A 113,244-nucleotide genomic window follows, 5' to 3' on the forward strand; every position below is an offset into this window, starting at 1 on the left:
GAACTTGCATGTCGCGGTCAAATTTGCGGCTGGGAGCGAGCGAAGACGAATCCGATGCGCTTTTGGGCAAGGGTTCAGGCTCCAGTGGCTTGCGATAAAGCGGGCTCGCGCGCGCCGTGCGGGGGCACGAGCTCGCCGAGGAAGCTGTAGCGTTCGAGGCTGTCGATCCTGACAGGCAGGATCCGTCCGATGATGTCGGGCGAGGCCATCACATGGGCGGGCTGCAGAAACGCGGTGCGGCCGACGATCTGGCCGTGCTTGCGCGCCGGACGCTCGAACAGCACGTCGACCGTTGAGCCAATCGCGGCCTTGTTGAAGGCCGATTGCTGGCTGTCGATCAGTTCCTGGAGCCGCTCCAATCGTTGGTCCATTTCGGCGGGGGACACCGTCTCCTGCATGTCCGCGGCCGGCGTTCCCGGCCGGGCGGAGTATTTGAACGAATAAGCCGCAGCGTAGCCGATTTGCGTGACAAGCGCGAGGGTGGCGAGAAAATCTTGCTCGCTCTCGCCGGGGAAGCCGACGATGAAATCTGATGAAAAAGCAATGTCTTGGCGCGCAGACCGGAAACGGTCGATGACATCGAGATAATCATCGGCGGTATGTTTCCGGTTCATGGCCGCCAGAATCCGGTCCGAACCCGACTGCACCGGCAGGTGCACGAACGGCATCAGGGCACCGAGATCGCGATGGGCCGCAATCAGACTGTCGTCGACGTCGCGGGGGTGGCTGGTCGAGTAGCGCAGCCGCGCGATGCCGGGAATCGTCGCCAGATGTTCGAGCAGCCTGCCGAGCGGCCAGGTTTTTCCGTCCGGCCCGTCGCCATGATAGGCGTTGACGTTCTGCCCGATCAGCGTGAGCTCGCGCACGCCGTTGTCGGCGAGCCGCTTCACGTCGTCGACGATCTTCGCCACGGGCCGGGACACTTCGGCGCCGCGCGTATAAGGCACGACGCAGAAGGTGCAGAACTTGTCGCAACCTTCCTGCACCGTGACGAAAGCGGAAATGCCGCGCGCGCGGATGGCGTCGGGCTTGGGTTGGGCGAGAAAGCCGAACTTGTCCTGGGCGGGAAACTCGGTCTCGATCGCGCGGCCTTCGTCGCGCGCACGCTTCAAAAGCTCAGGAAGGTGATGATAGCTCTGCGGGCCGACAACGACGTCGACCACAGGCGCGCGGCGTGTGATCTCCCCACCTTCGGCCTGCGCCACGCAGCCCGCGACCGCGATCTGCATCGTGCGCCCGGCGCGGGCGGCCTCGTCCTTGGCGATGCGCAGCCGGCCGAGCTCGGAATAGACCTTTTCGGACGCCTTCTCGCGGATATGGCAGGTGTTGAGGATGACGAGGTCGGCGTCTTCAGCGATGGCCGTTTCCACGAATCCTTCCGGAGCCAACGTGTCCACCATGCGCTGGGCATCGTAGACGTTCATCTGGCAGCCAAATGATTTGATGTGCAGCTTGCGCGGCGGCGTCATGGAACCCGGAATGGAGATGGAGGATGGCCCTCAGATATAGGTTGGAGAGGGGAAAATCCAGCCAACGCCGGGCGGAAGGCCCGTTCGGGGCGCCAAGCAGCCGCCAACTAGCCGCGAAGCGCGGAATCGCGAGGTTTGGCGTCAGATTCAGCCCGCCAGAGTGTCCAAAGCGACCCGCCGGACCAGCTCCGGCAATTGCCGCATATCGTCGAACGTCAATCCGGCGCCGGCGGCGCGCAGCCTTTCGGCGTGTCCCGGCGGGCAGTGGCTGCCGCCGTGAAAGCCCAGCACGGTCATCCCGGCGGCGTGCGCGCCGGTCACCCCGGGCACGCTGTCCTCGATCACGACGCACCGTTCGGGCGCGACTTTCATCTGCGCAGCGGCAAACAGGAACAGATCGGGCGCGGGCTTGCCGCGTGCGACCTGGCTCGCCGAAAAGATGTGCGGGGCGAGCAGGCCGTAGAGGCCAGCGCAGGTCAGGCCGTGCGTGATCTTCTCCGGCGTGCCGCTCGATGCGACGCATTTCGGCAGATCGATTGCGGCGATCGCCGCGGCCACATGGGTGATCGGCTGCAAATCGCTGGCGTAGAATTGCAGCGTGGCCGCGCTGATCTGCTGCTCCAGGTCACCCGGGAGGCTGCGGCCGATTTCCTGCTCGACCATCCGCCGCGCGTCCTTCTCGGACACGCCGAGGAAGCGGACCAGCACCTGCTCCGAGGTGATCGGATAACCGTGCCGCGTCAGCACGTCGGCATGCGCGCGACAGGAAATGACCTCGCTGTCCACGAGCACACCGTCGCAGTCGAAGATGATGAGGTCTACGGGCACTAAACTCAGGACGTCGGCTTGTCGTCGTCGAGCGGGACGCAATAGAGCTCGAGCCGGTGGTCGACCAGCTTGTAGCCGAGCTTGCGGGCGATTTCCGCCTGCAGCTTCTCGATCTCTTCGGAGGTGAACTCGATCACCTTGCCGTCGCGCAGATTGATGAGGTGGTCGTGATGGCTGTCGCGCATCTGCTCGTAGCGCGCGCGGCCTTCGCGGAAGTCATGGCGCTCGATGATGCCGGCATCCTCGAACAGCTTGACGGTGCGATAGACGGTCGAGATCGAGATCTTGTCGTCGACCGCGACACAACGCCGGTACAATTCCTCGACATCGGGATGATCGAGCGCCTCCGCGAGCACGCGGGCGATGACACGGCGCTGCTCGGTCATGCGCATGCCGGTGGCGGCACAGCGCGCTTCGATGCCGGACGCCTTGGATGCGGAAGAAGGTTTCAGTGCGGTCATAGTTTGTCTGCCTGGCGGGGGCGCTTTCTGCCACCAATGTTACGACAAGTCACGCCGCATCAGAAGGGCGTTCAATTGTTCCCCGTTCGGCTGCTTATAGTAGCGTTCGCGGCGCCCGACCACTACGAATCCGGCACCGTCGTAGAGCCGCCGCGCCGGCTGGTTATTTTCCTCGACCTCGAGAAATATTGTGCGCACGCCGCGCCCTGCGAGATGGCCGAGATGGGTCATCAGCAGCGTGCGGGAGAAGCCGCGGCCGCGATAGGCCTCGTCCACGGCGATCGAGAGGATTTCCGCTTCATCCGCCCCGATCCGCGACACCGCGAATCCGACGGTCCTGCGTCCATGGCGCAACCGATGTACGAGCGTGTTGCGCTCGCCGACCATGCTCTCGAATTCGCCCTCGCCCCAGCCGCGTGCGAAGGAGGCGCCGTGAAGCTGCGCCAGCCGCGCGGCGTCACGCACGGATGCGGGCTCGACGGCGGCAGTGCCGCCGCGCCACCATTCCAACAGCCATCTCATCATGGGGTCGCGGCTTGCGCTGCAAACGGCGGCTGTGCCGCCGGCTTGGCGTCGGGCGCTTTCAGATAGAACGGCCGCGCCGGATTCGTCGCGGGATCGGCGGCAGCGCCGAGCCATGCGACCCAGCCGATATCGGGCGCGGGCTGCGCGTCGACCGCGACCGGCTGCGGGACGTCGTTCGGCCAGCGCTCGGCGAGGATATTTGCGGCATTGCCGACCAGATGCGGCGCGCCGAACTGCGAGGCTGCAATCGCCGCGTCGACGGACGCGACGCTCGGCCGCACCAGCTGGCTGCCGTCGCCGGCGACGATCTGGAAATAGACATGGTCGTGGCGCGCGTCGATTGCGGAGATCACGGGTGCCGATTTGCTCTGGCCCACGATGGCGGCGGCATAGCCCGACAAGGTGGTCAGGCCGATCGCCGGCCGCGCTGCCGCGAGCGCAAGGCCGCGCGCCGCCGAAATGCCGACGCGCAGGCCGGTGAAGCTTCCGGGGCCGACCGTGACCGCGATGCGGTCGAGCGAGGTGAAGCCGAGATTGGCCGATTGCATCACGCGCGCGATCATCGGCATCAGCGCCTCGGCGTGGCCGCGCTTCATGAGAAGCTGCTCCTGCGCGAGGAGCTCGGCCGCTTCGGTGTCGAGCACGGCAACGGAGCAGGCGTCGAGCGCGGTATCGATGGCGAGGATCAGCATGAAAAAACGAATGGCGAGTGGCGAATAGCGAACACTCTAGCCGATCGGAGTTCCATTCGCCATTCGCTACTCGCCATTCGCGCTCTAATCACATCGGCCGGACTTCGACCACGTCGGGCACGAAGTGCTTCAGCAAATTCTGGATGCCGTGCTGGAGGGTCGCGGTCGACGATGGGCAGCCGGCGCACGACCCCTTCATGTTGAGATAGACGATGCCGTCCTTGAAGCCGCGGAAGGTGATGTCGCCGCCGTCATTGGCGACCGCCGGCCGCACGCGGGTCTCGATCAGGTCCTTGATCATGTCGACCGTTTCGGCATCGCCCTCGTCGAAGAACTCGTCCTCGTCGTCGAGATCGGCAGCGCTCTGGGCCGCGCCGTCGGCGAGCAGCGGCGCGCCGGACATGTAGTGCTCCATGATGGCGCCGAGAATCGCGGGCTTGAGCTGCTGCCATTCACCGTCCGCCTTGGTCACGGTGATGAAGTCCGATCCGTAGAACACGCCGGTGACGCCCGGTACCTCGAACAGCTTTTCGGCCAGCGGCGACTGCGCAGCCGATTCGCGGCTGGCAAATTCCATCGGGCTGCCGTCGACCACGGCGCGGCCGGGAATGAACTTTAGCGTGGCGGGATTGGGGGTGGCTTCGGTTTGAATGAACATGGTTTTCTCCAGACGTCGCCGGTTCAAGGCCGGCGCGTGAGCTATCCAGTAGCAGATGGCGACGGCGAACGCACGGTCAAGGGGGTGGCGAGGAAACTTCGTTGTTATTTCAGCGAGTTAGAGAGCCAAAGAGCTTCGCAATCATGGCCGGGTTTGACCCGGCCATCCACGCCTTGCTTCCCAGTGCCAAAGAACGTGGATGCCCGGGACAAGCCCGGGCATGACGAATATCTGGCTGGACGCTACGACAGCGAATCCACGCTTTGGTCGCTCAGCGCGCCGGAAATGATCGTCACCGGCACCGGGAACGCCCCCAGCGCATGGGTCAGCAGCGAGACCAGCGGCCCCGGACCTTCCGCTCCGGGATTGGCGGCGAGCACGAGCATGGCGATGTCAGGGTCCTCGTCGATCACCGCGAGCAGCTGTTCCATCGGCGCGCCTTCGCGGATCACCCGTTCCGGCGTGATCGCGGCGATGCCATTGGCGCGGCCGGCGGCACGGTCGAGCGCGGCTTCCGCCGCTTCCTGCGCCTCGGCGCGCATGATGTCGGCGACCCCTAGCCATTCCTGGGTCTGCTGCTCGGGCTCGATGATGCGCAGCATCACCACGCCGCCGCCGGCGCGGATCGCCCAGCGACTGGCGTAGTAGACCGCGCGATCCCATTCGGCGGTGTCGTCGACGATGACGAGGCATTTGGGCTTGTGACCCGGCTCGAAGCAAAGTCGCTTGCTGGTCATGCATGTCCCGGAATGTGCAGGGACGGCATGCTGCCACACTCCCGCAGCGTTGGGGAGAGGAGATGCGGCCGGCGCTCTGGCACCGACCGTCCTAGCGCCGGCGAATGAATCCGACGATGTCCTTGGAGAGCTTCATGGTCTCGTCGGCGATGGCGCGGGCCCGATCGGAACCTTCGTTCAGGATCGAATCGATATGGCCGGGATCGGCGACGAGGCGCTTCATCTCGCCGGCGATCGGCGCCAGCTTGGTGACGCAGAGCTCCGCCAGCGCGTTCTTGAAGCTGGAGAACTGGCCACCGCCGAATTCTCGCAGCACGTCCGCCTTGGGGCGGCCGGAGAACGCGGCGAAGATGCCGACGAGATTGTCGGCCTCGGGACGGGCCTCCAGGCCCTTCTCCTCCGACGGCAACGGCTCCGGATCGGTCTTCGCCTTGCGGATCTTCTGCGCGATGGTGTCGGCGTCGTCGGTCAGATTGATGCGCGAATTGTCCGACGCATCCGACTTCGACATCTTCTTGGTGCCGTCGCGCAGGCTCATCACGCGTGTCGCCGGCCCCGTGATCAGCGGTTCCGGCAGCGGGAAGAACAGGCCGTCATTGGCGCCGAGGGTGCGGATCGAATCGCCGAAATCGTTGTTGAACTTCTGCGCGATGTCGCGCGAGAGCTCGAGATGCTGCTTCTGGTCCTCACCGACCGGCACGTGGGTGGCGCGGTAGAGCAGGATGTCGGCGGCCATCAGCACCGGATAGTCGAACAGGCCGACCGAGGCGTTCTCGCGGTCCTTGCCGGCCTTCTCCTTGAACTGGGTCATGCGGCCGAGCCAGCCCATGCGCGCGACACAGTTGAAGATCCAGGCGAGCTCGGCATGGCCGGAGACCTGGCTCTGGTTGAACACGATGTGCTTCTTGGGGTCGATGCCGCTTGCGATGAACGCCGCGGTGACCTCGCGGGTATTGCGCGCGAGCTCGGCTGGTCCGCCCCAGACGTCCACGCCTTGCGTGATCGCGTGCATGTCGACGACGCAATAGATGCAGTTGTGGGTTTCCTGCATCTTCACGAAGTTGACGATCGCGCCGAGGTAATTGCCGAGGTGCAGATTGCCCGTCGGCTGGACGCCCGAAAAGACCCGTTCAACGAATGGCATGGTAAGCCTTCCCATAGGTATTCGGCTGTCGTTTCCAACAGCGGCGCTGCCCCGTCAAGGGCAATTCGATGGACCCGCGCACCGGGGCCGGGCTAGGCGGGCCGCTTCAAGGCGGCTACAGCCTCGCGCAAGGAAGAGGCACCGAGGAATTGCAGCAGCAGGCCATAAACCGCCAATCCGGCTCCGATCTGCACGCCCAGCACGACGAACTTCATCAAGCCATGGGTCTCGGCAGGCACGAGGCCCACGGTCAGCCAGAGCAGGGCGCCCATGGCGGCTGCGGCTAGGACGATCCGCGGCAGCCGCTTGCGGGCGGCAGCATCGACCGAGAAGCCGAACGCGGCCGTGCCCTTGCGAAGCAGCGAGAGCGCGCTGCTCCAGGCGCCGGCCGCGATGCTCGCGGCGATCCCGCTCGCGCCGAAAAAATGGCCGAGCAGAACCGCGAGCACGACCGCGACCACGAACCCTTTGGCCGTCGCGAGCAGCGGCGTCATTGTGTCGCCGCGGGCATAGAAGGCCGGCGACAGCGCCTTGATCAGCACGTGCGCGGGCAGGCCCAGAGCCAGCCATATCAGCGCGTGCGCAGTCGCCGCGCTGTCCCCGGCACCAAACGCGCCATGCTCGAACAACAGCCGCACGATCGGTTCGGCCAGCACGGTCAGGCCGAGCGTGGCAGGGAGCGCCAGCCCGGTCGCAAGCTCGAGAGCGCGCGATTGCGTATGCGCCACCGCCTCACGGTCGCCGCCACTCACCGCGCGCGTCAGCTCCGGCACCAGCACGGTGCCCATGGCGACGCCGACGATGCCGAGCGGCAGCTCGATCAGGCGGTTGGCGAAATAGAGCCATGACACCGCGGACGGCGTCGCCGATGCGATGATCGCGCCGGCCACCATCAGCCATTGCGGGCCCGAGCTTGCGATCATGCCGGGGATCGCTTTGGCGAAGAAGCTGCGCATCTCCTTGTCGAAACTGATGCGCAGAGGCGTCGCAAGGCGCGCGCTGCGCTGCGACAGCAGCATCAGGAGTTGCAGCAGGCCGGCGACGCCGACCGTGGCGGCCAGCAGCCAGGCGGCGAAGCCGGCGTCAGCGTGCCAGACCAGGAGCAAAGCGATCGCGGCGATCAGCGCGATGTTGAACAGCAGCGGCGAGAACGCCGTGAGCGCAAAGCGTCCGTGCGCATTCAGCAGACCCATCAGCACCGTGACGGGACCGGCGAAGGCGAGGTATGGCAGCATCAGCCGCGCGTTCTGGACCGCGAGGTCGAGCGTGCCGGTACCGAGAAAGCCGGGCGCGATGACCGTCATGATCAGCGGCATCAGCAGGGCAATGCCGAGCGAGATCGCGATCAGGGCCGCGCTTACGGTGCCGAGCACGCGTCCCGCGAACGCCGCCGCGGCCGCCGCGCCATCGTGGTCCCGGACGCGCAGCCAGGCCGGGACCAGCGCCGCGTTCAGTGCCCCCTCGCTGAGCAGCCGGCGCACCACGTTGACGAGCTGAAACGCCGCCAGAAACGCATCCGCCACCGCGCCGGTGCCGAGCAGCGCCGCGATCAGGGAATCGCGGGCAAAGCCCAGCAGGCGCGAGGCCAGCGTTCCCGTCGAGACGGTCAGGAAGGAGCGGATCATCGGCTCTTTATCATACCGTTGCTTGCCCGCGCAGGCCCGGTCGTGATAGGCCGCGACCCAGATTTCAGGCCGACAGGAAGCGGATTTTCGCAGGGTTCGCAATCCGCCAAACAGGATCAAGGTGAATGGCTGACGTGAAATATGACGTTCTCGGCATCGGCAACGCGCTGTTCGACGTGCTGGTCAGGACCGACGAGGCCTTTTTGGCCAGACACGGCATGGCCAAGGGCAGCATGTCCCTGATCGACGAGGCGCGGGCGGCCGCCATCTACAACGACATGGGGCCGGCCACTGAAGTCTCGGGCGGCTCGGCTGCCAACACCATCGTCGGCATCGGCAGCCTGGGGGCACGGGCCGCCTATGTCGGCAAGGTCAAGGACGACCAGATCGGCAAGCTCTACGTCCACGACATCCGCTCGGCCGGCGTCGCCTTCAACACGCCCGCCGCGACGGATGGCCCCGCCACCGGCTGCTCCTACATCCTGGTCACGGATGACGGCGAGCGCACCATGAACACCTATCTCGGCGCGGCGCAGGACCTGTCGCCCGTCGACATCGACCCGACCGAGATCGCTGCGGCCGGTATCGTCTATCTCGAGGGTTATCTCTGGGACCCCAAGAACGCCAAGGACGCCTTCGTCAAGGCGGCCAAGATCGCCCACGACGCCAGGCGCAAGGTGGCGCTGACGCTGTCGGATTCCTTCTGCGTCGACCGCTATCGCGACGAGTTTCTTTCACTGATGCGCAACGGCACCGTCGACATCGTCTTCGCCAACGAGTCCGAGCTGCATTCGCTCTACATGACCTCCGACTTCGATACCGCGCTGAAGCAGCTGCGCAACGACGTCAATCTCGGCGTGGTCACCCGCAGCGAGAAAGGCTGCATGGTGGTCTCGTCTGAAGACGCCGTCGCAGCGCCTGCGTTCCCGGTCGACAAGGTGGTCGATACCACCGGGGCCGGCGATCTGTTCGCCGCAGGCTTCCTGTACGGCCTGTCGCGCAATCTTGCCTACAAGCAGTGTGGTGAGCTCGGTGCGCTCGCGGCTGCCGAAGTCATCCAGCACATCGGCGCGAGGCCGCTGGTGTCGCTGAAGGAGCTGGCCGGCCAGCGCGGGCTGACGGCTTAGGCCCTCGCTCTCTCCCCGTCATTGCGAGCCGAGCTCCTCGCAATGACGGTGAGACTCACGCCGTCTTCGCCGCAGTCAGTCCAAGCCGCTGCTCCACGGCATCGCGCATCACGAACTTCTGGATCTTTCCCGTCACCGTCATCGGAAACTCGTCGACGAACTCGACGTAGCGCGGAATCTTGTTGTGCGCGATCTGGCCGTCGCAGAAGGCACGCACCTCCTCGGCCGTCAGCGTTTCGCCCGGCCTGACGCGGATCCAGGCACAGAGCTCCTCGCCGTAGCGGCTGTCGGCGACGCCAAAAATCTGCACGTCCTGAATCCTGGGGTGACGGTACAGGAATTCCTCGATCTCGCGCGGGTAAAGGTTCTCGCCGCCGCGGATCACCAGGTCCTTGATGCGGCCGACGATGTTGCAATAGCCGGCGTCATCGATGGTGGCGAGGTCGCCGGTATGCATCCAGCCATTGGCGTCGAGCACGTCGGCCGTCTTTTCCTTCTCCTCCCAATATCCCAGCATGACGCTGTAGCCGCGGGTGCAGAGCTCGCCGCGCTCGCCCCGCTTCACGATCTTGCCTTCGAGATCGATCACCTTGACCTCGACATGCGGGTGAATGCGGCCGACCGTGGAGACGCGCCGCTCGAGCGGGTCGTCGGTCGCGCTCTGGAAGCTCACCGGGCTGGTCTCGGTCATGCCATAGGCGATCGTGACCTCGCGCATGTTCATCTCGGTGTTGACGCGCTTCATCACCTCGATCGGGCAGGGCGCGCCCGCCATGATTCCGGTGCGCAGTGATTTCAGATTGAACGTCTTGAACTCGGGGTGATCGAGTTCGGCGATGAACATGGTCGGCACGCCGTACAGGGCGGTGCATTTCTCCTGCTCGACCGCACGCAGCGTCGCGAGCGGATCGAAGCCCTCGCCCGGGTAGACCATGGTGGTGCCGAGCGTGACCGAGGCTAGGTTGCCCATCACCATGCCGAAGCAATGATAGAGCGGCACTGGAATGCAGATGCGATCCGCTTCCGTCAGGCGCATCGCGCGTCCCGTGAAATAGCCGTTGTTGAGGATGTTGTGATGGGTCAGCGTGACGCCCTTTGGCGATCCCGTGGTGCCGCTGGTGAACTGGATGTTGACGGGGTCGTCGAACTGAAGCGCAGCACCGAGCGCGGCAAGTTGCTCGCGATGCCCCGCTCTGCCCATGCGCGCGACCTCCTCGAAAGGGATCGTGCCTGAAGCCGCCGGGCCGCCGATCTGGATGACCATGCGCAAGGCCGGCAATCGCGCCGCCTGCAGCTGTCCGGGCGTGGCGTCCGCCAGCTCCGGCAGCAGCGTGTTGAGCATTTCCATGTAATTGCTGGTCTTGAATGCAGTGGCGGTGACGATCGCCGCGCAGCCGACCTTTTTCAGCGCGAATTCGAGCTCGCTGAGCCGGTAGGCCGGATTGATCGTCACCAGGATCAGGCCAGCCTTGGCGGCGGCGAACTGGGTCAGCGTCCATTCGGGCCGGTTCAGCGACCAGATGCCGATCCGCTCCCCGCGTTCGAGCCCGAGCGCGAGAAAGCCCGCGGCGAGCGCATCGACCCGCCCGGCGAATTCCTTCCAGGTCCATCTGACGCCGTGGCTGGGCGAAACCAGCGCCTCGCGATCGCCCCAGCGCCGCACCGCGTGCTCGAGGCTGCGACCGATGGTGTCGCCGAGCAGCGGCGTGTCCGAGATGCCGCAAACGTAGCTGTCCGCTTTATTGGTCAATTCAAAGTCCCTTCAAAGATGATCGACGCCGTCCCTCCGCCGTCATGCCCGGGCTTGTCCCGGGCATCCACGTTCTTCGTGCAGCAAAGTAAGGCGTGGATGGCCGGGACAAGCCCGGCCATGACGTCTTGAGAGCAGCGCTCGTCAAGCCGCCTTCTGCCCGCTCCCTGCATCAAGCCCGGCATAAACCCCGCGCTCGAATCCCGCGAAGGCTTCCAGGCATTTCGCGTCTGCGAACGGCAACACCTGCATCAGGATCACGCCGGTAACGTCCCGGGCCGGGTCGATCCAGTAATAGGTGTTGGCAAGGCCCGCCCAGGCGAGGCTGCCGGCGCTACGGCCTTCGGCCGTCTTCGCCGTGTTGATCATGAAGCTGAGGCCCCATTTCTTGACCTGCTCCGGATAGAGGTCGACGTCGTTGGTGTACATCGGCGCCGCCGTCGTCATCTTGGTCATGTTGAGATCGCCCATCTGGTTCTGGCTCATCATGGCGATCGTCTCGGCCTTCAGCACCTGGTTGCCGTTGCCGCGTCCCTTGTTCAGGATCATCTGGGTAAACTTGAGGTAGTCGGCCGCGGTCGAATAAAGGCCGCCGCCACCCATGTGGAATTCGGGATTTTGCTCGAGCTCGAACGGGATCGATGCGAGCTGGCCGTCCTCGCCGCGCGCGTGCATGCCGACCAGGCGCTTGCGCATGCTCTCGGTGATCTTGAACGCCGTGTCGCTCATGCCGAGCGGGTTGAACAAATTGTCGCGCAGGTAAGCATCCAGCCGCTTGCCGCTGACGGCTTCCACGGCCTTGCCGACGAAATCGATATTGGTGCCGTATTCCCAGCGCGTGCCGGGGTCGGTCATCACAGGCGTCTTCAGCGCCGCGTTCTGGCAGGTGGTGATCGCGGGAATGCCGTTCTTGTCGAGATAGACCGCGAGATCGCCGTTCCACATATTGTAGCAGAAGCCGGCGGTGTGGGTCATGAGCTGGCGCAGCGTGATCGGCCGCTTGGCCGGGCGCAACTTCGCCTCGCCCTTGGCATCGAAGCCTTCGAGCACTTGCGGATTGGCGAGATCAGGCAGCACCTCGCCGATCGGCGCATCCAGCGACAGCTTGCCCTGCTCGACCAGCTGCATCGCGCCCGCCGATGTCACCGCCTTCGTCATCGAGGCGATCCAGAACACGCTGTCCGCCGTCATCGCGTCGGGCTTGGACAGGTCGCGCTTGCCGAACGCGCCCTGATACAGCACGTCGTTGCCGCTGGCGGCGATCGCGACAACACCGGGAATCTCCTTGGCGTCGCTCTTCTGGCGCAGAATCTCATCGATCTCAGCTTTGCTTTGCATGGCGTTTCCTCAGGGTTAATTATTGTTGGCAGCGATCGATTGTCCTCCGGCCCGCTTCGTGGGGCAAGCGCGTCCAGATGCCCGCTTCGGTCGCGATGTCGTGACTTGACGGTCCTCGCCGCGCGCAGGACCACAGGCAGGCCGAACGGCAACACTCCGTCACAATCTGCGGTGGATGGTCGCTACTCGCCGTGACCGTGGACGGTCTCTGGCGATATGTTTCACGTGTTTGAAGCACTTGAAACATTTTGTGCGCTGCGGCGTTCAGCATTCGGCCAATCGGCGGCCGAAATTAAGACTTGATGCAAATTTGGCGGTCCTGAGTGGCCGTGAGGGGACCTCAGATGATTTCGACCTGGAGCGAATGGAAGCGCTATCCCCGTCCCGGACGGGGCGAGAACCTGGAGGCGCCGATTTCGCCCGGGATCTACGAGGTGCGCATCGCCGGTACCGGCGCACTGTATTCCTTCGGCGCAGTCGACAATCTGGCGCAATCCCTGGCGCTGCTGCCGGTCGGCTCGAAGAACTGGTTCGGCCGCCGCAACCCGTCCGACGTTCCCGATCTCGAATACCGGACCTGCGCAACCTCGTCGAAAGCCGACGCCAAGGCCGCGGCAGAGCGCATGATCGGCCGCCGCGAGACCTATATGAGCGGCGCGGCCTAAGGCCGCTGCCGGTTTGGCTCCCATCAGTTGTGCGTTGTGGGACGGTGCATTGCGCGCCGCTTGTCCCTATATTCCAGCCGATCCGATCGCCCCAAAATGATCGTTCGAGGAGCAACGCCATGACCCCGCCCGCTGCCGCACGCGCCACGCAAGCCACCGCCACCCTGCGCGACCGGTTGAAAGACCCCTCGCTGCTGAAGGAGGCCTGCTATATCGACGGCGCCTGGGTCGGCACGCCGGCCTTTGCCGTCAACAATCCCGCGACCGGCGTCGAGCTTGCAAAAGTGCCGCAGCTCGGTGCGGATGATACGACCAAGGCGGTTGAGGCCGCGCAGCGCGCCTTTCCGGGCTGGGCCAAGCACACCGCCAAGCAGCGCTCCAACATCCTGCGCAAGTGGTTCGAGCTGATCATCGCCAACCGCGAGGATCTTGCGCTGATCCTCACCTCCGAGCAGGGCAAGCCGCTCTCCGAGGCGCTCGGCGAGGTCGATATCGGCGCCGCCTATATCGAGTTCTTCGCCGAGGAAGCCCGCCGCGTCTATGGCGAGACCATTCCGACGCAGCGGCCCGACGCGCGGCTGCTCGCGATCAAGCAGCCGATCGGCGTCTGCGGCGCGATCACGCCGTGGAATTTCCCCAACTCGATGATCACGCGCAAGGTCTCGCCGGCGCTCGCCGCCGGCTGCACCGTGGTGCTCAAGCCCGCGAACGAGACGCCGCTCTCCGCGCTGGCGCTGGCCGTGCTCGCCGAGAAGGCCGGCATTCCCAAGGGCGTGCTCAACATCGTCACCGGTGACGCGCCGCCGATCGGCAAGGTGCTGTGCGAGCATCCGGCGGTGCGCTTCGTCGGCTTCACCGGCTCGACCGCGGTCGGCAAGATCCTCTACCAGCAGGCTTCCGTCGGCGTGAAGCGGCTCGGCCTCGAGCTCGGCGGCAACGCGCCCTTCGTGGTGTTCGACGATGCCGATATCGACGCGGCAGTTGAAGGCGCCATCGTCTCGAAATACCGCAACATGGGCCAGACCTGCGTCTGCGCCAACCGCCTCTATGCCCAGGACAAGATCTACGACGAGTTCGTGCAGAAGCTGTCGAAGAAGGTCGCCGCGATGAAGATCGGCGACGGGACCGAGAGCGGCGTCACCCAGGGCCCGCTGATCAACATGAAGGCAATCGACAAGGTCGAGCGCCACATCGCCGATGCCGTGAAGCGCGGCGCCAAGGTCGTGATCGGCGGCAAGCGCAGCGAGCTCGGGCGCTCGTTCTTCGAACCGACCGTGCTGGCCGACGTCAAGTCGGACTCGCTGGTGGCGCAGGAGGAAACCTTCGGCCCGCTGGCGCCGGTGATCCGCTTCAAGGACGAGGCCGATGTGATCGCGATGTGCAACGCCTCGCCGTTTGGCCTGGCGTCCTACTTCTACTCCCGCGATCTCGGCCGCGTCTGGCGCGTTGCCGAGGCGCTGGAGTCGGGCATGGTCGGCGTCAACACCGGTCTCATCACCACCGAAGTCGCGCCCTTCGGCGGCGTCAAGGAAAGCGGCCTGGGGCGCGAAGGCTCGCATCACGGCATGGAAGAATATGTCGAGATCAAATACGTGATGATGGCGGGGGTGTGAGTTCGAAGTCTTGCAGCCCGGATGGAGCTGCGCTCCATCCGGGCTGCGGGCTGATCATCGCCGCAGCACCGCAATCGTCCGGTTCGCAAAGGTCAGCCGCTCGGCCATGACCGACACGAAATAGGTCAGCAGCTTGTGGCTGAGTGCGGGGTCCTCGTCCCGGATCGCGTCGAACTGGCGCGTGTTGAGCACGTAGAGCACGCTGTCGACCTCGGCCTGGATAGTCGCGCTGCGCGGCGTGTTTGACACCAGTCCCATTTCACCGATCGTGGTGTAGCGGCCGAGGCTGCGCACGCGCGTGGTGCGATCCTCCTCGGCGGGAACCATGATGCCCACGCGTCCCTCGAGGATGAAGTGCATGGAATCGGCGGGGTCGCCGGCCCTCACGATGATCTCGCCGGCGCCGATCTCGATGCGCTGGCAGCGGTGGATCAGCCTGTCGGCATCGTCCTCGCTATCGAGGATTCGTGTGAACCAGCCGCGCAGGCTGGCCTCCTCCTGCTCCAGCCCCTGATGCTGCGCGATGAGCTCGTTCTCGCACCATTCCAGCGCATGATCGAGCTCGGGAATGATAGTGACGCCGTCGCCGACGAAGTCGCTGGAGCGCAGCACCTTCTCCGCCGCGGTCGGCAGATGCACCAGGATCAGCTCGACGCCGAGGTCATGCGCGCTGCGCTTGATCTGGGCAAAGCTGTAGGCAGCCGAGGAATCCACGCCGGTGACGAGCTTGAAATCGAACAGCAGATAGCGGCATTCCGGGCGTTCCTGCAGCAGTTGCTTGACATGCTGGTAGAGCCGGTTGGCGGAGCCGAAGAACAGGTAGCTCTGAAGATTGAGACCCTGAATCTTGCCGCCATGGGCCAGCAGCACCTCCTGGTCGTCGCGCGAGCGATCGAGCGAGGAGCGAAACTCGGCGCCGTCAAAGCTGTACTTGATCGACTCGACCCGGGCCGCGCTGAACGCAAACGTCGCGCAGCCGATGATCACGCCGATCAGGATGCCCGGGACGAAGCCCCAGCCGATGATGATGACGATGATGGCGATCAGCGAGAGATATTCGAGCTTCGACAGCCGCTTGCGCGATTCGATGATCCATTTGTGCAGCTGGTCGGCGCCCAGATAGAGCAGCAGGCCGCCGAGTACGAATTTCGGCATGAAGCCGAGCAGCTCGGGCGCGACCGCGAGCATCAGTAGCGACATGGCCGCAACTGTGAGTCCGGACAGGCGTCCGCGGCCGCCAGCGCCGAAATTGAGGACTGACCGGCTGACCGAGATGCAGCCGGCATAGCCGCCGAGTGCGCCGGTCAACATGTTCGCGGCACCGGTGACGTTCAGCTCGCGCTCCAGATTGGCTTCGCGATGCACGGCGACTTCGATACCGGTGGTATTGAACAGCGTGCTCGACGCGGCGACGAAAATGACGGCAACGAGGTTGCCGAGCAAGTCCGGCACCGCTGACCACGGATATCGCGCGAGCTCGTCGATGTGCCAGGGCAGCATGAAGGCTGCCTGCGGAGGAGGCCGGAAGGTCCAGCCCAAGGCACGCGCCTGCTCCAGCGAGATTCCCGAGGCCCAGAACGCCACATGAGCGGTGAGCATGCCGCCGATCAGGATGATCGGCAACCCGAACGGGCTACGCGAGCGGTGCCAGGTCAGATACAGCACCAGCGCCATCGCGCAGGCCGCACCCAGCTCCAACAGCGCGACGCCATTGGCGACGCGCTGGAGCGTCGCGAACTCCACGGGATGATCGGTGATGACCCGGATCGCACCCATGACGATCACGAATCCGGTGGCGCCGAGAAAACCGCCGACCACGGGGTAAGGCACATAGCGGATGGCGCGGCCCATTCGCGTCAGGCCCAATCCGCACAGCACGAATCCGGTCAGGATCGTCGACAGACCGAGCGTGATCAGAACGGACGAGAGCAGCGGCGCGGGCAGGCTGGCCGTCTCGATGCGCTCGACCAGCGAGGCCGCCAGGATGCCTGTCATCGCGGCGGTCGAGCTGTCGGGTGCGGCGATTGCGAAAGGCAGGGAACTGCCCAGCGCGATCACGGCCGCAAGCACGGCGGAGCTGATGAAGGTTGCGGCGATGCCGAACGAAAGATAGGGCGACAGAGGGCCAGCGAAGATCAGCAGCGAATAGGACAGCCCGAAGGTGACGGTCAGGACGCTGGCGGCGCTGCCGCCCAATATATCGTTGAGCGCACGCTTGAGGGACGGATTGAAACGGGGAGCCGGACTGAAAATGATCGCTGGATCGGTCACGCCGCTGCGCTGGCCCCTGGAAGTCCTGTTCCAGACGTAGACCACTGCAGGTTTAACGCAACTGAATTCTTGTAGCTATGAAGTACTCAGACAGTTTTGGCGATATCTCGTAGCGATACGATCGATGGCTTGTGAATGGCCAATCATCCGGAGCCGCGGATGGCCGGGCACGCCGGCCTCTCCAATTCATTGCGAACGGAGCGAAACCATCCAGCATCGTTCCGCGGGGTAGCGACGGAGCTAGATCTTCAGCTCTGTTCCGGTCACCCGCCGATACGCTTCGAGATACCGCTTGCTCGTCGCCTCAACCACGCTCGCCGGCAGCGGTGGAGGCGGGGCGTCGCCGTTCCAACGGCCGGCGTGGCGCTCGACGTCGAGATAGTCGCGCAAGGGCTGCTTGTCGAAACTCGCCTGCGGCTGGCCGGGCTTGTAGGCATCGACCGCCCAGAAGCGCGAGGAATCCGGCGTCATCACCTCGTCGATCAGGATGATGCGGCCGTCCTTGTCGCGGCCGAACTCGAACTTGGTGTCGGCGATGATGATGCCCTGCTCGCGCGCCAGCTCCTCGCCGAGCGTGTAGATCGCGCGTGTCATGCTCTCGAGCGTGTAGGCGGTCTCCTCCCCGACCACCTCGCGCATCCGCGCGATGGTGATGTTCTCGTCATGGCCAGTCTCGGCCTTGGTCGCCGGGCTGAAGATCGAGGGTTCGAGCTTTTCGCTCTCGACGAGGCCCGCCTTCAGCTTCTCGCCCGCCAGCGTGCCGCTGGCGGCGTATTCCTTCCAGGCCGAACCGGAGAGATAGCCGCGGATCACGCATTCGATCGGGAATACGGTGGTGCGCTTGCAGAGCATGGCGCGGCCGAGAAGCTCGGCACGGTGCGGCTTCAACGCCGGCACGGCCGCGACGATCTCGTCGGTGTCGGCGCTGATCATGTGGTGCGGGACCACACCCTCGAGCTCGTTGAACCAGAACGCGCTGATCTGCGTCAGCACCGCGCCCTTCATCGGGATGGTCTCACCCATCACGACGTCGAAGGCGCTGATGCGATCGGTGGTGACGAGCAGCAGGCGGTCGTCGTCGACGGCGTAGATATCGCGCACCTTGCCGCGTCCGATCTTGGGCAGGGGCAGGTCGCTGGAGAGCATGGTGGTCATCGCAAAGCTTTCGCAGACTTGGCTTTAGGCAGACTTGGCCTTCAGGCAGGACGTCCGGCCGCGACTGATGGCACGGCCGGCAACCGGATTAGCCTATTCCGGCAGCGGAATGAACTCATGTTCCTGCGGAACTGCAGCGAAACGGCCGGTTTTCCAGTCCTGCTTGGCCTGCTCGATCCGCTCCTTGCTGGAGGAGACGAAATTCCACCAGACGTGGCGCGGCCCTTCCAGCGCATCGCCGCCGAGAAACATCATCCGGGTGGGCCTCACGGCCTTCACGGTGATGCGGTCGCCCGGGCGGAAGATCAGCAGCCGCGGCGCCTCGTAACGCTCGTTCGCGATCTCGACCTCGCCGTCGACGATATAGATCGCGCGCTCCTCATGATCGGGGTCGAGCGGCACGCTCGCGCCTTCCACGGCCGTGACCTCGGTGTAGAACCAGGGCGAGACCATCGACACGGGCGAGGTGATGCCGAACGATGAGCCCGCAATCACCTTCGCGGCGAAGTCGCGCTCGGAGATAACAGGCAGGTCGCCCGAGCCGTAGTGCTGGAACGACGGCGCGATCTCTTCGGAGCCTGCCGGCAGCGCGATCCAGCTTTGCAGGCCGAGCATCTTCTGGCCCGAGGCGCGCTGCACCTCCGGCGTACGCTCGGAATGCGCGATGCCGCGCCCGGCCGTCATCAGGTTCATCGCGCCGGGCTGGATCTCCTGCACGTTGCCCTCGCTGTCGCGATGCATGATCGCGCCGTCGAACAGATAGGTGACGGTGGCGAGCCCGATATGCGGATGCGGCCGCACGTCCATGCCCTTGCCGGAGACGAATTGCACCGGCCCGAAATGATCGAAGAAGATGAATGGGCCGACCATCTGCCGCTTGCCATGCGGCAGTGCGCGCCGTACCTGAAAGCCGTCGCCGAGGTCGCGCGTCCGCGGCACGATGACGAGATCGAGCGCATCGCAGGACATGGGATCGCCGAGCACGGGATCGTTGGAGGGTTGCCAGCTCATGGTGGAGTCCTTCTGTATATGCGGCGATCGTAACAGGATTTGACGTGTCCGTCGCGGCGCCCCCGCCTTGCCGCGATGGCCTATTTGCCGACATCGCGCGATATCGGCGATACCTAATCTGGAAACCGGAGCGGGCGATGGTTTCTCCGATCAAGCCGGGCGCAAATCTGGTCGAGCTCGACGGTGCCGGGATCGAGACCGCCTCATTCTGCGCGATCCATCTTGAAAAGCGCGGTCTGACGAAGGATGTTCAGCTGGCCTCAACCGCGAACGATCGCATCACCCGATGACACTTGCCGCAACCGAGCTTGCCTTCCGCGCTGCATCCGTCGCGCTGCTGCTGATGCTGGCGACGTCGCTGGTGTCCGATTTCCGCAACGTGCTGGCGGCCCGTCTCGCCACCGCCTTTGCCCTCGGTTCGGCCGCGCATGCGGCGAGCTATTCGGTGGATGTCACGTCACCGATCCCGCTCCTGCACGCGCCGCTGATCGCGCTGTCGACCGGCGACATCGTGGTGTTCTGGCTGTTCACGCGCTCCCTGTTCGACGACGAATTTCGCCTCCGCTGGTGGCACGGATGCATCTGGGCGCTGGTGGCGGCCTTCAGCTTCGCAGGTTGCGTCTGGATTGCGCCCAGCGGCTATGTGCGGTTCTCGGTGACGGTGGTCAATCTGATCGTGCTCGGTTTCATCGTGCTTGCTGTCGGGCAGATGATCGCCTCCTGGCCGACCGACCTGGTCGAGCGCCGCCGCAGCGCTCGCGTCTTCGTCGTCTGCGCCATCGCGCTCTATGGCGGGTTGAACGCTGTGCTCCAGATCGCCGCCGCCGGCTACCACGTCGGCGATGTCGCCGAAACCGTCAGTGCCGGCGCGCTCACCTGTACTGTTGCGGCGATCGTCTATGCCATGATGCGCGTGGACGGAGCGGACCTGTTTCCGGCCACAGCGGAGCCCGAACCACCGATTGTTTTCAGTCAGCCTGCGACCGAGGATGCTGCCGACCAAAAGCTCATCGACGCCCTGATGCGCCTGATGGCGGACGAGCGGATCTATCGCCACGAGAACATCACCATCGGGGTTCTCGCTGGCCGGCTGAAAATCCCGGAATATCGGCTGCGCCGGTTGATCAACCAGCGGCTCGGCTACCGCAACTTCAATGTGTTCCTGAACAACCACCGCATCGAGGAGGCCAAGGCCGCGCTGGCCGATCCCGCACAGGCCGGGGTCCCCGTCATCACCATCGCGATGGATGCGGGCTTCCAGTCGCTCGGCCCCTTCAACCGCGCGTTCAAGGCGGTGACGGGTGTGACGCCGACCGAATACCGGCGTCTCAAGGTGACCGCGGCGTACATTTTTAGCCTATTGGAATCACATAGGAATTTCGAAATCGGCTAGTCTCCGTCAGTTTCGACGTTGTCATTTTTCAAATCCGGCGAGCGCGTATCGCCGATCTCCGGCCTGCTCTCCCGCACTCGCCCCGAACCGGAGAATGCCCGTGACCCGTCGCCGCAAGATCATCCTCGCCACCACCGCCATCGCCTGTGCCGGCCTCGCGTTCGGCGCGGCGCGCGCCCGCGACGTGCCGAAGATTGCGACCGGCTTCATCGCCGACACGCTCTGCTCGGAGACCTTCGTCTCCGGCCTCGATCCCATGCGCGACCTCGCCGAAACCACCGACGCGATGCCGGGCACCGGCCTCCTGACCTGGGCGATGAATTTGCAAATCGACCGCGCGCGCAAGGATGTCACGGTGACCCTGTTCGGGATCGGCCGCAGCCATGCCGTCTATCGCGAAGGACTCGGCTGCACGCTGGAGCACGGCGAGGGGATCACCGACGTCGCGCTGCCGCCCGACGACAAGCAGACGGCGTTGCTCCCCGAGATCGCCGGTCCGGGACTGGTGTCGCCGCAAAGCGAGGGGCTGTCAGCCGCGCTCGACCGCGCCTTCACCGAACCCGCCGAGCCGCCTCACCGCCGCACCCGCGCCATCGTCGTGATGAAGGCCGGCCGCATCATCGCCGAGCGCTACGCCGACGGCATCGGACCGGAGACACAGCTGCTCGGCTTCTCCATGACGAAGTCGGTGATTTCGGCGCTGACAGGCGTGCTGGTGCGTCAGGGCAAATTAAAGCTCGACGGGCCCGCACCGGTCGCCGCGTGGAGAAATCCTGACGATCCACGTCATGCCATCACCCTCGATCAGTTGTTGCGGCACACTGCGGGCCTTGCGCTTGGCAGTTCACTGGAGGCCTCGCTTGGCTCGGCCTTCGAACCGGTCAACCGGATGAAGTTCGTGGAGGCCGACATGGCCGCCTATGCCGCGACCATCCCGCTCAAGACCGTGCCCGGCACGGCGTGGAACTATCACGACGGCAACACCCTCATCCTCTCGCATCTGATCCGCGTTGCTGCGGGCGGCAGTCCCGCAGACGCGCTGCGCTTCGCGCGCCGTGAATTGTTTGCCCCGCTCGGCATGCGCCATGTCACGCTCCAGCTCGATGGCTCGGGCACGATCGAAGGATCGAGCGAGATGCTCGCATCCGCGCGCGACTGGGCGCGCTTCGGCCAGCTCTATCTCAATGACGGCGTCGCTGGCGGCAAACGCATCCTGCCGGAGGGCTGGGTGAACTATTCCGCGACGGCCACGCCGAACGCATGGGTCGGCATCGGCGCCGGCTTCTGGACCAATCAGGGCGACAGTTTTGGCGCGAAGTTTCGCATCACACACGGCTGGCCGCGCGATGCCTTCTTCGCCAAGGGCACGATCGGGCAATACACCATCGTGATTCCGTCGGAGCGGCTGGTGATCGTCCGCCTCGGCCGCTCGCCGAACGCGCCGCCGCAAGCGGACGGCGTATTCGATCTCGTCCGCGATGTCGTGGCAGCGACGCGCGAGAAGGGGAAGATGGCAGGGGTGAATTGAGGTGCTACTTACCCTCCGGGGTGGGTGGAGCACCGCGAACGCGACTCTATTAATTACCGCCCCAGCTCCGTCGCCTGTGCGACGCGATCGAATCGCTCCAGCGTCATGATCGCGTCGGCGAATTTTTCCGCCCGTGCATTCAGCACCGGCCGGGCCAGTGTCAGGAACTTCTGCTGCATCGCCTGCGCGTCCGGGAACGAATTCGGCTCGCCGGAGGGATCGGCATAGAGCCGCTCATGCACGCCATCCTCAGTCGTGATGCTGACTCGCGCGCCAAAGGGGTGCGTGCGGCCGACTTCGAGCCGATCGTCCTGCACCACGTCGAACTTGTTGGCGAGCGCGTCGATGGCGGCGTCGCCGAGGCGGTTGTAATCGTCCCAGCCGAACGAGCCCTGGTCGAGCGCGAGCGCGCCGGTGAAGAACATCGAGAACTGGCCGCCGACGATCGAGGTCGGGTGCCGCTTGGTCGCGGCATCGCCCGTCAGCGTGATGCCGTTGCGGTGCAGGCCGATCTCGACGCGCTTGACCTGGTCGGGCGTCAGATTGTGCTCGCGCCGCATCGCGATCAGCGCGTCGATCGCGGCATGGGTGTAGCGGCAGCTCGGATACGGCTTCACGCCGATCTTCATCGTCTCATAGGTGTTGCCGAGCCCGGCGACCGCCTTGTCGGGATGCGGATCGTCGGTATAGCCGGCGAGCAGACCGTGCTTGCCTTCGACCGATTCGGCCGAGCCGACGAAATCGTTGCGCGCCAGCGTCGCGGCGATCACGCCGTTCATCGCGGCGGCGCCGACCTGGTAGCGCTTGTTCCAGGCGCCGTTGACCAGGAATTGCAGCGAGCCCGCCGCCTGGCTGCCGGAGACGCCGAAGGCCGCGATGATCTGCTGCTCGGACAGACCGAGCAATTTTCCCGCCGCCGCGGCCGCGCCATAGGTGCCGGCGGTCGCAGTCGGGTGGAAGCCGCGCGCATAATGCGAGGTCGGATCGAGCGCATTGCCGAGCCGGCAGCAAACCTCATAGCCTGCGACGATCGCGGTCAGCACGTCGCGGCCCGATGCGCCGACCATCTCGCCGACGGCGAAGGCAGCCGGAACCACCGGCGCACTCGGATGCAGCGAGGAATCGGCATGGGTGTCGTCGAAATCGAGGGAATGGCCGAGCGCGCCGTTGAGCAGCGCCGCGACCGCCGGGGTCCAGGTCTTGGTGTCGCCGAACACGGTGGATTCGCCCTTGGTGTCGAGCGCGAGCGCCTCCAGCATCTTCAGAATCGACGGGGTCGATTCCGCCTCGCTGCGGGCCCGGATCGCGCTGCCGAGAAAATCCAGCGTCAGCACCTTGGCGCGATCCAGCACTTCGGCCGGAATATCCTGAAACTTCAGGTTAAAGACGTAGGCGGCGAGCGTTGCGGTTTCGTGGGCCATCGTGTTTCCTCGTTTTGGCGCGCAAGTTAGGCGGGCTGATTTGGCCTTTCAAGCGGCCTTGCGGCCGCGGGCATCAGCCATGCTTTTGCCCGGCTCCAGAAAGCGTGGCTTTGAAAGAATCGAGACCTCAGACGATGGCACTTGCAAAACAGCTGTTCGACCGGATCAGGTCGCGGCGGACGCAACTGGGATTGGCGATCCGGGTCACGGTGGCCGCGACCGCGGCCTATGCACTGGCCACCGCGCTGCATCTGCTGCTGCCGCTCTGGGCCGTCCTGACCTCGCTGATCGTGACCCAGATGAGCGTCGGCCGCTCGCTCAAGGCGACGCGCGACTATTTGCTCGGCACCATCGGAGGTGCCATCTATGGCGGCGCCATCGCGATCCTGATCCCCTATTCGAGCGAAGCCGGGCTTCTCGGCCTGCTGGTGCTCTCGGTCGCCCCGCTCGCCTTCATCGCCGCGATCAATCCGAGCCTCAGCGCGGCGACGGTCACCGCCGTCATCGTGTTGCTGGTTCCGACCATGCATCATTCCGATCCCATGGCTTCGGCGATCGACCGCGTCAGCGAGGTCGGGGTCGGCGCCGTCACAGGGCTGCTGGTCTCGTTCCTGGTGCTGCCCTCGCGCGCGGTGCGGCAGATCCGCGCCAGCGCGGCCGGCCTGCTCGAGCTGATTGCCGATGCGTTTACCGAGTTGCTCGCCGGCCTCACCCGCGGCCGCGACAACGACGCGCTGCACCGGATCCAGGACGGCATCGGCACAGCGATGGTCGGGCTCAATGCGATCGGCGCCGAAGCCGAGCGCGAGCGGGCCGCGCGTCTGTCGGGTGGACCCGACACCGGTCCGCTGCTGCGCACGGTCCTGCGCCTGCGCCATGACGTCGTGATGATCGGCCGTGCCACCGTGGTGCCGCTGCCGATCGAGGTGCAGACCCGGCTCGCAGCGCCGCTGACGGAAGTCTCGACCGCGATCGCGCATTTCCTGCGATTGGCCGCGGCGGCCATGCGGCAAGGCGCCGGCGCGCCGCCGATCCATCCCGTCCACGTCGCGCTTCAGCATTACGCCGAGGCGGTCGCCGCGGTGCGCCAGGATGGCCTGATCCGCGGCCATTCCGGCGACACCGCCGAGCGTTTCTTCGCCATCGGCTTCTCGCTGGAGCAGATGCACCAAAATCTCTGCGATCTCGACCGCGTCGTCGGCGAATGGTCGGAGGCCGCGGCGGGCAAGTCGGTGCGTGTGGCGGAGTAAGCTACCGCTTCGTCAGTCCCTTGCCCTGCATGCGCCACACCAGCAGATCGATGCGGTCCTGGCCGAAGAACGGCTCGTTCTCGAACACGAAAGTCGGCACGCCCCAATGACCTGAGGCGGCGTGGTCCTTTTCGTTGTCCGTGATCACTTGCTCGTAGCGATCCGGATCCGCGGTGATTGCGGCGTCCATCGCGGCGAGATCAAAGCCCGCGCTCTCGGCGGCGCGCGCGAGGTGATCGCCTTCGTTCCAGCCCGCCACCGAGCCGTCCCACAGCACGCGCGCGATCGCGTCGGTGAATGCGAGCGAGCGTCCTTCGAGCTGCGCCAAGGCGCCGAGGCGGGTGAGGCGGTGGATGTAGGGCTGCTCGGCCGCGACATCGAGCGTCGTCATGTCCTGCACGATCGGATCGGGGCGGGGAAACCGGAATGCAATGCCCTCGTGCTCTGCGACGCGGCGAGAGTCCAGCACGACATATCGCGCGAATTGCGGATTGGCCTTCTTGAAGAAGCCGGGCACGCGCACCGCGAGCGGATAGACCGGCCGCAGGTTCACCGCGAGATCATACTCTTTGACGAGCTTGAGCGTCTTTGGCAGCGCCAGATAACTGAACGGGCTGCGGAAGGAGAAGAAAAGATCAACTGACAGGGTCATCGGCCGGCTCCGCGATCCGCCGCATCATGGCGCGGACGACGAGCTTGTGAAAGGGCATGATGAGGGCGAGGTAGGTACGGCCCAGAAGATTATGCGTCCGCACCAGCGTGGTCGAGGTCACCTGGCGGTCCGCCGCGGTGCCCGCGACATCGACCACGATGCGAAAGTCGAGGTGAGAATCGTCAAAACCGGCGACCAGCCGCGCCGGCGTCTCGTTCAGCACCGGAAACAGGCCGATCAGCCCGCCCGGGGCCGGCGCGCCTTCGCCCGATGTCTTCAGCCCGAGCGGGCTCACCAGGATATTGCGCAGGCGTATCAGCACGTCGATCCAGCGCGGCCCGTGCAGAACCATCCTCGTGCAGGCCTCGCGCGCGTTCACAGCCGCTGCGCCAATCCCGACACGGAACGCGTCGATGAACTGCGCACCTGCCAGCACCGTGCCGGCATCGACATCAGGCGTGACTTCGTGGACTGTCCCGATCATGCCGCCACTCTGCGCGTCAGTATCCGGAAGCGCAAGATCAACAAGCCGGCATAGACGAACGAGCCGATCGACAGTCCGATCCAGACGCCGACTGCGCCGAGATCGGCTTGGAAAGCGAGCCACCAGGCGATGGGAAAGCCGACGCACCAATAGCCGATCGCGGCGAACACCAGCGTCATCCTGGTGTCATTGATGCCGCGCAGGGCCCCGCCCATGATGGTCTGGAGCGCATCGGCAATGAAGAAAGTGGCGCCAACCAGCAGCAGCGTCGCGGTCAGCTCGACCGTTGCCGCACCGGTCTCGCCGCGGCCAAAAAACAGCCGCCCGAGCTCGTAGCGGCCGAAGATGATGGCGACGGTCAGCGCGGAAACGAACGTGATCCCAAGCAGGGCTGCGACGAGGCCTGCACGCCGCACCGCGGCCGGGTCGTTGCGGCCGAATGCGTGGCCGACCCGCACCGTGGCGGCCATGCCGATGCCGAGCGGGACCATGAAAAGCACGGCCGTGACCTGGAGCGCGATCTGGTGCGCGGCGAGCGCCGTCGTCGAGATCAATCCCATCAGCAGTGCGGCCGACGAGAACAAGCCGTATTCCAGCAGAAGGGAGAACGAGATCGGTGCTCCGATCGCGATGAGCTGCCGCATCAGGGGCCAGTCGATCCGCCACAGCCGCGCAAGCGGCTGGTAATCGGCAAAAGGCTTTCGCCATGCGGCGATGGCCAGCGCAGCGAGAAAGGTGCCGAGGTTGACGAGCGTGGTCGCAAGCCCTGCACCGAACAGGCCGAGCTCCGGCAGGCCGAACAGGCCGTGGATCAAGGCATAGACCAGCACGGCGTTGACCGGGATCGCCGCCAGCGTGATCCACAGCGGCGCCTGCGGTCGGTTCACTGCGCTCATCATGCTGCGCAGCGCGATGAAGCCGAGCGCCGGCGCGATGCCCCAGGCCAGCCCGTTCAGATAGCGCTGGGCGAACGCGGCCGACTGCGGTGCCTGGCCGAGCGCAAGCAGGATCCTTTCGCCGTAGAGTGGCGAAGCCATCATCGGCAGCGAGATCAGGAACGAGACCCACAGGCCGACGCGCAAGGCGTGACGAAGCCGTTTGACGTCGCCCGCGCCAAACGCCTGTGCGGCCAGCGGCGATACTGCGGTCACCAGCCCGAGCCCGAAGGTGAAGCTGACGAAATAGACCGTGTGCGCCAGCGCCGCCGCGGCGACTGCATTCTCGCCGAGATGACCGATCATCGCCAGATCGGTCGTGATCATCGCGATCTGGCCGAGCTGGGTCAGCATCATCGGCACAGCCAGCCGCAGCGTCTCGACGAACTCTTCGGCGAGATGATTTGGCGGCACGCCGGCTTGCGGCTGCGATTGATGTTGCACGGTGTCGAGCATGGCGGGTCAATAGCACGGCCGCGCGACGAAAACATGGCCCGTGAGAACGAGGGGTGAGGTGCTCTATCCGCGAGCTCGGTCTCGTAGGGTGGGCAAAGGCGCACTTGCGCCGTGCCCACCATCTCTCCAATATTGCTACAGAGGCGTGGGCACGCTTCGCTTTGCCCACCCTACGATACTAGGCGCTTCGCATCACTTTCTGCCGTAAGGCAGAAGGGAGAAAATGCCTCAGCCCTTCCGTTCCGGCACGCGCTTGATCTTCGCGCCCAGTGCGTTCAGCCGTTCCTCGATGCGTTCATAGCCGCGTTCGATCTGGTCGGCGTTGTTGATGGTGGAAGTGCCCTGGGCGCACACGGCGGCCAACAGCATCGCCATGCCGGCGCGGATGTCGGGCGAGGTCATGGTCGCGCCATGCAGGCGGCTGGGGCCTGCGATGATCGCGCGGTGCGGGTCGCACAGCACGATGCGCGCGCCCATCGCGATCAGCTTGTCGACGAAGAACATCCTGGATTCGAACATTTTCTCGAACATCAGGATCACGCCCTCGCATTGCGTGGCGGTGACGATCGCGATCGACATCAGATCGGCCGGGAAGGCGGGCCAGGGCTGATCCTCCAGCTTCGGCACGTGGCCGCCGAAATCGTCCTGGATCTTCAGCGTCTGGTTCGACGGCACGATCAGGTCGTCGCCCTCGACGCGGCAGACGATGCCGAGCCGCTCGAACCCCATGCGGATCGAGCGCAGATGCTCGACGCCGGCGCGGGTGATGCGCAAGGGAGAACGCGTCACGGCGGCAAGCCCGATCAGCGAGCCGACCTCGATGTGGTCGGGCTGGATCCGATAGGTCGCTTCTCCCAGCGTTGCCGGCCCATGAATGATCATGGTGTTGGTTCCGATGCCCTCGATCTTCGCACCGAGCGCGACCAGGAAATTGGCGAGATCCTGCACATGCGGCTCGGAGGCCGCGTTGCGCAAATAGGTGACGCCGTCGGCGGCAACCGCCGCCACCAGCGCGTTCTCCGTCGCGGTGACGCTTGGCTCGTCCAGGAACACGTCCGCGCCGGCAAGCCTGGGTGCGCGGAATTCGAGCCGGTCGGTCGCGGTGACCTTGGCCCCCAACTGCTCCAGCGCCAGCACATGCGTGTCGAGCCGGCGGCGGCCGATGACGTCGCCCCCGGGCGGTGGCAGCATCACTTCGCCGCAGCGCGCGAGCAGGGGGCCTGCGAGCAGGATCGAGGCGCGGATACGCACGCACAGCTCGGGGTCGAGATCGGCGGCACGGATGCTCTTGGCATGGATGTGGAGCGTGTTGCGTCCGGTCCATTCCGCGGAGGCACCGACCGAGCGGATCAGCTCGACCAGCGTCTCGGTGTCGCGGATCCGCGGCACGTTCTCCAGCGTCACCGGATGCTCGGTGAGCAGCGCCGCGGCGATGATCGGCAGCGCGGAATTCTTGTTGCCGGACGGCTCGATCGAGCCCGAGAGCCGGTGACCGCCCTCGACGATGTATTGGATGGGCGCCAAATGGAGTCTCGCTGTCCTGATGGGTGGGCTGTTTCGGGCGGAAACTACAGAGAATCGAGCAGGGGAGCAATTCCACACTTGTTGCGGCGGAAGGCCACTCTGCGGCCGAAGAAGCCCTTTTTTGGGCCGGCGTTTAGAACAGGCCGATGATATTCGCCACCACATAAAGGATCACGATCAGCATCAGCACGCCCATGGCCAGGAAGGAGATCTCGATGGCGATGGCGCCGGTCCCCAGCGCGGCTGCCACGCCGGCCAGGAGCCTCTCTTCGCGAAACACGAGGGCAAGAACCGAGAACAGGATGGCGAGCAGGCCGAGCGAGATCGCGCCGATCGAGGAGGTCTCCCTCAACTGGCTTCCCGTCGATTTCTCACGCGGCGGCGCCTGATATTCGACGCCCTTGACCCGCGCGATCAGGCGATCCTTGAGGCGGTGACCGGTGTCGACAATCACTTTGTCCGCCGGCGGTGGCGGGTAGATCGCAGGTGTCACCCAATGCGGCAACACGGCCGCGATCAGCGCCAGCACGCCGACGATGCTCCCGATCACGCCGAGCCGGCGGGAGGGAAGGACAGGGTTGGTCGTTGCAGAGGCGGTCATGACGTGGCGCTTCCCGGCCGGAAAAGGGGCTGCTGGGTTCATGCGGTTTCGTCGCGATGACGGGTGGTGAGGTTCAGGGGAGCCAGGATTGATCGTCTTGCCCGGGCTTGTCCCGCCTACGCGGCCGAAGTCGCTTCGGCGAGGCGAAGGCCCGGGCATCCACGTTCTTTCTGCCGCAGTTGAGACGTGGAGGGCCGGGACATAGGCGAGCATAAGCGACGCCGTCCTCTGGACGGCTATGCCCGGCCATGACGCTGCGAAAGCAGCGAGCCCTCAGATGTCGATCGTCGCGCTCAGCGAATGTTCCTGGATGAAGTCGCGGCGCGGCTCGACCACGTCGCCCATCAGCTTGGTAAAGATGTCGTCGGCCTCGTCGACCTCCTTGACCTTCACCTGCAGCAGCGAGCGTGCATTGGTGTCCAGCGTCGTCTCCCAGAGCTGCTCCGGGTTCATCTCACCCAGACCTTTGTAGCGCTGCAGCGTGACGCCCTTGCGGCCGGCGTCGGTGACCGCTTCGAACAGATCGACTGGGCCGTAGACCATGTGCTCGGTGTCCTTGCGGCGCAGCTTGCCCGGGCGGGCATAAACGTCCTGGAGCTTCACGGTGTATTCGTCGAGCTTGCGGGCTTCGATCGATCCTAAGAAGGCGTCGTCGATGAGGGCGGCTTCCTTGACGCCGCGCACGGTGCGCTCGAACTGGAAGCCTTGGCCTTCGACGTATTGGCCGACCCAGCCGCGCTCGACCTCGTCGGCGAGTGTGTCCAGGCGGGCGGCGATATATTGCGCGGCCGCGGCGGCTTTCTCCGGGTCGCCGTAGATCGCCTTGTTGAGCACGCCGGTGATGGCGGCCTGCTCGATCACCTTGCGATTGTAGCGGGTGTGCAGACTGCGCAGGATGCCGCGGACGGCGCGGGCGTCGTCAATCAGCGAACGCAGGTCGCGTCCGGTGCGATCGCCGCCGGTACCGGGAATATAGAGGCAATCGTCCAGCCCGGTATCGATCAGATAATCTTCCAGCGCCCGCTCGTCCTTCAGATATTGCTCGGACTTGCCGCGGTTGACCTTATAGAGCGGCGGCTGGGCGATATAGAGATAGCCGCCGTCGATGATCTCGCGCATCTGCCGGTAGAAGAAGGTCAGCAGCAGCGTGCGGATGTGGGCGCCGTCGACGTCGGCGTCCGTCATCACGATGATCTTGTGATAGCGCAGCTTTTCGATCGAGAATTCGTCGCTGATGCCGGTCCCGAGCGCGGTGATCAGCGTGCCGATCTGCTCGCTGCCCAGCATCTTGTCGGGGCGGACACGCTCGACGTTCAAGATCTTGCCGCGGAGCGGCAAGACGGCCTGGAATTCGCGGTTGCGGCCCTGCTTGGCGCTGCCGCCGGCCGAGTCACCCTCGACGATGAAGAGCTCGGATTTCGCCGGGTCCTTTTCCTGGCAGTCCGCAAGCTTGCCGGGCAGCGAGGAGACCGAGAGCGGGCTCTTGCGCGTCAGCTCGCGCGCCTTTCGCGCAGCTTCACGCGCCGCGGCCGCCTGGATCACCTTGCCGACGATCATCTTGGCTTCGCTCGGATGCTCCTCGAACCAGGCCTGCAGCGCCTCGTTGAGGACGTTCTCGACCACGGGGCGCACTTCCGAGGACACCAGCTTGTCCTTGGTTTGCGACGAAAACTTGGGGTCCGGCACCTTCACCGACAGCACGGCCGTGAGGCCTTCGCGGCAGTCGTCGCCGGTCAGCGCGATCTTTTCCTTCTTGGCATGGGCCTCGGCATAGCCGTTGACCTGGCGCGTCAGCGCGCCGCGGAAGCCGGCCAGATGGGTGCCGCCGTCGCGTTGCGGGATGTTGTTGGTGAAGCACAGCACGTTCTCGTGGTAGCTGTCGTTCCACCACAGCGCAGCCTCGACGCCGATGCCGTTAGCCTCGGCGCGCACCATGATCGGCGCAGGCACGATCGCCTTCTTGTTGCGGTCGAGATATTTGACGAACTCCTCGACGCCGCCGGAATAGTGCATCTCCTCGCGCTTCTCGACCGCGTGTCGCATGTCGGAGAGCGCGATGTTGACGCCGGAATTGAGGAAGGCGAGCTCGCGCAGCCGGTGCTCGAGCGTGGCGAAATCATACTCGATGTTCTTGAAAGTCTCGGTCGAGGCCTGGAACGTCACCTCGGTGCCGCGCCTGCCGGGCGCATCGCCGACCACCTTGAGCGGCGCGACCGCATCGCCATGGGCGAACTCGATGTAGTGCTCCTTGTTGTCGCGCCAGATCCGCAAGCCAAGCTTGCTCGACAGTGCGTTGACGACGGAGACGCCGACGCCGTGCAGACCGCCGGAGACCTTGTAGGAGTTCTGGTCGAACTTTCCGCCGGCGTGGAGCTGGGTCATGATGACTTCGGCCGCCGAGATGCCTTCGCCCTTGTGGATGTCGACGGGAATGCCGCGGCCGTCGTCGCGCACGGTGACGGAATTGTCGGCATTGAGCACGACGTCAACGCGCGTGGCGTGGCCCGCCAGCGCTTCGTCGATCGCGTTGTCGACGACCTCGTAGACCATGTGGTGCAGGCCCGAGCCGTCGTCGGTGTCGCCGATATACATGCCCGGGCGCTTGCGGACGGCATCGAGACCCTTGAGCACGCGGATCGATTCCGCCCCGTAATCGCTTGGATTTGAGGGCTCGTTTTCGGCAGGCGTCTGCCGAGCAGGTTCTGTCATGAGAGGCCTTCGAGATGTCGCCCGAATCAGCTGCGCAAAAGGCGCTGATTTGCGAGCTATTTGTGCCACGAAAGAGGGCTTGCGCCTAGCGCAAAGTATCTTCCGTCAACCCTTTGACTAGATGGGGTTTTCTGGCCGGTTTTCAAGGCTTCTGACGGCTGATTTCGGGGGCTGCAAAAAGCCCGATTCGAAGGCGTGTTCCGGCGCTGAACGGCGTGGTTTTTGCGGGCTCGGGAGAGTGTTCCGAGGCGCCTTTTGAGGCACGCGCATGCCTTCACTATGCCCGGGCTTGTCTCGGGCATAGTGACCGTTGCCATGCGGACCGAAGAACGTGGATGGCCGGGCCTTCGCCTCGCCGAAGCGGCTTCGGCCGCGCAGGCGGGACAAGCCCGGCCATGACGATGCAGAGAGAGCAGGAGCGCAGCAGCCTCAATACATCTGCAGCGGCAGCACGTCGCCGCTTGGGCCGACCAAAAGGCCCCAGGCCTCGCCCGCTGCGACAGTCAGTGCTTCGGTGCGGGCGGGCTGCCCGGGCATGCGCAGCGCGTACTGGTACTTGCCGGGAGGCAGATCGAGCATCGGGCCTTTCGGCGATCGCGGGCCGCCGGCCCCGGCAGCGATCTTGACGGTCTGCTTGTTGATCGTCAGCGAGGCCTCGCTCGATCCCATATTGCCAAGCATGACCCTCGCTAGTCCCTCCTTCGGCATGATGTCGGCCTTGACAGCGACATCCGGATTCTTCTGCGCCAGATTGACCGTGGTCTCGCCTTTGGTACGGCCGAGTGTGAGCACAGCCGGGCCTTGCGGCGAGGTGAAGTCGAGCTGCGCGCGTTCTGCCGACGCGGTCGCGCCGCCGGCCTTCTCCTGCCAGCCGAGCTTGGACAACTCGGCACGGTAGAACGAGAGGACGTCCGGGAGCGGCGCGGGGATGCTGGCTGTCAGCTCCCGGCGCAGCGGTGCCTCGCCGCCGGGTACCTTTGTGGTGGCATAAGATTTCGACGAACGCTGCGTCGGCACGGGCAGTTGAGACTCAGCATCGGGCTGGAGCGGCCCGGAGGATTTGGCCTGCACTTCCTCCGCAGCGGCCGCAGGCTTGGCTGCTTCCGTCACCAGGCCAGATCCGTCGGCGCGGACATTCACCTTCGGCCCCATCTGCATCACGGTCATCGAGATCGACTTGCCGCCCTTGGCGAATTTCATCACCGCCATGTTGGGCTGGTTGATGACGGAGGGCTGCTCCTTCCAGCCCGAGCCTTTCAGCGTTGCACGGTAGAAGGTGCTGAGCGCCTTCACGCTCGACGCCGAGGAGAATTCCAGCCGGCCATCGCCGCCCTCGAATTTTATGTCCTCGGCGTTGTCGGGCAGCGGCACCGGTGTCTTGCTGTCGGCGAGCACATTGAGCGGCGCATCGGACAGGGAAGTCGCCTGCGTCTTGCGCCTGGCCTCATCGGCAGCAATGAGCTGCTGGGCAGCACCCAAGGCATCGCCGAGGAACCTCGCATCGGCCTCCTTCTTCGCCTTGGCGCGGGCGGCAAGCGCTGATTCCTTCACCTGCGCGGTCAGGCTGATCATGGTGAAATCATACTTGCGGCCGAGCCGCAGCACGCCGGTCTCTTCCACCGAGGAGATATTGATCGCGACATCGTCGCTGGGCGCGAGCGGTCCCTTGCCATCCTCCTGCCAGCCGCGCGCGGCGAGCTCGCGACGATAGAAGGCGAGCACCGCGGGCAGCTCGGCCATCGCGGCCGCCGACATCTCGCGCTTGTTGGAGCTCGCGCCGCCGAGGCCCCGCGCAGACTTGGTCGGCTTGGGGCGCGGCAGGCCGGCCATGTCATCGTCGGCCTCGAGCTCTTGGGGCAGCGCGAACGGCGCCACCCGGATCTCGACATTGGTGCGGCCGTCGTCGCGGCGCATCAGGGTCAGCATCACCGGCTTCTGCTTGTAGAACTGCGTCGTGTCGCCGCCGGGATGGTCGTAGAAGGCGCGCACGCCGTTCGGGACGGTCTCGCCGAGATCGGCGTTCGGCCAGCGTGACGCCGTCTCGGCCGTGAGCCTGCGCCATCCCATGGCGGCCATCTCGCTCCCGAAGAAATCGGAGGTCGCATCCAGCGCGCCGGGCGCGATGCAGCCGAGATAGGGCCGGGTCTCGTCGAACACGAGCTCGGTCGCGCCGTCCGGAAACGGCACGTTGGAATAGATCCGGTTCGGCGTGTAGGACACGGCGGATTGGCCGCGGGTCTGAGTGAAGGAGGCACGGAGCCCCTGCCGCCCCTTCTTGAAGACCAGCGCGGAGCTGTTCTCGTCCAGCGGGTACACATAGGGCACCCAGCCCTCCGCGCTCAGCAGCTTCTTGGTGGTCTCCGACGCGGCGGCAACCCCGCCCGGCAGGGCGTATGTCACACGATGAGTGTCCGCCCGCGAGGTGTCCTCCACCGCGCCGTCCGGCCGCGGCAGGGTACGGACGTCGACGATGCCGTCGTCTGCCGCGCTCGCGTGACGGGACGTGCTCGCCATCGCGAGAATGCCGCAGGCAAGGAGCAGCCATCTTGCCGGGGCTTGCGCCCCGCGCCGGATCATCGGCATCGTCAGAACTCCTGGATTTGGCGCGGCGTCATGCCCGCGCAATTGCAGGCTGCGGCACCATCGGCGCGGCCTCAGACCAGAAGTCGCGGCAGGAACCGGGCAGGTTCAACAGGCGGCGCGGGCGAACAGAAGGTGGAGCTCAATACAGCTGGAGCGGCGGCCACACCGCTCCGTCGCGCCCGACCGCGAGCTCCCAGGTATCGCCGGCCGCGACGGCGAGCGTGTTCGTGGTGGTTGGACGGCCACGCGCGCTCAGTTCGTAGGAATATTTGCCGGGCATGAGGTCCAGCGCGACGGCGTTGGCTCCGGCGAGGCGCGGGATGGTCCGCTCGTTGATCGTGAGCACGGCCTCGTTCTCGCCGATGTTGCTGAACACCAGCTTCGCTTTGCCTGGTTCAGGCAGCACGTTCGCGCGTGTCGCGACATCCGAATTCTTCTGCACGAGATGCACCGAGGTGCTGCCGCCATCGCGGTCGAGCTGCAGCGCTGCCGGCCCGATCGGGGAGACGAAGGCGAGGCGCGCGTGATCGGCGGTGACCACCGCGTCTTCCTGCCGTTCCTGCCAACCGAGTTTTCGAAGCTCGCTGCGATAAAAAGTCAGGACGTCACCGAGCGTTGCGGGCACGCGGGCTTCAAGCCTGGTCCGGAGCGGAGCTTCGATGCCGGGCATCACCGTGGTGTGGATTCCGCGATAGCTGTAGCGGGTCGGCGCAGGCAGCCTGGCAGCAGGGTCCAGCGTGAGCGCGGCCGAGAACAGCGGCGGCAGGTTCGATACGAAGGCGCCGGCGCTTGCCGCGAGCAGGCAGCTTCCGAAGAGCGCGAGGCCGCACGCAATGAGTTGCCATCGTGCCGGAGCTTGCGCTCCACGCCCCACCGTCGCCATGCTCATGCTCCAAGGATGTCGCGCATGGCTGAAATCCCGCGCGATGGCCGCATCTTGCAGCCTCAAGCAGCTAGTCGCGGCCGGAAACGGTCGGGTTCAACCCGGAGGCCTAGCGTCGGGACGAGACCTGTCCGCTCTCGACGTCGAAGACTTCGCCTCCAGCGCCGATCTCGGTGAAGGCGGCCGGATCCGCGCCGGTCAGCCACACTTGCGCGCCGAGCTTGCGCAGCTCGTCGAACAGCGCGGCGCGCCTGCTAGGATCGAGATGGGCGACGACCTCGTCGAGCAGCAACAGCGGCACGATGCCGGTCATCTCGGCGACCAGGCTCGCATGCGCCAGCACCAGCCCGATCAGCAGCGCCTTCTGCTCGCCCGTGGACGCATCGCGCGCGGGCATGCTTTTCGGCGCATAGATCACCTGGAGATCGGTGAGGTGCGGGCCGTCGGTGGTGCGGCCGGCGATGGCATCGCGCGGACGGTTGTCGCGCAAGATCTGGCGATAGCGGTCCTCGACCGACGTCGCCGTCTCCGTCAGCAGCGCGTTCTCCATCCAGCCGTCGAGCGCGATCTGCGCCGAGGGAAAGGCGGAGGCCTGCGCGCGCGCATTGAGCATGCCGGTGAGGCGCGCGGCGGTCTGGCCGCGCGTTGCCGCGACCGCGACTGCAAGCTCGGCGGTCTCGCGTTCGATCGCGTCACACCAATGGTCGTCGTAGTTGCGGGTTTCGAGCAGGCGGTTGCGTGAGCGTAGCGAGCGTTCCAGCGCGTTGATGCGGCTGGAATGCTCGCTGTCGATCGCCAGCACCAGGCGGTCGAAGAAGCGCCGCCGCTCCGAGCCTGCGCCCATGAACAGCCCGTCCATCGCCGGCGTCAGCCACACCATGCGGATATGGTCGCCGAAGGCGGCCGCCGAACCCACCGGCTCGCGGTCGATGCGGCAGCGCCGGCTCACGGCGGCGTCAGCGCGTGGCGCATCGATGCCGGTGCCGAGCGTCGCCAGCCCCAGCGCGCCTTCGACTTGCGCCGAGACCGCCCAGGAGCCGTCGCCCTGGTTGTCGGCGACGTCTTCCAGCGTCGCGCGCCGCAGGCCGCGTCCCGGTGACAGGAACGAGATCGCCTCGATGCAATTGGTCTTGCCGGCTCCGTTCGGACCGACCAGCGCCACCATGTCGGCCGCCGTCTCGAGCCCCGCCGCCCGATAATTGCGAAAATGCGTCAGCGTCAGGCGATGAATGCGGGAGGGGGTCATGAGATCCGTTTTCCGTCATGCCCGGCCTTGTGCCGGGCATCCACGTTCTTGGCTCCGAAGACGTGGATGGCCGGGACAAGCCCGGCCATGACGATGTAGTGACAGGTATGGATGCCGGTAGGTCTCACACCCGCATCGGCATCAGCACGTATAGCGCGCTCTTGTCGTCGCGGTCTTGCACCAGGGTCGGCGAACCGGGATCGGCGAGCCGGAGTGTTGCGACGTCGCCTTCGATCTGGGAGGCGATGTCGAGCAGGTAGCGGGAGTTGAAACCGATATCGAGGGCGTCGGAGGCGTATTCGACCTCCAGCTCTTCGGTCGCGCTGCCGGAATCCGGATTGGTCACCGACAGCACCAGCTTGCCCGGCGACAGCGACAGCTTGACCGCGCGGCCACGCTCGCTCGAAATCGTGGAGACGCGGTCGACCGCGTTCTCGAAGTCCTTCTTGTCGACGACGAGCTCTTTGTCGTTGCCCTGCGGGATGACGCGGCCGTAGTCGGGGAAGGTGCCGTCGATCAGTTTCGAGGTCAGCACGACATTGCCGATCGTGAAGCGGATTTTTGCCTGCGACAGCTCGATCGTCATCTCGGCGTCGGTGTCCTCGATCAGGCGCTGCACCTCGCCGACGGTCTTGCGCGGCACGATCACGCCGGGCATGCCCTCGGCGCCCTTTGGCTGCACCAGATCGAGCTGGGCGAGGCGGTGGCCGTCGGTGGCGACGCCGCGCAAGGTCGCGGCCTTGGGCGTGCCGGCGGCGTGCAGATAGATGCCGTTGAGGTAATAGCGGGTCTCCTCGGTGGAGATCGCGAACTGGGTGCGGTCGATCAGCCGCTTGACGTCCTTGGCGGCGAGCGAGAACGAATGCGACATGTCGCCGGCGGCCAGATCCGGGAAATCATTCTCCGGCAGGGTCTGCAGCGTGAAGCGCGAGCGGCCGGCGCGGATCGCCAGCACCGCGCGATCGCCGTCGGCTTCGAGCACGATCTGCGAGCCGTCCGGCAGCTTGCGCACGATGTCGTAGAACATGTGCGCCGGCACGGTCGTGGAGCCCGCGGTCGCGGTTTCCGCCGGCAGCGTCTCGGTCACCTCGAGGTCGAGGTCGGTCGCCTTCAGCGACAATTTGGCGTTCTCGGCCCGGACCAGCACGTTGCCGAGGATCGGAATCGTGTTGCGGCGCTCGACCACGCGATGGACATGGCCCAGCGACTTCAGGAGTTGCGCGCGTTCGACCGTAACCTTCATTGCACTACTCGCCCGATCCCAAAGAAAACACTGCGTTGGAAAAGCCGGGCGGCGGGACGCGCGCCACGGCACCGAAGACCCCGGAAAGCCCGATCATCCAGCCGATATGACCAAAGCCGCCAAGGTCGCGCAAGGTGGCTCGGATGGCCCCCGGATTCAAGGGATAGGGGACCAGTTCCGCACGATTCCCACGATTTACCGCTCAAAAGAAAACCACCGCCCCAGGCGTGGCCGGGACGGCGGGAGAATGGCGGGAGCTTAGGCTTCTATTCCTGAAGCTGGCGCTTCAGCGACTCCACTTCCTCGGACAGCGCGGTGTCCTTGGAGACCAGGGCCTCGATCTTGCGCACGGCGTGCAGCACCGTGGTGTGGTCGCGCCCGCCGAAGCGGCGGCCGATCTCTGGGAGCGAGCGCAGGGTCAGCGTCTTGGCGAGATACATCGCTACCTGGCGCGGGCGCACCACGTTGGCGGTGCGGCGCGAGGAGAGCAGGTCGGAGCGGCTGACATTATACTGCCGCGCCACCACGCGCTGGATGTCCTCGATCTTGATCCGCTTGGGCTCCTGCGGCCGGACCAGGTCGCGCACCTCGTGCTCCGCCATCTCCAGCGTCACCGGCCGGTTGTTGAGCTTGGAATGCGCCAGCAGGCGGTTGATCGCGCCTTCGAGGTCGCGGCCGTTATGGGTGATGGTGCGCGCCAGATAGAGCAGCACCTCCTCCGGCACCTCGAAGGTCGCATGATGGGCGCGGGCGGCTGCGACGCGCGATTTGAGGATGCCGTGGCGCAGCTCTTCGCCGAGCGAGCCCATCTCGACCACGAGGCCGCCGGCGAGCCGCGAGCGGACGCGGTCGTCGAGGCTTTCGAGATCGGACGGCGGCCGGTCGGCCGCGATCACGACCTGGCGGCCGGCGTCGATCAGCGCGTTCAGCGTGTGACAGAACTCGGCCTGGGTCGATTTGCCCTGCAGGAACTGGAGATCGTCGATCACCAGCACGTCGATGCCGCGCAGCGCTTCCTTGAAGGCCAGCGCCGTCTGCGTCTTCAGCGCGGCGACGAAGCCGTACATGAATTTTTCCGCGGTGAGATACAGCACCTTGCGCTCGTTGCCGGAATTGCCGGCCCAGGTCACCGCCTGCAGCAGATGGGTCTTGCCGAGCCCGACCCCGGCGTGGATGTAGAGCGGATTGAACATGACAGGATCGCCGCGGCGACCTTCCGCGACCTGACGCGCAGCCGCATGCGCCAGCGTGTTGGAGCGGCCGACGACGAAGCTCGCGAAAGTCAGGCGCGGATCGAGCGGCGAGCCGCCGAGGGCGTCGTGATTGGCCGACACCGGCGCGGTTGCGGTCGAGCGCAGCTCCGGCGTGGGCATGCGTCGCGTCTCGACCGGCGCGGGGGCTTCCTTCGGCTGCATCACCGGGCGCACGGCCGAACGTACCGTGAGGTCGATGCGATGCACTTCGGGCATCTCGGCCTGCCAGCACGACAGCACGCGCTCGGCATAATGGGCCTGAATCCAGCTCTTCAGGAACCGGGTCGGTACCGAGAGCCGCACGCTCTCATCCTGCACGCCTTCCAGATCCATGCGCGCAAACCAGCTCGTGTAGACGTCTTCGCCAACGTTCGAGCGCAGCCGGCTCTTCACGCGTGACCAGCGATCCTGTTCCATTGTCATCGTCAAAAAACTTCTCTTGAGAGATAAGGTTGCGTTGTGAGCGCCATGCAGGGGATCCCTGGTCACGGCGCGACCTCAAGCGAGTCCATCGTCAGACATAGCTCGACCGTTCGGCGGATGCGCCGCGGTCAGATCAGCGATGTCGGAGAAGGAGAGTTCGCGAGGTCAGCGCGTACTCGACGCGCCTTCGCATGTGGGAGGCTGAACGCTGGACGGATCGGAGACGGCATCGTTGAACGATGGAACTTGTGTCAATACCGCGTTGAATCCGTAGGACATGATACCTCCCCGTCCTGCCGTGATCGCTCACGGCAAGGTCCTGCGTGTGAAAGACAGTCGCTCACGTCGCGAATGTCCCGCCCGTCGTACTAGTCGTCCGCTCGGCTTCGCCATCGCTCGTGCCGGGGTAACTTTGCGATGTCCGTGCGCCTCGCGAGATTGGGATCGCAAGATCCCGCTTGGAGACGTTCAGACAAAGAGCTACCATTCCCATATTGCTATGGGTTTTTGATCCGACATTCGCTTTTTGAAGCGTCGCCTACGTGCACACCGCCGCCGATTTGCACGCTCGCCCCGTTTCCTAAACCGCGCTGGTCTGAAGATCGTGGGCGCCGCTGACACCTAAGGAATACACTAAGCGGAAAGACTCGCAACGAATTGATTCACACTTGAGCCTCCAAAAAAACTTGACGTCGGTTAACGCCGCACGCGACTTGTGCACAGGCTTCGGAGCAAGTTTCTGGATTCGTGCACAGAATCGAAGATGCCGCGCCCTATGTGACGATTCTCCGCCACCGCCGAAATTTTTTAACAAATTCGTCATGCACCCCGACGCGCGGGTGAATTTTCCAAACGCTTGCGATCGCTATGCCGATAAGTGATTAGCGAGACATCGTTTTTTGAGTCTCATTTCACAGGGTAACTCCCGACCGATGTGCGGACCTGGGAATCTACGGTGTGTAGAACTTTCGTCGCCGGCGGATTCAATTCGAGCCCGCGCCGCAGGGGCTTTTGCGACACACGGAAAGTTTCCGCTGTTGCAAAACATCGGCAGGTAGAACTACGGAACGAAACATAGCGCAGGCGGAGGGTCGACCGCGGTGTGACGCGTGCGCGAACATGACAGGCAACAAAAAAGCCCGGCGCGCTGCCGGGCTGTTTGACGCGTGTGATGTTGAATTGATCGTCGATCAATCCGTCGCCGTTGCTTGACGATCTTACTTGGCGAGCTTGGCGATCTGCGCGGTGAGCCGCGAGACTTTGCGGCTGGCGTTGTTCTTGTGAATGATGTTGCGCTGGGCGGCGCGCATCAGGGCGGGCTCGGCATTCGCCAGCGCCTTCACGGCAGCGGAGCGGTCGCCGGTCGCGATGGCTTCTTCGACGTTACGCACGGCACCGCGCATCTGGGTGCGGCGCGACTTGTTGACGGCGGTGCGGCGGGCGATCTTGCGCGTCGCTTTCTTGGCGGAGGTGGTATTGGCCATGGTCTCAATATCCTTTGCGGGTACCGGTCGCGTCTTGGTCGGGTAGCGCCGGCTTGCTTGACCGCGTAATCGACGCTCGGATTTAGGGTGTTCGGTTGCTGGGCTGTCCCCGGAACATGAGCGACAGCCTTGCGGCTGTCTCTGAGGCCCAAAGAGCCTCTAAGCTCAAGGCGCCTGCAACTGCTCAAAGAACAGCGGCGGCAGGATTGCGCCCGCCGCCAGTTGGCGCCCTTATAGAGAGGGTCTTCGGCACCGTCAACGCTTTCCCGGCTGGAAAAGCGGCCTCGGGGGCTCTCCAAGGGGCGTCGTAACGCCCTGAAGAGGTTGAATTTATGCCGTCTCCCGGCTATTGGCTGGCGGCGTTTTGTCGGCTTCTCCGATCGGACGACCATATAGGGTGAGGCATGATCCGCGGCTTTTTCCGACTGATTGGGCTGTTGCTGCTCGCCGGCGGGTTCATCTTCATGGTCTATGACGGCGCCCGCTGGGTGGCCGACCAGACCCTCAGATTCACCCGGTTCGGCCAATTCTGGAACGACATCAATCAGGCCAGCCAATCGGCATTCCGCACCTGGGTCGAGGCCAAGGCGCCCTGGCTCTGGACCTCGGTGATCCGCCTGCTGCTGGATCAGCCGGTCTTCGCCGTCCTCGGCATTCTCGGCATCCTGCTGATGATCCTGTTCCGCCCGCGGAAACCGCTGATCGGCTATTCCCGGGATTGAGCTATCAATTCCCGCCGGGATTGATCTTCAATTCCCGCCGGGATCGATCGCGAGGCGTGCGGCGTAACAAGGCTGCCCACGCCAGCGTAGATCCCTATATTCCCACCTGATCGCGAGCACGCCGCCCGAGCATCTGGCTCAGGCGACGGAGAGCTCGTTTCGCGGAGATCCGATCATGCTGTTCATGCGCAAGACCACCGCATTGCCGAGCGCAGCCGAGGCGCTGCCCGGCCGTGCGCAAGCGATTCCGACCGCGACCACCCATTTCGTCAACGGCCGCAAGCTGCAGCCGCCTTATCCCGCCGGTTTCGAGCAGGCGGTGTTCGGGCTCGGCTGCTTCTGGGGCGCCGAGCGCAAGTTCTGGCAGCTCCGCGACGGCATCTACACCACCGCCGTCGGCTATGCCGGTGGTCACACGCCGAACCCGACCTATGAAGAGACCTGCTCGGGCCGCACCGGCCACACCGAAGTGGTGCTTGTCGTGTTCGATCCGAGGAAGGTCTCCTACGAGACATTGTTGAAGACGTTCTGGGAGAGCCACAACCCGACGCAAGGCATGCGCCAGGGCAACGACGTCGGGACGCAGTACCGAAGCGCGATCTATACGTTTAGCGACGCGCAGAAGAAGGCGGCTGACGAGTCGAAGGCGCTCTATCAGAAGGCGCTCACAGCCAAGGGCCTCGGCGCCATCACCACCGAGATCGCGCCGGCAGGCGAATTCTTTTTCGCGGAGGATTACCATCAGCAATATCTGGCGAAGAATCCCGCCGGCTATTGCGGCCTCGGCGGCACCGGCGTGTCCTGCCCGATCGGCGCCGGTGTGAGCGCGTAAGTAAGTAGCTGCAGACTCGTCATGGCCGGGCTTGTCCCGGCCATCCACGTTCTTGGTGCCGCAAGAGACGATCGTGGATGCCCGGGACAAGCGCGGGCATGATGGAGTGTGGGGCCGCCGTCGCGTCCGTTTCGTCGCGCCCGCGCCCCCCTCAACGCTTTGTTAACCATAACCGGTGCATCACTTAACCCGTCTCGTTTCGAGGGATTTGGTCCGGTGCCGGTTGCACGCGCGTTTCGATGGTCGATCTTGGCAGCGTCACTGGCAGCGTCCGCCGCGCTGACACTTGGCGGCTGCATGCAGACCGCCGGTCCCGACGCGATGATGCAGCCGCGCGCCGATCTCGACTCCATGGCCTATGGCCAGCCCTACAATGCTCCACAGCCGGTCGTCATTGCCAACGGCGGCGGCGCCATCGGCGCGCTGACCAATTCCTTCGCTCCATCGCCTGCGCCGATGCCTGTCGGCTACGCCGTCCCCATGGCGGCACCCGTACGCTACGATGCCTCCTATCACCTCGACGCCGGCGACAAGCTTCGCGTCGTGGTCTACGGCCAGGAAGGTCTCACCAACAGCTACGCCATCGATGCCGGTGGTTCGATCACGATGCCGCTGATCGGCGGAGTGCCCGCACGCGGTCGCACTCCGGCAGGGCTCGCCGGTGAAATCGCCGCGCGGCTGCGCAACGGCTACATCCGCGAGCCATCGGTCGCTGTCGAGGTCGAGTCCTATCGCCCCTTCTTCATTCTCGGCGAAGTCACCGCGCCCGGCCAATATCCCTATGTGCCGAACATGACGGTCGAGAGCGCGGTCGCGATCGCCGGCGGCTTCTCGCCGCGCGCCAAGCGCGACGTCGTCACCGTCACGCACACCGAGAACGGCGGCTCCATGCGCGCCGTGGTGCCGCTCGGCACCCCCTTGAACCCCGGCGACACCGTGTTCGTCGGCGAGCGCTGGTTCTAGATCCCGCGAACGCCGTTGGGCATGCGCGCGAATGGTGTGGCCGACCGTGCGTGTCCGTCCGCTTAGGGAGTTGCCTCTTTCAACTCCTCGGCGCGCGTTTGGGAGCTGCCGAATCTCTGCAAGATCCAGCCCGCGAACTGCTTGTGGTTCGCCTCTGTGGCGCGAGCGAGTAGCCAGGCAACCAAATTCGAGATGACGATCGCAGTTGTGAACGTCATCCATAGCGGGGACGGCATAAGCCCCACGACGATCTTCACGATGGTATAGTGGACGAGAAAAAGGGTGTACGAATACCCGGCGAAGAACTCGACCACAGGCCTGGCCCGCAGAAGCCAGTTTTGCCCTTGTGCGGCGACCGCAAGGCTCACGAACCACATCGCAAAGTAAGGTTGCGCCGCCAGCGCATATTCGTCGCCCCGCACATGCGCGACGCGCCACCGCCAGAACAGAAAAAATGACAAGACTGCGCAGGCGACGGTCGTAAGCCGATCGATCTTCATGTTGATCGCGATGAAGTAGCCGCCGAAGCCGAGTAGCCAGAGCGCAAAAAGGCTGTGCGAGGCGTTCGGCCTCTCTGCAAAATGGAATAGCGGAAGGGCGCCAGCTGCGATCGCCAGCAAAAGGCCGGCAATTCGGTTGCGTCCCCTGCACAGGAAGAACAGGCCGCCGACGAAGAAGTAGATGTGAAACTCGATCGCGAGCGTGCCCAGCTGGCCTGCCGAGCCGAAGGCCCCTCCGCCCCACTCGCCCGGGTAGCCCTGCAACATCAGCAGGTTCCTGAAGAAGCTGGTCAGGCTGTCGAGCTGAAACGACGGCAAGCCGAGCGTGAACGCGACATAATCCAGCGCTGCGATGAGGAAGAGGGCCGGGGCGTAAGCTGAATAGATGCGTGCGACGCGCTCGACGCAATAGTTCAACAGAGAGTAGCCGGCGGACTTGGTTCGGTAGTGAAGGGTATAGGCTATCACGAAACCAGAGAGGACAAAAAACAACAGAACGCCGATCTCTGGGACGAGCGTCGGCTCGGCTCCGCCGAATTGCGCGAAAGTCCAATTCCAGGCGTGTCCAACGCACACCATCTGGGCTGCCAGCGCGCGGAGAAGATCGAGGAGCGTCGACGTGTCGTTCTTCGTCCGGTCAAAGCTGAACATCTTCGAAGACATTTCCGTGCTGACGGTCACCGATCTCGCGCAAAAGCTGCGTTAGACCTTACACAGCTTGGGGTCCATTGCACACTCTGCCATCAAGTTTTGGTTGAGCATGGTTTACCATCGCGACTTATCAGCTCAGGCCCCTCAGACGCGGCGCTCTTGTCCAGCCACTCACCTTCGAAAATCCAGCCGTCCGTCCGGAAAGCATCCGTCGATCCTATCAGCGTCGACCACGCGCCCGACCCATGGCCGTGTGATCGCCGGCGTGGTCAGGTTGATGTATTTTCCGATCAGGCGTCCCGCGCCGTCGCGCGCGGCGTCGATCAGCCCGTGCCGGCGTCCGTTGTCCCAGTCGAAGCGCAGGTAGATCCGGCTCCCAGCGATGCGGATCTCCGCGCGCCCCTGTTTCCACTTATCCTGGGTATCGCCGGCAATGGTCGGATCGGCGCCGCCGTTCCAGCGGCTCGCCCAGCGGCCTTCGAGCGGATCGGATGGCACTGCGATCACGGCCCACGCCGCCGAGTTGCCGTCGGCGGCATCGCCGGGCAGCGTGGCCGTCGCGGCATAATCCAACACCTCGCAATCATCGGGTGAGGGAACATCCATGGTTCCGAACGGATTGCGGATGACGAGGTGCGTGATGGCCTGCTGCATGGCGATCTCCGGCGTAAGTTGGCTTGACCAGCCAGCTCTATCGCCGGGCGGCAGGATGCAGCCACCCGATTTCTGCTCTGAGGGATCCGCGCCCTATTTCAGATGCTTCGCGAAAAAGTCCATGCTGCGCGGCCAGGCGATGTCGGCGCTGGCCTTGTCGTAGCTGGCGCGTTCGTCGCAATGGAAGCCGTGCTGGGCGCCGGGATAGACGAACACCTCGACGTCCGGCCGCTTCGACTTGATGGTCTCGACGTCGGTCAGCGGGATGCCCGCATCCTTCTCGCCGAAATGCAGTTGCGTCGGCACCTTCGGTGTCTCCTCGGCAAAGCGCACGACCGCGCCGCCGTAATAGCCGATCGCAGCCTTCAGTCCCGACAGCCGCGTCGCCGCGACGAAGGCGATGCTGCCCCCCAGGCAAAAGCCGATGATGCCGACCGGACCCACGCTCTTCACCGCATCGATCGCGGCCTGGGTGTCGCGCAGCATCGCGGCCCAATCGGGGCTGGCGACGAACTTGCGCGCTTCGGCGATCTCATCGGGCGAATAGCCCGACTGGAAGCCCGGCGTGGTGCGGTCGAAGATCGACGGCGCGATCGCCACGTAGCCTTCCCCGGCGAGGCGGTCGCAGACCGAGCGGATGTGGTGATTGACGCCAAAGATCTCCTGGATCGCCACCACCGCGCCCTTCGGCGTGCCACCGGGATCGGCGCGATAGGCACCGAGCTGGAAATTGTCGGAGGCCGTCAGCTTGATGTCTTGTCCCACGCGGGTTGTCCTTCTTGGTTGATCGTCCGAAATTTCAGCTCTCTCCCCTCATCCTGAGGAGCGCGCTCTTGCGCGCGTCTCGAAGGATGAAAGCCGAGGTGTAGCAGCGGGGCCTTCATGGTTCGAGACGGCGCTTCGCGCCTCCTCACCATGAGGGGTGAGAGCTGCGCCTCACTCCCACATCCAGTTCTCGCCGTAATCCTCCTTCCATCCTGCCAGCCGTCCGTGACGGAATTGCAGGAACAGGCGGTGGCGGTACGGGATCAAGCCGCTGCCGCCGACGCTGCGCAGGGCGAGATAGATCTCGTTGCCGGGGCGTCCGCGTACATAGTGCAGGGGTTGCCTGAGGGCACGGGCGGTCTGCTCGGCATCCATGCCGAAGGCGAGCGGAATGTTGTTCGACAAGGTCGTGACGAAGGGCTGGCGCGCCGGCACCGCCCCGAAGGGTTCGGCCTGCGCTGCCGACAACAGCGCCGCCATTGCGCCCGTCGCGAAGATCGCTCGCATCATGGTCTCGCGTCCCTGATTGCCTATGCCGGCAAGTTCTTCAGGAAAGGCTCGACCGCGTCAACAAAAGCCTTGGGCTGATCGATGTTGACGGCGTGGCCGGCCGCGGGGATCACGACCTTTTGTGCGCCCGGGATTTTTGCCGCCATGTAATCGGACGCGGCGAGGAACGGGGTGTCGTCGGCGCCGACCACGATCAGGCTGGGTACCTTGATGTCGGGCAACAGCTCGATCACGCGCGCATCCCGCTGGGTCAGCATGCCGCGCGCAGCCAGCGCCAATCCCCTGGCGTCGCGATGACTGGCAGTGGCGCGCTCGCGCGTCGCCGATTTCAGCATGTCGAGACCTTCGCGATCGAGCCTGTCGGCGGTGCCGAGCGCCCGCGCATTCCAGGCCTCGCGCGCGTCGTCCTTCTTGAAGCCGGGGCCGGTGTCGATGATCAGCAGCGCGCGGGCGCGTTCCGGATAGGCGCGATAGAACGCCAGCGACATGTAGCCGCCGAGCGAGAGACCACCGATGATGGCACGCTCGGCGCCGACGGCATCGAGGATCGCCGCCATGTCGCCGACCGTCAGCGCTTCGCTGTAGGCGTTGGGATCATCGGGATAATCGGACTGGCCGTGGCCGCGCATGTCCCACAGGATCAGCTGATGGTCCTTTGCGAGCGCGTCGATTTGCCCGTGCCACATCGCCGAGGTCGAGGAATAGCCATGGGTGAGCAGCAGCGGCGGCCCGTTGCCGTGAACTTCGTAATAGATCCCGACACCGTCCCGATCGATCCTTGGCATTGCTTCCGCCTCTTTCGTTTTTCATCCCGGTGACGGCCGGCGTCCGCGGTTCACCTCTCCCGAGAGGAGGGAAGGTAAGCGCCTCGCAATGGCTTCACCTCACTTGGTCTCAGTCTAGCCCGCTAAGTTACCTGGAAGAAACTGCCTGAACGCGATTGCACGCATGTCCGATGCCCGCGCTGTTGCGTTCAGTGGCTGCGCCGGCGCCATTGGCGCAGCGCACAACGAGCAAGTGCAGAGGTGGCTTTTTCGACTCGTTCCAAATTGCATTTGCCACCGCACCCGAACCCGATCATTCTTGCGGCCAAGGCTGGCGCCGGCCCGGTGGGCGTCCGCCGTTCAAGTTGCCGCCGTAAGCGGCTTCATGCACCGGCAGGGGAAGACGCCTATGCCAACTCTCACCATCAACGGGCGGAGTCTGTCCGTGGATGCGGCGAACGACACGCCGCTCCTCTGGGCAATCCGCGAGCAATTGCAAATGACCGGCACAAAGTTCGGCTGCGGTGCCGGGCTGTGCGGAGCCTGCACCGTGCACGTCAACGGCGAAGCCGTGCGCTCGTGCCAGACCATGGTCGGCGATGTCGCCGGCAAGAAGATCACTACCATCGAAGGCCTCTCCGCCAAGGGCGACCATCCCTTGCAGAAGGCGTGGGTCGCCGAGCAGGTGCCGCAATGCGGCTACTGCCAGTCCGGGCAGATCATGCAGGCGGCGTCGCTGCTGTCGAAGAATCCCAATCCGACCAAGGAAGAGGTCGTGGCGCATATGGACGGCAACCTCTGCCGCTGCATGACGTATTCGCGGATCCAGAAGGCGATCATGCGGGCTGCCACCGAGATGCGCACCGCGTCCGCCTCCGGCAACGAACGGAGGCCCACATGAACAAGCACATCAAGAACGTCATGCCCGAGACGACCGATCTCAGCCGCCGCTCCTTCCTCGTCGGCACCGCCGCGACCGGCCTCGTGCTCGGCTATGCCGGCGTGCCCGGCATCGAGTCCGCATCGGCTGCGGCTCCTGCCAGTTTCGAGCCGAGCGTCTGGTATGCGATCTCGCCCGATGGTCTCGTTACCGTGACCTGCGGCAAGGCCGACATGGGCCAGCACATCGCCTCCACCATGGCGCAGATCGTCTGCGAAGAGCTTGGCGCGAAATGGAGCGATATGCGCGTGCAGCTCGCCTCCAACGACCCGAAGTTCAACGATCCCGTGCTGGGCGCGCAGATCACCGGCGGCAGCTGGTCGACCATGATGAACTTCGACGCCATGAGCCGGGCCGGTGCGGCCGGACGCATGGCGTTGACCGAAGGTGCGGCCGCTTCCATGGGCGTGTCGGCTTCGGAGCTTGTGGTGCGCGATTCCGTGATCTCGCATCCGAAGTCGAAGAAGCAGATGTCGTTCGCTGATGTCGTCAAGAGCGGCAAGGCGACGAAAACCTTCACGCCGGACGAGCTCAAGGCGATCAAGCTGAAGTCGCCGGATCAATACACCATGATCGGCGTGTCGGTGCCGCAGCTCGACATCCCCTCCAAGACCAACGGCACGGCCAAGTACGGCATCGACGTGATGCTGCCGGGCATGGCCTACGGCGCGATCGTCACCCCGCCGGTGCGCTTCGGCGCCACGGTGAAATCGGTCGACGACAGCGCCGCCAAGAAGGTGCCGGGCTTCATCAAGGCCGTCACCCTCGACGACAAGACGCAGACGACATCGGGCTGGGTCGTCGCGGTCGCCAGCACCTATGCCAACGCCAAGAAGGCGGCGCAGGCGCTGAAGATCGCCTATGACGGCGGTCCGAATGCGAAGGTGTCGAGCCAGTCGCTGCTCGATGAGGCCAAGCGGCTTCAGAAGTTGGAGGATTCCGGCCAGTTCTTCGTCAAGGACGGCGATCCCGCAGCCGCCTTCGGCTCGGCGGCCAAGGTGGTGGAGGCGGAGTACACCACCAGCATCAACATCCACGCGCCGATGGAGCCGATGAACGCCACCGCGGAGTTCAAGGGCGACATCCTGCACATCTATTCCGGCAACCAGTTCGCGACGCGCTCAGGTGCGATCGCGGCGGGCGCTGCCGGGATCGATCCGAAGTTCGTGGTCATGCACCAGATGTGGCTCGGCGGTGGCTTCGGCCGCAGGCTCGATGCCGACATGATGATCCCCGCCGTGCAGGCGGCGAAAGCGGTCGGCAAGCCGGTGAAGGTGATCTATACGCGCGAGAACGACATGACGATGGATTTCTCGCGTCCGCTCACCTACCAGAAAGTGAAAGCCGGCGTGGACGGCGACGGCAAGCTGACAGCGCTCAGCCACGACGTGGTCTCGGCCTGGCCGACCGCCCGCTGGGGAATCCCCGATTTCCTGACGCCCTCGGTCGACAAGAAGGGGCCGCTCGACAGCTTCACTGTCAACGGCGCCGACTTCTTCTACACGGTGCCCAACCATTATGTGCGCGCGATCAAGAACGAGCTCGCGCACAACGCGACGCCGTCCGGCCAGCTCCGTTCGGTGGCACCGGGTTGGACCTTCTGGGCGGTCGAAAGCATGATCGACGAGATCGCCGCTGCGACCGGCAAGGACCCGGCCCAGTTCCGCATCTCGCTGCTCGACGGCGCCGGCAAGAACGACGGCGGCGCGCAGCGGCTGCGCAACACGCTGCTCGCCGCGATGGGCCTTGCCGGCTACGGTAGCCGCAAGCTGCCGAAGGGTGAGGGGATGGGCGTCGCCTGCGTGTCGTCGCAGGAGCGCGCAAGCGCGAGCTGGACGGCCTGCGTCGCCCATGTCGCAGTGGCTCCCTCGGGCGAGGTGACCGTGAAGAAGCTCACGGTCGCAACCGACGTCGGCACCCAGGTGCATCCCGACAACATCCGTGCCCAGGTCGAGGGCGCGGCGCTGTGGGGCCTGTCGCTGGCCTTGTACGAGAAGGCGACGCTGAAGGACGGTGGCATCGAGCAGACCAATTTCGACAGCTACACGCCCTTGCGCATGAGCCAGGTGCCCGAGGTCGCGGTCACCGTGATCGCCAATGGCGAGAAGGCCACCGGCGTCGGCGAGCCCGCGGTGACGGTGGTCGCGCCCGCCATCGGCAATGCCATCTTCAACGCAAGCGGCGCCCGCGTGCGGGCACTGCCCATTACGGCGGAGGCGGTGAAGGCAAGCATGAAGGCGTAAGGACGCGATTGCGCAATGAGATCATCCGCCGGGGGGCAGCCTCCGGCGGATTTGTTTTGGTGGCTGTCTCCCCAATCTCAATGTCATGCCCGCGAAGGCGGGCATCCAGTACGCTGCGGCTTCTCGGTTCCGGCCGCACCGTCCCGGCTTACTGGGTCGCCCGGTCCCGGTTCGGCCAAGACTACGCCGCGGCTTAAACGGCTGCTTGGCGCGCCGAAGCTTTAGCGAAGGCGGCAAGCCGGGCGACGACAGCCGAGAGTGGGCAAGGGCGTTCAAAATTTCCTTTTGTTATCAATGCCCGCTCTACTGTGCATGGGGTTGTTTTCGCAAATTTTGCAGGTCGGCCTCCTGGAGCCCAAATCCGTAAAATTGCGCACAATTCCAGAAGGTTCCATTGAGCACGCCTCTTAAGGGCCGGAGAACCTGATCCGGCTTAGGCTTGGGGCCAAATCCAGTCCCATGCCTTGGGGAAGTCATGAACGCGCCAGCCAAAACCGCCGCCAAACGCCGGCTTCTGCTCGCCTCCGACCGGAGCGATGCGAGCAGCGAACTCGCCAGCATCCTGAAGGCGGTCGGCGACGTCTCGATGGTGACGACGCAAGGGATTCCCGAGCAGCCCTCGCGCGATCTCTCCGGCCTCGTGGTCGACATCAACCTGCGCTCGCCCGAGAGCGTGCAGCGGGTGCGCAACAAGCTGCGCGGTGATGCCTATCGCGCGATGCCGCGGCTGTTCGTGCTCGCCGATGCCCTGCATCACGGCACCATGCAGGCCTGGGCGCTGGGCGCCACCGACACCATCTCGCGGCCGCTCCAGGCGGACGCCATCCTCCAGCGCATCCGCGCCGCCTTCCCCGACACCGCCGCCTATGACGCGACCGACCGCGGCAAGACGCTCAACCGCGGCGTCGAGGCCGCGCACGCGGTGCTGGCGAAGATGTTCGAGAAGCTGCCGCTCGGCGTGCCCCTGACCTTCGACGACGTCATCGCCGCGGAGAGCAAGATCCTGAAGGCGATCAAGCACTCCTCGCTGCGCGAATGGCTCACCACGGTGGGCTGCCACCATGTCGGCAGCTACCGGCACTGCCTGTTCGTCACCGGCTTCGCCGTCTCCTTCGCGCAGCATCTCGGCATGCGCGAGGACGACCAGCGCCGCCTGACCCGCGCCGCGCTGCTGCACGATGTCGGCAAGGCCTTCGTTCCCTCCGCGCTGCTCGACAAGCCCGGCAAACTCACCGACGAGGAGATGTCCGAGGTCCGCCAGCATCCGCGCCGCGGCTATGACGCGCTCGCCGCGCAAGGCAGCTTCCCGCCGGAGATGCTCGACGTGATCCTGCATCACCACGAATTCCTCGACGGCTCGGGCTATCCGAACGGCCTGTCATCGAACCAGATCAGCGACATCGTGCGTCTGACGACGATCGTCGACATCTACGCGGCCCTGGTGGAGAAGCGCGCCTATCGCATGCCGTTCACCCACTCGCGCGCCTTCACGATGATGGAAGGCATGGGCGGCAAGCTCGATCAGCAGCTGCTGCAGGCGTTCAGGCCCGTGGCGCTGGGGTCGTTCTGACAATAGCCTGTCATTCCGGGTTCGCGCTTCGCGCGCCCCGGAATGACATTCCTTCACCCCACCATCTTCCTGAGCTCCGCTTTCGCCACCTTTTCCAGCGTCGAGCGCGGCATGTCGTCGACGAGCCTGATCTCGCGCGGCACCTTGAAGTCGGCAAGGCCGTTGCGGCAGGCGGCCATCACGCGCTCGTGCAGATCTGGCGCAGCGCCCGCGACGCCGCCATGCGGGATGATGAAGACGACAGGCACCTCGTCCAGCATCGGATGTTTCTTCGCCACCACGGCCGCCTCGCGCACGCCCGGAACCACCGCGATCACCTGCTCGATCTCGGAGGCCGCGACGTTCTCGCCGCCGACCTTCAGCATGTCCTTGGCACGGTCGCCGAACTTGATGAAGCCGTTCGCAAGCCGCTCGACGCGGTCGCCGGTGAGGAAGAAGCCGTGCGCGTCGAAACTCTCGCGCGTCGCTTTTTCGTTGTGCAGATATTCGGCGAACAGCGACAGGCCGGGGACGCCCTTGATCGCGAGATTGCCGGTGCCGCCGATTTCGGTCGGCCGTCCGTCGTCGTCGGTGATGCGGATTTGATATTCCGGCGCGGCCCGCCCGATCGACATGGGTATGTTCGGCTGGTCGACCTCGCCGACGATGCCGTGGGTGATGGTCTCGGTCATGCCCCACCAGCCGATCATCTTGATCCCGAAGGCGGCGAAGGCCGGCGGCTCGTTGATCGCCGTGCCCCACAGGCGGAAGCTGTGGTCCTTCGGGATCTCCTGCTCGAGCAGCGCCTTCATGCAGAACGGAATCGTCGAGGTCCAGGTCGCGCCGTGCTCGCGCGCGACGCCCCAGAACCGGCTGGCGGAGAAGCGCGGCTGGATCACGCAGGAGCCACCGACCCACAGCGTCGCCAGCATGGAGTAGGCGAGGGCATTGGTGTGGAACAGCGGCAGATAGGTCTGGTGCACGTCGCTCGCATGGAGGTCCTCGTGCGCGGCGTTGATCTTGGCGCCCCATAGCGCGTTGGCGTGGGTCCACAGCACGGCCTTGGGGCGCGAGGTCGTGCCCGAGGTGTACTGCACGCTGCACGGCGCCAGTGGATCGGCCGCGCGCCTGGGGCGGTCGGCACTGTCGGCGAACAGGGATTCAAAACTGTCGCCGCGCGAGACGCCGTGCACGGGCGCTGCGCCGGCATCATGCGAGGTCACCGCCATCCAGCCTATGTTGCGGCAGTTCTGCGCGACGATCTCGGCATAGGCCGGCTGCGTGATCGCGGCGACCGCGCCGCAATGATCGGCAAAATACGCGATCTCGGCCGGCGCCGAGCGGGTGTTGGTGGTGACTGCGACGGCCCCGAGTTCGACGCAGGCAAACCAGGCCAGCAGCGCCTCGATGCAATTGTCGAGATGAATGAGCACGTATTCGCCCGGCTTCACGCGGCGCCGTGCCAGCCCCGCCGCGAGCGCACCGACCCGCTCGTGAAACTCGCCATAGCTCCAGCGCCTCGCCAGCGCATCGAACGGCGCCCAGATCAGGAATGGATGATCACGCCGCACTTCGGCGCGCATCCTCAGGAGCCAGGGTACGTCTAGGCCATCGAATGGGCTGACGATCCCGGCTGCGGTCTGTTGAACTGACATGGCTCCTCCCCGTGCAGCCTGCATCTTGATGGCGGCTGCCTTTTGATGATTGCGTCTTCCTGCCATCGGATGAAGCGGGGAGCAAATGAGGAGATGGCGCGCGCTGGGCAGTGACAGCGTGCTCGTTCTCTCCTTCGTCATTCCGGGATGGTCCAAAGGACCAGATCCGGAATCTCGAGATTCCGGGTTCGGTGCTACGCACCGCCCCGGAATGACGGAGCCTAATTCTCGTACGATGAAATCTCGATCAGGCTCCCATCCGGGTCACGGCAATAGACCGAGCGCAGCGTGCCGCGCGCGCCCTGCTTGAGAACCGGGCCTTCCTCGATCGCGACGCCGTGTGCCCGCAAATGCGCCACCACCTCGCCAGGCGAAGCCGAGGTGAGGAAGCAGAGGTCCTCGCTGCCAGCGGTCTGGTGATCGGCGGTGAACCACTCCACCTTGTCGGCATCGCGCGGCCGGACGTTGATCTTCTGGTTACCAAAGTGAAGCGAAGTCCGCGGCGCTTTGCCGCCGCCGGGGTCGAATACCTTGACTTCCATGCCGAGAATCCTGCCGTACCACTCGGTGGTGGCCGCGACGTCGGAGACATTGATCACGAGATGATCGAGAGCTTCGATCTTGACCACCATGCCTTATCCTTTCGTCGTGATGCGCCCCGCGCACTTTCCGCCTGCGGCAAGCTTTGTTACAACCGCGCTGACTCGATTTTCAAGACATCCGGCTTTCAATAACAACACTGGGAGAACCCTCGAGATGATCACTCGCCGTACCGCGCTGGGCCTGCTCGCCGCCAGTCCGCTTGCAGCCACCCCGCTGTCGAAGGCCCTTGCCGCCGATTATCCGGCCCACCCGGTGAAATGGGTGGTCGGCTATCCGCCGGGTGGCGCCACCGACATCCTGGCGCGACTGATCGGCCAGCGGCTTTCCGAGAAGCTCGGCCAGCAATTCGTGATCGAGAACAAGCCTGGTGCCGGCAACAACATCGCCACCGAATCGGTCGTTAATGCGGAGCCCGACGGCTACACGCTGCTGTTGGTCAATCCGGCGAACTACATCAACAGCACGCTCTACAAGAATCTCAAGTTCAACTTCGTGCAGGACCTCGCGCCGGTGGCCTCGTTCCAGCGCGTGCCGAACGTTATGACCGTCAACAAGGACGTGCCGGCGAAGACCGTCGCCGAGTTCATCGAATATGTGAAGGCCAATCCCGGCAAGGTGAACATGGCCTCGTCCGGCAACGGCACCTCGGTGCATCTGTCCGGCGAGATGTTCATGGCCATGACCGGCTGCAAGATGCAGCACGTGCCCTATCGCGGCGCCGCGCCTGCGATCACCGATTTGCTCGGTGGCCAGGTGCAGGTTATCTTCGACAATATGCCCTCGATCATCCAGCACATCCGCTCCGGCGCGCTTCGTCCACTTGGGGTCACCACGGCGCAACGCTCATCGCAATTGCCCGACGTGCCGACGATTGCCGAGACGGTGAAGGGCTACGAGGCTAGCGCGCTGTTCGGTATGGCCGCGCCGAAGAACACGCCAAAGGAAGTCATCGCCAAGCTCAACAGCGAGGTCAACGCGGTCCTGAAGGAGCCCGACATGACCAAGCGTCTGGTCGAGCTCGGCGGCGACCCGCGGGTGCAGACGCCCGAGGCGTTCGGCGAGGAGATCAAGGCCGAGACCGAGAAGTGGAAGAAGGTCGTCGAGTTCGCCGGCCTGAAGGTCGAGTAGCGATCTTGTGATAGCCGGAAAATGGAGCCCTGCCGCATGGCAGGGCTTTTTTCTTGCGTGCTTTGTTCGGTTGATCTGGAATAAAGCGGCGCGGCGAAACCTGATGATAGATGGCGCCGTATCTCGTGCCGGCCAAAGAGGAGTGATCATGCGCAAGACGCAATTGGTGCTGCTGACTTTCGGTGCGGCGGTCCTGGCTGGTTTCGCCACCATCACGCCCGCGGCCGCCCGTGACTATCCGTGGTGCGCCCAGGGCGGTGAATATGACTATCCCGGCGAATGCGCCTACAGCACCTATGAACAATGCCAGGCCAGCGTGTCCGGCCGGCTGCTGTACTGCGATCGCAATCCGCGCTTCGCCTACGGTCAGGGGCAGCCGGCGCAATCGCGGCCGCAGCGGCGTGGGCGGCCCGTCGCTCCGTATTGAGGGCAGAGCGGTTTACCGCTTCGCGTCCGCCTGTTCCATGCCGGTACACGAGATCAGCATCGTGTAGGCGCGGGCGTTGGCGGCGATGTCGGCAGTCTTCAGTTCCCCCTTGGGCTCCGCGGTCTGGTAGGGCACCACGGAGTTGTCGAGGAAGTCGCGCAGCGCGCCGGTCTTGATGGCGAAGTTGATATTCTCCGTCAGCTGCCCGGTTTCCTTGATCATCCTGAGCGCGTTGAGCTTTGCAACGACGATGCCTGCGACTTGGCCGGACAGGTCGAACAAGGGACCCCCACTGTTGCCCGCTTGAATCGCCGCGCTGATCTGCAAACGTCCGGTGTGATTGCGGAAGCCGCTGAGTGAGCTGACGATTCCCGTCGTCACGGTCAGGTCGGAGGAGAGATAGCCGTGCAGCGGGAAGCCGATGGCCACCACCGAGTCGCCGGAGTGCATCGAGCGGTCCCTGATCTTCGCAAAATCCTTGAACGCTGCCGTTGACGGCGCCTGCAGCAGCGCGAGATCGTTGGTCGCGTCGCTGGAGACGACGCGCAGAACCATCGCGGCCTCACCGGCGAGATTGCCCTTGATATCCCCGGTGCAGCTATCGATCACGTGGCTGTTGGTGACGATATGTCCGTTGGGACTGACCACAAAGCCAGTGCCGGTGAAGGTTCCGGTTCGTCCCGGCTTGGCAGGAGGCGCGCCTTGCTTGTCGCCGGCCACGGCGGGCTTCGCCGCAACCTTGGTGAAGTCGCCGGCCTTGTCGAGCCCGTCGGCCTTCACCTTGCTTGCGCAATTGGCCAATGCCGCGATGACCGGCCCGGTCGATGTCAGGTCGAAATTCAGAACGGCGCGGCCGGCTGTTGCGACCATCAGGCTCGCCTTCTGGAACGTACGCACGACATTCAGCGGCATGATGGCGGTGAGCATGTTGGACTGATACGCCGTCGCGTACAGCCTGGCCTGCTCCCGTCCGTCAAAGGTCACGTCGATCGCGGCGTTCTCGCCCTTGTTGAAACGGTAGCTGGGACTCGCAAAAGCGAGTGACCAGGTGCCGGCGGAATTCTGGCTTACGACGAGGATGACGCCGTTCGCATAAGGCGTCGTCGCGGCGCAATGGGAGAAGGCGCCGGTCTGGTCATTGCTGAATGCGCCGCCGATCCAGTTGCCGATATTGACGCTGCCGAACGGTCCCGCCGCATTGGCGGCTCCGGCAATACCGACCTGCAACAAGGACGCGATGATCAACGACTTAAGCCACATAACAGCCCCCCGGCGCTTTTGGACGGTATCTTATCTACGGGAACACGGGGTGCGCAACCGGCAGTTGTCCGGACCGGCGGAATCCGCTCGCGACGACTTTCGGCTTGCGTTTGCTTTGCAGTGCCATATACTTTGCATCACAAAGTAACGGGACGGGCAATCCCGGAAACACGGGCGGAACGAGGTTCTGGGGTTGCGCGATCTCGACAAGGCACTGGCCGATATCGGAGCGATCCGCAGCCAGATTGCGGCCGGTACCGCGTTCCGCGGTTACGGCCCCGCGACGATGGCCGCGACCGGCGCCGTCGCGCTGCTCACCGCGATCCTGCAATTCTGGCTGCTGGGCGATCCCACCGGCGAGCCGCTCGGCTTCTTCTTCGGCTGGTTCATCGCTGCCGCGCTCTCCGTCCTGATGATCGGGATCGAGATGCGCGCGCGTTCGCGCCGCCATCATTCGGGTCTGGCCGACGCCATGATCCACCAGGCGGTCGAGCAGTTCCTGCCGGCAGGCGTTGCCGGTGTGCTGCTCGCGGTGGTGTTGTGGAAGTTCGCGGGCGAGACGCTGTGGCTGCTCCCGGGCCTGTGGCAGATCCTGGTGTCACTCGGCATTTTCGCCTCCGTCCGCTCGCTGCCGCGCACTGTCGCGCTCGCCGGCGCCTGGTATTTCGTGTCCGGCTTCGCGGTGGTGGTGCTCGCGAGCCAGACCCATACGCTGTCGCCATGGACCATGGGCCTGCCCTTCGTGATCGGGCAGTCGGTGATGGCGGCCATTCTCTATGTCGCATCCGGAGACCATGATGTCGAAGATTGACAGCGCGCCCTTCTCCTATGAAGGGCTCGACCGTGTGATCCACGAGAAGGCGAGGCTCGGGCTTCTGACCTCGCTGATGGCGCATCCCAAGGGGCTGGCATTCGCCGACCTCAAGCAGCTCTGCGGCCTCACCGACGGCAATCTCAGCCGGCATCTCGGCGTGCTGCAGGAGGCCGGCCTCGTCGAGGTGACCAAGGGCTACGAGGGCAACCGCCCGCACACCACCTGCCGCCTCACCAAGACCGGGCGCCGCCGCTTCCTCGACTATCTCGCCGTGCTCGAGCGCCTGGTGCGCGACGCCGCCAAGGCCGCCGGTCGCGAGGCGCCGCCGCTCGGTCGCCTCGGTATCGTCTCGACCTGATCCTTCCCCTTTTTTGACCGGAGACTTTGCGATGCAAAGTGGTGCGTCCCGCAACGAGAAGCTTCATGTCGGCATCATCATGGACGGCAACGGACGATGGGCGACGCGGCGCGGCCTGTCGCGCGTGCGCGGCCACGAGGCCGGTGTCGAGGCGATCCGCCGCATCGTCGAGGCCGCGCCAAAACAGGGCATCGGCACGCTGACGCTCTACGCTTTCTCCACCGACAATTGGCGGAGGCCGAAGGCCGAGGTCGCGGCGCTGATGACCTTGCTGCGCTTCTATCTCGCCAACGAGGTGCAGAGCCTGGTCAAGAACGGCGTTCGCCTCACAGTGATCGGCCGCCGCGACCGGTTGCCTGACGGCATTGCCAATGCGATCACGCGCGCCGAAGACGCCACCGCTGAAGGCACCACGCTGCATTTGCGTATCGCCGTCGACTATTCCGCCCGTGATGCCATCCTCAATGCCGCGGCGAAAGCGGCGGCGCTGACGAGCCTTACCCGCGAAGCCTTCTCGCAGCTCGTCACCGGCGAAGCCGGCCTGCGCGACGTCGATCTCATCATCCGTACCTCGGGCGAGAAGCGGCTGTCGGACTTCCTGCTCTGGGAGGGCGCCTATGCCGAGCTGCACTTCACCGAGCGGATGTGGCCCGAATTCGACGCCGGCGATCTCGCCGCTGCCTTGGTGTCATTCCATGGCCGCGAGCGCCGCTTCGGCGGGCTTCAGGCGATCGTGCCCGAGGAGGTGCCTTCACTCTCCCGTGTGTGACGCGCGGCACATGGAAACGAACTGTTCGTTTTCAGCCGCATGATTGGCAGCTCCGTCCAAGCGTCCGGTGCGCGGCCTCGGCTAGGTCTGCAAGTCCCAGCAACCTGCCTGAAAGCATCGCGCATGTCCCAGCTGTTTCCGGGAGCCGTCGTCGAGCCGGTCGAATTGGCCGAAACGAAGGCCATGGTCTGCATCAGGACCGCGGGCGAATCCGATGTCGAGAGCCTCTCGGTCTATTTCACTGGCCTTTCCACGACATCGCGCAACAAGCGCTTCAGTGGCGCACGAACCGATCTCTCCGCGGTCGCGGCCGAGTGCGTCGCCAAGTCCGACCGGCTCGACCACTTCACCTTGCTCGCCGAGCTCAGGCAGGAGGGCCAGGGCCGGATCATCGGCGAAGCGCGATACGCCTATGACGAGGCCGTCCGTTACGGCGAATTTGCCATCTCGGTCGCCGATGCCTTCCACCGCATGGGCCTTGGCCTTCAGATGATGACGGCGATGGAAACGCGCGCCATCGATCTCGGTCACGAGATGATCGCCGCCGAAACCGCCCGGACCAATGCCGAGATGCGCGGCCTGGCGAAGAAGGCAGGTTTCAGGGATACCGGACTGGGAGATTGGCAGTCGGTCCACCTCGCGAAACGCTTGTCGCGTTAGCCGGGCTTGCTGTAAATTTGAGCAAGGGTGCGGCGCGGATCGTGCTCTACTGCAACCCGTGACGGGAGACTTCGCAGGATGCGCGCAGTTCTGAACTATTGCACGGGCGGGACCGAACGGCAGGTCAAGGCCGGGGCGGTCGTCGTTACCGAGGGCGGTACCACCGGCCATCTCTACGTGCTGATCCAGGGCAAGCTCGAAGTGCTCAAGGGCGAGATGGTGGTCGCCACCGTCACCGAGCCGGGCGCGGTACTGGGCGAGATGTCCGTGCTGCTGGGGCAGCCGCATACGGCGACGGTGCGGGCCTGCTCGGATTCCATCATCTACGAATTCGAGGATGCGGCCTCGTTCCTCGAGCAGGAGCCGGGCGTCGCGGTGCTCATCGCAAAAATGCTGGCGCAGCGGCTCAACGTCGCCAACACCTATCTCGCGGATCTCAAGCGGCAATATGCCGGGCACGGCACGCACCTGGCCATGGTCGGCGAGGTGCTCCAGAGCATGATCAACCTGCCGCCGGTTGAGGTCTCGCCAGGTTCGGATCTGCAATCCGATCCAAGGATGTGAGCCAGTCCGGCGGCGCATCGATGGGCGTGGCGGGCCGCTTCAGCGGCGCGTTGAGGTCGATCCATTGCGCTTCGCCGGCCGCAAGCCAGAACGCCTTGTTTGCGTCGAGGTCGAGCACGATGTAGGTCGGGGGGCGGCCGGGTTGCAGGCCGGTGTTGAAGACCCAGCTCTCGCCCAGCCGGTCGAACCACGAGCCATCCTTGATGAAGGGCGACTGGTGCACGTGGCCTGAGATCACGATCGACGGCTGGTACTGCATGATCCATTGTACCAGCTCGACGTCGCCGAAGAAGCGCTTGCCGCCCCAGCTCGTCGGCGAATCCGCCGGCGGCGCGTGATGGGCCCAGATCCAGCGTGGCAGCCGGCCGGAAGCCGCGTCGCCGAGCTGGGCCATGAGGCGCTGCTTGACGAGCGGCCCGTCCCACCACGGGCACACCGTGAACAGGGTGTCGCCGATGGTGAGGCTGTCGCCATCGCAGGCAATGCCGATGTCGCGCACCTCCGAAATCCAGCGTGCGATCTTCTCGCCCTCTGCATTGCGCTCGTCGAGGTCGTGATTGCCGGAGCAGAGGATCACGCGGGTCTTCGCGGCGAGCAGCGCGAGGTACTTCTTCACCACCACGATCTGGGCCCGGAAATCCACTATCGAGCCGATGTCGAGCGCATCGCCGGCGAAGATCACGAGGTCGAATTGCGGAGCTGCGCTGACGAGCCAGTCGAGCTGAGGCAGCGAATAATGCAGGTCGGCAACGACCAGGCAACGCATCGAAAATCCATTGGTTAAGAGAAATCGAATTGCTTGCGAATTGACGGGCCAGCCGGCCGTTCAATCAGCCGCCTGATGCTATTTCAGGATTCCCCGGTCAGCCAGAGTCTTCGACAGTTGCTCAGTGTAGATCATCCGCGCCCATCGATGCAAATGCGACGGATAATGCGCATACAGGATGTCCAGCATCACGTCCGGGGTGTCCAGGAATTGCGATTGATCGAGGCCAAGCCGAGCCGCAATCCTTTGTCCTGCCTCGGCGTGGAAGCTCTGCGGGCCGCCCTGAGCATTGACGGAATTGACCGGCGAGATGACGAGATAGACCTTCGACCGGTCGAACTTCGACAGCGTCACGGACAGGGAGTCGAGCGCCTTCTCGAATTCCGCGTTGATCACGAAAGGCTTCGAGGCGGGGAGCGGCTTGAGAAGAACGTGGCCGGGCAGGGTGGCCTTGAAAGCTTCCAGCGAAGGAATATCGAGCATTCGGCTGGGCTCGACCGCGCCGCCGTGCTCGCTCCATATGGTCGAAATGAACTGGTCCTTGCCGCCGTAATAGATCGCATAAGCGCCCGGAAGCGGGGTGTACACGGTGCGCTCCATCAGCAGTCGGATATATTCGAGACCGCCGGCCGGAAAGGTCAGGCCGGAAGGAAGTTCGAAACGGTCGTTCCTGATGAAGGCCGGCCACTCATTCCATCTTGGATCGCGCTCGAACTGGATCGGATTGAACACGAGAATGAGCTTCTTGGGCTGGCGACCGCGGGCGACCATCTTGTCGAGCATGGCACCGTAGCCATCCGGGCCAACATAGCCGATGGTGCAGAACGCCTCGACGCTGGATCCCGGAAACGCATGCAACAAGGTCGGGACGTGAATCCCGAACAGGCAAGAGCTGTCGCCGAGAAAGGCGAGATCGGATGCAGGCAGTCGCTCCGAACGCCTGATCTGCTCGAGGACGATGTAGGTCTCGATTCCGCGAGACCATTGATGCTTGCTCTGCCGATGGATGAAACTCGCGATCCCGAGGATGAGAGCCGTCAAGACCGCGACCGGAACGAACCTGCTTGCGACAAGCCGAAGCGCATTGATCAGCGGCGAATTCATGATCGGCTGGATCGCGCGTTTCAGCATGGCCTAGAACTGAAAATAGATGAAGGTTGCGTTGACGTGCCCGGACGCCGCGATCGTCACAGCCGCCAGGGCTGCAAACAGCGGATACTTCATCCATGCAGGGCAGCGAATCAGGAAATAATCCCCGTGCGACTGCAGCTGCCATTCCAGCAGCATCAGCGGGATTGTCAGCGATAGAACCGCGAGCGTGACGGCGCTGTGCACCGGAGCCCATTCCCAGTTCCTGAGCGCACTGAGCATGCCGACCAGCAAATTCCAGTTTGCCGCTCGAAAGAGAAACCAGCCGACGAAGACGACCAGCATGGTAACGGCCCAGCCGGCGCCGCGAGCAATCGTCGAAGGCGGTTCATCTCCCCCGGGCACTTTGCGCCATAGCGCAAGCACGGTGCCATGGAGCAGTCCCCAGAGAACGAACGTCCACGACGCGCCGTGCCAGAGGCCTCCCAAAGTCATGGTCAGCATCAAGTTCCGGTTCGTGATGGTCTCGCCACGACGGTTTCCGCCGAGGGGGATATACAAATAGTCCCGTAGCCATGTGCTGAGGCTGATGTGCCAGCGCCGCCAGAATTCGCTGATCGAGACCGACCAGTAGGGGTAGCGGAAGTTCCAAGTCAGCTCGAAGCCGAACAGCAGCGCGACGCCCTTTGCGATCAGGCTGTATCCGTTGAAATCGGCGTAGATCTGGATGCCGAAGGCGATCGTGGCGAGCACGACCGACCAGCCGAAGGGCTGTTCCGGAATGAAGAGCGTGTCGACGATCATCGCCAGGCTGTCGGCGACCACGACCTTCATGGCGTAGCCGTAGATCAGGAGCCAGAGCGCGCGGTCGGCATGATCGGCCGTGAATTGTCGCGGCTTCGAAAATTGATCCAGGAGATTGCTGGCTCTTTCGATCGGACCCGCCACGAGTTGCGGGAAGAACGCCTTGAAGGCGAGAAACTTGACGAGGTCTCTCTCCGCGACATGCTTGCCGCGATAAACGTCCACGACATAGGCGATGCCCTGGAAGGTGATGAAGGAAATGCCCAGCGGCAGGATGATGCGCAACGTCGGCAGGTTCGGTTTGAGACCCGCGTGTTGTGCGATCGTCACGAACGAATCGACGAAGAAGCTGAAGTACTTGAATATCGCGAGCACGACGATCGCCACGGCGACCGCGGAAAAGACCAGAAGCTTTCTTGTGTGCTCGTGAGGGCTCGCGGCGATCAGAATCGCCGCGGCATAGTTGACGATGGAAATCCCGACCAGCAAAGGCAGAAAACGCCAGTCCCACCAGCCGTAAAAGACGTAGCTTGCCGCCAGGATGATGAGGTTCCGGAGCGCGAGCCGGGAGGTGGCGTGGTAGAGCAGGAAGGTCGCGGGAACCAGACCTAGGAACGCCACCGAGACAAAGGACATTGCAGGAATGGTTCACATGATTGGGTCGCGCCGCCGCTCGTCGTTCTGCTCAGTCTGAAAACGATGCGAGCGGAGGGTGCTACCGGGATTGCTTAGATGAACCACAGGCCCACGAGGCGGCGACTGGGGCTGCTTCACTGGCGGAGGCATCCAATAACAACTATGAGATGAAATCAAACCGCCATCCGCGGGCATGCCCGGTCACGGGCGGCGACGTCGTTTGCCGAGCGCTCGATGAATTGCGCTTGGCGCACCGGCATCAGGCATTTCCATCACGGTGGAACTGGACCTGTGGAGCGAATTCTGATGTCGTGACGGACCCTCAACGCGGATGTCCGCATGACCTCCTTCAAGACCATTCGTGCCCGCGCCGAGAAGCGCAAGGGCGGGCCCAAGGCGCTGGAGAAGCTGATGCCGGCAAAGCCGGACCTCAAGCGGCTGGCCAGGCTCGGCGACGACCGCGTCCTCGCCGAAATGACCAAGCGGGTATTTTGCGCCGGCTTTGCCTGGAGCGTGATCGAGACGAAATGGGACGGCTTTGAGGACGCTTTCCTGCATTTCCAGCCGGCGAAGCTCACCTTCCAGCCCGAGGATTATTGGGAAGGCCTGCTGCGCGATGCGCGCATCGTGCGCAACGGTGCCAAGATCATGTCGGTGCGCGACAACGCCGCCTTCGTGCAGGCGATCGCGAAGGAGCATGGCAGCTTCGGCAAGTTTCTGGCGAAGTGGCCCTCGTCCGACGAGATCGGCCTGCTCGATCTCATGACCAAGCGCGGCAGCCGGCTCGGCGGCAACACCGGGCAGATGCTGCTGCGGTTTATCGGCTGGGACGGCTTTGTGACGTCCGGGGACGTGGTCGCCTGCCTGCGCGATGCCGGCCTCGACATTGCCGAACAGGTCAAGTCGAAGGGCGACCTCGCCAAGGTCCAGGCGCAGTTCAACGCCTGGGCTGAAGAGACGGGCTTGCCCTATACCTATCTGTCACGAATCTGCGCGCTCTCGGTGGGCGAGAACCGCAGCGAGTAACCTTCACAACGACCTGGAGAACAGCAATGGCAAAGGCCTATTGGGTTGCAACCTATCGCGCGATCAAGAACCCCGATGCGATGGCGGCCTACGCCGGCGTGTCGCGCCAAGCCATCGAAGCGGCGGGTGGCCGCGTGATCGCGCGAGGGATGCCGGCGGCCGTCTTCGAACTCGGCCAGATGGAGCGCGTCGTTCTCATCGAGTTCGACAGCGTCGCGAGCGCCAAGGCGGCGTATGAGAGCCCGGCCTACAAGGCCGCGCACGACCTGCTCGGAGATGGTGCGGATCGCGATATCCGGATCGTCGAAGCCGTCGATTAGCCTACCGCGGACAGATCGTGCGCATCCTGTGGCGATCTCGTGCCGCGAGCGCGGCGGATGGAACGCGCGATCACGAAAAACATTTCACCGGAACATTCCCGCGCAGCGCCTGTTCGGACTCGAGCCAGGCGGACTAAGGCGCAGGGAACGCGTGCTCCCGCCCGGCCAATGAAACCGGACACAGAAACGGAGCAGCTCATGAAGCTCACATCCGAACAAGTGAAGCAGACCGTCAACCAGCTCGGCGCTCAGGTGCTGCCCGACGAACATCCGGCCATGCCGCAGCTCAACAGCATGTTCGGCGAGCATACCTTCTTCGTCGACGAGATGGGCCTCAAGGTCCTCGAGCCCACACCATCGCCCGGTGCCGATCGGCAGAGCGGGGAAGTCGTCAGCCTCGCCGATTGGGGCGATTCCGACCTGACCCGCCTGATGGCGCACGAGCCCGAGCCGACCGGCGTGATCGTGGTGTTCGAGCACGTGCGGCATTGAACCGCCCCGGCCGGACCCCTTGGGGCCGATCGCATCTCGCCCCGTTCAAATGCCGAACGTCAATTGTGGCTCCGCTTCGTCCCCGACCTGGAGGGCCGACAGCGATACCCCCAGCAGCCTGACACGTTTGGGCAGCGGCATCTCGACTTCGAGCAGGCCGCTGGCCAGCCGCTCCAGATCGTCCCGGCCCGCAACCGCCGCCGGGACGGATTTGCTGCGCGTGATGATCTCGAAGTCGGCGAATTTGATTTTCAGGGTGACAGTGCGGCCACGGTTGCCCGTCGTCTCGCAATGGCGCCAGACCTTGTCGACGAGGGGCTTGAGTTCGGTTGCGAGCGCGTCGAATTCGGTGAGATCGGTCGAGAACGTGGTCTCCGCGCCGATCGACTTGCGGATCCGGTTGGCCCGAACCGGCCGTTCGTCGACGCCGCGCGAGATCCAGTAGTAATAGGCGCCCGACTTGCCGAAATTCGCATTCATGAACGCAAGCGTCTGGTTGCGGATGTCGAGACCGGTGAACAGGCCGAGCGCGTTCATCTTCGCAGCCGTCGCCGGACCTATCCCGTGGAACTTGCCGACCGGCAGCGTCTCGACGAAAGCCGGTCCCATCTCCGGCGAGATCACGAATTGACCGTTGGGCTTGCGATGGTCGGAGGCGAGTTTTGCGAGAAACTTGTTGTAGGAGATGCCCGCCGACGCGTTGAGACCGGTCTCGGCCTTGATCTTCGCGCGGATCTTCAGCGCGATGTCGCGCGCCAGCGGGATGCCCTGCATGTTCTCCGTCACGTCGAGATAGGCCTCGTCGAGCGACAAGGGTTCGATGACGGGCGTGTGCTCGGCAAAGATGTCGCGGATCTGCCTGGAGATCGCCTTGTAAACCTCGAAGCGCGGCCTGACGAAGATCAGATCGGGACACTGCCGCTTCGCCGTGACCGATGGCATCGCGGAGCGAACACCGAACTGGCGCGCCTCGTAGCTGGCGGCCGCGACGACGCCGCGTTCCGCGGAGCCTCCGACCGCGACCGGCTTGCCGCGCAGCTCCGGATTGTCGCGCTGCTCCACCGACGCATAGAAGGCATCCATGTCAATATGAATGATCTTGCGGACCGGCGGGGCTTCGCCGGTCACCGTGTCGGATTCGCTCATGGAAAGATGATACAATTGCGCGACGGGATGCGCGAGGTGATGGATGCTGCAGCTGTTGTTGTTCGTGGTGGGCGTGGTCGGCATCGGCTGGCTGATCGGCGCAACCAATCTCCCCGGAGACTGGTATGCCGCCCTCGCCAAGCCGGCTTTCGTGCCACCGAACTGGGCGTTCCCGGTGGCCTGGACCCTCCTTTACATCATGATCGCCATCGCGGGCTGGCGGACCTTTCGCCGCGAGCCGTCGGGCAAGGCAATGCTGGCCTGGGCGAGCAACTCGCGCTGAACTTCGCCTGGTCGCCGGTCATGTTCACGATGCACCAGATCGGCGCCGCGCTCGTCATCCTCATCGGCCTGTTCGTCGCGATCGTGACCTATATCATTATCGAGTCATCACGAGACAGGCTGGCCGCCGCGTTGTTCGTGCCCTACGCAGCCTGGGTCGCGTTTGCCGGCGTGCTCAATGCGGCCATCTGGCGTTTGAATTGAGACCTTCGGTCTCGACCAATTCAAAGAGCAATCTCAGGCTTGTGAGTGGCAAGCATGGTGACGCGACCTAATATGAGCGCACGGAGGACAGCCAATGCAATACAGCTCCGAGCTCATTCACACGATGCGTCAAGCGCTGGAGACGGTGATGGCGAGCATACCGGCCCATCAATCGGTGTTCGGCCTGAAAGCGGCCGTAGCCGAATGTATCCTGAACGCCGCCGCGCATGGCCAGACGTCATATGACGGATTGGTTTCGTCCGCTTCCGACCAGATCCAGGCGATCGTTGCGATGCTGACGTGAGCGACGGCCCGAGACGGCGGCAAGACTGGCGCACCCGACACGATTCGAACGTGTGACCTTTGCCTTCGGAGGGCAACGCTCTATCCAGCTGAGCTACGGGTGCAGTGCTCGCTCATTTAGCCGATTGGCGAGGGGCGGGCAACCTGTTCTCGCCACATTGCGCTTCAAGCGGTTTTGCGCCGGAAGGGGGCCGGAACCGCTGCGGCCTCCCGGCCGAGGCTTGCGAACTCGGCCAGCACCCTTTCGGCGCAGATGACGCGGTTGCGGCCGAGGCGCTTGGCCACATAGAGCGCCTCGTCGGCCGCGCCCAGCAGCCGGTCGGGGCCGCCGTCGGCGCCGCCGGGAATGTGGCTGGCGACCCCGACGCTGAGCGTGACGTGGTCGCCGGCGCCGATGGCGCCGTGGGCGATCCGCAAGGCGATCACCGCGCAGCGGATCTCGTCGGCGATGACGCAGGCAGTATCGCAATCCATGTCCGGCAGGATCAGCGCGAACTCCTCGCCGCCATAGCGGCCGGCGAGATCGAGCGGACGCACGGCATGCCGGCTGACGACCGAAGCGATCGCGCGCAGGCATTCGTCGCCGGTCTGGTGGCCGTGATGGTCGTTGAACAGCTTGAAATGATCGACGTCGACGAACAGCAGCGCCAGCGGCTTTTGCGTGCGGTGGGCGCGCGCCCATTCGCTCATCAGCATCTGGTCGAACGAGCGACGGTTCGACAGGCCGGTCAACCCGTCCTTGGCAGCGAGCTCCTTCAGCGCCATCTCGGCGCGCTTCTGGTCGGTGAGGTCGCGCAGCGTCTCCACCACGGCGATCAGATGTCCGGCTTCGTCGTGGATCGGGCCGGCGTCGATGGCGAGATAGAGCTGGCTGCCGAGCTTCGGCATCATGCACCAGTTCTCCGCGGAAAAGCCGAGCCCGTTATGACCGCGCGCGGCATATTCCGAATAGAACTCCGGAAGCCGCTCCGGCCGGTCGAGCGCGACGAGGTCGGCGAGGCAGGGGCGCCTGGTCTCGTAGAAGGCCTGCCAGTGCTTGTTGGTGCCGATCACGTCGGATGCGGCGAGGCCGGTCAGCCGCTCGCAGGCCCTGTTCCAGATCACGACACGGCGCTTCGGGTCGATCACGAAGGTCGGTACGACCAGATGCTGCATCAGCCGCACGGCATAGGAATCCGCGACGTCGACGGATTTGGCCGAAGACTTACTTGAAGTCCTTCCCGGCGACTTGCTTGACGGCTTTGCTGGTTTCGTCATCAGGCCACCGCCGCCACGGGCAAGGCTTCGGGCAAGCCGTCACGCGAGCCGAACAGTTTCCGCACTTCGCTGGCCGGTACCGGCCGGCTGAACAGATAGCCCTGCATCTGCGTGCAGCCGAGCGCACGCAGGATATCGCGTTGCGCCTCGGTCTCGACGCCCTCGGCGACCGTGGTCATGTTGCTGGCGGCCGCGATGTTCACCACCGCCTGCACGATCACGGGCGCGCCGCTCGTCTCCGCGATGTCGGCGACGAAGCAGCGGTCGATCTTGATCTTGTCGAACGGGAAGCGCTTGAGATAGCTGAGCGAGGAGTAGCCGGTGCCGAAATCGTCGAGCGCGATGCGAACGCCGATCGAGCGGAGCTGGTGCAGGATCGAGAGTGCAGCTTCGTCGTCGCGGATCAGCACGGCCTCGGTGATTTCGAGCTCGAGCCGGCGCGGGTCCAGCCCGGAAGCGGCGAGCGCGCCCGCGATCCGCAGCGCCAGCGTGTCGCATTTGAGCTGCACCGGCGACACGTTGACCGCGACGCGGATATGCGTCGGCCAGGTCGCGGCCTCGTTGCAGGCCATGCGCAGCACCCAGTCACCGAGCTGGGTGATCAGGCCGGTGTCCTCGGCGACGGGAATGAACTCGGCCGGCGACACCATGCCGCGCTCGGGGTGACGCCAGCGCAGCAGCGCCTCGCAACCCGAGACTTCGTTGGTGCGCAGGTCGACCAGCGGCTGATAGTGAATCTCGAAGCCGCCGTTCACCACCGCCTGCCGCAGATCCTGTTCCATGCTCAGGCGCGCCTTGGCGCTCGCATCCATCTCCGGCTCGAAGAAGCGGTGGGTGCGGCGCCCTTCGGCCTTGGCGCCGTACATCGCAAGATCGGCGTTCTTGACGAGCTGGTCGAGATCGGTGCCGTCCTGCGGCGCAAGCGCGATCCCGATGCTCGCATCGGTGGAGAGCTGATGACCGAGACAATGATAAGGCTGTCGGATCGCCTGGTAGATCCGGCTTACGAAGGACAGCACGTCGGCAGGGGATTGTATCCCGGTCTGGATCACCGCAAACTCGTCGCCGCCCAGTCGCGCGATCAGATCGCCCTGCTTGAGGCAGCCGCGGAGACGGCCTGCGATCGCCTTCAACAGCTCGTCGCCGACGTGGTGGCCGAGCGAATCGTTGATGCCCTTGAATTCGTCGACGTCGATGTAGAGCAGCGCGAACTGGCAGCCGTCGGCGACCTTCGCCAGCTCGCGTTCGATCTGCTCGCGGAACAGCGTGCGGTTCGGCAAGTCGGTCAGCGCATCGTAATGCGCCATATGCGCGATCTTCTCGTCAGCCCGGCGCCGGTCGGTGACGTCGTCGATGACGTGAATGAGATAGCGCGGCTCGCCGGCTTCGTCGGGAATCCTGATCCGGGTCGAAGTAATGTAGCGGATCCCCTTGCCGGGCATCTGCCAGGCGTGCTCGTCCTTGAACGATCCTTTCGCCGATTGCAGCGCGTTGGTGTCGTCTTCGGTGATGCGGGCGGCGGGCGCCTCGGGGAAGATGTCGAAAGCAGTCTTGCCCACGACGTCCTGGCGCGAATGGCCGAACAGCTGCTCGGCGACGCCGTTCAGCAGCAGGTACTGCCGGGTGCGGGCGTCCTTCACCGTGATCTGCGACGGGATATGGTCGATGATCTCGCGCAGGAAGGTGTGGTTGCGATCGCGCTCCTGCTCGAGGTTGCGGCGCTCGGTGATGTCTTCGATCGTGGCGACCCAGCCGCCCTGTGCCAGAGGCGTGTTGATGACCTGAAAGGCGCGGCCGTTGGCCAGCTGATGCGTGCGCCTGGAGACCGTGCCTTCGGCAACGACCCTCATGACATCGGTGCAAAACGCCTCGACGTCGCCGTCGAATGCGCCGCGCTCCTTGCGGTGGTACATCGCCTCGCGGATGTGGCAGCCGGGCTTGATGACCTCGTGGGAGAGGCCGAACATGTCGGTGTAGCGGCGGTTGCAGGTGACGATGGTGCCGCTCGCGTCGTAGAGGATCAGCCCCTGCGTCATGTTGTTCAAGGCGGTGTCGAGCCGCAGCCGCTCCGCTTCCAGCCGTTCCTGGGCTTCGCGGTTCTGCCGGTTGATCAGGCGGATGATCAGATAGAGGATCAGCGCGATGACGGCTGCCGAAAGCGCGGCGGTCGTGACCATGAAGCCGGTCTGATGGCGCCAGTCGGCCAGCGCCGCGGCCGTGGTGTTGGTGGCGATGATGACCAGCGGGAAATGCGTCAGTGACGCCGCCGATCCGAGCCGTTCCTCGCCGTCGACCGGACTCTTGCCGCGGAGCGTCTGCTGGCCACCCTTGGCCAGCACCTGCTGCATCAGCGGCGCATCCTTGAAGCTCCGTCCGATCAGCTCTTCGAGGTGCGGGTAGCGGGCCAACATCTTGCCTTCGCGATCGAATAGCGAGATGGCCGTCCCCTCGGCCAGCGCGACAGATGCGAAATAATGCTGGTAGCTGTCGGGATCGATCCGGCGGACCATCACGCCGAGGAAGGTGCCGTCCGCGCCGGTCAAGCGGCGTGCGACGATCGTGGTCCATTTGTTGATGATGAAGCTGCGGACGGATTCCAGCAGCACCGGCTCGGACTGCGGATTGGTCTTGAACGTCTGAAAATAGGCCCGGGCCGAAACGTTGATCTTGGGCAACGGCTGGGGCCGCGACCAGTTGATCAGATCGCCGTCGGCATCGTAGATCGCGATATCGCCGAGATAGGACACCGAGCTGGTCTTGCTGCGCAGCATCTGGTGCGCCGCCGGGCCGGACATGCGCTCGCGGAACATCGCCGGCGAGGTGATCTCCATCAGGCTCATCTGCCCGATCACGTCGGCGGCGACGACGTCGGAATCCTCGAATTGCTGGTCAAAGTGCCGCGCGATGAGCTGCACCGTGTTTTCCAGCTCGCGTTCGCGGTTGGTCAGGGTGCGCTCGCGAAATTCGCCGACGGCCATGGCCGTCACACTGAAGATGCCCGCGACCAGCAACACACCGCACAGGGTCAGCCACAGGACGGGACCACGTCGCGCCAAAGCCTCCCAGCCGTTCCTTGCGGCTAGAGACATTCCGGCTGCCACCGTGGAAAAGACCTGGCGCATTCCCCCTCCCTGGAGGAACACGAATACACCGCACAAATGGCCTAAACCTTAGGAAAGCCAGTTACCTAAGCCTTAATCCAGTTGCGCCATCGCCTCCGTATGCAGCGCAGCGGGAATCGCGTGGCGGTTGTGCGGCGGGCGCGGCAAACGCCGCACTGCATCATTAATCGCGGCCTAATGCGAATTGCCGGCGTTCTTGTCGCCAGCGGGATTACGCAGCCGTCCGACCACGCCGGTCGGGAAGAAGTAGACGCTGGCGATGAACAGCAGGCCGAGCCACAGCAGCCAGCGGTCGGGATGCAACAACCCCGGCAGCAGCGGCAGGCCAGCCTCCGACGCCGCCGTGGAGGCGACGCCCATCAGCGACTGCAAGTAGTTCTGGGCGAGGATGAAGATGGTGGCGCCGATGATCGCGCCGTAGATCGTGCCCATGCCGCCGATCACGACCATCAGCAGGATGTCGAGCATGATCGAGAAGCTGAGCGAAGTATCGGGACCGGCATAGCGCAGCCACAGCGCGTTCAGGATGCCGGCGCTGGCAGCGACCAGCGCGGCGATGCAGTTGGCATAAGTCAAGTGGAACACCGTGCGGAAGCCAAGCGCCTCGGCGCGAAAGCGGTTCTCGCGGATCGCCTGCAGCACGCGCCCGAACGGCGAGTTCACCACCCGCAGCAAGGCGAGGATCATCAGGGCCGAGACGGCGAACACCAGATAGAAGGTCAGGATGCGGCCGTTGACCTCGAAGCCAAACTGGCTCTTGGAGATCAGTACCGTGCCGGGGCGCAGCAACTCCGGCAGCTGGAAGCTGCGCCCGTCCTCGCCGCCGGTCAGCCAGGACAGCTGCGAAGCCAGCACCTGGAAGGCGGAGGCGACCGCGAGCGTGATCATGGCAAAGAAGATCGCGGCGACCCGCAGTGAAAACAGCCCGATCGCGAGTGCGAGCAGGGCTGCGAGCGGCAGGCCGACCACGATGCCGGTGGCGACCGCGGCCCAATTCGGGCCCATGCCGTACAGCGCGATCGCGATCGCGTAGCTGCCGATGCCGTAGAACATGGTGTGGGCGAACGACACCGTGCCGGTATAGCCGAGCAGCAAATCGTAGGAGGCGACCAGGGCGGCGAAGACGCAGATCTTGGCCGCGACGTTCAGCGCCTTGGCGCCTGGAAACAGGAACGGCGTCGCCGCCAGCGCCAGGATGATGACGACGAGAACGAGCGTGAGGATCCGGCTACGCGGCGGATCGCCGGAGAGAAGCATCATCGGCTGGTCACCGCATAGAGGCCGCGCGGCCGCCACATCAGGATGGCGACCATCAGCAGGATGTTGGAGACGAGGGCGAGCTTAGGCACCAGGAAGCCGCCGTAATTGGCAACCATCGCAACCAGAATGGCGCCGATGAAGCAGCCGCCGATCGAGCCGAGCCCGCCGATGATGACCACGACGAAAATCAGGACGGTGAGCTCGTCGCTCATGGAGGCGTGGACCTGCTCGCGATAGAGCGCCCACATCACGCCGCCGAGGCCGGCCAGCGCCGATCCCGTCATGAACACGCCGAGGAACAGCCGGCGGATGCGATAGCCGAGTGCCTCGACCATCTCGCGGTTCTCGACCCCGGCGCGGATCAGCAGCCCGAGCTTGGTACGGTTGAGCACGAGCTGGATCGCGATGAAGACGGCCAGCCCGATCAGCGTCGCCAGCACGCGGTATTTGGCGATCGCGACGTCGCCGAGGATGAAGGAGCCGCGCAGCGAGGCCGGCAGCGGCATCGGGATGATCTGTGGTCCCCACAGCGCATAGAGTGTCTGCTCGGCGACGATCAGGCCGCCGGTCGTCATCAGGATCTGCTTCAGATGCTGGCCATAGACGGGAAGGATCAGCACGCGCTCGACGATCAGGCCGAGCGCGCCTGATACCGCCATCGACAGCAGCGCCGCGGGCGCCAGCACCGCGAGGTTGATCCAGAGCGAATCCGCCTGGATGGAAGCAGCGAACGGCGCCAGCACCAGCGTTGCGACATAGGCGCCGACGGCGATGAAGGCGCCGTGGCCGAAATTGAGCACGTCCATCAGGCCGAATACCAGCGTCAGGCCCGAGGCCATGATGAAGATCATCATGCCCATGGCAAGGCTCGCGGCGGTCAGCGTCAGCCAGGTGCTCGGCGAGCCGATCAGCGGGATCGTCACCAGGGCGAGCGCGACCGGTAGCAGGATCGGCGCGATGTCGCGCTTCGGTTTCGGCAGCGGATCGGTTGCGGCAAGGTCAGTCACTGATGTGCCTCCAGGCTCAGGCCGAGCAGCCGCTCCTGCAGCGGCACGTCGGCGGCGAGCGCCGCCATCTCGCCGCGATGGACGATGGTGCCGTTGTCCATCACCAGCACGTTGTCGCCGAGCTCGCGTGCGGCAAAGAAATTCTGCTCGACCAGGAGGATCGTCGCGCCCTTGCGCTTGATCTCCTTCAGGCACTCGATCAGCGCCATCACGATCGCCGGCGCCAGCCCCTTGGTCGGCTCGTCGATCAGCAAGAGCTTGCGCGGCTCGATGATGGCGCGCGCGATCGACAGCATCTGTTTCTGGCCGCCCGAGAGGCTTCCCGCCCGCGACAGCCAGAACCGGCGCAGCGCCGGAAAGAAGCCGAAGATCCATTCCAGCTGCTTGTCGTCCATCGGCGCGTCGCGCGCTGCGAGCACGAGGTTTTCCTTCACGGTGAGATCGGAAAACACCGCCATGCTCTCCGGCACGTAGCCGACGCCGAGCCGCGCGATATCAGGCGTGGCGCGGCTCTCGATACGGTCGCCGGAGAGGCTGATCTCACCGCTGGACGCCTGCCACAGGCCCATGATGGTGCGCAGCGTCGTGGTCTTGCCGGCGCCGTTGCGCCCCAGCAGCATCGTGACCTGTCCCTGCGGGACAGTGAGGTCGATGCCCTGGAGGATGTGGTAGCGGCCGATATGGGTATGCACGCCGGAGAGTTTCAAGAGATCGGTCATGCTGCGCTCTCTCCGGCAGTCTTGGGAGCGACGCCGAGATAGGCCTCCTGCACGATCGGCGAGGCAATCACCTCGGCGGGCGGGCCGTCCGCGACGAGTTGCCCGTTATGCAGCACGATGATGCGGTCGGCGAGCGAGCGCACCACATCCATCTTGTGCTCGACGAGGAGGATGATCTTGCTCGTGTCCTGCTTGAGCTGCGCGATCAGGTTGAGCACGACGGGCACCTCGTCGATGCTCATGCCGGCGGTCGGCTCGTCGAACATGAAGACCTTCGGCTCCAGCGCGATCATCAGGGCGACCTCGAGCTTGCGCTGGTCGCCGTGCGACAGCGCTGTCGCGGCGACGCCGCGGCGGCTGCCGAGCGCGACCTGGTCGAGGATGGCGTCGGCGCGTGCGATCAGGTCGCGGCGCACCATCCAGGGCCGCAGCATGTCGTAGTGGGTGCCGTTCGCCGCCTGCACCGCGAGGCGGACGTTCTCTTCCACGCTGAGGTTCGGGAACAGGTTTGTCAGCTGGAACGCGCGGCCAAGGCCAGCGCGGGTCCGCATCGGCGCGGAGTGCTGGGTGATGTCGGTGCCATCGAACAGGATGCTGCCGTTTGAGGCGCGCAGCTGGCCCGAGATCAGGTTGAAATAGGTGGTCTTGCCGGCGCCGTTCGGCCCGACGATGGCGGTGAGCTCGCCCGGACGGAACGTACAGGTGACGTTGTTGACCGCGACATGCCCACCGAAGCGGATGGTGAGATCGCGGGTTTCGAGGGTGAGGGACATTGGTCTGGTAACTGATGAGAGGAGGTGTTTCCGCGAGTCACGTTGCGCTCCCTCCCCCGCCTGCGGGGGAGAGGGCTGTTTCCACAGGCGAGAGCCCCCAAGAGGAGAAAGCCCTCTCCCGCAAGCGGGAGAGGTGAAGCAAGAAGATCAGCGCTTGTTCTTGATCGGAACGTCCATGTCCTCGATCTTCAGCTCGCGCACCGGCTCGAGGATCGCCCAGGCGACGTTCGGGTCGACCTTGACCTTGAAGTGATACATGCTCTGCAGCGCCTGATGGTCTTCCTTCCGGAACACCATCTTGCCCTTCGGCGTGTCGAACTCCAGGCCTTCCATCGCGGTGATCAGCTTCTCGCTGTCGGTCGACTTCGCCTTGGTGACGGCGGCGACGACCGACATCGCAGCGGCAAAACCACCAGCGGTGAAGAAGTCCGGCGGCGCGTTGAAGCGCTTCTGGTGCTCGGCGACCAGCCAGTCGTTTACCGGGTTCTTCGGGATCTCGTAGAAATAGTAGGTCGCGCCTTCCATGCCCGGCAGGCCCTTATAAGCGGCGAGCGCCGGCAGAATATTGCCACCGGTGGAGAGCTCGATGCCGTAGCGCTTCGGGTCCATGTCCTGGAGCTTGGCCAGCGGATTGCCGGCGCCGGCCCAGATCACCCAGATGACCTTGCGGCCTGGCTTGTCCTTCAGAGCGTCGAACAGGCGCTGGCCGACCGCGGTGAAGTCGGTGGTCGAGGTCGGGGCATATTCTTCGGCAGCGAGCGTCGCGCCGGTCTTGGAGAGTGCCTCCTTGAAGGCGGCGACGCCATCGCGGCCGAACGCGTAGTCCTGTGCCAGCGTTGCGACGGTGACGCCCTGCTTGCCGATCGCGACCGCATTGGAGATCGCATCCTGCGAGGAGTTGCGCGCGGTGCGGAAGATGTAGCGATTCCACTTCTCGCCGGTAATCTGGTCCGCGACGGCGGGCTCGACGATCAGGATCTTCTTGTTTTCCTCGGCGACCGGGAGAATGGCGAGCGCCGCGGCCGACGACGTCGTGCCGATTGCGATGTCGGCCTTGTCGTCCTGATAGGCTTCGGCGAGCGCGGCCTTGGCGAGGTCCGGCTTGCCCTGGTCGTCCTTGGTGATGATGACGATCTTGCGGCCATCGAGGGTCATGGTGCCCTTGGTGGCGTATTCGAAGCCCAGCTTCAGGCCGGTCTCGGTCTGCTTGGCGTAGGCCTCGAGCGGACCGGTCTTGCCGTAGATCAGCGCGATCTTGAGATCGTCGGCTTGCGCGGAACTGCTCGCGGCAAGGCCGATGATGGCTGCTGTGAGAATGAGCGATCGACGCACCATGGTTCCTCCTTGAATGAACTGCCTTGAACGAATTGCTTTGGTCACTGCGATTTGCACAAGTGTGCAGACATTGCAATTCCACCTTCCGGCGGAGCTTGCATGAGGCCGCATGTGACAGTCTGTTGACGTGTGCCTGCCGCGACTTTGCGGCGCTTGCGCGTTGCCGCGGCGTGCATCAGCCCATGCGCTTCCTCGAACATGCGTTTCCTCGAACCGGCCCGGAGCAAGCCCTGCGCCAGATGCGGAGCCTGCATTGAGAATGGCTGAAAATGCGGCACAAACGCTGAAGTCGCTGCAAGCAAGGGCCGGCGCCAAGGTGTCCGGAATCCGAGACTTTGGACACGTCAGTCTCGAAATTCAGACAGGCGGGGCACCCGAGGCCAGTCCGAACTTGGCGAGCTTCTTGTAGAAGGTTGCGCGCGAGATCTGAAGCATCCTTGCTGCTTCGGTGATCTGGCCGTTGCTCGCGGCGAGCGCATGTTCGAGCGTCTGCTTCTCGAACTCGGCCTCCGCCTCGGCGTAAGGAACCACAGATCCGGTCATTCGGGCCCCTGGCGTTGAAACGGCGGCCCCGTTCACCGGCAGGATGTGGACGAAATCGTCGCTGGTCAGCCGCCCGGAATCGCTCAGGATCAGCGCACGTTCGAGAATGTTGCGAAGCTCGCGGACATTGCCGGGCCAATCGTAGCGCGCGAGGGCCGAGAGGCCGCTCGGCGTGATCCTGGCGTTGACGAAGTCGCCGGAGGCGCTGATGTCTTCGATCAGCCGCGCGCAGATGTCAGGCAGATCGTCGAGGCATTTGCGAAGCGGCGGCAGGTCGATCGAGAGCACGTTGAGCCGGTAGTAGAGATCGGCGCGGAAGGCACCGTCACTGACGCGCTTGCGCAAATCGACGTTGGTCGCGGCGACCACGCGCACGTCCACCTTGCTGATCTTGTCCGAGCCGAGCGGTTCGATCTCGCGCTCCTGCAGCACGCGCAGCAGCTTGGCCTGCAATTGCAGCGGCATCTCGCCGATCTCGTCGAGGAACAGCGTGCCGCCGTCGGCGAGGCGGAATTTGCCCTCGCGCCCCCTGCGGTCGGCTCCGGTATAGGCGCCCGGTGCGGTGCCGAAGAACTCGGACTCGATCAGTGTCTCCGGGATCGCTGCGACATTGACGCTGACGAACGGCTTTTCGGCGCGCGACGATGCATTGTGGATCGCCTGCGCCAGTAATTCCTTGCCGGTACCGGTCTCGCCGGTCAGCAGAACGGTCACGCTTTGCCGTGCCGCGCGCTTGGCGAATTCCTTCGCCTGCGCGATTCCCGCGGTGGTGCCGACGAAATCCGCGAAGGTGAAGCGCGCCGCGCGGGCGTTGGACAATTGCCGCCGCGCCAGCCGCAGGTCGCTCTCGAGCTGGGCGACGCGGGCAAGCAGCGGCTTCAGGCTTTCGATGTGATCGTAGAGCACGAAGCCGATCGCGCCGATCACCGTGCCGTTCTCGTCCTCGATCGGCATGCGCGTGACGACGAGCTGCTCGCCGCCGAGCTCCATGATGTCGAGCAGGATCGGCTCGCCGGTCTCGGCCACCTTCCGCATCATGCTGTTGGGGATGACCTCCTCGATCGGCCGGCCGATCGCCTCGGAGGTCCGCTCGAGACCGAGCGCCGCGAGATATTTCTCATTGACGTAGACGACGCGCCCAGTGCGGTCGATCGCGATCGCGCCCTCGCAGAGCTGTTCCAGCCGCTCGAACAGCGTCTCCATCGCGCGCGCTCGGAGATAGGCGGGATCGCTGATCGAGGCGGAAGAGGCGGACATGACATATCCCGGGGAAGTCTGTCCGTGTATTAGCAAAAAGGCAGCAATTTCAAAGGGGAGAAATGGAGCGCCTCCCATGCTCCGCTGTCGTCCGGACAAGCGAAGCGTAGATCCGGGACGACAGGGTGCGTGCGGCGGCGGCTTGCTGCCCTACCTTCGATACCCGCTCGCGCGCGAATAGCCTTGGCGGTTCTGCTGGGTCGGCCGGCTCGCCACGCTGGCGCGCGACTCGCTTGAGGCCGGTGTCGCGAGCTTCAGCTCCTCCAGGAAGATCGGGCGGGAGAAATAATAGCCCTGCGCGTAGCGAATCTTGGTCGCGGCCTGGAGATAGGCGAGCTCCTCGTAGGTTTCGAGGCCTTCGGCGATCACGGTCATGCCGAGCGCCTCGCTCAGGGACTCGATCGCGCGCAGGATGCCCTGGCTGCGCGGACGCTGATGGATGTCGGTGATGAAGGAGCGGTCGATCTTGATCTCGTCGGCGGTGATGTCGGCCAGTGCCGAGAGCGAGGAATAGCCGGTGCCGAAATCGTCGATCGAGATGCCGACGCCGAGCTTGCGGAACATCGGCAGGATCTCGGCCTGGAAGTGATTCTTGGCGACGAAGGCGTCTTCCGTCACCTCGATCATGAAGCGCTGCGGAAAGCCGGTCTCCTCCAACGCCCGCGCGAAGCTGCGCATGAATTCGGGGTTGCCGGCCTGCTTGGCCGCGACATTGATGCTGATGGTTGCTTCCGCGCCGAAGGTCTCGTTGATCAGATCAATCGATTTGACGATCTCGGCGAGTACGAGGTGGGTCAATTCGTCGATCAGGCCGAGCTCGCTGGCGAGATTGATGAACGAGCCTGGCGCCTGGATTACGCCTTCGTCGTCGCGCAGGCGCACCAGGGCCTCGATGCCCTTCACGGCCTGGGTACGGATGTCGACCTTGGACTGAAAGGCGCAGCAGAAGCGCTTCTCCAGGATGGCCTGCCGCAGCGACTGCTCGATCTTCATCCGCGCCAGCGCCTCGCGCTCCATGCTGGAGTCGAAGAACGTCGCCGATCCCTTGCCGTCGTTCTTGATGCGGTACATCGCGACGTCGGCGTTCTGGCGCAGCGTCTCGAAGCTGCGGCCGTGATCGGGATAGAGGCTGATGCCGACGGAGGTGGAGGCGAAGACTTCCGAATTGTCGATGAAGAACGGCGCCGTCAGCCGCTCCAGCGTCGACTGCATGAATTCGGCGACCTCCTCCTGGCTCTGGATCGGCGACAGCAGCAGCAGGAATTCGTCGCCGGAGATGCGCGACAGCATGTCGGAATCGCGCAAGTCGCGTCCAAGCCGCTTCGACAGCTCGACCAGCAGCGCATCGCCGACGGCGTGGCCGTAATAGTCGTTGATGTGCTTGAAATTGTCGACGTCGAGGAAGGCCAGCGCGAAGCGCTCGCCGCCACGATGGGCCGCAAGCAGATTGCTGGCGTGATGTTCGATCACGCGCCGCGAGGGCAATCCGGTCAGCTCGTCGAAATAGGCCGAGCGGAACAGCTGGTCCTCGAAATTCTTCTGTTCGGTGATGTCGGAGGATGCCGAGATCAGCAACTCGCGTCCGGCGAGGCGAACGGGACGATGGGTCGTGAGCAGCACCTGGCGCGCGGCGCCGCGGTGGAGCGCCTCCTCGGTGACGACAGCCTGGCCGGCGCTCAGCGCCTGGCGGCAGGCTTCGCGGCGCGGCGCGAGATCTGGCGAAGGATGGCTGCCGTCCATGCCGAGCTGCGCGGCGGCGGCATCGTTAACCAGCAGAAGCTCGCCGTGCGCATCCTGCACGGTCAGGCCGGCCGGCAGCATTCTAACGATTTCCTTGAGAAAACCGAGCTCGGCTTCACTCGCGCCGGAATATTGGTTGTCGTTCATAGAAGTCATGAATCTTGTTGTTTCAGCGCGCCTTGCAATGGGCGCGATCTTGCGCGGTTCCCTCTTAAGTTTGGTTAAGGGCTACGGAGAAATACGGGGTTGTTTTGGGGGAAACTTGCGGCGATGCGACGCGCGCCGACGATCGTCATTAACAGGGCGTCAACAGCGCCTGCGAAACTGCGGGCGGGCGCGCGGGTCGGCTTTCGCTTGGCGTGCGATGCTATTCGCTTCGCGGGATGCGGCACTGCATGATGCAATGCAGCCCGGTCTTCAAGTAAGAGACATCGGTCCTGCCATCAAAGGCCGACAGTGCCGATTTCAGCAGCTTGGTGCCGAAGCCGGGCTCCGACACCTTGTCCACGCTCGGCCCCTCGGTCTCGTCCCAGGTGACAGTCAGGCGGTCGTCGCTCACGGTCCATGACACCTGCAGCAGACCGCGCGGCGAGGAAAATGCGCCGTACTTGCCCGCGTTGGTGGCCAGTTCGTGAAACATCAATGACAGCGTGACCGCGAGCTTCGGCGGCAGGAACAGCCGATCGCCGTTCAGGGTGAAGCGGACATGGCCGTAGGGGCCGAGCTCCGAGATCAGGAGGTCGCGAATGTCACAGCCGGCCTTGTCGATCCGCGAGATCAGATCGTCGGTCGCGGCCAGCGAGCGCAGCCGCGGATCGATCTTGGCCCAGACCTGCGGCTGGTCGTGCAGCACCTGGTGCAGCACGGCGTGCACCGTCGACAGCTTGTTCTTCAGCCGGTGCTGGAGCTCGTCGACCAGCAGCTTGCGATAATCTTCTTCCTCGATCAGGCGCTTGGCGATCCGGCGCTGCTCCGCCAGCATGGTGCGATAGTGCTCGACGCCCCAGATCGTGAGCGCACAGACTGCCCAATAGAGTGCCAGCAGGGCAAACCGCGCGCGATCGGCAAAGGCATCGCCGAAATTCACGACGACGCCGAGCATGCCGCCGACCAGCGCGGTCACGATCCCGATCCGGAAGCCTCCGAACGCGGCGGCAAAGAACACGGCCGGAAAATAGGGGGTGAAGTAGACGTCGGGCCGCACATGCGCCAGCGCCCAGCGCGTCAGCGTCGCAATCAGCAGGCAAGCCACCGCAAACGCAATGCTCAGACCGAGCGATGGCGGCGCCGCACCCTGCCAGCCCCTGCGGAATTCGTCGATCAACTTCCCCATGCGCAGCCCAGTTGCGATATGCGTCCGAAAATCGAGCGGCCTGTGAAGATGTTACGCATCCCGCCCGCACAAGCATAGCTTGCCTTGTCGGAGACAGGCAGGGATAGTGGCGCCCGCGGCGATGGCAGCGGTCGACGTTCGCCATTTGTCATCAAATCGTTCGAAAACAGGAACATTCCATGGGCAGGCTGGACGGCAAGGTTGCAGTGATCACGGGGGCCACGAGCGGGATCGGGTTGCGCACTGCGGAAGTCTTCGTTGCCGAAGGTGCCAAAATTGTGATCGCGGGACGGCGTCTACCGGAGGGCGAGGCGCTGGCCAGGCAGCTCGGCGCCAACTGCATCTTCCGCCAGACCGACGTGACGGTCGAAGCGCAGATGCAGGCGCTGATCGCGCTCGCCGTGGACAAGTTCGGGCGGATCGACTGCCTGTTCAACAATGCCGGCGGCCCGGCGCAGACCGGCGGCATCGAGGGTCTCGAGGTCGAGCGCTTCGACGCGGCGATGGCGACGCTGGTGCGCAGCGTCATGCTCGGCATGAAGCACGTCGCGCCTGCCATGAAGAAGCAGGGTTCTGGCAGCATCATCAACAACGGCAGCATCGCCGGACGCCTCGCCGGGTTCTCCTCGTCGATCGTCTACGGCGCGGCCAAGGCGGCGGTGATCCATCTCACCAAATGCGTGGCGATGGAGCTCGGCGAATCCAACGTGCGCGTCAACTCGATCTCGCCCGGTGCGATCGCGACGGGCATCTTCGGCAAGGCGCTCGGCCTGACGACGGAAGCCGCCGAGAAGACGCAGGCGGTGATGCGGGACGTCTACAAGACCGCGCAGCCGATCCCGCGCGCCGGCATTCCCGACGACATCGCCCACGCCGCGGTGTTCCTGGCGAGCGACGAATCCAGCTTCATCAACGGCCACGACCTCGTCATCGACGGCGCCATCACCGGCGGCCGCAACTGGACCCAGCAGCAGCAGGGGTTGTCGGCCCTGCGCAAGGCGTTCGATCAGGGGGCGTAGCTGCGGCGGGCGACAAAGCTGTAGGGTGGGCAAAGGCGCGCTCTTCGCGCCGTGCCCACCATCAATATTCAAATGCGGAGAGGCGTGGTGGGCACGCTTCGCTTTGCCCACCCTACGAAAGCAGTGCTAAACCGCCTTCACCCGCACCTTCAGGCCGTCCCGCGGCTTCGGGATCGGCCACATCTGCCAGTCCGGCTTGTAGCCCTCTTCCAGCGACACCTCGATGTTCTGCAAAAAATGCCGGGCAAAGCATTTCGCCTGCATGTAGGCGAAGTGCAGGCCGAGGCACATATGCGCGCCGCCGCCGAACGGGACCCAGGCGAAGCGGTGGCGGTTGCGCTGGGCTTCTTCAGTGAAGCGCATGGGATCGAAGCGATCCGGCTCCGGCCAGATGTCCTTCATGTGATGCGTATAGAGCGGATTGACGCCGACCGCGGTGCCGGCGGGAATCGTAAAGCCCTTGAAGCTGAAATCGCGCATGGCGCGGCGCGGCATCGAGGGCACCGGCGGCTTGATCCGAAGCGCCTCCTTGAACGCCATTTCGGACAGCGGCATCTTTTCGAGATCGTCGAAGCTGCTCGGCGCATCGGCCGCGAGCCCGAGCGCGAGAACTTCCGCGCGCAGCCTGTCCTGCCAGTCCGGATTGGCGGCGAGTTCGCCGATGAACGACGTCAGCGACGAGGTCAGCGTGTCGTGCGCCGCCATCATCAGGAAGCTCATGTGGTCGATGATGTCCTGCTCGGACAGAAGCGCGCCGTCCTCATGGGTGGCGCGGCAGAGCTGCGAGAACAAATCATCGGCGCCGTGATTGCCGCGTCGCAGCGGGATCTGCTCGCGGAAATAGGCGACGATGCGTTTGCGCCCTCTGACGCCGGCGGCCATCTGGGTGCCGGGCAGGGGACGGCGGATCGGCGCGACAGCGGCGGCGACCATGTCGACGAAGGCGCGGTTGATCTCGTCGACCTCCGGCCCGATATCGGCGCCGAGGAAGGACGCCGCCGCGAGATCCAGCGTGAGCTGCTTCATCGCAGGGTAGAGCTGCATCTCGCCGGGCTTGGCCTTCCACTGCGCGACCCGCGCGGAGATGCCGCGGTCGAGATCCGCCAGGTAGGATTTCATCGGCCCCGACTTGAACGCGACCGACAGCGCCTTGCGGTGCAGCCGGTGCTCGTCGAAATCGAGCAGCATCAATCCGCGCGGAAACAACAGGCCGAGCACCTTGTTCCAGCCGTGGGTCGAGGAGAACAGCTTTTGCTGATCGAACATCACGAGTTCGTTGGCCTCGGGCCCGAGCAGCACGACATTCGTCTCACCGAACACATGGGTGCGGTAGACCGGACCGAATTTGGCGCCGTTCGCCTCGATATGGCCCTTGGGATCGGCCAACACCTGAAAGGTCTTGCCGATGATCGGCCATCCTTCGTCGCCGGGGATGTGCGTCAGGGCGTTGCGTTTGGGCGCGGTGTAGTCGGGCGCCGGCGCGGCCACATTCTGCATCGACATGACGATTACTCCGGTTGGCAGGCTCCGCAACATAGCACGATCGGGGCGCGATGAGCTGCGACCGTCTTGCGCACAAAATCGTCACACCCACCACCGTCGTCCCGGCTTGCTTCGCAATTGCGCACGGGCGCCGGGACGACGAGGAGAGAAGGCTTAGGCCTATCGCTTCGCCGCTTCCTTCTGCAAATCCGGTGCGTTGACGGCGGGAATGGCGACTCGGCCGGGGCCGGTCACCTTTAATGCTTCGGCAGCCTTCTCGTTCTCCATGATCTTGGCCATCACGGCCTGGCCTGCACGCTCGAAGATGGCGCGGTTCTCGATTACGAATTTTTGCGACCGGCGCAGGCCGTCGATATAGCCGTTGATCTCCGGCACGACGTAGCGCGCCACCATGTCCCAGCTGCGGCGCGTGGCTTCCGGATCGGCCCAGTCGTGCACGAAGCCGATGATGGCGCCGACGCCCCCGGAGACCTGCATCACGTTCTTGATGGTTTTGATGAGATCGTCGGGCGTGCCGATGGTGGACGCGGCGCCCTCGACGAAGGCGGTCTTGTCCACGGCCTCGTCGGGCGAGGAGAACGCCGTCAGGCCCGGCCGCTGCAGCGTGCCGACATTATATTCGTTGTGCCAGCGCATCAGCCCGGCGCCGGCTTCCTTGCGCGCCTGCTCGCGGGTCTCGGCGATGTGGAAGGTCAGCAGCACGCGCCAGTTGGCGCGGTCGACCTTCGTGCCGTGCTTCTTCGCAGCGTCCTCGGCGAACTGCCATTGCTGCTGCAGCGACATCAGCCCCTGCGTCGTCATCGAGCCCAGCGAGATGATGCCGCAGCCGTATTTGCCGGCGAGCGTCATGCCGGAGGGCGATATTTGCGAGGCCACGACGAACGGCATCTCTTCCTGCAGCGGCAGGATCTGCAGCGCGGCGTCGTTCATGGTGAACCAGTCGCTCTTGGCCGTGACGCGCTCACCGTTGAACAACCGGCGGATGACGCCGATCGCCTCGTCCTGGCGGTCACGCTGCGTCATCGGATCGATGCCGAGCGTGTGCGCATCGGAGGCGAGCGCGCCGGGGCCGGAGCCGAAGATGGCGCGGCCGCCGGTCATGTGGTCGAGCTGCACCATGCGCTGGGCGACGTTGTAGGGATGATGATAGGGCAGCGACACCACGCCGGTGCCGAGCTTGATCCGCTTGGTGCGCTCGCCGGCCGCAGCCAGGAACATCTCGGGCGAGGCGATCATCTCCCAGCCGGATGAATGATGCTCGCCGCACCAGAACTCGTCATAGCCGAGCGCGTCGAGCTGCTCGACCAGGTCGAGGTCGCGCCGGAACTGGAGCATCGGATGCTCCCCGATCGGGTGATGCGGGGCAAGGAAGGCTCCGAACTTCAGGCGCGCCATGGGGTTCTCTCCGGCTTTGATTTTCTGTTTGTTGAGGCGGTGAGGCTACGTGCCCGAAGGCGCGAACGCAATCGCGCGGTGTCCCGCGCGGCGGAATGCAGGCATGCGTGCCTTGAGTCTTCTCCCTCTCCCCGCTTGCTTCATCCCGCTCGCGCTTGCCTTCGTCGCGGCGTCGCGCCATCGCCAGCTCCTGCTCGCGTTCATCATGATCATCTCTGGCTACGGCCAGGGACTGGTGATGGCGCCGTTCTCCGGCGCGGGACTCAGGACCGTGAGGTCTGTCGCCGCAGGCTCGGCGTCCGGCATGCATGGCACGACAGCGCAGTTCGGAAATGCGGCCGGAGTGGCCGCAATCGGCGCGGTGTTCTTCGCAGTCGAAGCGCTGCAATCAGCGCGCGCAGATTTCTGGCCTCGCTTGTGCTGTTTGTGACATTAATCATGATCTGCGCCGCATTTCTGTCGTGGATGCGTCGCGCATCTGCATGAAGTTGAGGCATTGCGGTTAATACATGCGGATTCTCGGGGATTTTCCGCGGTTTTTACCGGATTGACAGCGCACGGTCTTTTTATTTTGCATTGCAGCAACTATCTGTTTTGGCTGGACGTTGTACGTCGCCCCACCAGGAATTTGCCGTGTCGTTAGCCAAAAATGTCGATCTGTTGAGACGTCTGTCGAGGCTGGACGGTCTGCGCTTTGCCGAGTTCGGACGCAGCGCGGATGCGTCCAGTCCATTGCAGGAGGTCACCGGCTTCGGCGACAATCCGGGCGCCTTGCGCATGTTCGCGTTCGTGCCCGCGCAGTTGCAGAACCCGCGCGCGCTGGTCGTCGTGCTGCATGGTTGCGGGCAGACGGCAGCAGGCTACGACCTCGGCGCCGGCTGGTCGACGCTCGCGGAGCACTATGGCTTCGCGCTGCTGATGCCCGAGCAGCAACGCATCAACAACGGCAACACCTGCTTCAACTGGTTCAATCCGGAAGACACGGCGCGGGAGGGCGGCGAGGCGCAGTCGATCCGCGAGATGATCGCGCATATGGCGGAGGCCCATCGAATCGATCCCAGGCGCATCTTCATCACCGGCCTGTCCGCCGGCGGCGGCATGACGTCGGTGATGCTCGCGACCTATCCGGAAGTCTTCGCGGCCGGCGCGGTCATCGCCGGGCTGCCCTACGGCATCGCCTCGAATTTGCGCGAGGCGCTGGACGGCATGTTTCATTCGCCGACGCGTTCCGCGCGCGAGCTCGGCGATCTCGTGCGCAGCGCCTCGGATCATCGCGGCCCCTGGCCGAAGGTTTCGGTGTGGCACGGCAGCGCCGACCGCACCGTCAATCCGGGCAATGCCAACGAGATCGTCAAGCAGTGGCTCGATCTGCACGATCTGCCGGAAGCGCCGATGGCGGAGACAAATGTCGATGGCCATCCGCGCCAGGCCTGGTGGGGCAAGGACGGCGAGACGCTGGTCGAGTCCTACGCCATCACCGACATGGCGCACGGCACGCCGCTTGGCCTTGCCGACAACGACCAGCGTTACGGCGTCGAAGGCGCGTTCCTGATCGAGGCCGGCATTTCCTCGTCCTATCACATCGCAAAGTTCTTCGGCCTCACCGGCTGGATTGCAGACGCCGCAAAGGCGGAGGCCAAGCCTATAAGCAAGCCTGCAGCGCAGCCGGCACTGACGCCGGCGCCGCATCTGGCCCGCTCGATCCGCGCAGCGGTCGCCGAACAGCCGGCCGAGCCGAAGCGCGAGGAGGCTCGCGGCTTCGATCTCGGCCAGATCATCACGCGCGCACTGACCGCCGCGGGATTGATGAAGTAGCCTTGCTGTCGTCCCGGACAAGCGCGCGCCGATCCGGGACCCATACTCCTGGGACGAGACGCTACGCCGTCTGACCGATCCACGCGATCGGCGTCACCGTCACCTCGCCGCCGGCGACCTTCCGCGTCATCTCCTGATAGGCCTTGAAGAAGTCGCGCGATTGCAGTGTCTTTTGCGCGGCCTCGTCGGCGACGCTGGCGAGATGGAAATAGCTGCCTCCGTCGCGGTTCTTCAAGACGCGATAGCCGACCCGCCCCTTGAGCTCCGGATCGCCGTCGATCGCCTTGACGAAGCGGCCGATCTCCTGGTGCCAGGCGTCCGTGGTGCCGTTCCTGAATTCGTATCTGATCATGAAGTGCTTCATGTGACGCTCCCTGTTCGTCGTGTGCGTCATCATCTGCGGCTTGCGCGCGATCCTGCAAGTATGGACAAAATTGATAGTATGGACTTTTTCGACGCCGCTTCTATCTTCATCCCGCACATGGAGGAGACGACATGGCGAAGGCGAACCCGGCGCGCAGCTGCCCGGTCGCGGCGTTTCAGAAGATGATCAGCGGCAAGTACAAGCTGCGCATCGTCTGGGACCTCAAGGACGGCCCGCGCCGCTATGGCGAGATCCGCAGCGGCCTGTTGCGCGGCACGAGCGGGAGCGCGGAGATCACCCCGCGCGTGCTCAGCCGTGAACTGAAGGCCCTGACCGCGAGCGGCCTGATCGACCGCAAGGATTTCGGCGAAGTGCCGCCGAAGGTCGAGTATCGCCTGACCCGTAAGGGCAAAAGCTTCGTGCCTGTGGTCGCGGCGATCCGCGACTGGGGCGATCGTCACCTCAGTGAAGCGGCGGCGTTTGTGGACGCGGCAGAATAAAGCTCACGTCTCGCCGGTGATGAACGGATTTGTCATCCGCTCCTGGCCGATGCTGGAGCCGGCGCCATGGCCGCAGATGAAGCCGACATCGTCGCCGAGCGGCAGCAGCTTGGTGAGGATCGAGTTGATCAGCGTGGCGTGACTGCCGCCGGGCAAATCGGTGCGCCCGACCGAGCCGGCGAACAGGACGTCGCCGACATGGGCAAAACGCAAGTCCTTGTTGAAGAACACCACGCTGCCCGGCGAGTGTCCGGGGCAGTGGAAGATGTCGAACTTGAGATCGCCGATCGATACGGTGTCGCCCTCGGCGAGCCAGCGGTCGGGCGCAAAGTTGCGCACGCCGGTCATGCCGAAGCGTGCGCCGCTCTCGACCACATTGTCGAGCAGGAATTTGTCCGCTTCATGCGGGCCCTCGATCGGAACTTTCAGTGCATCGCGCAAATCGGCCGCGCCGCCGACATGGTCGATATGACCGTGGGTCAGCCAGATCTTCTCCACGGTGACGCCGGTCTGCTTGATCGCGTCCAGGATCTTCGGCACGTCCCCGCCGGGATCGATCACCACGGCCTTCTTGCTGGGCTCGTCCCAGATGATGGTGCAGTTTTGCTCGAACAGTGTCACGGGAACGATGATCGCGCCCGCCTTGGCTTGCGAAGAGTCTTGGGTGTCGTTTTGCTCGGTCATGGCGCCACAATGCCGATTTTTGCCAGGCCGCCAAGCAAAAGATTCGGGCCGGCTCCCGGGAACAGCAGTCACACGGCGGTCCCAATTGGCCTGCCAATTTGAACCGGGGCGGTGTTGTCGCGTTCTCCCGCACAATACGCAGATTCCGGTGGTCTTTTCGCATGGCTCAAAGCAACGAGAACTGGTGGCGCGACGGCATCTTCTATCAGATCTACCCGCGCTCCTTTCAGGACTCCGATGGTGACGGCGTCGGCGATCTCGCCGGCATCCTGCAGCGGCTGCCTTACGTCAAATCGCTCGGTGTCGATGCGATCTGGCTGTCGCCGATCTTTCCCTCGCCGATGGAAGATTTCGGCTACGACATCTCCGACTATACCGGCATCGAGCCGCTGTTCGGCACGATGGCCGATTTCGATGCGTTGATCACGGCTGCCCACGACAACGGCCTGAAGCTGATCCTCGACCTCGTGCCGAACCACACCTCCGACCAGCATCCCTGGTTCGTCGCGAGCCGCGCCTCGCGCGACAATCCCAAGCGCGACTGGTACGTCTGGCGCGCTCCGGCACCCGATGGCGGGGTGCCGAACAACTGGCTGTCCGAGTTCGGCGGCAGCGCGTGGCAGTTCGACGAGGCTACGGGGCAATATTATTACCACGCCTTCTTAGCCCAGCAGCCGGACCTCAACTGGCGCAATCCGGACGTCCGCGCCGCGATCTATGACGTGATGCGGTTCTGGCTCGACAAGGGCGTCGACGGCTTTCGCGTCGACGTGATCTGGCACCTGATCAAGGATTCCGAATTCCGCGACAACCCGCCCAATCCGCATTACGTCGAGGGCCGGCCGCCGAACGAAAGGATCATGACGCAATATTCCACCGACCAGCCGGAGGTGCATGGTGTCATCGCCGAGATGCGGCGCGTCACCGACGAATTCGGAGCCCGTGTGCTGATCGGCGAGGTCTATCTGCCGCTGCACCGTCTCATGGCCTATTACGGCAACGACCTCACCGGCGCGCAGATGCCGTTCAACTTCGCGCTGCTTTCGACCTTCTGGAGCGCGCGATCGATCGAAAGGATCATCGAGGATTACGAACAGGCGCTGCCGCGCGGCGCCTGGCCGAACTGGGTGCTCGGCAATCACGATCGCCCGCGGGTCGCGAGCCGCGTCGGGCCGGAGCAGGCGCGAGTCGCCGCCATGCTGCTGCTGACGCTACGCGGCACGCCGACGCTCTATTACGGCGACGAGATCGGCATGCATCAGGTGGCCATCGCGCCGGAGGATGTGCGCGACCCCTTCGAGAAGAACGTGCCGGGCATCGGTGTCGGCAGAGACGGCTGCCGCACGCCGATGCAGTGGGATTCCTCCAAATTCGCCGGCTTCTCGGCGGCGCGGCCGTGGCTGCCGCTGCCGGAGCACCATGTGCACGACAATGTCGTCAATCTCGAAGTCGATGCGCGCTCGATCCTCAACCTCTACAAGCGTCTGATCACCCTGCGGAAGAGCAGTCGGCCGCTGGTCGCGGGCGATTATCGTCCGATCACGGCGCAAGGCGATCTCTTGATCTATCGCCGCGAGGCCGAGGGGCAGGCGGTGATCGTGGCGCTCAATCTCAGCCCCGCGCCCGTCGCGGTCACGACCAGCGCGATCCGTTTCGGCAGCAGCATATTGCTGTCGACGTTCCTGGACCGCGAGGGGGAGCGGATCGAAGGCGTGCTGGATTTGCGCGGCAATGAGGGGGTGGTGGTTGTTCCACCGTAGCTGTCGTCCCGGATCTACGCGCGCTTGAGGGCGCTTGTCCGGACGACAGCGCTGAGTGTGAGGAAAGCGAAGCGGCAACATCAGCCCGGATGCTTGTTCCCCCGCGCCGTGGTGGCGTCGATATCACTCCGCTTCAGCAGATAATCCAGCCCGCCGACGCGATACCAGCGATAGCCATACGGCTCCAGCACGATTCGATGCTGGCCGCGCTTGTCGGCGTGGCTGTGGTCCTCCGCGAGCAGATTGATCAGGTGCGCGCCGGCCTCGCCCGGCAGCCCCGTCGAGAACGCGGTCTCGCGCGGCTTGTCGTCGAGATTGTGCACGAATAGCACGGAGTTGTTGCGCCAGTCATAACGCATGACGAACACGGCGGGATCGCGCGTCGCAATGATCGCAAAATCGCCCCAGCCGATCTCCGGCACCTCTTTCCGCATGCGGACGATGCGCTCGGTCCAGTTCAGCATGGAATCGGGATCGCGACGCTGTTTGGCGACATTGATGTGCTGGTAGCCGTAGGGGCCCTTGTCGATGACGGGGCATGCCGGCTTGTCGCTCTTGGTGAAGCCGCCGTGGGGCTCGGTCGACCATTGCATCGGTGTGCGCGCGCAATTGCGTTCGGGCAGCGACAGATCATCGCCCATCGCGATCTCGTCGCCATAGCGGATGACGGGCGTTCCCGGCAGCGTGCACATCAGGCTATAGGCGAGCTCGAGCCGCCGCCGGTCGCCGCCGAGCATCGGCGCGAGGCGCCGCCTGATGCCGCGGTCGTAGAGCTGCATGTCCTTGTCGGGGCCGAAATTCCTGAACACGGTGTCGCACTGGGCCTTGGTCAGCCGCCCCAGATCTAGCTCGTCGTGATTGCGCAGGAACAGGCCCCATTGCGCCGACGCCGGCCGCGGCTTGGTCGCTTTCAGCGCCTTCGCGAGCGGACGCGAGTCGGCGGAGGCCAGCGCGTAGAAAAGATGCTGGTTGACGTGGAAGTTGAACATCATGTGCATGCGGTCGGCGTCGCGGCCGAAATATTCCATGTCGGTTTCCGGCAACACATTGGCTTCGGCCAGGATGATGGCATCGCCCTGCCGCCATTGCAGGAACTCGCGGAACGCGCGCAGCATGTCGTATTGCTCGACCGGCTTCTTCATCTTGGCGCCCTTGGTGGCAATCACGAAGGGCACGGCGTCCATCCGGAAGCCGGAGACGCCGAGTTGGATCCAGAAGCCCATGATCTTCAGGATCTCGGCCTGCACATGCGGGTTCGACGTGTTGAGATCGGGCTGGAAATCGTAGAAACGGTGGAAATAATACGCGCCGGCTTCCTTGTCGCGTGTCCAGGTCGTCTTCTGTACGCCGGGAAACACCATGCCCGTGTTTGCGTTTGCGGGCTTCTTGTCGGACCACACGTACCAGTCCCGATAGGGCGAGTTCTTGTCGCGCCGCGCTTCCTTGAACCAATGGTGCTGGTCCGAGGTGTGGTTGACGACGAGATCGATGATGATGCGGATGCCGCGCTGTTTGCAGCCATGGGTGAATTCGACGAAGTCGCCGAGCGTGCCGTAACGGGGATCGACGCTGTAATAGTCGGCGATATCGTAGCCGTCGTCGCGGCCGGGCGAGGTCTGGAACGGCATCAGCCAGATCGTGGTGATGCCGAGCCCGTGCAGATAGTCGAGCCGGCGCAACAGCCCCTTGAAGTCGCCGACCCCATCGCCGTTGGCATCCATATAGGTGCCGACGGAGAGGCAATAGATCACGCCATTCTTGTACCAGAGATCATCGATCATGCGCGCAGCCCCGGTGGTTCCGCCGAGGTGCGGCGGCTGCGTGATAATTGTTAAGGTCGAGTGCGGTTCCGCGTCACACGCGCTGTCATCCCGGGGCGCGCGAAGCGACTTCGTCGCGCCCCGGAATGACGGGTGGAGGTAGTGTCAGCACCCAATGGAATCGGCTATCCTCCCACCCATGGACAACACCGCCCGCAATATCGCCCTCGTGCCGCCGCCCGATCGACGCCAGTCGGAGACGGCGCTCGCCATTGCGCGCGGCACCGCGCGGCTGCTGCGCTCGCTCGGCTTTACCTGCATCAGCGAATTGCCGCTGCCTTCGGGCCGGCGCGCCGATCTGGTGGCGCTGAACGAGCGCGGCGAGATCTGGATCGTCGAGATCAAATCGTCGGTGGAGGATTTGCGCGCCGACCAGAAATGGCACGAATACCGTGCCCATTGTGATCGGCTGTTCTTCGCCTTCACGCAGGACCTGCCGTGTGAGATCTTTCCGGAAGGCACCGGCCTGATCATCGCCGACGCCTATGGCGCGCACCTGCATTGCGAAGCGCCCGAGCATAAGCTCGCCGCCGCCACCCGCAAGCAGATGACGGTACGGTTCGGAATGGCAGCGGCGCTACGGATCAACCGGCTGGTCGATCCGCAGGGACACGCGGATTTCTGGGAATAGCGGCGCCGCAAACATCGGTGCCGTAGGGTGGGCAAAGCGAAGCGTGCCCACGATCCCTATCCAATCCAGACAGATGGTGGGCACGGCGCTAAGCGCCTTTGCCCACCCTACGAAAACCGTTACCGCGGCGCGCGCTTGGCGAGAATGCGCTGCAACGTCCGCCGATGCATGTTCAGCCGGCGTGCCGTTTCCGAGACGTTGCGGTTGCACATCTCGTAGATGCGCTGGATGTGCTCCCAGCGGACGCGGTCGGCCGACATCGGGTTGGTCGGCAGATCGGACTTGTCGGCACTGGTCGACAGCAGCGCCGCGACGACGTCGTCGGCATCGGCGGGCTTGGAGAGATAATCGATCGCGCCCATCTTCACCGCGGTGACGGCCGTGGCGATGTTGCCGTAGCCGGTCAGCACGATCGCGCGTGCGTCGGGGCGCTTCTTCTTCAGCGCCGAGACTACGTCGAGGCCGTTGCCGTCACCCAGCCGCAGATCCACCACGGCGAATGCGGGCGCCGACCTGCCGATCTGCGCAAGTCCGTCGGAGACGGTGTCGCATGATGTCACGGCAAAGCCGCGCGTTTCCATGGCGCGCGATAACCGCTCCAGGAACGGCTTGTCGTCCTCCACGATCAACAGCGAGCGATCGGTCTGTTCGTTCAGTTCGGCGATGGCGTTCAAGGTTTTGTCCTCTCTCCAGCGCGTCTACATATGGCGTCGCAATCGCGCAGTGCCAAGGCGGCAAATAGTCGATCCGCCCTGTCGTGCGACGCAAGGTCGCGGCTATCCTATTGTTTCTTCGAGGCTCTCGATAGCCTCAAAACGCTGTCGTGGCCATGTGATCTGGACCACGGCGCCGTGGTCCGGAAAGATCCGGTTGGTAAACAAGACCTTGGCGCCGGTGCGTTCCAGCAAGGTACGCGCGATGAACACGCCCAATCCGAGGCCGCGTCGCTCGCCGCCGCTGTCATCCGTGGTTCGCCGCCGCGACAGATAGGGCTCGCCGATCCGGTTCAGGATGTCGGGCGGAATGCCGGGGCCGTCGTCGGAGATCAGAAGCTCGATCGTGTCCTTGTTCCACCACGCGTTCACCTCGACGGTGGTACGGGCGAAATCGACCGCGTTCTCGACGATGTTGCCGACGCCGTAGAGGATCGCCGGGTTGCGCGAGCCGACCGGCTCGGACACGGCGGCGACCGCGATCCGCACCTTGATCTCGACGCCGAAATCGCGGTGCGGGGCCACCACTTCCTCGATCAGCTCCGACAGCTTCATGCGGTCGAACGGCGCGCCGGTGGAGGAGAGTTGGGTGATCTTGCTCAGGATGTCGCGGCAGCGCTGGGTCTGCTCGCGCAGCGTCTTCAGGTCGGCGGCAAAGCTGGCATCCTTCACCGTCTTCTCCAGCTCGCGCGAGATCAGGAAGATGGTCGCCAGCGGCGTGCCAAGCTCATGCGCGGCCGCGGCGGCAAGGCCGTCGAGCTGGGTCAGGTGCTGCTCGCGCGTCAGCACCAGCTCGGTCGCGGCCAGCGCGTCCGCGAGCTTGCGCGCCTCTTCCGTCACCTGGAACGAGTAGAGGCTGGTGACGCCGATCGCGAGCACGATCGAGAGCCAGACACCAACGAGATAGATCGGCGGCAGCACCAGGGGATCGTCGGAATCCCAGGGCAGCGGCAAATGGAAGAAGAACAGGACCGAGGCGCAGGCGACCGCGAGCACGCCGAGGCCGAATGTGGAGCGCGCCGGCAGCGCCGTGGCCGAGATCAGCACCGGCGCGAGGAACAGGAACGAGAACGGGTTCTGCAGTCCGCCGGTGAAGTACAGCAGACCGGCCAGTTCCACGATGTTCAGCGCGAGCAGTCCGGCCGCCTGCATCGGCTCCAGCCGCTGCAGCGGATTGGAGACGGTCTGGAGCGCCAGATTGAGTGCCGCCGACAAGGCGATGATGCTGACGCAGGGGACGATCTCGACATTGAACTCCAGCCCCTGCGCCACGATGAAGATCGCGGCGAGCTGGCCGAGCACCGCCAGCCAGCGCAGCCGCAGGATGGTGTCGAGTCGGATATGTCGCTGTGCGTGGCGGAAGTCGGTATCGGCAGTCTCGGTCATCTCGGCCAATGTGGCGGTGCCTTCTCGATCACAAACGCGGGCTCGCGGAACCACCCCGATTACAAGCCTTGCGCTCTCCGCTGCAATAGCAGAAGAACGCCCCAGCATGACCGGGAACGACAAAGCTTCAAGTCCGCCGACTGTCGCGGGGCGCAGCTCCTCCGCGGCAATCGAGGTCGATCACCTCGTCAAGGTCTACAAGCAGACCCGCGCCGTCGACGACATTTCCTTTTCGCTGCCGCGCGGCAGTATCACCGGGCTTCTGGGCGGCAACGGCGCCGGCAAGACCACGACCATCGCAATGATCATGGGCCTCGTGCTGCCGACCTCCGGCGGCGTGCAGGTGCTCGGTCATGGGATGCCCGAGGAGAGCGCTTCCGTGCTGGGGCGGATGAATTTCGAGAGCCCCTATGTCGACATGCCGATGCGGCTCACGGTGCGGCAGAACCTCACCGTGTTCGGCAAGCTCTATGCGGTGAAGCACCTGTCGGAGCGCATTGCCGCGCTCGCGGACGATCTCGACCTCACCGAATTCATCGACCGCGCCAACGGCAAGCTGTCCGCCGGGCAGAAGACCCGCGTCGCGCTGGCCAAAGCGCTGATCAACCGGCCCGAGCTGTTGCTGCTGGACGAGCCGACCGCCTCGCTCGACCCGGATACCGCCGACTGGGTGCGGGCGCATCTTGAGCGTTATCGCAAGGACAACAACGCCACCATCCTCCTGGCTTCGCACAACATGCTCGAGGTCGAGCGGCTCTGCGACCGCGTCATCATCATGAAGCGCGGCCGCATCGAGGACGACGATACGCCGGAGGCGATCATGGCGCGCTACAACCGTACCACGCTGGAAGAGGTGTTTCTGGACGTCGCGCGCGGCCGGGCGAACGGCGCGAAGGAGGCGGCGAGGTGAGGGCGAACTGCAGAACCCCGGCTAGAGTCCCGTCATTCCGGGGCGCGCGGAGCGCGAGCCCGGAATCCATAACCACAGGCCGCGGTTGTGAGGCGAGATCGGTAATTCCGAGTCTTCGTTCAATTCAATCCTGTGGCTATGGATCCCGGGCTCGCGACTTCGTCGCGCCCCGGGATGACAGCCTTCATCCTGACAACGGATTGCCCCGATGACCGAGCTCTCCCTCCACCGCGGCATCTCCGTCCACCGCATCGGCGCGATGATCCTGCGCTACTGGTACCTCCTGATGTCGTCCTGGCCGCGGCTGCTCGAATTGCTGTACTGGCCGGCGCTGCAGGTCATCACCTGGGGCTTCATCCAGTATTACATCGCCGAGAATTCCAATTTCTTCGCGCGCGCCGGCGGCACGCTGATCGGCGCCGTCATCCTCTGGGACATCCTGTTCCGCGGGCAGCTCGGCTTCTCCATCTCGTTCCTGGAGGAGATGTGGGCGCGCAACATCGGCAACCTCATGATGAGCCCCTTGAGGCCGATCGAGTTTCTGCTGTCGCTGATGGTCATGAGCCTGATCCGGCTCGCGATCGGGATCATTCCGATGACCGTGCTCGCGCTGGTCATGTTTCACTTCAATGTCTATGCCCTCGGCCTGCCGCTGATCGCATTCTTCTGCAATCTGATCTTCACGAGCTGGTCGGTCGGCATCTTCGTGTCGGGGCTGGTGCTGCGAAACGGCCTCGGCGCCGAGAGCATCGTCTGGACCTTGATGTTCGCGATCCTGCCGCTCGCCTGCGTCTACTATCCCGTCAGCGTGTTGCCGGTCTGGCTGCAAACCATCGCCTGGGCGCTGCCGCCGACTTACGTGTTCGAAGGGATGCGTGCGCTGCTGATCGAGCGAACCTTCCGGATCGACCTGATGCTGGATGCGTTGGCCATCAATGCGGTGCTGCTGGGAGCTTCTTTTTGGGCATTCCTTGCCCTTTTGCGCAGCGCCAAGCGGAATGGCTCCCTGTTGTCGGGTGGCGAATAACCTCGCTTTATCGTGGATTCAGGCCGGTTTAGCCGTTTTCGCTACGTAGATGTACGGAACCATGCATTGACGCAATATTACGCATTCGGCAGTATGCTGCGATGCGAAGAAGGATATAGCGATGCCTATTGGTGAGTTTGGCGGCGCGCCGCCCCTGGCGGCCGAAGGCAGTCCGGTCCTGACGACGCCGATGTACTGGATGTACGAGATGGCGCACGCCTCTCTCAATCCGGCACGTGCGGTCACTGACGCGACCAAGCTGCTGTTTCAGAATCCCCTCAATCCCTGGGCACGCACCGAGGTCGGCAAGTCGGTTGCCGCGGCCTGCGAATTGTTCGAGCGGACCACGCGCCGTTACGGCAAGCCGGAATGGGGCCTCGACGACACCGAGGTCAACGGCATCCGCGTCCCCGTCGAGGTTCGCTCGGTCTGGGAAAAGCCGTTCTGCCGGCTGCTCTATTTCGATCGCAAATTCACCCGTCCGCTGCGCAGTCCGCAGCCGCGTGTGCTGATCGTGGCGCCGATGTCCGGCCATTATGCGACGCTGCTCCGCGGCACGGTCGAGGCGTTCCTGCCCGCGCATGAGGTCTACATCACCGACTGGGCCGACGCCCGCATGGTGCCGCTCAGCGATGGCCGTTTCGATCTCGACGATTACATCGACTACGTCATCGAGATGCTGCACGTCCTCGGCGGCAACACGCATGTGCTGGCGGTGTGCCAGCCCTCCGTGCCGGTCGTCGCTGCCGTCTCGGTGATGGAATCGCTGCGCGATCCCTTCGTGCCGACTTCGATGACGCTGATGGGCGGGCCGATCGACACCCGCCGCAATCCGACGGCGGTGAACAATCTCGCCCAGGAGCGCGGCATCGACTGGTTCCGCAACCATGTCATCACCAAGGTGCCGTTCCCGCATCCGGGCATGATGCGCGACGTCTATCCGGGATTCCTGCAGCTCAACGGCTTCATCAGCATGAATCTCGATCGCCACATGGACGCCCACAAGCAGCTCTTCGCCCATCTGGTGAAGGGCGACGGTGACCTCGTCGACAAGCATCGCGAGTTCTATGACGAGTATCTCGCGGTGATGGACCTCTCCGCCGAATATTACCTGCAGACGGTCGACACCGTATTCGTGAAGCACTCGCTGCCGAAGGGCGAGATGGCCCATCGCGGAACACTTGTCGATCCCTCCAAGGTCACGCGCGTGGCGTTGATGACCGTCGAAGGCGAGAACGACGACATCTCCGGTCTCGGCCAGACCGAAGCGACGCACACATTGTGCAGCTCGATCCCCGATCATCGCCGCGTTCATTACGTGCAGAAGGGCGTCGGACATTACGGCGTGTTCAACGGCTCGCGCTTCAGGTCGGAAATCGTGCCGCGCATTCACGACTTCATGGTTTCAGCGGCAAATCCGAGCTCATTGCAGGCTCGCGCGGCCGAATAGCTTCTTTTTCGGCTTTCCCGTCGAAAATTCGGGCCCTGCCGACGCCTCCGGCAGGGTCAGGTTCCCTCCAGATTCGCGGTATTTAGGTAGCTTCCTAGGAGTGAGTCCGCCCTCACCCCTTGGGGGTGCCGCATGCGTCAACCGGGGGCGAAAAAAGCCGGTTCCAACCCCAGTCTGTAGGGTCTCCCGGACGCCAGACCGCTGTATATTGGGCAAATGATTTGTTTTTGCGCCGAGCGCTTTCCCTGGCGGCGGTTATGGCAGAATCCGGGCGAACTCTTGCTCCCTGGACTGACAGACATGGCCACTCGCGCTCTCCTCTATCGGCGTCCCCACGAACCGAAGACCGTCCTGATCACCCACGGATCGCAATATTTTGCCATCCGATTGCGGCGGCACCGCCGCGCGCGCCGTTACACGCTCAGAATTCATCCGAGCGATCGCGAAGCAATCCTCACCATGCCGCCGCGCGGCACGCTGGCCGAGGCCAAAGACTTCGCGCAGCGCCACGGTGCGTGGATCGCCGCGCGCCTCGGTCGCTTGCCGAAGGCCGCGCCGTTCCAGCCGGGCACGGTGATACCGCTTCGTGGCACGCCGCATCGCATCGTTCATCGCGCCGGCACGCGCGGCACGGTGTGGACCGAGGTCCGCGATAGCGGTGAGCGCATTCTCTGCGTCGCCGGCGGGCTCGAACATGTCGATCGCCGCGTCAGTGACTTCCTCAAGCGCGAGGCACGCCACGACCTGCAGCGTTCGTCGGAGGCCTACGCCGCCGAGCTCGGTGTCAGGGTCAAGCGGCTCTCGATCCGCGATCAGTCCAGCCGCTGGGGTTCCTGCACCTCGGCCGGCTCGCTGTCGTTCTCCTGGCGGCTGATCCTCGCGCCGCCCTTCGTGCTCGACTACCTCGCCGCGCACGAAGTTGCCCATCTCGTCGAGATGAACCACTCGGCGCGGTTCTGGCGCGTGTGCGGAAAAGTCTGCCCGTCGATGGAGCGCGCCAAGAAGTGGCTCGACACCTACGGCAATGATTTGCACCGCTACGGGGTCGAGGATTAGGGCGTCGATATCACCCATACGGAAACTGTCATCGCCCGCCTTGTGCGCAATTGCGCACTGGAGCGGGCGATTCAGTATTCCGGAGGGGCAGTTGTTTTTGAACCGAAGCGTCGCAGCGTACTGGATTCCCGGCAGCCCTGCCCGCGCAAGCCGTTGATTTTGCTATCGCCGGCTACTGTGCATGGGGTTGTTTTCGCACTTTTTGGTTTGAGGGGCTGAATGCCCTCCGCCCGAGCCTAGCGATTTCCGCCAAACAGGCGGTCCATCAACCAACCATCGAGCCCTGCCGCAGCCTCCGGCCGCGCATTGGCGCGCGTCGGCGGCGGGCGATAGCCGCCATTGTTCGCCGCCGTCGGTGGCGCGGCCGCTGTCGGCTGCGACACCTGCGATGCCGCCTGCGCCAGGTTCGACAGGCCCCAGCCACCTTGTGTGCTCGGCAATGCCGCCACCGGCACGCCCTCGTGCGCCGTCTTCATGAAGCGCGACCAGACTTCCACCGGCAAGCCGCCGCCTGTGGCCTTCTTGGTCGGCGAATTGTCGTCATTGCCGAGCCAGACGCCGGTGACGAGGTTGGCGGTGTAACCGATGAACCAGGCGTCGCGATAATCCTGGCTGGTGCCGGTCTTGCCGGCGGCCGGCCAGCCGGGAATCTCGGCCTTCTTGGCGGTGCCCGATATCAGCGTCTCCCGCATCATCGCGTTCATCATGCCGACATAGCGGGGATCGACGACCTGGTTACGCTCCTCGGGTTGGCGCATGTAGAGCAGCTTGCCGCTGAGCGTCCTGATCCGCGTGACGACATGCGGCGTCACCGCGAGGCCGCCATTGGCAAAGGGCGCATAGGCGCCGACCAGCTCGACCATGGAGACCTCGGAGGTACCGAGCGCGATCGAGGCGTTGGGTTCGAGCTTGGAGGAGATGCCGAGCCGATGTGCGGTGCGCACCACGTTCTTCGGCCCGACCTCGAGGCCGAGGCGGATCGCGACTGTGTTGAGCGACATCGCCAGCGCCTGCGTCAGCGTCACCGCGCCGAAATATTCGTGGGTGTAGTTCTCAGGCCGCCAGCCTTTGACCTCGATCGGCGCATCCTGGCGCATCGTGTCGGGCGTCAGCCCCTGCTCGAGCGCGGTCAGATAGACGAACGGCTTGAACGAGGAGCCCGGCTGGCGTTTTGCGGTCACCGCGCGGTTGTACTGGCTCTCGGAATAGTTCCGTCCGCCGACCATGGCGCGCACCGCGCCGTCAGGCGTCATCGCCACCAGCGCGCCCTGGCTGACATTGAACTTCACGCTCTTGGCCGCGAGCTCGTCGATGATGGCGGCTTCCGCCGCGCTCTGCAGCTTCGGATCGATCGTGGTCTCGACCTTGATGCTCTCGTCGATCTGGCCGACCAGGTCGTCCAGTACCTCGCCGATCCAGTCGGCAACGTAGTTGATCGTGCCGGCGCCGACCGGCTTCACATTGTAGGAGGGATGGCCGATCGAGGCCTGCGCCTGCGCATCGGTGATGAATTTTGCATCCGCCATCGCCGCAAGCACGATTCGCGCGCGGGCTTCGGCGCCTTCGGGGTTGCGGTTCGGCGCGAGGCGCGAGGGCGATTTGACGAGGCCGGCCAGCATCGCGGCCTCGGCGACCGTGACGTTCTTCGCCGACTTGCCGAAATATCTTTGCGCGGCAGCTTCGACGCCGTAGGCGCCGGAGCCGAAATAGACGCGGTTGAGATAGAGCTCCAGGATCTCGTCCTTGGAATGCTTGCGTTCGAGCCAGATCGCGAGTTCCACCTCCTGCAGCTTGCGCTGCACGGTGCGCTCCTGGGTCAGGAACAGGTTCTTGGCGAGCTGCTGCGTCAGCGTCGAGCCGCCCTGCGAGACGCCGCGATGCATGACGTTGGTGACGAGGGCGCGCAGGATGCCGACGGGATCAATGCCGAAATGCGAATAGAACCGGCGGTCCTCGATGGCGATGAACGCCTTAGGCAAATACGGCGGCAAGTCCTTCAGCGCGATATTGGCGCCGGCCATCTCGCCGCGCTGCGCCAGGATGCTGCCGTCGATGCCGACGATCTGGATCGTCGGCGGGCGCTTCGGGATTTCCAGCGACTGGATCGGCGGCAGGTGGGCGCCGACATAGATCACGACGCCGATCACCGCGATCGCGCCCCATAGGCCGAGCACCGCGCCCCAATAGACCATGCGGCCGAGGCTGGCGCCGATGCGTGACTTGGACCGGCGTTTGGTGCCGCTGCGGCCGGCTTGCGCCTTGCGCTCGCGCGGCGGCTCGTCGCCGGACTCCCCAGTCTTGCGCTTGGCGGGTGATTTCGTCGATTTCTTCGGCTTGTTCTCGCCGCCGGGAATGCGATCCGCCGGGGTCAGGCGCAGATCGGCGAGCGCCGCGGGCAAGCCGAACAGCGGCTCCTTCCGCCCACCCTTTTTCTTTCCCCACGCCATACGCAAATACGCCCGGTCAGCCTGCCCCGCCGCACGCTAGCGGTCGCTGTTTAAGGCCCGGTTACCCCGACGTTAACGCGTGATTAGGAGGTGCGGCATTCGCCTGCCGCAGTTCCGCTGATCGCGCGGCGGAGCTAGGATCGCCGACACAAAATCCGAGAAAACACGCAAGGGAAACCCACATGGGCCATGTCGATCCGACCAAGGAAATCTTCGCGCAGTTCCGGGACAATAACCGCCCCGGCCCGATCCACATGCTCAACCTGGTGCGCCTGCGCAAGGAGGCGGCCTACCCGGACGGACGCAAGGCGAGCGGCGCGGAAGCCTATGCCGCCTATGGCCGCGAGAGCGGCCCGGTGTTCGAGCGCCTCGGCGGCCGCATCGTCTGGCAGGGCAGGTTCGAGCTGATGCTGATCGGCCCGCAGGACGAGCGCTGGGACCATTGCTTCATCGCCGAATATCCTGACGTCGGAGCCTTCGTCGAGATGATCCGCGATCCCGTCTATCGCGAGGCGGTCAAGCACCGCCAGGCCGCGGTGGAAGACTCGCGATTGATCCGGCATGCCGTGCTGCCCGTGGGGAAGAATTTTGGCGAGATACCGGTGTGAATGCCGCTGGACCAATCTCTCGCGGTCGTCATGGCCGGGCTTGACCCGGCCATCCACGACTTTCTTTCGCGCCTCCAAGAACGTGGATGCCCGGGACAAGCCCGGGCATGACGTCGTTGAGGAAGCGCTCTTGAGAACTAACCCGCCGTGCCCGAATCCTCGAGGATCGGGCCGAACAGCTCCCAGCGCTCGCCGTTGAACTTCATCATCTGAAGCTGCTTGTTGACGCGGTAGTCGGTCGGCGAGGTGTTGACCTTGATGCCGGGGAGCGCCGTGTCGGTGGCGAAGTCCTTCACCGAGGCCGCTTGCTTCATGACGTTCTCACGGGTCAGATCGTCACCGCACTGCTTCAGCACATGCACCAGCAGCTGCGCCGTGCTGTAGCCGTAGGTGTTGAAGTTCGAGTCCTTGTCGCCATCAGGATAGTACTTCGCCATGAAGTCGAAATACTTCTTCAGGCCGGCATCGTCCTTCCAGGTCGGATCGAGCGGTTCCTTGCCGTAGTTGACGCTGATCAGGCCCTTGGCGGCGTCAAGGCCCGCGGGCTTGAGCACCGCGCCGACCGAGGTGGCGTTGATGTCGACGATCTGGACCGGATGCCAGCCCATTTCGGCGATCTTCTTGATCGCCTGCGCGGCCTGCTTCGGCGTGCTCGCACTGAAGAACAGGTCGGCGCCGGCATCCTTGATCTTGAGGACCTGCGAGTCGACGGTGGGATCGGACACCTCGTAGGAGGCTTCAGTCACGATCATCTTGGCGGCCTTGTCGCCGAGGCCGGCCTTGATGCCGTTCAGATAATCCTTGCCGAGATCGTCGTTCTGATAGAGCACGCCCACCTTGGCGTTCGGATGCTCCTTCAGAATGTACTGACCGTAGATGCGGCCCTCGACGAAGTAGTTGGGATTGAAGCCCATGGTCCACGGGAAGTTCTTGGGGTCCGTGAACCGCGAGGCGCCGGTCGCAGCGAACAGCTGCGGCACCTTCTTGGCGTTGAGATATTTCTGCACGGCCGCGTTCACGGGCGTGCCGATGATCTGGAAGGTCAGCAACACCTCGTCGCTCTCGACCAGCTTGCGGATCTGCTCCACGGCTTTCGGCGGCGAATAGGCGTCGTCGTACTGAATCAAATTGATCTTGCGGCCGTTGACGCCGCCCTGGTCGTTGATCATCTTGAAATAAGCGGCCTGCGTCTTGCCGATCGACGAATAGGCCGACGCCGGCCCCGAGAACGGCATGGTCTGTCCGACCTTGATCTCGGTGTCGCTGGCGCCCGGATCATATTTTTTCTGGGCATTGGCCGCTGAAATCGACAGCGCCAGAGCGAGCGCCGTGGCCAGATGCAGTTTTCCATTCCTCATTCGCAATTCCCTCAGTTGTTATTGCCGATGATCTCCCGGCGCGCGCTTGCGCGTCCGATGCCATCGGTTGAGGGCAAGTGTGAAGGAACGGGTGTTGCAACGCAAGGTGGGCGTTCGTAGGGTGGGTCAGCTCTGCGGACTGCACGAAGCGCGGTGCGCGGCGCGTAACCCACCTCTTCTGTATCTGCGGATCGGAGCAGGGTGGGTTACGCCTTCGACCCACCCTGCGAGAACTAACCCGCGGGCCCGGAATCCTCGATGATCGGTCCGAACAGCTCCCAGCGTTCGCCGTTGAACTTCATCATCTGCATCTGCTTGTTGACGCGGAAGTCGTTGGGCCCGGTGTTGATCTTGATGCCGGGCAGCGCGAAGCTCGGGGTGAAGTCCTTGATGTTGGCGACCTGCCTCATGATGTTCTCACGCGTCAGATCGTCGCCGCATTGCTTGAGCACCTGCGTCAGCAGCTCGGCCACCGAATAGGCGTAGGTGTTGACAGTGTTGAGCTTGTCGCCTTCCGGGAAATACTTGTCCATGAAGGCGAAGAAGGCCTTCACGCCGGGATCGTCCTTCCACTGGGGATCGCTGGGCTCCTTGCCATATTGGGTCGAGATGATGCCCTTGGAGATATCGAGGCCGGCCGGCTTCAGCGTCGCCGAGATCGGGCTCGCATTGATGTCGAGAATATGAACCGGCGTCCAACCGAGGTCGGCGAGCTTCTTGATCGCTTGTGCCGCGAATTTCGGCGTCGAGGCATCGAAGAACACGTCGACGCCCATCGACTTCAGCTTGACCACCTGGGAATCGACCGTCGGGTCGGTGACCTCGTAGGAGACCTCGCCGACGACCATGCTGGCGGCCTTGTCGCCGAGGCCGCTCTTGAGCCCCGCGAGATAGTCTCGGCCCATGTCGTCGTTCTGGTAGAGCACGCCGATCTTGGCGTTCGGATGCTCCTTGAGAATGTATTTGGCGTAGATCCGTCCCTCGGACACGTAGTTGGGATTGTAGGCGATGGTCCAGGGATAGTTCTTGGGATCGTTGAATCGCGCGGCGCCGGTCGAGGCCAGCAGCTGAGGGATCTTCTTGCCGTTGAGATATTTTTGCACGGCGGCGTTCGCGGCCGTGCCGATGATCTGGAAGGTGAACAGCACTTCGTCGCCTTCGACCAGCTTGCGCACCTGCTCGACGGTCTTCGGCGGCGAATAGGCGTCGTCATACTGGATGAGGTTGATCTTGCGGCCGTTGATGCCGCCCTGATCGTTGATCATCTTGAAGTAGGCGGCCTGGGTCTTGCCGATATTGGCGTAGACGGAGTAGGCGCCGGAGAACGGCACGGTCTGGCCGATCTTGATCTCGGTGTCGGTCGCCCCGGTGTCATATTTCTTCTGGGCGAAGGCTTGATTGGCGGAGACCACGAAGGCGAGCGCCGCCGTGGCAGCTATGAATGCTCTGCGATTGCTCATGTTGGGTTGTTCCTCCTGACGGAATTTTTCCGGTCGACGGTCTTTTCCCGTTGATTGCCAACGGTCGCCATCGCTGCCGAAGATTGTGGAGGAAGGACTTGCGCCGCGCAAGGATCGCGGTGCTGCGCTCTAGCGCCTCAGGTCAGGAACAGTACAACCAGCGCGATCGCCGCCGGCAGGGCCTGCACCATCAGGATGCGGCTGCTGACGGTGGCGGCGCCGTAGGCGCCGGCCACGATCACGCAGAGCAGGAAGAACGCCTTGATCTGGAATGCGAAGGCCGGGTTGCCGTGGACCAGACCCCAGATCAGGCCGGCGGCGAGGAAGCCGTTATAGAGGCCCTGATTTGCGGCGAGCACCTTCGTGATCTCGGCCTTCTCCGGCGTGTTGCGAAACACCTTCAAGCCCTGCGGCTTGTCCCAGAGGAACATCTCCAGGATCAGGAAGAAGACGTGCAATGCGGCGACCAGTGCCACCAGGATATTGGCAACGAGAATCAAGTTGAGCTCCCCCAGCGTCAGCTTTCGGGTGGACGGTAGCACGGCCGGCATGGCAAGTGCGATGGGTGTGTTTCGATGCAATGGTGCCGCGATGGCCAGCCGATCGACCAGACCGTCCGTAAGCTTCGGCCTTGATCGCGTGACGACGCCGATCGGCGTCGCGCTGCTCGTCACCGATGCGGAGGGTGCGCTACGTGCGCTCGACTGGGAGGACTACGAGCACCGCATGCGTGAGCTTCTGCGTCTGCACTACGGTGCGGTGGATTTGAGCGACCGGTCTGCGCCGACGGAAATGCGGATTGCGTTGTCGGGCTATTTCGACGGCGATTTCGGTCAACTCTCGGCCATCGCATGGCGGATCGCCGGGACGCCGTTCCAGCAGAGGGTCTGGAACGCGCTGGCTCACATCCCCGCCGGCACCACGATGAGCTACGGCGCGCTCGCCGCAAAGATCGACCTGCCAAAAGCCATTCGTGCCGTCGGTCATGCCAACGGCTCCAACCCGATCAGCGTGGTGCTGCCCTGCCACCGCCTGATCGGCGCCGATGGTTCGCTGGTGAAGTATGGCGGCGGGCTGGAGCGGAAGCGCTGGCTGCTGCGGCATGAGGGGGTGGAGATTTAGGGTTATCTCTTGCTGTCATTCCGGGGCGCGCGAAGCGCGAGCCCGGAATCCATTTCTCCGCGTCACCGGTGGCTCGATGGATTCCGGGCTCGCCGCTGCGCGGCGCCCCGGAATGACAAGAAAACGGAGGTGCGCGAACGCCCTTCACGCCGCCGGTGCAGCAACCGCCTTTTCACCGGCCATGACATGGGTCAGCGCGCTCTTGATGGCCGATTGCCGCGTCGGCGCGTTGATCTGCGCGCCCAGGAGGTCGGTGACGTAGAACACGTCGCGCGCACGCTCGCCGAAGGTCGCGACGTGGGCCGAGGCGATGTTGAGGTTGAGCTTCGAGATCGCGGTGGTCAGCTCGTAGAGCAGGCCGGGCCGGTCGAGGCCGGACACCTCGATCACGGTGTAGCGGTCGGACCATTGGTTGTTGATGGTGACTTCCGGCTCGATCACGAAGGGGCGCGCCTTGCTGCGCACGGTGCGCCGCGCCACCACTTCGGGCAGGCGCAGCTTGCCTTCCAGCACGTCCTCGATCATCTCGCCGATGCGGGTGGCGCGCCGTCCCTCGTCCTCGTCGCGGTCGTATTCCCGGGAGATCGAGATGGTATCGAGCGCGCGGCCGTCGGTCGTGGTGTAGATCTGGGCGTCGACGATGTTGGCGCCGGCCGAAGCGCAGGCGCCGGCGATGATCGACAGCAGCCAGGGATGGTCGGCCGCGAAGATCGTCAGCTCGGTGACGCCGCGCGCCTCGTCGAAACCGACATTGATCGCGAGCTTGTGGCCGGCCTGTTCGCTGGAGCGGACGAAACGGGCGTGGCGAATCTTTCGCGGCAGCTCGACCTTGAGCCAATAGGCCGGATAGTGCCGGCCGATATAGGCATCGAGCTCCTCCGCCGGCCATTCTGCGAAGGCGTTGCGGAATTCGGCGTAGGCGGCGGTAAGGCGTTTTCCCCGGTCCACTTCCGAGAAGCCGCCGGTCAGCACCGGCTCGGTCTCGTAGTACAGCGAGCGCAAGAGCTGCGCCTTCCAGCCGTTCCACACGCCGGGACCGACGCCGCGGATGTCGGCGGTGGTCAGGATCGTCAGCAGCTTCATCTGTTCGACCGACTGCACCACGGCGGCGAAATTCTCGATGGTCTTGCGGTCGGACAGGTCGCGCGACTGTGCGACCGTGGACATCGTCAGATGCTCCTCGATCAGCCAGGCGATGAGTTCGGTGTCGGCAGCGCTGAAGCCGAGCCGCGGGCAGAGCCGCCGCGCGACCTTGGCGCCGGCGATCGAATGATCCTCGGGCCGGCCCTTGGCGATGTCGTGCAGCAGTGTCGTGATGTAGATCACCGCGCGATGCTCGGGGCGAATCTTGCGCATCAGGTCGCTCGCAAGCGCGAATTCATCGAGACCGCCGCGCTCGATGTCCTGGAGGAAGCCGACGCAGCGGATCAAATGCTCGTCGACAGTATAGTGATGATACATGTTGAACTGCATCATCGAGACGATCTTGCCGAAGGCGCGGATGAAATGTCCGAGCACGCCGGTCTCGTTCATCCGCCGCAGCACGATCTCGGCGTTGTCGGAGGTCAGGATCTCCATGAACAGCCGGTTGGCCTCGGGATTCTCGCGCATCTGCGCGTTGATCAGGCCGAGCGAGCGCGTCACGTCGCGCATCGCGTCCGGATGGAAGGCGAGGTTGTTCTTCTGCGCGAGGCGGAAAATGCGGATCAGATTGACCGGGTCGTGCTTGAACACGTCGGGTGCGGCGACGTTGATGCGGTTATTGTCGACGATGAAGTCGTCGCTGTCGGGGACGCGCCGCTTCGCCGCGGTCGGCCGCAGCCGCGCCATCATCCGGCTCAACACCGGCGCGGGCTTGGCCTGCTGGTCCTCGAGCTTGGCGCAGAGGATGGCGGTGAGGTTGCCGACTTCCTTGGCGACCAGGAAGTAGTGCTTCATGAAGCGCTCGACGTCCTGCATGCCGGGATGCGAGGTGTAGCCGAGCCGCACCGCGATCTCGCGCTGCAGGTCGAAGGAGAGACGCTCTTCGGCGCGGCCGGAGTAGAAGTGCAGATTGCAGCGCACCGACCAGAGGAAGTCGGCGCAGCGGCGGAAGCTGCGGTATTCCTGCGCATCGAACACACCGCGCGCGACCAGTTCGCCGGTGTCGCGCACGCGGTAGACGTATTTGGCGATCCAGAACAGCGTGTGCAGGTCGCGTAGCGCGCCCTTGCCGTCCTTGACGTTGGGCTCGACCAGGTAGCGCGACTGGCCGCCGCGGCGATGGCGCTCCTCGCGCTCGGCGAGCTTTGCGGTGACGAATTCCGATGCGGTGCCTTGCACCACCTCCTTGTCGAAGCGCGCGACCAGCTCGTCGTAAAGCGGCTTGTCGCCGGTGAGGAAGCGCGTCTCCAGGATCGCGGTGCGGATGGTCATGTCGCCGCGCGCCTGCCGGATCGACTCGTCCACCGATCGCGTGGCGTGGCCGACCTTCAGCCCCATGTCCCACAGGCAATAGAGGATCGCCTCGGCGACCTGCTCGCCCCAGGCGGTCTGCTTGTAGGGCAGGATGAACAACAGGTCGATGTCGGATTCGGGCGCCATCAGACCGCGGCCGTAGCCGCCGGTCGCGACCACCGCCATGCGTTCGGCACCGCTCGGGATCGGCGAGCGGTAGAGATGGCGGGTCGCCGCCGAATAGAGGATGCGGATGATCTCGTCCTGCACGTGGCACAGCCGCTCGGCGCAGTGACGGCCGTGGCGGTCTTTGAGCAGGATCGCTTGTGCGACGTCCCGCGCCGCGATCAGCTCGGCCTTGAGCAATTGCGCCATGGCCGTGCGAAACGCGTCCTCGCGTCCCTGGTGCTTTTCGGCAAGCGCATCGACCGCAGCGGTGATCCGCGCAGTGTCGAAACGATCATCCCCTTCGGCCTTGTGCTCAGTCGCGATGCTGTCCATGTCTCACCGGATATAAGAGGCGACAGGCGCTGTCACGAGACATTCGCGAGGGGGCGGCAGATGTGCCCGGCGGCCCAGATGGGAGCGCCGCGGGGCGATCTCGATAACCTGACATAACATCATGAATGTACTTGATTTTCTGGCCTGAGTTCCGGCCGCTCATGGCAGCCTCCATCAATCATGGGCTGACACGAAATGGATCGCCTTCTATACCGTTCGTCAAATGCGACTCACGGGGGAGAGAACGAAAATGGACGCTGTAAAGCTGCGCCAGATGCAGGCTCCGATCAAGGAGCGCTACAAGACCGATCCCAAGACCGCGCTGATCACGCTGAAGGCCAAGGGCTCCACCGATGGCGAAGGCATCGCCTGCAAGGTCGAGACCGGCCGCGCCATCGCGATGGCGGGCCTGCATCCGGCGACCGGCGGCTCCGGCCTCGAGCTCTGCTCCGGCGACATGCTGCTGGAAGCCCTGGTCGCCTGTGCCGGCGTCACGCTGAAATCGGTCGCGACCGCGATCGAGGTGCCCTTGAAGACCGGCAACGTCTATGCCGAGGGCGACCTCGATTTCCGCGGCACGCTCGGCATCGACAAGGAGACCCCGGTCGGCTTCGCCGAGATCCGTCTGCGCTTCGAGGTCGATACCGACGCGCCGCAGGACAAGCTCGATCTGCTGCTGAAACTCACCGAGCGCTATTGCGTGGTCTATCAGACCATCAAGAACGGCCCGAAAGTGTCGGTGTCGATGCAGCGGATGTGAGGCGAAGGTCGTAACCCCGAAATTTGTGTCGTCCCGGGGCGCGCCGCTTGGCGCGAGCCCGGGACCCATAACCCCAGGCCGTTGTGATCCAGGATCGTCGTAGCTCCAGCCTTCCAAAACAATCACGGTCTGTGGTTATGGATTCCGGGCTCGCGCTCCGCGCGCCCCGGAATGACGGATGAATGTCCCCCGATCTCCACTTCCTCCTCTTCCTTTTCCTGCGCATGGCGATCGCGGCGGCGTTCGTCGTATCGGCCTCGATCATTACCGAGCGCGCGGGTCCGGTGATCGGCGCGCTGGTCGCGACCTTGCCGATCTCGGCCGGTCCCTCCTACGTCTTCCTCGCGCTCGACCACGATGCCGCCTTCATCGCGCAGGGCTCGCTGGCGAGCCTTCCGATCAATGCGGCGACGATCTTCATGTGCCTCATCTATGTCGTGCTGGCGCAGCGGCACAATCTCGCGGTGAGTTGCGGAAGCGCGGTTGCGGTCTGGATCGTGCTTGCCTCGATCATCCGCCAGTTCGATTGGTCGCTCACGGCCGGGCTCGCCGCCAATCTGATCGCCTTCGGCATTTGCATTCCGCTCCTGGCGGGCTATCGCCACGTGAAGATGCCGCTGGTGACGCGCCGCTGGTACGATGTGCCGATGCGCGCTTCGCTGGTCGCGACCCTCGTTGCCATCGTGGTCTCGACCTCGGGCTGGGTTGGCCCCCGCATCAGCGGCATCATCGCACTGTATCCCGTGGTGTTCTCCAGCATCATGTTGATCCTGCACCCGCGCATCGGTGGCCCGCCGACCGCCGCCGTGCTCGCCAACTCCGCCTGGGGTCTGCTCGGATTCGGCACGGCAATCGCCGTCCTGCACGTGGCGGTGGTGGCGTTCGGCTCGGCCGTTGGTCTGTGTCTCGCGCTCGCCACCTGCATCGTGTGGAATCTGACGCTATGGGGCATCGGCCGCCATGCGATGCACAAGGCACGGCCACAGCCGTGAGACTACGGATATGCGCGACGCAGTGTCGCGAAAAGTCATTTGCGGGATGACGATCCCATGTGCAACGGCCTTGCGGCATTCTGGCAAGCCATTGAATGAGATGTGTCATTTCAAGTTGCGTCGACGCTGGCCATTCCAGCTCCCGCCGATTTCCGACATTTCTATATTAGAACTTTCTTCGCGCTTTTCGCTTACGAATGACTCAGCGTACCCGCTTCCGCTCTCGTCAGCGCGAACTCGTCCGAGCTGCATCCGAGTGCAGGGACCCGCGGGAATTGTCGATTTGAGTACGGCCGTGTTGCCGCAACGGTACCTCCCCTACAGCTTCCCACGTTATTTCGAGATGGAGATTCCTTGATGTTCGGTCGCAAGTCCCCCAGCGATGCCCAAGCGCGGCTCGACGCCATCGGCCGTTCGCAGGCTATGATCGAATTCAATCTCGATGGCTCGATCATCACGGCCAACCAGAATTTTCTCGACGCGCTCGGCTATCGGCTTGACGAGATTCAGGGCAAGCATCACTCCATGTTCGTGCCGGCCGACCAGCGCGACGGCGCCGAGTACAAGGCGTTCTGGGCTGCATTGAACCGCGGCGAGTATCAGGCGCGCGAGTTCAAGCGGATCGCGAAGGGCGGTCGTGAGGTCTGGATCGAAGCATCCTACAATCCGGTGCTCGACAGCAGCGGCAAGGCGGTGTTGGTTGCCAAGATTGCAACCGAGATCACGGCGAAGAAGATCCGGAGCATGACGGATGCGTCGAAGATCGCCGCCATCGGCCGCGCCCAGGCCGTCATCGAATTCAAGCTCGACGGCACCGTCGTTACGGCCAACGAGAATTTCTGCAAGGCGCTCGGCTATTCGCTGGCCGAGATCGAGGGCAAGCATCACAGCCTGTTCGTGGCCGAGGCCGAGCGCAACGGCACCGCCTATCGCGAGTTCTGGGCCGCGCTCAACCGCGGCGACTACCAGGCCGGCGAGTTCAAGCGTATCGGCAAGGGCGGCCGCGAGATCTGGATTCTCGCTTCCTACAATCCGCTGCTCGACGAGACCGGCAAGCCGTACGGCGTCGTCAAATTCGCGACCGACGTCACCGCGGACAAGCTGAAGAACGCCGATCTCGCCGGTCAGATCGCGGCGATCGACAAGGCCCAGGCCGTGATCGAATTCAACATGGACGGCACGATCATCACCGCGAACGCCAATTTCCTCGGCGCGCTCGGCTATTCGCTGGCCGAGATCAAGGGCAAGCATCACAGCATGTTCGTCGAGCCCAGCGAGCGCGATGGCGCCGCTTATCGCGAATTCTGGGCCGCGCTCAACCGCGGTCAATATCAGGCGGCCGAATACAAGCGTATCGGCAAGGGCGGCAAGGAGGTCTACATCCAGGCCTCCTACAACCCGATCCTCGATCTCAACGGCAAGCCGTTCAAGGTGGTGAAGTATGCAACCGACACCACCAAGCAGGTGCTGGTCCGCATGGGCAACGAGCGCGTGCGCGGCATGATGGAATCGGTCGCGGCCGGTTCGGAGGAGCTGAACGCCTCGGTGCGGGAGATTTCCGAGGCCATGACCAAATCTCGCGAGACCGCGATGAGCGCGGTGGATCAGGTCGCTTCCGCCGACGCGCAGGCCCAGCGCCTAACCG

Annotated in this window: 102 protein-coding genes, 1 tRNA gene and 1 pseudogene (2 of these 104 running past the window's edge); 40 read left to right on the forward strand and 64 right to left on the reverse strand. The window is 64.4% G+C overall.

Translation table 11 applies throughout. The annotated features are described in order from the left end of the window. From IVB24_RS03500 to murJ, 10 genes are all read right to left on the reverse strand, one after another. Positions 1-10 carry the 5' end (the start) of a PhoH family protein gene (locus tag IVB24_RS03500; protein WP_247772053.1) on the reverse strand. The gene continues 989 nt to the left of window position 1, outside the view, so the window shows 10 of its 999 coding nt (coding positions 1-10); the start codon lies at positions 8-10; its stop codon lies beyond the left edge, outside the window. Positions 11-74: 64 nt separating this feature from the next. Beyond that, positions 75-1,469, reverse strand: a complete 1,395-nt coding sequence (miaB, locus tag IVB24_RS03505; protein ID WP_247772054.1) for a tRNA (N6-isopentenyl adenosine(37)-C2)-methylthiotransferase MiaB — start codon at positions 1,467-1,469, stop codon at positions 75-77. A 147-nt stretch (positions 1,470-1,616) separates the two neighbouring features. Beyond that, complete coding sequence (locus tag IVB24_RS03510) at positions 1,617-2,297, reverse strand: HAD family hydrolase (RefSeq protein WP_247772055.1); 681 nt, start codon at positions 2,295-2,297, stop codon at positions 1,617-1,619. Between the two features lie 5 nt (positions 2,298-2,302). Next, the gene (locus tag IVB24_RS03515) at positions 2,303-2,758 is read right to left on the reverse strand and encodes a Fur family transcriptional regulator (protein ID WP_094976119.1); all 456 of its coding nucleotides are present in this window, start codon (positions 2,756-2,758) and stop codon (positions 2,303-2,305) included. Between the two features lie 39 nt (positions 2,759-2,797). Next, positions 2,798-3,283, reverse strand: a complete 486-nt coding sequence (gene rimI, locus IVB24_RS03520; protein ID WP_166476595.1) for a ribosomal protein S18-alanine N-acetyltransferase — start codon at positions 3,281-3,283, stop codon at positions 2,798-2,800. After that, positions 3,280-3,975 carry a tRNA (adenosine(37)-N6)-threonylcarbamoyltransferase complex dimerization subunit type 1 TsaB gene (gene tsaB / locus IVB24_RS03525; protein ID WP_247772056.1) on the reverse strand — a complete coding sequence of 232 codons (696 nt, stop codon included), beginning with the start codon at positions 3,973-3,975 and terminating at the stop codon, positions 3,280-3,282. Before tsaB ends, rimI begins: the two co-directional genes overlap by 4 nt. An 88-nt stretch (positions 3,976-4,063) precedes the next feature. Next, a complete protein-coding gene (locus tag IVB24_RS03530) occupies positions 4,064-4,633 on the reverse strand; it encodes a NifU family protein (RefSeq protein ID WP_247772057.1) in 570 nt (189 codons plus the stop codon). Positions 4,634-4,875: 242 nt separating this feature from the next. After that, complete coding sequence (locus IVB24_RS03535) at positions 4,876-5,370, reverse strand: universal stress protein (RefSeq protein WP_247772058.1); 495 nt, start codon at positions 5,368-5,370, stop codon at positions 4,876-4,878. Between the two features lie 91 nt (positions 5,371-5,461). Next, entirely contained in the window at positions 5,462-6,514 is a 1,053-nt protein-coding gene (gene trpS, locus IVB24_RS03540; RefSeq protein ID WP_094976124.1) for a tryptophan--tRNA ligase, read from the reverse strand. A gap of 92 nt (positions 6,515-6,606) precedes the next feature. Beyond that, positions 6,607-8,139, reverse strand: coding sequence for a murein biosynthesis integral membrane protein MurJ (gene murJ, locus IVB24_RS03545; RefSeq protein ID WP_247772059.1), 1,533 nt, complete (start codon positions 8,137-8,139; stop codon positions 6,607-6,609). A gap of 125 nt (positions 8,140-8,264) precedes the next feature. On the opposite strand from murJ, the gene IVB24_RS03550 reads away from it, so the two are divergent. Further along, complete coding sequence (locus IVB24_RS03550) at positions 8,265-9,266, forward strand: adenosine kinase (RefSeq protein WP_247772060.1); 1,002 nt, start codon at positions 8,265-8,267, stop codon at positions 9,264-9,266. A gap of 55 nt (positions 9,267-9,321) precedes the next feature. On the opposite strand, the gene IVB24_RS03555 is transcribed toward IVB24_RS03550, so the two are convergent. Together IVB24_RS03555 and IVB24_RS03560 are read right to left on the reverse strand one after the other, a co-directional pair. After that, positions 9,322-11,016 carry an AMP-binding protein gene (locus IVB24_RS03555; protein ID WP_247772061.1) on the reverse strand — a complete coding sequence of 565 codons (1,695 nt, stop codon included), beginning with the start codon at positions 11,014-11,016 and terminating at the stop codon, positions 9,322-9,324. Positions 11,017-11,160: 144 nt separating this feature from the next. After that, a complete protein-coding gene (locus IVB24_RS03560) occupies positions 11,161-12,354 on the reverse strand; it encodes a serine hydrolase domain-containing protein (protein ID WP_247772062.1) in 1,194 nt (397 codons plus the stop codon). Positions 12,355-12,698: 344 nt separating this feature from the next. On the opposite strand from IVB24_RS03560, the gene IVB24_RS03565 reads away from it, so the two are divergent. Both IVB24_RS03565 and IVB24_RS03570 read left to right on the forward strand, forming a co-directional pair. Next, positions 12,699-13,019, forward strand: a complete 321-nt coding sequence (locus tag IVB24_RS03565) for a hypothetical protein (RefSeq protein ID WP_094894365.1) — start codon at positions 12,699-12,701, stop codon at positions 13,017-13,019. Between the two features lie 119 nt (positions 13,020-13,138). Then, the gene (locus IVB24_RS03570; RefSeq protein WP_247772063.1) at positions 13,139-14,632 is read left to right on the forward strand and encodes an NAD-dependent succinate-semialdehyde dehydrogenase; all 1,494 of its coding nucleotides are present in this window, start codon (positions 13,139-13,141) and stop codon (positions 14,630-14,632) included. A gap of 54 nt (positions 14,633-14,686) precedes the next feature. Here IVB24_RS03570 and IVB24_RS03575 read toward each other — a convergent pair whose 3' ends face one another. The 3 genes from IVB24_RS03575 to IVB24_RS03585 all read right to left on the reverse strand — a co-directional run bounded on the left by IVB24_RS03575 (position 14,687) and on the right by IVB24_RS03585 (position 19,069). Beyond that, positions 14,687-16,903: a SulP family inorganic anion transporter gene (locus IVB24_RS03575; protein ID WP_247772064.1), complete on the reverse strand. Its 2,217-nt coding sequence runs from the start codon at positions 16,901-16,903 to the stop codon at positions 14,687-14,689. Between the two features lie 240 nt (positions 16,904-17,143). After that, a complete protein-coding gene (locus IVB24_RS03580; protein ID WP_166467682.1) occupies positions 17,144-18,058 on the reverse strand; it encodes a phosphoribosylaminoimidazolesuccinocarboxamide synthase in 915 nt (304 codons plus the stop codon). A 93-nt stretch (positions 18,059-18,151) separates the two neighbouring features. Further along, the gene (locus IVB24_RS03585) at positions 18,152-19,069 is read right to left on the reverse strand and encodes a pirin family protein (protein ID WP_247772065.1); all 918 of its coding nucleotides are present in this window, start codon (positions 19,067-19,069) and stop codon (positions 18,152-18,154) included. Between the two features lie 44 nt (positions 19,070-19,113). Between IVB24_RS03585 and IVB24_RS03590 the strand changes: the two genes are divergently transcribed. The 3 genes from IVB24_RS03590 (at position 19,114) to IVB24_RS03600 (ending at position 21,990) form a co-directional block, all read left to right on the forward strand. After that, the gene (locus IVB24_RS03590) at positions 19,114-19,359 is read left to right on the forward strand and encodes a hypothetical protein (protein ID WP_247772066.1); all 246 of its coding nucleotides are present in this window, start codon (positions 19,114-19,116) and stop codon (positions 19,357-19,359) included. Next, positions 19,356-20,462, forward strand: coding sequence for a helix-turn-helix domain-containing protein (locus IVB24_RS03595; protein ID WP_247772067.1), 1,107 nt, complete (start codon positions 19,356-19,358; stop codon positions 20,460-20,462). The genes IVB24_RS03590 and IVB24_RS03595 overlap by 4 nt, the downstream gene beginning before the upstream one ends. A gap of 100 nt (positions 20,463-20,562) precedes the next feature. Next, positions 20,563-21,990, forward strand: coding sequence for a serine hydrolase (locus tag IVB24_RS03600; protein ID WP_247772068.1), 1,428 nt, complete (start codon positions 20,563-20,565; stop codon positions 21,988-21,990). 53 nt (positions 21,991-22,043) lie between these two features. Here IVB24_RS03600 and IVB24_RS03605 read toward each other — a convergent pair whose 3' ends face one another. Further along, positions 22,044-23,411 carry an MmgE/PrpD family protein gene (locus tag IVB24_RS03605; protein WP_247772069.1) on the reverse strand — a complete coding sequence of 456 codons (1,368 nt, stop codon included), beginning with the start codon at positions 23,409-23,411 and terminating at the stop codon, positions 22,044-22,046. A 134-nt stretch (positions 23,412-23,545) separates the two neighbouring features. Here IVB24_RS03605 and IVB24_RS03610 point away from each other — a divergent pair, with 134 nt between their 5' ends. Next, the gene (locus IVB24_RS03610; protein WP_247772070.1) at positions 23,546-24,661 is read left to right on the forward strand and encodes an FUSC family protein; all 1,116 of its coding nucleotides are present in this window, start codon (positions 23,546-23,548) and stop codon (positions 24,659-24,661) included. 1 nt (position 24,662) lies between these two features. Here the strand turns inward: IVB24_RS03610 and IVB24_RS03615 are convergent, their stop codons facing one another. The 13 genes from IVB24_RS03615 to rpsT form a co-directional block, all read right to left on the reverse strand. Then, positions 24,663-25,313 (reverse strand): 2-hydroxychromene-2-carboxylate isomerase, encoded by a 651-nt coding sequence (locus IVB24_RS03615; protein ID WP_247772071.1) that lies wholly within the window; start codon positions 25,311-25,313, stop codon positions 24,663-24,665. Further along, positions 25,297-25,797, reverse strand: a complete 501-nt coding sequence (locus tag IVB24_RS03620) for a DUF2867 domain-containing protein (protein WP_247772072.1) — start codon at positions 25,795-25,797, stop codon at positions 25,297-25,299. The genes IVB24_RS03615 and IVB24_RS03620 overlap by 17 nt, the downstream gene beginning before the upstream one ends. Continuing rightward, positions 25,794-27,188, reverse strand: a complete 1,395-nt coding sequence (locus IVB24_RS03625) for an MATE family efflux transporter (protein ID WP_247772073.1) — start codon at positions 27,186-27,188, stop codon at positions 25,794-25,796. Before IVB24_RS03625 ends, IVB24_RS03620 begins: the two co-directional genes overlap by 4 nt. A gap of 228 nt (positions 27,189-27,416) precedes the next feature. After that, positions 27,417-28,712 carry a UDP-N-acetylglucosamine 1-carboxyvinyltransferase gene (gene murA, locus IVB24_RS03630; protein WP_094976139.1) on the reverse strand — a complete coding sequence of 432 codons (1,296 nt, stop codon included), beginning with the start codon at positions 28,710-28,712 and terminating at the stop codon, positions 27,417-27,419. 133 nt (positions 28,713-28,845) lie between these two features. Then, positions 28,846-29,313, reverse strand: a complete 468-nt coding sequence (locus tag IVB24_RS03635; protein ID WP_247772074.1) for a hypothetical protein — start codon at positions 29,311-29,313, stop codon at positions 28,846-28,848. 273 nt (positions 29,314-29,586) lie between these two features. After that, positions 29,587-32,022, reverse strand: coding sequence for a DNA topoisomerase (ATP-hydrolyzing) subunit B (gene gyrB, locus IVB24_RS03640; RefSeq protein ID WP_166467691.1), 2,436 nt, complete (start codon positions 32,020-32,022; stop codon positions 29,587-29,589). Positions 32,023-32,451: 429 nt separating this feature from the next. After that, positions 32,452-34,605 carry a hypothetical protein gene (locus IVB24_RS03645; RefSeq protein WP_247772075.1) on the reverse strand — a complete coding sequence of 718 codons (2,154 nt, stop codon included), beginning with the start codon at positions 34,603-34,605 and terminating at the stop codon, positions 32,452-32,454. A 139-nt stretch (positions 34,606-34,744) separates the two neighbouring features. Further along, positions 34,745-35,488 carry a hypothetical protein gene (locus IVB24_RS03650; RefSeq protein ID WP_247772076.1) on the reverse strand — a complete coding sequence of 248 codons (744 nt, stop codon included), beginning with the start codon at positions 35,486-35,488 and terminating at the stop codon, positions 34,745-34,747. A gap of 109 nt (positions 35,489-35,597) precedes the next feature. Continuing rightward, positions 35,598-36,734 carry a DNA replication/repair protein RecF gene (recF, locus tag IVB24_RS03655; RefSeq protein WP_140481682.1) on the reverse strand — a complete coding sequence of 379 codons (1,137 nt, stop codon included), beginning with the start codon at positions 36,732-36,734 and terminating at the stop codon, positions 35,598-35,600. Positions 36,735-36,858: 124 nt separating this feature from the next. Further along, positions 36,859-37,977 (reverse strand): DNA polymerase III subunit beta, encoded by a 1,119-nt coding sequence (dnaN, locus tag IVB24_RS03660; protein WP_094976144.1) that lies wholly within the window; start codon positions 37,975-37,977, stop codon positions 36,859-36,861. A 4-nt stretch (positions 37,978-37,981) separates the two neighbouring features. Beyond that, positions 37,982-38,110 (reverse strand): hypothetical protein, encoded by a 129-nt coding sequence (locus IVB24_RS40000; RefSeq protein WP_256471559.1) that lies wholly within the window; start codon positions 38,108-38,110, stop codon positions 37,982-37,984. Between the two features lie 133 nt (positions 38,111-38,243). After that, positions 38,244-39,653, reverse strand: a complete 1,410-nt coding sequence (gene dnaA, locus IVB24_RS03665; RefSeq protein ID WP_094976145.1) for a chromosomal replication initiator protein DnaA — start codon at positions 39,651-39,653, stop codon at positions 38,244-38,246. Positions 39,654-40,870: 1,217 nt separating this feature from the next. Continuing rightward, complete coding sequence (gene rpsT, locus IVB24_RS03670) at positions 40,871-41,137, reverse strand: 30S ribosomal protein S20 (protein WP_094976146.1); 267 nt, start codon at positions 41,135-41,137, stop codon at positions 40,871-40,873. 404 nt (positions 41,138-41,541) lie between these two features. Here rpsT and IVB24_RS03675 point away from each other — a divergent pair, with 404 nt between their 5' ends. From IVB24_RS03675 to IVB24_RS03685, 3 genes are all read left to right on the forward strand, one after another. Further along, positions 41,542-41,859, forward strand: a complete 318-nt coding sequence (locus IVB24_RS03675; RefSeq protein ID WP_028133689.1) for a hypothetical protein — start codon at positions 41,542-41,544, stop codon at positions 41,857-41,859. A 175-nt stretch (positions 41,860-42,034) separates the two neighbouring features. After that, positions 42,035-42,691 (forward strand): peptide-methionine (S)-S-oxide reductase MsrA, encoded by a 657-nt coding sequence (msrA, locus tag IVB24_RS03680; RefSeq protein WP_247772077.1) that lies wholly within the window; start codon positions 42,035-42,037, stop codon positions 42,689-42,691. Between the two features lie 216 nt (positions 42,692-42,907). Beyond that, on the forward strand, positions 42,908-43,654 hold the full coding sequence (locus IVB24_RS03685) for a polysaccharide biosynthesis/export family protein (RefSeq protein ID WP_247772078.1): 747 nt from the start codon (positions 42,908-42,910) through the stop codon (positions 43,652-43,654). 62 nt (positions 43,655-43,716) lie between these two features. On the opposite strand, the gene IVB24_RS03690 is transcribed toward IVB24_RS03685, so the two are convergent. The 5 genes from IVB24_RS03690 to IVB24_RS03710 form a co-directional block, all read right to left on the reverse strand. Continuing rightward, positions 43,717-44,835 carry an acyltransferase gene (locus IVB24_RS03690; protein ID WP_247772079.1) on the reverse strand — a complete coding sequence of 373 codons (1,119 nt, stop codon included), beginning with the start codon at positions 44,833-44,835 and terminating at the stop codon, positions 43,717-43,719. Between the two features lie 141 nt (positions 44,836-44,976). Further along, positions 44,977-45,459 (reverse strand): hypothetical protein, encoded by a 483-nt coding sequence (locus IVB24_RS03695; protein ID WP_247772080.1) that lies wholly within the window; start codon positions 45,457-45,459, stop codon positions 44,977-44,979. Positions 45,460-45,552: 93 nt separating this feature from the next. Beyond that, on the reverse strand, positions 45,553-46,224 hold the full coding sequence (locus IVB24_RS03700; RefSeq protein WP_247772081.1) for a dienelactone hydrolase family protein: 672 nt from the start codon (positions 46,222-46,224) through the stop codon (positions 45,553-45,555). A gap of 171 nt (positions 46,225-46,395) precedes the next feature. After that, complete coding sequence (locus tag IVB24_RS03705; RefSeq protein WP_247772082.1) at positions 46,396-46,734, reverse strand: hypothetical protein; 339 nt, start codon at positions 46,732-46,734, stop codon at positions 46,396-46,398. 20 nt (positions 46,735-46,754) lie between these two features. Further along, entirely contained in the window at positions 46,755-47,519 is a 765-nt protein-coding gene (locus tag IVB24_RS03710) for an alpha/beta fold hydrolase (RefSeq protein WP_247772083.1), read from the reverse strand. Between the two features lie 388 nt (positions 47,520-47,907). On the opposite strand from IVB24_RS03710, the gene IVB24_RS03715 reads away from it, so the two are divergent. The 3 genes from IVB24_RS03715 to IVB24_RS03725 all read left to right on the forward strand — a co-directional run bounded on the left by IVB24_RS03715 (position 47,908) and on the right by IVB24_RS03725 (position 52,251). After that, positions 47,908-48,399: a (2Fe-2S)-binding protein gene (locus tag IVB24_RS03715; protein WP_094976153.1), complete on the forward strand. Its 492-nt coding sequence runs from the start codon at positions 47,908-47,910 to the stop codon at positions 48,397-48,399. Beyond that, positions 48,396-50,681 (forward strand): molybdopterin cofactor-binding domain-containing protein, encoded by a 2,286-nt coding sequence (locus IVB24_RS03720; RefSeq protein WP_247772084.1) that lies wholly within the window; start codon positions 48,396-48,398, stop codon positions 50,679-50,681. Before IVB24_RS03715 ends, IVB24_RS03720 begins: the two co-directional genes overlap by 4 nt. 475 nt (positions 50,682-51,156) lie before the next feature. Further along, positions 51,157-52,251: an HD domain-containing phosphohydrolase gene (locus IVB24_RS03725; protein ID WP_094976157.1), complete on the forward strand. Its 1,095-nt coding sequence runs from the start codon at positions 51,157-51,159 to the stop codon at positions 52,249-52,251. A 53-nt stretch (positions 52,252-52,304) separates the two neighbouring features. Here IVB24_RS03725 and IVB24_RS03730 read toward each other — a convergent pair whose 3' ends face one another. Together IVB24_RS03730 and IVB24_RS03735 are read right to left on the reverse strand one after the other, a co-directional pair. Next, on the reverse strand, positions 52,305-53,885 hold the full coding sequence (locus tag IVB24_RS03730) for an AMP-binding protein (RefSeq protein ID WP_247772085.1): 1,581 nt from the start codon (positions 53,883-53,885) through the stop codon (positions 52,305-52,307). Positions 53,886-54,106: 221 nt separating this feature from the next. Next, on the reverse strand, positions 54,107-54,517 hold the full coding sequence (locus IVB24_RS03735) for a VOC family protein (protein WP_094976158.1): 411 nt from the start codon (positions 54,515-54,517) through the stop codon (positions 54,107-54,109). A gap of 124 nt (positions 54,518-54,641) precedes the next feature. Here IVB24_RS03735 and IVB24_RS03740 point away from each other — a divergent pair, with 124 nt between their 5' ends. After that, positions 54,642-55,616 (forward strand): tripartite tricarboxylate transporter substrate binding protein, encoded by a 975-nt coding sequence (locus tag IVB24_RS03740; protein ID WP_247772086.1) that lies wholly within the window; start codon positions 54,642-54,644, stop codon positions 55,614-55,616. Between the two features lie 148 nt (positions 55,617-55,764). Beyond that, entirely contained in the window at positions 55,765-56,043 is a 279-nt protein-coding gene (locus IVB24_RS03745; protein WP_166476571.1) for a DUF3551 domain-containing protein, read from the forward strand. Between the two features lie 12 nt (positions 56,044-56,055). Here IVB24_RS03745 and IVB24_RS03750 read toward each other — a convergent pair whose 3' ends face one another. Beyond that, positions 56,056-57,303, reverse strand: coding sequence for a serine protease (locus IVB24_RS03750; protein ID WP_247772087.1), 1,248 nt, complete (start codon positions 57,301-57,303; stop codon positions 56,056-56,058). A gap of 193 nt (positions 57,304-57,496) precedes the next feature. Between IVB24_RS03750 and IVB24_RS03755 the strand changes: the two genes are divergently transcribed. From IVB24_RS03755 to IVB24_RS03775, 5 genes are all read left to right on the forward strand, one after another. Beyond that, entirely contained in the window at positions 57,497-58,114 is a 618-nt protein-coding gene (locus IVB24_RS03755; RefSeq protein ID WP_094976161.1) for a hypothetical protein, read from the forward strand. Continuing rightward, positions 58,101-58,475 carry a transcriptional regulator gene (locus IVB24_RS03760; RefSeq protein ID WP_162308818.1) on the forward strand — a complete coding sequence of 125 codons (375 nt, stop codon included), beginning with the start codon at positions 58,101-58,103 and terminating at the stop codon, positions 58,473-58,475. The genes IVB24_RS03755 and IVB24_RS03760 overlap by 14 nt, the downstream gene beginning before the upstream one ends. A 31-nt stretch (positions 58,476-58,506) precedes the next feature. Next, positions 58,507-59,244, forward strand: coding sequence for a di-trans,poly-cis-decaprenylcistransferase (locus IVB24_RS03765; RefSeq protein WP_247772088.1), 738 nt, complete (start codon positions 58,507-58,509; stop codon positions 59,242-59,244). Between the two features lie 123 nt (positions 59,245-59,367). Next, positions 59,368-59,904: a GNAT family N-acetyltransferase gene (locus IVB24_RS03770; protein ID WP_247772089.1), complete on the forward strand. Its 537-nt coding sequence runs from the start codon at positions 59,368-59,370 to the stop codon at positions 59,902-59,904. A 78-nt stretch (positions 59,905-59,982) separates the two neighbouring features. Next, positions 59,983-60,468, forward strand: a complete 486-nt coding sequence (locus tag IVB24_RS03775; protein ID WP_140481665.1) for a cyclic nucleotide-binding domain-containing protein — start codon at positions 59,983-59,985, stop codon at positions 60,466-60,468. On the opposite strand, the gene IVB24_RS03780 is transcribed toward IVB24_RS03775, so the two are convergent. From IVB24_RS03780 to IVB24_RS03790, 3 genes are all read right to left on the reverse strand, one after another. Then, on the reverse strand, positions 60,407-61,234 hold the full coding sequence (locus IVB24_RS03780) for a metallophosphoesterase (protein ID WP_247772090.1): 828 nt from the start codon (positions 61,232-61,234) through the stop codon (positions 60,407-60,409). The two genes, IVB24_RS03775 and IVB24_RS03780, sit on opposite strands and share 62 nt — an antisense overlap. A 78-nt stretch (positions 61,235-61,312) precedes the next feature. Next, positions 61,313-62,365 carry a hypothetical protein gene (locus IVB24_RS03785; RefSeq protein WP_247772091.1) on the reverse strand — a complete coding sequence of 351 codons (1,053 nt, stop codon included), beginning with the start codon at positions 62,363-62,365 and terminating at the stop codon, positions 61,313-61,315. Between the two features lie 3 nt (positions 62,366-62,368). Next, on the reverse strand, positions 62,369-63,763 hold the full coding sequence (locus IVB24_RS03790) for an MBOAT family O-acyltransferase (protein WP_247772092.1): 1,395 nt from the start codon (positions 63,761-63,763) through the stop codon (positions 62,369-62,371). A gap of 339 nt (positions 63,764-64,102) precedes the next feature. Between IVB24_RS03790 and IVB24_RS03795 the strand changes: the two genes are divergently transcribed. From IVB24_RS03795 to IVB24_RS03805, 3 genes are all read left to right on the forward strand, one after another. Further along, positions 64,103-64,789, forward strand: a complete 687-nt coding sequence (locus tag IVB24_RS03795; protein WP_166467709.1) for a DNA-3-methyladenine glycosylase I — start codon at positions 64,103-64,105, stop codon at positions 64,787-64,789. Between the two features lie 26 nt (positions 64,790-64,815). Next, complete coding sequence (locus IVB24_RS03800) at positions 64,816-65,109, forward strand: DUF1330 domain-containing protein (protein WP_106947472.1); 294 nt, start codon at positions 64,816-64,818, stop codon at positions 65,107-65,109. Positions 65,110-65,307: 198 nt separating this feature from the next. Further along, the gene (locus IVB24_RS03805; protein ID WP_094976171.1) at positions 65,308-65,601 is read left to right on the forward strand and encodes a hypothetical protein; all 294 of its coding nucleotides are present in this window, start codon (positions 65,308-65,310) and stop codon (positions 65,599-65,601) included. A gap of 45 nt (positions 65,602-65,646) precedes the next feature. Here the strand turns inward: IVB24_RS03805 and dinB are convergent, their stop codons facing one another. Further along, positions 65,647-66,747 (reverse strand): DNA polymerase IV, encoded by a 1,101-nt coding sequence (dinB, locus tag IVB24_RS03810; RefSeq protein WP_247772093.1) that lies wholly within the window; start codon positions 66,745-66,747, stop codon positions 65,647-65,649. 43 nt (positions 66,748-66,790) lie between these two features. Here dinB and IVB24_RS03815 point away from each other — a divergent pair. Beyond that, a pseudogene (locus IVB24_RS03815) lies at positions 66,791-67,233 on the forward strand (TspO/MBR family protein). Positions 67,234-67,327: 94 nt separating this feature from the next. Next, complete coding sequence (locus IVB24_RS03820; RefSeq protein WP_094976173.1) at positions 67,328-67,537, forward strand: hypothetical protein; 210 nt, start codon at positions 67,328-67,330, stop codon at positions 67,535-67,537. A 26-nt stretch (positions 67,538-67,563) separates the two neighbouring features. On the opposite strand, the gene IVB24_RS03825 is transcribed toward IVB24_RS03820, so the two are convergent. The 11 genes from IVB24_RS03825 to IVB24_RS03875 form a co-directional block, all read right to left on the reverse strand. Then, positions 67,564-67,640: transfer RNA gene (locus IVB24_RS03825), tRNA-Arg, on the reverse strand. Between the two features lie 61 nt (positions 67,641-67,701). Next, a complete protein-coding gene (locus IVB24_RS03830) occupies positions 67,702-68,793 on the reverse strand; it encodes a diguanylate cyclase (RefSeq protein WP_247772094.1) in 1,092 nt (363 codons plus the stop codon). Next, the gene (locus tag IVB24_RS03835) at positions 68,793-71,915 is read right to left on the reverse strand and encodes an EAL domain-containing protein (RefSeq protein WP_247772095.1); all 3,123 of its coding nucleotides are present in this window, start codon (positions 71,913-71,915) and stop codon (positions 68,793-68,795) included. Before IVB24_RS03835 ends, IVB24_RS03830 begins: the two co-directional genes overlap by 1 nt. A gap of 174 nt (positions 71,916-72,089) precedes the next feature. After that, a complete protein-coding gene (locus tag IVB24_RS03840; protein ID WP_247772096.1) occupies positions 72,090-73,175 on the reverse strand; it encodes a branched-chain amino acid ABC transporter permease in 1,086 nt (361 codons plus the stop codon). Next, complete coding sequence (locus IVB24_RS03845) at positions 73,172-74,182, reverse strand: branched-chain amino acid ABC transporter permease (protein ID WP_166467714.1); 1,011 nt, start codon at positions 74,180-74,182, stop codon at positions 73,172-73,174. The genes IVB24_RS03840 and IVB24_RS03845 overlap by 4 nt, the downstream gene beginning before the upstream one ends. Beyond that, entirely contained in the window at positions 74,179-74,901 is a 723-nt protein-coding gene (locus IVB24_RS03850) for an ABC transporter ATP-binding protein (protein WP_247772097.1), read from the reverse strand. The genes IVB24_RS03845 and IVB24_RS03850 overlap by 4 nt, the downstream gene beginning before the upstream one ends. Next, a complete protein-coding gene (locus IVB24_RS03855) occupies positions 74,898-75,674 on the reverse strand; it encodes an ABC transporter ATP-binding protein (protein WP_140481654.1) in 777 nt (258 codons plus the stop codon). The genes IVB24_RS03850 and IVB24_RS03855 overlap by 4 nt, the downstream gene beginning before the upstream one ends. A 147-nt stretch (positions 75,675-75,821) precedes the next feature. Further along, complete coding sequence (locus IVB24_RS03860) at positions 75,822-77,006, reverse strand: substrate-binding domain-containing protein (protein ID WP_166469982.1); 1,185 nt, start codon at positions 77,004-77,006, stop codon at positions 75,822-75,824. Between the two features lie 360 nt (positions 77,007-77,366). Continuing rightward, entirely contained in the window at positions 77,367-78,809 is a 1,443-nt protein-coding gene (locus tag IVB24_RS03865) for a sigma 54-interacting transcriptional regulator (RefSeq protein WP_247772098.1), read from the reverse strand. A 150-nt stretch (positions 78,810-78,959) separates the two neighbouring features. Continuing rightward, positions 78,960-80,696: an EAL domain-containing protein gene (locus IVB24_RS03870; protein WP_247772099.1), complete on the reverse strand. Its 1,737-nt coding sequence runs from the start codon at positions 80,694-80,696 to the stop codon at positions 78,960-78,962. 220 nt (positions 80,697-80,916) lie between these two features. Next, complete coding sequence (locus IVB24_RS03875) at positions 80,917-81,882, reverse strand: sensor histidine kinase (RefSeq protein WP_140481651.1); 966 nt, start codon at positions 81,880-81,882, stop codon at positions 80,917-80,919. A 179-nt stretch (positions 81,883-82,061) separates the two neighbouring features. On the opposite strand from IVB24_RS03875, the gene IVB24_RS03880 reads away from it, so the two are divergent. Further along, on the forward strand, positions 82,062-82,901 hold the full coding sequence (locus IVB24_RS03880; RefSeq protein ID WP_140481650.1) for a glucose 1-dehydrogenase: 840 nt from the start codon (positions 82,062-82,064) through the stop codon (positions 82,899-82,901). A 126-nt stretch (positions 82,902-83,027) separates the two neighbouring features. Here IVB24_RS03880 and IVB24_RS03885 read toward each other — a convergent pair whose 3' ends face one another. Beyond that, a complete protein-coding gene (locus tag IVB24_RS03885) occupies positions 83,028-84,404 on the reverse strand; it encodes a cytochrome P450 (RefSeq protein WP_247772100.1) in 1,377 nt (458 codons plus the stop codon). 159 nt (positions 84,405-84,563) lie between these two features. Further along, a complete protein-coding gene (locus tag IVB24_RS03890; protein ID WP_247772101.1) occupies positions 84,564-85,799 on the reverse strand; it encodes an LLM class flavin-dependent oxidoreductase in 1,236 nt (411 codons plus the stop codon). 49 nt (positions 85,800-85,848) lie between these two features. On the opposite strand from IVB24_RS03890, the gene IVB24_RS03895 reads away from it, so the two are divergent. Together IVB24_RS03895 and IVB24_RS03900 are read left to right on the forward strand one after the other, a co-directional pair. Continuing rightward, positions 85,849-86,229 carry a hypothetical protein gene (locus IVB24_RS03895; protein ID WP_247772102.1) on the forward strand — a complete coding sequence of 127 codons (381 nt, stop codon included), beginning with the start codon at positions 85,849-85,851 and terminating at the stop codon, positions 86,227-86,229. Between the two features lie 203 nt (positions 86,230-86,432). Then, positions 86,433-87,614, forward strand: a complete 1,182-nt coding sequence (locus tag IVB24_RS03900) for a PHB depolymerase family esterase (RefSeq protein WP_247772103.1) — start codon at positions 86,433-86,435, stop codon at positions 87,612-87,614. 61 nt (positions 87,615-87,675) lie between these two features. Here IVB24_RS03900 and IVB24_RS03905 read toward each other — a convergent pair whose 3' ends face one another. Beyond that, positions 87,676-87,978, reverse strand: coding sequence for a hypothetical protein (locus IVB24_RS03905; protein ID WP_244607488.1), 303 nt, complete (start codon positions 87,976-87,978; stop codon positions 87,676-87,678). 131 nt (positions 87,979-88,109) lie between these two features. On the opposite strand from IVB24_RS03905, the gene IVB24_RS03910 reads away from it, so the two are divergent. After that, the gene (locus tag IVB24_RS03910; protein WP_166467720.1) at positions 88,110-88,478 is read left to right on the forward strand and encodes a helix-turn-helix domain-containing protein; all 369 of its coding nucleotides are present in this window, start codon (positions 88,110-88,112) and stop codon (positions 88,476-88,478) included. A gap of 3 nt (positions 88,479-88,481) precedes the next feature. On the opposite strand, the gene IVB24_RS03915 is transcribed toward IVB24_RS03910, so the two are convergent. Next, a complete protein-coding gene (locus IVB24_RS03915) occupies positions 88,482-89,162 on the reverse strand; it encodes an MBL fold metallo-hydrolase (protein ID WP_247772104.1) in 681 nt (226 codons plus the stop codon). 161 nt (positions 89,163-89,323) lie between these two features. On the opposite strand from IVB24_RS03915, the gene IVB24_RS03920 reads away from it, so the two are divergent. Continuing rightward, on the forward strand, positions 89,324-90,922 hold the full coding sequence (locus tag IVB24_RS03920; RefSeq protein WP_247772105.1) for an alpha-amylase family glycosyl hydrolase: 1,599 nt from the start codon (positions 89,324-89,326) through the stop codon (positions 90,920-90,922). An 80-nt stretch (positions 90,923-91,002) separates the two neighbouring features. Here the strand turns inward: IVB24_RS03920 and IVB24_RS03925 are convergent, their stop codons facing one another. Next, positions 91,003-92,703 carry an alpha-amylase family protein gene (locus tag IVB24_RS03925; RefSeq protein ID WP_247772106.1) on the reverse strand — a complete coding sequence of 567 codons (1,701 nt, stop codon included), beginning with the start codon at positions 92,701-92,703 and terminating at the stop codon, positions 91,003-91,005. 178 nt (positions 92,704-92,881) lie between these two features. On the opposite strand from IVB24_RS03925, the gene IVB24_RS03930 reads away from it, so the two are divergent. Then, positions 92,882-93,373: an MmcB family DNA repair protein gene (locus tag IVB24_RS03930; RefSeq protein ID WP_094976193.1), complete on the forward strand. Its 492-nt coding sequence runs from the start codon at positions 92,882-92,884 to the stop codon at positions 93,371-93,373. 119 nt (positions 93,374-93,492) lie between these two features. Here IVB24_RS03930 and IVB24_RS03935 read toward each other — a convergent pair whose 3' ends face one another. Further along, a complete protein-coding gene (locus IVB24_RS03935; RefSeq protein WP_094976194.1) occupies positions 93,493-94,047 on the reverse strand; it encodes an ActR/PrrA/RegA family redox response regulator transcription factor in 555 nt (184 codons plus the stop codon). 102 nt (positions 94,048-94,149) lie between these two features. Then, complete coding sequence (locus IVB24_RS03940; protein ID WP_247774279.1) at positions 94,150-95,472, reverse strand: ActS/PrrB/RegB family redox-sensitive histidine kinase; 1,323 nt, start codon at positions 95,470-95,472, stop codon at positions 94,150-94,152. 106 nt (positions 95,473-95,578) lie between these two features. Here IVB24_RS03940 and IVB24_RS03945 point away from each other — a divergent pair, with 106 nt between their 5' ends. The 4 genes from IVB24_RS03945 to IVB24_RS03960 all read left to right on the forward strand — a co-directional run bounded on the left by IVB24_RS03945 (position 95,579) and on the right by IVB24_RS03960 (position 99,915). Continuing rightward, positions 95,579-96,382, forward strand: coding sequence for an ABC transporter ATP-binding protein (locus IVB24_RS03945; RefSeq protein ID WP_247772107.1), 804 nt, complete (start codon positions 95,579-95,581; stop codon positions 96,380-96,382). A gap of 208 nt (positions 96,383-96,590) precedes the next feature. Further along, complete coding sequence (locus tag IVB24_RS03950; protein ID WP_247772108.1) at positions 96,591-97,409, forward strand: ABC transporter permease; 819 nt, start codon at positions 96,591-96,593, stop codon at positions 97,407-97,409. Between the two features lie 121 nt (positions 97,410-97,530). Continuing rightward, positions 97,531-98,859: a polyhydroxyalkanoate depolymerase gene (phaZ, locus tag IVB24_RS03955; protein WP_094976197.1), complete on the forward strand. Its 1,329-nt coding sequence runs from the start codon at positions 97,531-97,533 to the stop codon at positions 98,857-98,859. A gap of 216 nt (positions 98,860-99,075) precedes the next feature. Beyond that, positions 99,076-99,915, forward strand: coding sequence for a SprT family zinc-dependent metalloprotease (locus IVB24_RS03960; protein ID WP_094976198.1), 840 nt, complete (start codon positions 99,076-99,078; stop codon positions 99,913-99,915). Positions 99,916-100,151: 236 nt separating this feature from the next. Here the strand turns inward: IVB24_RS03960 and IVB24_RS03965 are convergent, their stop codons facing one another. Next, positions 100,152-102,362 carry a penicillin-binding protein 1A gene (locus IVB24_RS03965; RefSeq protein ID WP_247772109.1) on the reverse strand — a complete coding sequence of 737 codons (2,211 nt, stop codon included), beginning with the start codon at positions 102,360-102,362 and terminating at the stop codon, positions 100,152-100,154. Positions 102,363-102,544: 182 nt separating this feature from the next. On the opposite strand from IVB24_RS03965, the gene IVB24_RS03970 reads away from it, so the two are divergent. After that, entirely contained in the window at positions 102,545-102,970 is a 426-nt protein-coding gene (locus IVB24_RS03970) for a DUF1330 domain-containing protein (RefSeq protein ID WP_247772110.1), read from the forward strand. A gap of 137 nt (positions 102,971-103,107) precedes the next feature. Here the strand turns inward: IVB24_RS03970 and IVB24_RS03975 are convergent, their stop codons facing one another. From IVB24_RS03975 to IVB24_RS03985, 3 genes are all read right to left on the reverse strand, one after another. Beyond that, a complete protein-coding gene (locus IVB24_RS03975; protein WP_094976201.1) occupies positions 103,108-104,328 on the reverse strand; it encodes an ABC transporter substrate-binding protein in 1,221 nt (406 codons plus the stop codon). Positions 104,329-104,561: 233 nt separating this feature from the next. Continuing rightward, positions 104,562-105,788 (reverse strand): ABC transporter substrate-binding protein, encoded by a 1,227-nt coding sequence (locus IVB24_RS03980; RefSeq protein ID WP_166467729.1) that lies wholly within the window; start codon positions 105,786-105,788, stop codon positions 104,562-104,564. Positions 105,789-105,925: 137 nt separating this feature from the next. Next, positions 105,926-106,339, reverse strand: a complete 414-nt coding sequence (locus IVB24_RS03985) for a DUF1304 domain-containing protein (protein ID WP_162308813.1) — start codon at positions 106,337-106,339, stop codon at positions 105,926-105,928. Between the two features lie 40 nt (positions 106,340-106,379). On the opposite strand from IVB24_RS03985, the gene IVB24_RS03990 reads away from it, so the two are divergent. Next, positions 106,380-106,910, forward strand: coding sequence for a methylated-DNA--[protein]-cysteine S-methyltransferase (locus IVB24_RS03990; protein WP_247772111.1), 531 nt, complete (start codon positions 106,380-106,382; stop codon positions 106,908-106,910). Between the two features lie 144 nt (positions 106,911-107,054). On the opposite strand, the gene IVB24_RS03995 is transcribed toward IVB24_RS03990, so the two are convergent. Further along, positions 107,055-109,847, reverse strand: coding sequence for a [protein-PII] uridylyltransferase (locus IVB24_RS03995; RefSeq protein ID WP_166467731.1), 2,793 nt, complete (start codon positions 109,845-109,847; stop codon positions 107,055-107,057). A gap of 250 nt (positions 109,848-110,097) precedes the next feature. Between IVB24_RS03995 and IVB24_RS04000 the strand changes: the two genes are divergently transcribed. The 3 genes from IVB24_RS04000 to IVB24_RS04010 all read left to right on the forward strand — a co-directional run. Continuing rightward, positions 110,098-110,607, forward strand: coding sequence for an OsmC family protein (locus IVB24_RS04000; protein WP_247772112.1), 510 nt, complete (start codon positions 110,098-110,100; stop codon positions 110,605-110,607). Between the two features lie 182 nt (positions 110,608-110,789). Next, a complete protein-coding gene (locus tag IVB24_RS04005; protein WP_247772113.1) occupies positions 110,790-111,599 on the forward strand; it encodes a hypothetical protein in 810 nt (269 codons plus the stop codon). A gap of 357 nt (positions 111,600-111,956) precedes the next feature. After that, on the forward strand, positions 111,957-113,244 hold the 5' portion of the coding sequence (locus IVB24_RS04010) for a PAS domain-containing methyl-accepting chemotaxis protein (RefSeq protein WP_247772114.1). It continues 389 nt past the right edge of the window; only the first 1,288 of its 1,677 coding nucleotides appear in the window; the start codon lies at positions 111,957-111,959; the stop codon falls past the right edge of the window.

The organism is Bradyrhizobium sp. 192 (genome assembly GCF_023100965.1).
In the GTDB taxonomy this organism is placed as follows: Bacteria; Pseudomonadota; Alphaproteobacteria; order Rhizobiales; family Xanthobacteraceae; genus Bradyrhizobium; species Bradyrhizobium symbiodeficiens.

Excerpts from the sequence above, each read along its gene's own strand:
- IVB24_RS03805 (WP_094976171.1), top strand. The coding sequence starts at position 65,308 with ATGAAGCTCACATCCGAACAAGTGAAGCAGACCGTCAACCAGCTCGGC.
- IVB24_RS03710 (WP_247772083.1), bottom strand. The coding sequence starts at position 47,519 with ATGCCAAGGATCGATCGGGACGGTGTCGGGATCTATTACGAAGTTCAC.
- IVB24_RS03840 (WP_247772096.1), bottom strand. The coding sequence starts at position 73,175 with ATGATGCTTCTCTCCGGCGATCCGCCGCGTAGCCGGATCCTCACGCTC.
- IVB24_RS03880 (WP_140481650.1), top strand. The coding sequence starts at position 82,062 with ATGGGCAGGCTGGACGGCAAGGTTGCAGTGATCACGGGGGCCACGAGC.
- IVB24_RS03870 (WP_247772099.1), bottom strand. The coding sequence starts at position 80,696 with ATGAACGACAACCAATATTCCGGCGCGAGTGAAGCCGAGCTCGGTTTT.
- recF (WP_140481682.1), bottom strand. The coding sequence starts at position 36,734 with ATGACCCCCTCCCGCATTCATCGCCTGACGCTGACGCATTTTCGCAAT.
- IVB24_RS03740 (WP_247772086.1), top strand. The coding sequence starts at position 54,642 with ATGATCACTCGCCGTACCGCGCTGGGCCTGCTCGCCGCCAGTCCGCTT.
- IVB24_RS03875 (WP_140481651.1), bottom strand. The coding sequence starts at position 81,882 with ATGGGGAAGTTGATCGACGAATTCCGCAGGGGCTGGCAGGGTGCGGCG.
- IVB24_RS03620 (WP_247772072.1), bottom strand. The coding sequence starts at position 25,797 with ATGATCGGGACAGTCCACGAAGTCACGCCTGATGTCGATGCCGGCACG.
- IVB24_RS03965 (WP_247772109.1), bottom strand. The coding sequence starts at position 102,362 with ATGGCGTGGGGAAAGAAAAAGGGTGGGCGGAAGGAGCCGCTGTTCGGC.
- IVB24_RS03610 (WP_247772070.1), top strand. The coding sequence starts at position 23,546 with ATGGCACTTGCAAAACAGCTGTTCGACCGGATCAGGTCGCGGCGGACG.
- IVB24_RS03770 (WP_247772089.1), top strand. The coding sequence starts at position 59,368 with ATGTCCCAGCTGTTTCCGGGAGCCGTCGTCGAGCCGGTCGAATTGGCC.
- IVB24_RS03535 (WP_247772058.1), bottom strand. The coding sequence starts at position 5,370 with ATGACCAGCAAGCGACTTTGCTTCGAGCCGGGTCACAAGCCCAAATGC.
- IVB24_RS03705 (WP_247772082.1), bottom strand. The coding sequence starts at position 46,734 with ATGATGCGAGCGATCTTCGCGACGGGCGCAATGGCGGCGCTGTTGTCG.
- IVB24_RS03745 (WP_166476571.1), top strand. The coding sequence starts at position 55,765 with ATGCGCAAGACGCAATTGGTGCTGCTGACTTTCGGTGCGGCGGTCCTG.
- IVB24_RS04000 (WP_247772112.1), top strand. The coding sequence starts at position 110,098 with ATGGACGCTGTAAAGCTGCGCCAGATGCAGGCTCCGATCAAGGAGCGC.
- IVB24_RS03635 (WP_247772074.1), bottom strand. The coding sequence starts at position 29,313 with ATGACCGCCTCTGCAACGACCAACCCTGTCCTTCCCTCCCGCCGGCTC.
- IVB24_RS03715 (WP_094976153.1), top strand. The coding sequence starts at position 47,908 with ATGCCAACTCTCACCATCAACGGGCGGAGTCTGTCCGTGGATGCGGCG.
- IVB24_RS03940 (WP_247774279.1), bottom strand. The coding sequence starts at position 95,472 with ATGACCGAGACTGCCGATACCGACTTCCGCCACGCACAGCGACATATC.
- IVB24_RS03930 (WP_094976193.1), top strand. The coding sequence starts at position 92,882 with ATGGACAACACCGCCCGCAATATCGCCCTCGTGCCGCCGCCCGATCGA.
- IVB24_RS03995 (WP_166467731.1), bottom strand. The coding sequence starts at position 109,847 with ATGGACAGCATCGCGACTGAGCACAAGGCCGAAGGGGATGATCGTTTC.
- IVB24_RS03735 (WP_094976158.1), bottom strand. The coding sequence starts at position 54,517 with ATGGTGGTCAAGATCGAAGCTCTCGATCATCTCGTGATCAATGTCTCC.
- IVB24_RS03950 (WP_247772108.1), top strand. The coding sequence starts at position 96,591 with ATGACCGAGCTCTCCCTCCACCGCGGCATCTCCGTCCACCGCATCGGC.
- IVB24_RS03905 (WP_244607488.1), bottom strand. The coding sequence starts at position 87,978 with ATGAAGCACTTCATGATCAGATACGAATTCAGGAACGGCACCACGGAC.
- IVB24_RS03595 (WP_247772067.1), top strand. The coding sequence starts at position 19,356 with ATGACACTTGCCGCAACCGAGCTTGCCTTCCGCGCTGCATCCGTCGCG.
- rimI (WP_166476595.1), bottom strand. The coding sequence starts at position 3,283 with ATGATGAGATGGCTGTTGGAATGGTGGCGCGGCGGCACTGCCGCCGTC.
- dnaN (WP_094976144.1), bottom strand. The coding sequence starts at position 37,977 with ATGAAGGTTACGGTCGAACGCGCGCAACTCCTGAAGTCGCTGGGCCAT.
- tsaB (WP_247772056.1), bottom strand. The coding sequence starts at position 3,975 with ATGCTGATCCTCGCCATCGATACCGCGCTCGACGCCTGCTCCGTTGCC.
- IVB24_RS03910 (WP_166467720.1), top strand. The coding sequence starts at position 88,110 with ATGGCGAAGGCGAACCCGGCGCGCAGCTGCCCGGTCGCGGCGTTTCAG.
- IVB24_RS03775 (WP_140481665.1), top strand. The coding sequence starts at position 59,983 with ATGCGCGCAGTTCTGAACTATTGCACGGGCGGGACCGAACGGCAGGTC.
- IVB24_RS03985 (WP_162308813.1), bottom strand. The coding sequence starts at position 106,339 with ATGCCGGCCGTGCTACCGTCCACCCGAAAGCTGACGCTGGGGGAGCTC.
- IVB24_RS03795 (WP_166467709.1), top strand. The coding sequence starts at position 64,103 with ATGACCTCCTTCAAGACCATTCGTGCCCGCGCCGAGAAGCGCAAGGGC.
- IVB24_RS03785 (WP_247772091.1), bottom strand. The coding sequence starts at position 62,365 with ATGCTGAAACGCGCGATCCAGCCGATCATGAATTCGCCGCTGATCAAT.
- phaZ (WP_094976197.1), top strand. The coding sequence starts at position 97,531 with ATGCCTATTGGTGAGTTTGGCGGCGCGCCGCCCCTGGCGGCCGAAGGC.
- IVB24_RS03675 (WP_028133689.1), top strand. The coding sequence starts at position 41,542 with ATGATCCGCGGCTTTTTCCGACTGATTGGGCTGTTGCTGCTCGCCGGC.
- IVB24_RS04005 (WP_247772113.1), top strand. The coding sequence starts at position 110,790 with ATGTCCCCCGATCTCCACTTCCTCCTCTTCCTTTTCCTGCGCATGGCG.
- IVB24_RS03830 (WP_247772094.1), bottom strand. The coding sequence starts at position 68,793 with ATGACGAAACCAGCAAAGCCGTCAAGCAAGTCGCCGGGAAGGACTTCA.
- IVB24_RS03645 (WP_247772075.1), bottom strand. The coding sequence starts at position 34,605 with ATGCCGATGATCCGGCGCGGGGCGCAAGCCCCGGCAAGATGGCTGCTC.
- IVB24_RS03800 (WP_106947472.1), top strand. The coding sequence starts at position 64,816 with ATGGCAAAGGCCTATTGGGTTGCAACCTATCGCGCGATCAAGAACCCC.
- IVB24_RS03570 (WP_247772063.1), top strand. The coding sequence starts at position 13,139 with ATGACCCCGCCCGCTGCCGCACGCGCCACGCAAGCCACCGCCACCCTG.
- IVB24_RS03765 (WP_247772088.1), top strand. The coding sequence starts at position 58,507 with ATGCAAAGTGGTGCGTCCCGCAACGAGAAGCTTCATGTCGGCATCATC.
- IVB24_RS03820 (WP_094976173.1), top strand. The coding sequence starts at position 67,328 with ATGCAATACAGCTCCGAGCTCATTCACACGATGCGTCAAGCGCTGGAG.
- IVB24_RS03975 (WP_094976201.1), bottom strand. The coding sequence starts at position 104,328 with ATGAGGAATGGAAAACTGCATCTGGCCACGGCGCTCGCTCTGGCGCTG.
- IVB24_RS03760 (WP_162308818.1), top strand. The coding sequence starts at position 58,101 with ATGTCGAAGATTGACAGCGCGCCCTTCTCCTATGAAGGGCTCGACCGT.
- IVB24_RS03720 (WP_247772084.1), top strand. The coding sequence starts at position 48,396 with ATGAACAAGCACATCAAGAACGTCATGCCCGAGACGACCGATCTCAGC.
- IVB24_RS03960 (WP_094976198.1), top strand. The coding sequence starts at position 99,076 with ATGATTTGTTTTTGCGCCGAGCGCTTTCCCTGGCGGCGGTTATGGCAG.
- IVB24_RS03565 (WP_094894365.1), top strand. The coding sequence starts at position 12,699 with ATGATTTCGACCTGGAGCGAATGGAAGCGCTATCCCCGTCCCGGACGG.
- IVB24_RS03835 (WP_247772095.1), bottom strand. The coding sequence starts at position 71,915 with ATGCGCCAGGTCTTTTCCACGGTGGCAGCCGGAATGTCTCTAGCCGCA.
- IVB24_RS03970 (WP_247772110.1), top strand. The coding sequence starts at position 102,545 with ATGGGCCATGTCGATCCGACCAAGGAAATCTTCGCGCAGTTCCGGGAC.
- IVB24_RS03585 (WP_247772065.1), bottom strand. The coding sequence starts at position 19,069 with ATGAGCTGGCAACCCTCCAACGATCCCGTGCTCGGCGATCCCATGTCC.
- IVB24_RS03530 (WP_247772057.1), bottom strand. The coding sequence starts at position 4,633 with ATGTTCATTCAAACCGAAGCCACCCCCAATCCCGCCACGCTAAAGTTC.
- IVB24_RS03850 (WP_247772097.1), bottom strand. The coding sequence starts at position 74,901 with ATGACCGATCTCTTGAAACTCTCCGGCGTGCATACCCATATCGGCCGC.
- IVB24_RS03650 (WP_247772076.1), bottom strand. The coding sequence starts at position 35,488 with ATGGCGACGGTGGGGCGTGGAGCGCAAGCTCCGGCACGATGGCAACTC.
- IVB24_RS03780 (WP_247772090.1), bottom strand. The coding sequence starts at position 61,234 with ATGCGTTGCCTGGTCGTTGCCGACCTGCATTATTCGCTGCCTCAGCTC.
- msrA (WP_247772077.1), top strand. The coding sequence starts at position 42,035 with ATGCTGTTCATGCGCAAGACCACCGCATTGCCGAGCGCAGCCGAGGCG.
- IVB24_RS03925 (WP_247772106.1), bottom strand. The coding sequence starts at position 92,703 with ATGATCGATGATCTCTGGTACAAGAATGGCGTGATCTATTGCCTCTCC.
- IVB24_RS03890 (WP_247772101.1), bottom strand. The coding sequence starts at position 85,799 with ATGGCGCGCCTGAAGTTCGGAGCCTTCCTTGCCCCGCATCACCCGATC.
- IVB24_RS03990 (WP_247772111.1), top strand. The coding sequence starts at position 106,380 with ATGGCCAGCCGATCGACCAGACCGTCCGTAAGCTTCGGCCTTGATCGC.
- rpsT (WP_094976146.1), bottom strand. The coding sequence starts at position 41,137 with ATGGCCAATACCACCTCCGCCAAGAAAGCGACGCGCAAGATCGCCCGC.
- IVB24_RS03790 (WP_247772092.1), bottom strand. The coding sequence starts at position 63,763 with ATGTCCTTTGTCTCGGTGGCGTTCCTAGGTCTGGTTCCCGCGACCTTC.
- IVB24_RS03615 (WP_247772071.1), bottom strand. The coding sequence starts at position 25,313 with ATGACCCTGTCAGTTGATCTTTTCTTCTCCTTCCGCAGCCCGTTCAGT.
- IVB24_RS03945 (WP_247772107.1), top strand. The coding sequence starts at position 95,579 with ATGACCGGGAACGACAAAGCTTCAAGTCCGCCGACTGTCGCGGGGCGC.
- IVB24_RS03560 (WP_247772062.1), bottom strand. The coding sequence starts at position 12,354 with ATGCAAAGCAAAGCTGAGATCGATGAGATTCTGCGCCAGAAGAGCGAC.
- trpS (WP_094976124.1), bottom strand. The coding sequence starts at position 6,514 with ATGCCATTCGTTGAACGGGTCTTTTCGGGCGTCCAGCCGACGGGCAAT.
- dinB (WP_247772093.1), bottom strand. The coding sequence starts at position 66,747 with ATGAGCGAATCCGACACGGTGACCGGCGAAGCCCCGCCGGTCCGCAAG.
- IVB24_RS03625 (WP_247772073.1), bottom strand. The coding sequence starts at position 27,188 with ATGCTCGACACCGTGCAACATCAATCGCAGCCGCAAGCCGGCGTGCCG.
- IVB24_RS03550 (WP_247772060.1), top strand. The coding sequence starts at position 8,265 with ATGGCTGACGTGAAATATGACGTTCTCGGCATCGGCAACGCGCTGTTC.
- IVB24_RS03725 (WP_094976157.1), top strand. The coding sequence starts at position 51,157 with ATGAACGCGCCAGCCAAAACCGCCGCCAAACGCCGGCTTCTGCTCGCC.
- IVB24_RS03915 (WP_247772104.1), bottom strand. The coding sequence starts at position 89,162 with ATGACCGAGCAAAACGACACCCAAGACTCTTCGCAAGCCAAGGCGGGC.
- IVB24_RS03865 (WP_247772098.1), bottom strand. The coding sequence starts at position 78,809 with ATGTCCGCCTCTTCCGCCTCGATCAGCGATCCCGCCTATCTCCGAGCG.
- miaB (WP_247772054.1), bottom strand. The coding sequence starts at position 1,469 with ATGACGCCGCCGCGCAAGCTGCACATCAAATCATTTGGCTGCCAGATG.
- IVB24_RS03695 (WP_247772080.1), bottom strand. The coding sequence starts at position 45,459 with ATGCAGCAGGCCATCACGCACCTCGTCATCCGCAATCCGTTCGGAACC.
- IVB24_RS03730 (WP_247772085.1), bottom strand. The coding sequence starts at position 53,885 with ATGTCAGTTCAACAGACCGCAGCCGGGATCGTCAGCCCATTCGATGGC.
- IVB24_RS03580 (WP_166467682.1), bottom strand. The coding sequence starts at position 18,058 with ATGACCACCATGCTCTCCAGCGACCTGCCCCTGCCCAAGATCGGACGC.
- IVB24_RS03980 (WP_166467729.1), bottom strand. The coding sequence starts at position 105,788 with ATGAGCAATCGCAGAGCATTCATAGCTGCCACGGCGGCGCTCGCCTTC.
- dnaA (WP_094976145.1), bottom strand. The coding sequence starts at position 39,653 with ATGACAATGGAACAGGATCGCTGGTCACGCGTGAAGAGCCGGCTGCGC.
- IVB24_RS03885 (WP_247772100.1), bottom strand. The coding sequence starts at position 84,404 with ATGTCGATGCAGAATGTGGCCGCGCCGGCGCCCGACTACACCGCGCCC.
- IVB24_RS03855 (WP_140481654.1), bottom strand. The coding sequence starts at position 75,674 with ATGTCCCTCACCCTCGAAACCCGCGATCTCACCATCCGCTTCGGTGGG.
- IVB24_RS03750 (WP_247772087.1), bottom strand. The coding sequence starts at position 57,303 with ATGTGGCTTAAGTCGTTGATCATCGCGTCCTTGTTGCAGGTCGGTATT.
- IVB24_RS03920 (WP_247772105.1), top strand. The coding sequence starts at position 89,324 with ATGGCTCAAAGCAACGAGAACTGGTGGCGCGACGGCATCTTCTATCAG.
- gyrB (WP_166467691.1), bottom strand. The coding sequence starts at position 32,022 with ATGACAGAACCTGCTCGGCAGACGCCTGCCGAAAACGAGCCCTCAAAT.
- IVB24_RS03605 (WP_247772069.1), bottom strand. The coding sequence starts at position 23,411 with ATGGCCCACGAAACCGCAACGCTCGCCGCCTACGTCTTTAACCTGAAG.
- IVB24_RS03515 (WP_094976119.1), bottom strand. The coding sequence starts at position 2,758 with ATGACCGCACTGAAACCTTCTTCCGCATCCAAGGCGTCCGGCATCGAA.
- murJ (WP_247772059.1), bottom strand. The coding sequence starts at position 8,139 with ATGATCCGCTCCTTCCTGACCGTCTCGACGGGAACGCTGGCCTCGCGC.